A 115343-nucleotide genomic window follows, 5' to 3' on the forward strand; every position below is an offset into this window, starting at 1 on the left:
GGGAAATGATATATTCCTTCTTTTACGGCCTTATAAGCTTAATTAAGGTTTATAGCTCTATTGGAAAGCGTTAAATGCTTAAATAGAGGTAATTAGTTTTGATTTTTCATATAGAATATTATCTTTACTAGAAATTAAAGCTAAAAACCTATGGATTATTCATCACCTTACTCATCAGCAGGAGCCGGAATAGGGCTCGGAGCTGGACTCTTTTACTTAATAGTTCTTGTTCTCACCTATGCGGGACTTTGGAAAGTATTCGTTAAAGCTGGTAAACCTGGCTGGGCGGCTATTATACCTATTTACAATGCGATTATTCTGATCGAAATAGTTGGCAAGCCAACCATCTGGATTTTATGGTTACTCATTCCTTGTGTCAATTTCGTTTTTGGAATCTGGCTCATCAACTTGTTAAGCAAAAGTTTTGGCAAAACTGAAGGTTATACTGTAGGATTGATCATTCTGCCTTTTGTATTTTATCCGATGCTGGGCTTTGGCGATGCAAGATATCTTGGTCCATCTGCAGCAGAAGCGCAAGGGGGTTTTAACGGAACAAATAATCCTTTTGGTGGGGTGAATAATCCATTCGGAGAAAACAATCCTTTCCAGAATAAAAAAGACGATTCTTCTGATCAGTCAACTAACCTGTAATTTATAGGTGCAATTGCTCAGTCTATATATTTTATCCGCCTGGACCTCATTTTTGGGAAAGGCGGATAGTTTTTTTATACCCTGCCCATTTAAACACCTAACTGGTTATGATTGTCCAGGTTGTGGTTTCCAGCGTTCCTTATTAGCGCTTTTAAAGGGCGATTTTAAAGATAGTTTTTCTCTGTATCCTCCAACTGTTCCCCTTCTGTTCACCATCGTTATTGCACTATGTGCCAATTACTGGTTAAAAAATCGAAGCAAAGGCCTTATTCGGGTATTGTATATGATTACCGGGTCAATTATCCTGGTTAATTACCTATTTAAGATCTATTCGGGGAGGCTTGTTTAATGGGGTTAATCTACTTGGGAGGTCAGGTGCTTATAATCTTTAACAACTGTGGTTAAAAAATCGAGTTGGTTCATCTCCGGAGGTGGGGTAATAGAAAGATGTTTTCCAACACGGGAGGCCATGCTATAGATGAGATCAGGATTAAGGGTTTTGTAATACGTACTGATCACTTCGTGGATCAATTCAACGTCTCTGTCTGTAAGTTGTTCTATATTGCTGAACACGGGCGTATATGCCTCTTCAACAGGCTGGAAGGCTATATGATCAAAACTGGTATGGGGAACAGTCTTAATGACTGTTGTACCTGCAACGATATCACCAATCCGTTGTTTCTTATCGGTTATAGCAATGAGGATTAAACCCAGGACCTGACCTGTGAGTACAAAATCTACCAATCTGAATACCCAGCGTATGAAATACTGCCCGATGGTAGGCTGGGAACCATCTAAGCTGATCACTCTAATTTTCATCACTCTTTTTCCAAGTGTCTGGCCATTCATAAAGATTTCACAGACCAGCGTATAAAAAATATAACCCGCTGAATAAAGAATCATAAGCGTGTATAAAATGGCGGAAGTACTGGTGATGCCACTGATGGACCCGAAGAAAAAGAACAGTATTGCTAATCCGAAAAAAATGGCCAGATCTACCAGTCTGGCGGCTATACGCTCCCCCAGGCCTGCAAGAGGGTAGTCAATGTCAACGTGTTGGCTTGTGTTTACCTGTATTGTCTCCATAAAGACCAAATATAATGTTGATGTTCAATTTATTGTTGAAAAATTGTTTTTTTAGCTATTTTAACAAAAAATTACATCTTGCATAGTCTATGAGAGAGGCATTGTTCGTTAAACAGAATTCGGAAAAATGGAAGTCCTATGAGCAAATGCAGTCTTTAAATCCTGACGAACTTGCTGATCGCTTTGTTGACATCACCAATGATCTCGCTTATGCGAAGACATTTTATCCTAAATCGAAGACGACCGCTTATCTGAATGGGGTTGCCTCTTTGCTGCATCAGTCGATTTATAAAAATAAGAAGGAGGGTGCTGCAAAGTTTACCGATTTTTGGAAATCGGAACTTCCTGTTCTTTTTTATACCTACCGGAGACAGTTGTTATATGCTTTCTTGTTTTTCGTATTGTCTGCCCTTATAGGAATACTTTCTGCGAAATATGATGATAGTTTTGTAAGACTGATCCTTGGGGACAACTATGTAAATATGACGAATGAAAATATAGCGAAAGGTGATCCTTTTGGTGTATATAAAGGGCAATCAGAATTACCCATGTTTTTGATGATTGCTTTCAATAATCTGTATGTAAGTTTACTCATGTTTGTGAGCGGTGTCTTTGTTTCGATAGGACCAGTCTTTTTTATTCTAAAGAATGGAATTATGCTGGGTTCATTTGAGTATTATTTCTTCAGTAAAGGACTTGGGCTGGAATCTATTCTTGTGATATGGATTCATGGAACTCTGGAAATCTCCGCAATAATTATAGCTGGAGGAGCAGGATTGGTACTGGGACATGGTTTACTTTTTCCAAGAACCTATACCCGCGCGCAAGCCTTTGCAAAGAGTGCAAAAGATGGAAGTAAGATTGCTTTGGGTATTTTACCTGTTATTGTTGTTGCAGCTATTTTCGAGAGTTTTGTGACGCGGCATACTGAAATGCCTTTGTGGCTGAGTATATCTATTTTAAGCTGCTCTCTTGCCTTTATGTTGTGGTATGTGGTCCTTTATCCACAACAAATTATTAAACGCACTCAAACCCCCTAAAAATGTTAGATAGATTAGAATTTAAAAAAGTCAGAGAATTTGGTGAGGTCATTAATGATACCTTTTTGTTTATAAAACAAAATTTTAGGCCCTTACTGAAAGTAATTATTTATTTATGCGGATTTTTTATCCTTGCCGGGATGATTGCCGCCATTACCTACCAGCTGTCTTTACCAAAGAATTTAGCGGCCCCAAACTCAGCGGATCCCTATGGTTTTAGCCGGTTATCACAGGTCTTTTCCATCAGCTATTTTATGGTGATCCTGCTGGTTATGGCCAGTTATACGTCGATGTATGTCGCTACACTAAGTTTTATTGCTTTATATATTGAAAAAGGGAATGTAGCACCCACAGTAGAAGAGGTTTGGGCTTATTTTAAGTATTACTTTTTTAGGGTAATGGGAAGTGGTATTGTGGTTAGTATCTTTATGTTACTGGCCTTTATGTGCTGTTTTTTCCCGGGCGTGTATGTTTTTCCTGCAATGTCGATATTTTATCCGATCATGGTTTTGGAAAACGGTACACTTGGATATTCATTTAACCGGTCCTTTAAATTGTTAAAGGATCAATGGTGGACGACTGCTGCTACTATATTTGTAATTTGGATCATCGCTTATGCGACGATGTCTTTTGCTACCTTACCCGCTATAATATTAGGCCTGGTTGGGGCACTCACTTCGGGTGGAAGTGGATTGAGCAGTGTCATTATTGTTATTTCTACGGTTATCCAGTATGTGTGTCAACTGTTCATGGTCTTGCCGGTTATTGGTGTCACGCTTTGTTATTTCAATTTGACTGAACGGCAGGAGAGTACAGGATTGATGAATAGGATTGACCACTTTGGTACGGGAGAAAAAGATCTGAATTCGAAGCCTGAAGAATATTAACATGAGGTTTTTGCTCTTGATTTTTCTTTTTTTGTGTTGTAGCGAGCTGCATGCGAAGATCACTCCCCCGGGCGAAGTTGTTGAAACTGTTGGGCTGAAATCAGATACGACACAAATTGTATGGCGAAGATTTGATGGAGAGCAACTTCGCGCTTATAGTAAAGAAAAAGCATTTATTTACGATGACGCTGTGCCCTCACAGAGTTTATGGAATCGTTTTTGGCGGTGGTTCTGGGCACTCCTTGAACATATTCTGGGTAATAAGGCAACAGTGCCTTTTGTGAAGTTTTTTTTTATTATGGCTTCGACGGGATTGGTGGTCTTTGTCGTATTGAAACTGATTGGGGCAGATTTGAAGATATTTTCCCGTCGGTCAAAATCAATAGAGGTTCCCTACAGCGAATCTGACGATAACATCCACGAGATCAATTTTACTGAAGAGATAGATAAGGCTATCAGTTTAGGAAATTACAGGATTGCTGTAAGGCTGTTGTATTTGAAGTCATTGAAGAAATTAAGTGATAGCGGGCAGATTGACTGGAAGCCAGGAAAAACAAATCAAATTTATATTGGAGAGATCCAGGATCTGGAGAAAAGAAAGCAGTTCACGCTGCTTACACATCAGTTTGAGTATATCTGGTATGGGGAGTTCTTTATCAATAAAGATAATTTTGGCCTGATTAAACAAGGGTTTGATCAATTTATTGGAAAGGCATTATGAAAGGATTAAGAAGATATTTGATCACTAGTGCCATTTTTGTAATCGGTTATTTACTGGCCCAATATTACAAGCCAAAACCTACAGACTGGAGTACGAGTTATTTAAAAGAGGATAAAATTCCTTTCGGTTTGTATATCCTTTACCATCAAATGGAACATTTCTTTCCAGGGGCTAAAATTACAGTCTCAGGATTGCCTTTGTACAATACTTTAAAGGATAACCATTCCAATAATTGCAGTTATTTGCTGATCAGTGGCGGACTGGAACTGGATAAAACAGGTTGTGAAGAACTGCTTAAATTTGCCGGGCGTGGGAATCGTGTTTTTATTGCAGCATTTGATTTTGGTAAGTTTATAAGTGATACACTGAAATTGCAGACGGGTTCTTCTTTCAATTTTGCAAAACAAAAGAAAACGAGGGTCAATTTTGTAAATCCTCAATTGAAATCTACCACGGGGTATACTTTTAATAAGGGGATTGGTGACCAGTACTTTAGTAAATTTGATACTTCTAAAGTAACTGTACTCGGTAAAGATGCAGAGGGACATGTCGATTTTATCAAATATACCATAGGCAAAGGGGCATTGTATATCCTGCCTAATCCCCAATTATTGACCAATTATAACCTCCTGGATCCTTTGGGCGCAGAATACGCCGGAAAAGTGCTATCCTATCTTCCGGCATCGGGTACTATAATCTGGGATGAGTACAATACGAGGGGTAATACAGAAGACCAATCTGTGCTCCGGGTAATTTTTGGGCATGAACAACTCCGGTGGGCTTATGAGCTGGCGCTGATCGGTTTAGTAATTTTTGTTTTGTTTGAAATGAAAAGACGTCAGCGGATCATACCCATTATAGAACCTTTAAAGAATTCTTCGGTCGAGTTTGTGGAGCTGGTGGGTAAGGTATACTACCAGCAACGGGATAACCGGGATATTGCCCAGAAGAAAATTAACTATCTTCTGGAATACATCAGGACGAATTATCATTTAAAGACGACAATTATAGATCAGGAATTTAAAACTGCACTGGCCCTGAAATCCGGGGCCGGAGACGCAGCTGTAAATGCTTTATTCAAAACGATCAATCAGGTAACGGAAGGTGTTGGTGTTAACGATGCGTTGCTGATTGATCTTAACCAAAAAATTGAACAATTTTATAAACAAGCCAAATAAATTATGGAACCGGAAATTTTTAGTGAAAGAACCGATCTGGCGGAACTGAACCGGGCGGTAGAACAAATTAGAGAAAACCTGGGCCGCATCATTGTAGGGCAGAAAAACACTGTAGATTTTCTGATTGCCGGATTGCTGGCAGACGGTCATGTACTACTGGAAGGCGTTCCGGGTGTGGCAAAAACATTAAGCGCAAAACTGGTGGCTAAAAGTATAGATGCTTCTTTCTCCCGGATACAATTTACACCCGACCTGATGCCCTCGGATGTATTAGGGACTTCTGTATTTGATCCAAGATCTTCTTCCTTCGAATATAGAAAAGGTCCTGTTTTTGGAAATATTATCCTGGTGGATGAGATCAACAGGGCACCGGCGAAGACACAATCTGCCTTATTTGAAGTGATGGAGGAAAGACAGGTAACCGTTGATGGTCATACCTATTTGATGGAGGAACCATTTATGGTTCTGGCCACTCAAAACCCGATTGAACAGGAGGGAACCTATAGATTGCCGGAGGCGCAGTTGGACCGCTTTTTATTTAAGATAGAGGTTAAATACCCCACGTTTGAAGAAGAGATCCTGATGTTGCAAAATCAGCATCAGCAAAACCTTAGTGCAGAAATCAGTGAGGTTAAAGCAGTGTTGAGCACAGAACAGATTAAGGCTTGCAGGAAATTGGTAAAAGCGCTGCATGTGGAGCCAAAGCTGGTAGAGTATGCTGTCAAAATTACCCAGGAAACCCGGAACAACAAAGCGCTTTACCTGGGTGCCTCTCCCCGTGCATCTCTTGCTCTGATCAATAGTGCCAAGGCGATAGCTGGAATACAAGGACGCGATTTTGTGACCCCGGAAGATATCATTAAGGTGAGTGTGCCTGTTCTGGCCCACAGGATTATGCTGACGCCTGACAAAGAAATGGAGGGACTAACAGCTGCTGATATTGTGCTGCAGATTATTCAAAAAATAGAAGTGCCAAGATAAATACAGAATCTTTTGAAAAACTTTTTCAGTAACTCTTATAAGAACCTCTTTTTAGGCAGAATGTTTTTTGCAGGCATCGGGATTTCTTCCTTCCTTTTTCTGTTTTCTTTCTTCCTGACCTGGATGGGGGATATCCCCTTTATCTTTTTTGGCCTGCTCTTGATACTGGTCTTTATTGACTTTGTACTGATCTATGGGCAAAAGAAGGGAATTTTTGCGAGCAGAAGTTTACCCGAAAGATTAAGTAACGGAGACGACAATGAAGTCAAACTGTATCTGGAGAGTTTCTATTCTTTCCCCACCCGTGTAGGTCTGATCGATGAAATACCTTCTCAATTCCAGAAAAGAGATCTTTGGTTTAAAAGTGGACTCAAACCCCGGGAACAAAAGACGATACACTATAGCCTGAGACCGACAAAAAGGGGAGAGTATGCTTTTGGTCAGATTCGTTTGTATGTGAGATCACCACTGGGACTGATCATCAGAAGATTCAATCTGGGAACACCAGTCACGGTACCCGTGTACCCTTCTTTTCTGCAATTGCGCAGGTATGAGCTGATGGCCATTTCCAACCGCTTAACTGAAATTGGAATCAAGAAAGTCAGGCGGCTGGGCCATAGTATGGAGTTTGATCAGGTAAAAAACTATGTGCAGGGGGATGATTACAGGACAGTAAACTGGAAAGCAACTGCGCGGAAAGGGGAGTTGATGATCAATTCATTTACGGATGAGAAGGCCCAGAATGTCTATTGTATCATCGATAAATCAAGAGCAATGAAACTTCCTTTTGACGGGCTAACTTTACTTGATTATGCCATCAATGCCAGTTTGATCCTGTCTAGTGTTGCCTTGGTTAAAGAAGATAAGGCCGGGCTGATGACCATTGCAGAAAAGGTGGGCAGTGTTGTTCAGGCAGACAGACGACCTACACAGCTGGGAAAGATCATGGAAGTACTCTACAAGGAGAAAACCCGGTACCTGGAAACCAATATGGAAGCGTTGTATTTAAGTGTTCGCTCTGTTTTGAAACAACGAAGCCTGATTGTGTTTTTTACCAATTTTGAAAGTATGTCTGCTTTAAACAGGCAACTTCCGTTTTTAAAAAGGATGGCTAAGTTTCACTTGCTGTTGATTGTTTTCTTCGAAAATACCGGACTGAAGTCTCTTACCGATCAACCGGTGACCGATGTGGAAGGGATTTATATCAAAACCATTGCAGAGAAATTCGTGTACGAAAAAAAGCTGATGGTGAAGGAACTGGCAAAACACGGAATACTGAGCATTCTGACGCCTCCGGAGAAGCTCAGTATAAATGTAGTGAACAAATACCTGGCGATTAAAGCACAGCAGAAAATTTAACTAACATTCAGGTAAACTGATTGGAATATTGGTTGCTAATCCACCGTCTGAAGTTTCTTTATATTTTGAGTTCATATCCAGGGCTGTTTCCCACATGGTGTTAACTACGGCATCCAAGCTTACCTTAGCCTTGTCTGGGTTGCTTTGAAGCGCCAGTTGACTTGCGGTAATGGCTTTGATCGCTCCCATCGTATTTCTTTCAATACAGGGTACCTGAACAAGTCCTCCAATAGGATCGCAGGTTAAACCGAGGTGATGTTCCATAGCGATTTCAGCTGCCATGAGAACCTGTCTCTGGGATCCTCCAAGGCATTCAGTCAGTGCCGCTGCTGCCATGGCTGAAGATACACCAATTTCAGCCTGACAGCCACCCATTGCTGCAGATATAGTAGCTCCTTTTTTAAATATACTGCCGATTTCAGATGCACAGGCAATAAACTGGATGATTTTCTCCTCTTCATATCCATTACAAAAAGCAATGTAGTATTGAAGTACAGCAGGGATAACTCCGGCAGCACCATTGGTCGGAGCGGTGACCACCCGGCCGAAAGAAGCATTTTCCTCGTTAACTGCCAAAGCAAAACAACTTACCCAGTCTAGTATATAATTAAAACTGTTTCCACCATTCCTGATGGCCAGGATCCAGCTTTTGTAATCGCTGTAGGGCTGATCCCCCATCAATCTTTTATTCAAAGCTGCAGCACGTCTGGCTACATTTAATCCGCCAGGTAAAAAACCAGTGGTATGACAGCCTCTGTAGGTACAATCTTTCATCACATGGAAATGCTGAAGGATACCCTCCCTGGTTTCATTCTCTTTCCTCCAGGCCAGTTCGTTTTCAAGGACGACCTCAGATACCTTAAGCCCAGTGGTCAAACACCAGTGCAGGAGGTCTGAAGCTTTTTCTACAGGAAAAGGCAGTTCCACTTGTTCTTTCTCGCTGCCGTTTTCACCTTCTTTAACTACAAAACCACCTCCAATAGAGTAATAAGTTTCTGAAACAGCCTTGCCATTGTTCATAAAGGCTTGAAAGGTCACTGCATTTGGGTGGAAAGGAAGACTTTCATGAAAAAGAAAGATCAGGTCATCTGTATAGTTAAAATGTATATTGTTGGTGCCGTTTAGCTGCAGCTGCTGATTACTTTTAATGGTTTCAACGGTAGAATCAATAGCATTTACATCAAAGGTTACCGGGTCAGCTCCGCTCATCCCTAATAAAATGGCCACATCTGTTCCATGGCCTTTACCCGTTTTAGCCAGGGAGCCATAAAGGAGGATTTTAACTTGTTCCACCTGCTCCAGCTGGTTGTTTTTAACCAGTAAGCTGATAAATTGTTGTGCGGCCCTCCATGGACCTAGTGTATGTGAGCTTGATGGCCCAACACCGATTTTAAAAATATCAAAAACCGAGATTTGTTCTCTTTGCATAATAATACAAACTTAGATAAAATTGGATTAAGGCTGGTTGCTGCTGGTCTATTTATAATAATATTTTAAGATGTACAGCAGAATTTTGTTTCCCTGCCCTAGTAGAAATCATAACAGCGAAGGCCATTGAATTTTTCATAATTGTCACTGTTCCTGAAGTACTGCTGATAACCGACACTGGCTTCAGTGGTTCCGCTGGTGTTGGTGTAATTAATCTTTGATGTTGTGGCATCATGGCTTAGGCCCAGACGCACTCTTTCTCCGTTGGATGAATTTTTAAAGAGGTCAAATATCAGGGAAAATACAATCGCGTCGGGTCCTCCTTGTCCGGTTGTCCTGTACCATATCCCGGTATTGATGCTTTTGTATTTGAACTGGGCACCCATACTTAAAGACTGCATTTTGTCCTGGTTGTAGTAAACGATAGAGGGGATTACATAGGAGCTTTCGTAATCACGAAAGGTTGGGCTACTTGTCAGCGGAATTCTGTAACTGGTGTTGACGGTGATCCTTCTGGGCAGTTTTGCTTGCGCGCCAGTGAAGGATTCATCAGGCTGATTGATATGGTTTACTGCAGCACCAAGCATAAAGGAACCGTATACAAGATTGATTCCTGCCGCCGGGTCAAAATAGTAGCGGCTGCTGATGTTAGGTAGGTCGGCTGAAGATACACTACCTGGAATATAACCTAATCTGGGGTCAATTTGATCTGAAAAGACGAGTTTATTCCAGTTGATGGTACGGTTGGTTATGCCTGCGGCTATACCGAATGAAAGTACAAATTCATCTGTACCCACGCTGTAAGCATAAGTGGCTGTAATGTTATTCTTGAGGAGTCCGGCCGATCCTTCATTGCTCCGGTTAAACATCAAACCAACACCACCACCGAAGCTGGGTATATTGATATCGGCTGAAGCATTGATGTATTGCAGATTTCCTGTTAAACTCGACCATTGGTTCCTGTAAATCAGGTTGGCCCGGATGTCTCCTTCAAATTGCCCGGTAAGGGCTGGGTTAAGGTATAAAGGTGCATTAAAAAACTGTGAAAAGAGATGATCCTGGGCATTGGCCACAAAGGAACAGGCTAATCCGGCAATTATCAGTAATAGATATGTAGATGTTTTCTTCATTTGTTTTTATCTGATCAGGTGGACGGGTCCGGTTCTTTTTGGCGTGGAGTTGTCATAACTCATTCCTTTCCATTCGGTACCATTAATAAACTCAACATCGACTTTCCAGAAGTAAACCCCCTGTGGTGCAGGGGAGCCACTGAAGGTTCCGTCCCAACCTTCAACGGGACGACCTTCCTCGAGTTTGCTGGTTTCCCATAAGACTTGCCCCCATTTGTTGAAAACAGCCAACTTCCAGGTTTTAATACCAGAGCCTTTTGCCTGGAAGGTTCTGAGTTCTGGTCTTGAGCCTCCTGGCATAAAGGCATTAGGAAGGTATAAATAGCCTGGAACACCTTGAATGGTAACTTGCTTAAAGGTGGTACTCACACAACCTTGCTGATTAATAACTTTTAAGGTCACCGTGTATTTTCCGGTATCTGCATAGGTATGAGAGGGGTTCTGCAGGGTAGAACTTTGTTGATCTCCAAAAGTCCAGAGCCAGCTGCTGGGCTGATTGGTGCTCTCGTCTTCGAACCTGAAGGTATAATCAGGAATGTTGATCACTGTAGAAGGGGAGACATTAAATTTTGCGACAGGAGGTGGAACAATATGGATGTATTGGTTCCTGGAAATCGTCTGTGTACATCCGAGTGAGTTGGTGGCACTCAGGGTTACGGTATAATATTCCTGGTCGCCATTGTACGTATGTATTGGTGCAACTTCATTAGACAGAGGGCTTCCGTCACCAAAATCCCAGCTGTAGCTAAAACCATCTTGCGTATGGTTTCTGAACTGTACGGCAAGTCCTGCACAACCCAGGGTGATGTCAGCGTCAAATGCTGCCAGTGGCTGGGGAAGTACGGTAATGGTTTCTGTGGTGGAAATCTCAGAACAGCTGTTAAATGCTGTCATTTTAACGGTATAAGTGCCTGCTTTGGTAAAAGTATAGCTTTCTGTTCCGATCGTTACGGTATTTCTTGTACCGCCGTCGCCGAAATCAAATGTAAAGCGGCTTGCGCCAATAGAGTTGTTGTCGAAATGGACTGTCCAGGGTGCACAGCCTTGTTTCTCTTTGGCATCGACAACCAGCTCTGGCGTAATATTTTGTGGGGCTACACGGATATCATAACTCTTAACATTGGTACCGCAGTCATTTACAGCAGTTAATGTTGCTTTAAAAAGTTGCGTTTTTGTGGTGTTGTAAACATGGTTTACCGGCGATTTATCGGTCTTTTCGACAATCGGGCTTCCATCTCCAAAATCGTAATAATATTTGTTGGTGCCTCCCGGAGATGTATTGGTGAAATCTACACTCATTGGCGAACAGCCATCCGTTTTGCTTGGTGAAAATACAGCAATTGGTTTTGCTTTTACAAATACTGTAGCAGTTACTGAGTTGCTTCCACAAGTGGTTGTGGCAGTTAAAGTTACGGTGTAAAGACTGTCCTTGCCGGACGGGTTGGCATAAAAAGTAACTGGCGCAGGGTTGGCCAGATTTGACTGTTCCCCGTTTCCAAAATCCCATTTAAATGTAGCGCCTGCTGTAAGTACAGAGGTGTTTACAAAAGTTACCTTTAGTGGATCGCAGCCTTCTGAAGTAAGCGGGGTAAAGCTTGCCGGAACAGCCTGATTGGTACTGAATACGTGTGAGAATTCTGCTTCTGAGCAGCCCAGTAAACTACTCACCACGAGTTTAATGGTTACACTGGTATTGCTGGTTTTTAGGATATATTCTGGGAAATTGATTCCTGTGGCGATTTGGACGTCATCTGCATACCAGGTATAGGTGTTGTTCCGGTCTGCATATGGAACGGCATGAATGTCTAATTTAAATGGAATACAACCCTTATCAGATGTCCAGTTAAACTCTGCTATAGCATTAGGATTAACAGTCACTTTAATGACATTGCTAATGCTTTGAAGGGTACCACTGCATTGAACTGTGCCCACAAGGCGCCTGTAGAAGGTGGTGGCCGTTAAACTTTGTGGCTGATGATCTTTAGCAATCCCACTGCTGATGTTTGTCCAGTTGTTTCCATCCGGACTAGATTGCCACTGATATAGAAATTGCCCATCGGCGCCTTCCGGTGTACTTCCTGTTAAAATTTCAGGAGTCTTTCCACTGCAAATGGTCTGATCTGCAGTGATGGTGTTTTTTGTTATTGGTGGTTGAACCGTGATCTGAAATTCATTGCTGATAGAGGTACAACTGCCACTTTTTACCGTTCTTCTAAACATGACTGTGCCCGTTGTACTTAATTGGATGCTCAGGTTCTGATTAGTTTCACCGGCAATTACGGTCCATGCTCCAGAGCCTTCTTTCTGCTCCCAGAGATACTGGTAATTTCCTTGATCTCCTCCGGTTGGGGTGCTGCCGTTAATGGTTGCTGTCTGGCCATTGCAGACTACGGTATTGCTGCTGGAGATGCTTTGGTTAATGCCTTCGTTATTGCGGATATTTACCTGAGATTCTGAGGGGCCGCAGGGAGAGTTGCCGGTAATGGTCCATTTAAAAACATAAGTTTGTGGGCTTAATAAACCTGTTACTTCTGTTTTAGGTGAAGTGGGGTCAACAATGGTGATATTTCCTGTACCTGAAACTTTTGTCCACAGTCCGGTTTCGCCTGTGGCAGGTTGGTTGGCTTCTAACAGCACCGTCCCGCTGGCACACAAGGTTTGGTCGTTACCTGCTTTTGCAATAGTCGTTGCCGGGCTGACAGTGATGGTTGTTGGTGTTGAATATTCTATTGTACAGCCGCCGTTTTGAACCACCGCCCTGAACTGGGTGCTTAAGGTTAAATCTTTAAAGGTATAGGTGATTCCGGTATTGGTACCCGGAAGGTCTGTCCATACGGTCGCGCCGCTGGCCATGCTTTGCCATCCTTTGACCGTACCCCTGTTTCCACTCAGTGTAATTACACCAGTATTGCTGTTCTGGCAAACCAAGGCTGTTGTTGTTCCAGTTGTGCCGGGTAGTGTTGGCTCATTAACGGTAATGGTTACTTCGCTGCTCGATGTCGCACATTGACCCGTTCCGGTAATTGTCCAGCTGAAGGTATAAGTTTCTCCCGGGACTAAATTGCTGACTTTAGTTCCCGCATCAGTTGCATCAGCAAATTGGGGTACCTGGGCATGTACGGAAACCACTTTCCACAGACCGGTACCTACATCTGGTTTATTCCCTTTCAGGACGTAAGAATTGGCGGAACAAATATTTTCGTTGGGGCCGGCATTTGATTGGGTAACTGCTGGGTCAACATGTACAATGATCTGAATATCTTTTCCTTTACAGCCGGTGGAAGAATAAGGCGTAATGGTATAAGTTACCGTTCCCTGGTTAAAAGTAGAATTCAATAAGACATCATTGATATTTAGTGAGTTTGCCGCAGTACCCTGAACCAGGTTAGAGGTATTGCCGGTAATTCCAGTTGTTGCTGTACTTGTCCATGTAAAAGTTGCCGGAATATTTGAATTGATCACAATGGCTGCCGGATTGTTGTGACAAATTGTTTTTTCCGGAACAGCTGCTGTGATCACTGGTCTGGGCGCAATATTGACCGTAAACTTAAAAGGAACACCATCACATCCGTTTGATTCCGGAGTAATCGTATATTCAACTGTAGCTGGTTGTACAGCATCCGTATTTACAATGGCCTCATTAATATTGCCCTTTCCGCTTGCGCTGAAACCAGTAGCAGTACCTGTAGTATTTACTGCAGTCCATCTAAATGTACTGCCAGGTACATTGGTTTGGGGGGTAAATACAGCGAAATCTCCCGTACATATGTTTTGTGTAAGGGAAGGTGCAGTATTCGTTACCGTATTTTTGGGGTAGATCACCACTGCAGCCTCCGATGTAACTACCGCACAAGTACCCGTAATGCCAGTGTTAACCACCAGCTTTATATTTGCCACACCGGCATTGCGCTCGGCAAGGGTAGGGGTATAAATTGTTTTAAGATGATCTGCCGGAAGAAAAGTCCCGGCACCTACCCATTGAAAGGTGGTTTTAGGTATGGCGTTTTCAATTTTTCCCTCCAGGTTAATGTTGTCATTATAACAAACGGCTGTTGGTGTTGCTGTAATGCTGGCTGTTGGCGATACGGTAAAATTGAGTTTCTGAGACACGGTAACCGTCCCGCAGTTGTTTTTATGAGTTAAAGTAACGGTATATGGTCCAAAATCCTGGAAATTAATGGTTGGGTATTGAGAATTTGGCGTACTCGGACTTACAAAGGTATAAGCACCAGCGCCTGTAACTGTCCAGGTATAAGTATCCGCGATCGGTTTTACCGTACCACTGGAGACTGTTTTGGTCACGTCGCTATTGGGCCCAAACGTATAATCCCCCCTTGAACAAAGATCATTGTCCTTAGATAAACTAGCCTGAGGGGTAGTGTTGACCACGACCTCCTGTGCACTGGCAGACACTTCGCAGGTTCCTGTTTTTATGGAAAGAACGATGCTGTACACACCAGTCTGGGCAAACGTAAAACTTGGGTTTGCCGCATTTTTATCAAAGGTGACTCCTGCTGCTGGTGTTACCGTCCAGGTGTAAACCGGGGTATTAGGGCAGGTGTTGTCCAATATCGAAGTAGAGCTGTTCCCGGTAATTGTACCTGCTGAAAGGCAGATGAGTTTGCTGGAAAGTGTGAAAGCTGGCTTTGGCGGATCTTGCACGCAGACCGTATTTTCTGATGGATCGGCCTGGCAATCGCCATCACTGTTAGACAGCAAAAGCACTTTATGCGGACCTTTAGTCGTAAAAGTATATTTAAATACAAAATCTATTGGTTTTCCTGTTGCTTTTGGGTCTCCATCTACATACCAGCTGTAGGTTACATTGTTGTCTAAACATCCATTACTGGTTTCATTTGGTTTCTGTCCTTTTGTAGACTGATTTACAAAACTGGCCTCGTCACCCAGACAGATGATCGGCGGAAACGCGAATTTATTTACTGGCCGGGTTATTACTCGGGCAGTAGTGGAGATTGAAGTTCCAATTGGCCCGCAAAAAGGACTTGTCAGTTGTACGTTGACACCAAAGGCATTATAAGCTGTGTTCGCTCCGGATCCAAAAGAGACTCCGCAGGATGACCTGCTAAAACTATGTTTTACCTTGTTCTGTTGCTGAATAATGTCGCAGTAAGTGTAAGTATCCACCTGTCCATCACCCCAGGTGATCTGATAGGTACTTCCAGGAAAATTTGCTTTGATACCCGTTTCCGAAACATCTACAGAGTATTCAAAGGTGCCTGTAGGAAAGCATACCGTATTTCCACTGGTGGTTGCAAATGCAGTGACTGCCCGGTTGTTTATAAGGAAATAGGCATGGGTACCTATCGAGCCGTCTCCTCCTGTTGCTGTCGTAAAAACAAGGTAATGCGCTTGCTTTGCCTTAAACGTTTTCAACTCGCCTGCAGTCGTAAAACTCAGGCTTGCGGGTGTTTCTGGAGTTAATAAATTGGTGATCGTTGCCGTTGCACTATTGGTGTTTGAAGTATTGGAAAAAATGTAGTCAAGCGTACTTTGTGTACTGTTGCACTTACCAAAAGTAGTTGGATTGTTGCTGATGATGTTGCCTTCCGAAGTCACCCCCGCATTAACCGGGGTTCCTGCCCTGATTTCAAAGGGCGTTGATGCAGCGGAAACTGAGGCTGGCGACGTGGTTTTAATTCTTAACCTGTAGCCTGTTCCTGCTGGTGTTCCAATGGGAATGGTGCCATTTACAAAGGCCGAATAGAATCCGTTATAAGTTCCTATTGGAGTTGTCGAAACAAAATTCCCATTTGCGTCTGAAAGATAAAGTTCAAATATATTATTCTGTGCTATGCAAGTATTTGCGTCAGACGTAAAAGAAATAGCGATACTCGATCCAGGCGAATAAGGCCCTGTATTTACTGGGTCAAGCGTAATTTGTGCCTGAGAAGTAAAAGTGATTAAAAAGAAAGTAACAAATACGAGAGCGCGTTTAAATTTCCCCATGCGTTTGTTTCCATAAATGTAAATAACTATTTAATAATTTACAATACAGAAACAAAAATTAACATAGATATAATTAAAACAGAAAAGCCTCACAAATTTTTGTGAGGCTTTTCTGTTTAATATGCTTTGAGACGGGGAATTACATCATTCCACCCATGCCGCCGCCGCCCATTGGAGGCATACCGCCAGCAGGAGCATCTTCAGGATCATCAGCCAATACACATTCTGTTGTTAACAACATTGCTGCGATAGAAGCTGCATTTTCCAATGCCACACGGCCCACTTTAGTTGGGTCAATTACACCAGCTGCAATTAAATTCTCATATACATTAGTACGGGCATTGTAACCGAAATCAGCTTTGCCTTCTTTTACTTTCTGCACAACGATAGAACCTTCAATACCTGCATTTTCGCAGATTTGACGTAAAGGCTCTTCAACAGCACGTTTAACGATAGCGATACCTGTAGTTTCGTCATCATTAATGCCTTTCATGCCTTCTAAAGCTTCAATAGCGCGGATAAAAGCTACACCACCACCAGCAACGATACCTTCTTCAACAGCCGCACGGGTTGCATGTAAAGCATCATCAACACGGTCTTTTTTCTCTTTCATTTCTACTTCAGAAGCAGCACCTACATAAAGAACAGCAACACCACCAGCTAATTTAGCCAAGCGCTCCTGTAATTTTTCTTTATCGTAATCAGATGTTGTCGTCTCAATTTGAGCTTTAATCTGGTTAACACGAGCTTTGATGTCTTCAGACTGACCAGCACCATTGATTACAGTTGTATTGTCTTTATCAACCACCACTTTTTCAGCAGTACCTAAATAAGTCAGGTCAGCATTTTCCAGTTTATAACCTCTTTCTTCAGAGATCACTGTACCACCAGTTAAGATAGCAATATCTTCCAGCATCGCTTTTCTGCGATCACCAAAACCAGGCGCCTTAACAGCTACTACTTTCAGAGATCCACGGATTTTGTTTACCACCAAAGTTGCCAATGCTTCACCATCTAAATCTTCAGCAATGATCAATAAAGGTTTTCCGGTTTGAACTTGTTTTTCAAGGATCGGCAGCAATTCTTTCATGTTGCTGATCTTTTTATCATAGATCAAAATGTAAGGGTTTTCTAATTCCGCTTCCATTTTATCTGCATTGGTTACAAAGTAAGGTGATAAATAACCACGGTCAAATTGCATACCTTCAACTGTTTTTACTTCAGTTTCAGTACCTTTTGCTTCTTCTACAGTAATTACACCATCTTTACCCACTTTGCTCATGGCTTCAGCGATTAAAGATCCGATTACTTCATCATTATTTGCAGAAATTGAAGCAACTTGTTTGATTTTGTTGTTGTCTTCACCAACAGTTTGAGATTGAGATTTTAAGTTTTCTACAATTGCAGTAACCGCTTTGTCGATACCACGTTTCAAATCCATTGGATTTGCACCAGCAGCAACGTTTTTAATACCAGCAGTAACAATAGCCTGAGCCAGTACAGTCGCAGTTGTAGTTCCATCACCAGCGATATCCGCAGTTTTAGAAGCTACTTCTTTAACCATTTGAGCACCCATATTTTCAATTGGGTCTTTTAATTCGATTTCTTTAGCTACAGTAACACCATCTTTAGTGATCGCTGGTGAGCCAAATTTTTTATCGATAATTACATTACGGCCTTTAGGACCTAAAGTTACTTTTACAGCATTAGCCAAAGTATCTACACCTCTTTTCAGGGCATCACGGGCTTCTACGTTATATTTTACTTGTTTTGACATTTTCTTTTGTTGATTTAATGTTTTAAAGTTAAAATGCGCATGTTTAATTTAGCATTTCATCAATTTCATTGATTAAAGAGTTCCTAAAATATCAGAATCTCTCATGATTAAATACTCTTTACCTTCGATGGTTACTTCTGTGCCACCGTATTTGCTGTATAAAACCTGATCTCCAACTTTAACGCTTAAAGGAATTAAATTTCCAGTCTGATCTGCATATTTACCCGGACCAACTGCTACTACTACTCCTTGTTGAGGTTTTTCTTTAGCGGTATCAGGGATATAGATACCTGAAGCTGTTTTTTCTTCTGCAGCGGCAGCTTCAACAACTACTCTATCTGCATTAGGTTTAAAGTTTAAAGCCATAACTTATTCTTAAATTTAAATTTTATATTAAATATGAAAAGCGCATAATACGCCGTACTCATAGTATCAGTTTTTATGCCAAGCCTCGATAGCTTGCCAAATTTACACAGCCTTGTCAGCTAATGGTTTGAGGTGTTTCGGTTTTGTGTCAGAGTGGCAGAAAGCACAAAGCCCGCTAAGAGTAAATCTTAACGGGCTTTCTATATGGTTAATGGAACCGTCTTATTTAGCTGGCTTACTTTGGTCAGCAGGAGCCGGTGCCGGAGCAGGTTTCTGTGTGTTGTTTGCTGGCAACTGGCCAAGCGGAGAAGGCGCAACAGTTTTATCCAGCTGTTCCTGAATTTTGGAAGGTCCAGATCCTGTATTTCCTGTTTTTGCAATTGTGGTTACGGTTAAAGAAATCACAACGATCAAAGTCAGGCAAATCCAGGTACCTTTTTCAAGAACATCACCTGTACGCTGAACACCAAACATGTTACTTCCCGAACCACCTGTAGCTAAACCACCACCTTTAGGATTTTGTATCAAAACAAACAGGCCTAATGCGATGCAAATGATGATCAATAAAATAATTAAAAAAATCATAGTCGTTTATATAGTTAAATTTTCTTTTCTAAAGATTGGATAAGGTCGGCAAAGTAACGGCTTTTTTCTGGAAACTTCAAACTTAATTTTTGATAAGTATCTATTGCCTTGTGATAAAGCATCTGTTCAATATAGATTTTGGCCAGGGTTTCCGATACCAGATCATTGTGGTCTTCGGCACTTTTCTTCGCTTTATTCTCATTATCGATCTGCTCTGCATTCGGAGGGCTGATCTGCGGATCTTTTTTTAAGAAATTGTCAATGATCTCCGTTCCCTTATGGTCAACAGGTTTTCCCATCGGGTTATCGCCTGTCACTTCATCCGCATCAAATGGACTTTGAAGGTGAAATATATGTTCTACATACTGCTGTTGCAGTTCACCGGGGGTGTTGCTTTTTTTGGGAGAGGCATAAGGTTGAAAAATGGACTGATGCTCTTTTCGTGTCTTGGCCAGCCACCATAAAAAGGTATAAGGCAGGGTGTCGTCATGATAATTGCTCACGCTTGCCGTCTCTTCGGGCTGAACATCCGCAGGAGGAGTAGGCTCTTCCCTGGAATCTTCAGGCGCAAATTTTTCTTCGAAAGCAAAGAAGTCAACAGACATGCCTTCCAGTACAAAGTCATCCTCAATAGTCTCTATTCTTGCAGAAGGATCATCCTGGGCAGGAGTGGCCTGATGAGCAGCAGGCTGAAAATCATCCACATTCAATTCTGAGATTTCTTCAAATATTTCTTCTTCTTCAACATCTGCCTGAGGGCTTGCACCAATCAATTCAAAGTCTCTCTGAAGTGGCCATTCCTGCTGTTCCAGTACCTTGTGAAGTAAAGTGCCGTTGGTATAAAATGCAGCCTTATTCCTTGCACGGTCATCAGCAGCATTTGCTTTTGCCGACAGCAGGTGCGCCGGTTGGAAATAAGGATACAGTCTTGTCAGATCTTCTAATAAAGAAATATCCTGCTGATCTGCCAGGTTTGGCTCAGCAAGCAATATTGAAAGTCTATCTTGTCTATTTTTTTCCAGCTCCACGTTGCTAAGTTAGGGATTGAAATTCATTTAGTTTACCACTGTGCAAAAGCCCTGTTAAAAATATCGTCTATCAACATCACATTCACATCTTTAATCAGTTGGGGTTCAAGTTGCTGTATCGTCGATCCGTTTAAGGGGAAATTTTTGAATTTGGTAAAAGTCTCTTCAAAACTCTGTTTTGGGTTGATGTTGTTGGTGTATTTTGCCGTAATGGTAATCGTGATCCTGTTGGTTCCAGGAGTAAGTTGCTGGTTATCCGTGATGGTTACGGGTACAATCTCATAATTGGTAATGCGGCCTTCAATCGTTGCATCGGCTTCATTTTGACTAAGGCTTAAACGGGTCTGCTCCCGGATGCGTTTCTTCAGGGCTTCAGTGAAATCCTGGCTTAATGTTGGGATAACAAGAGGCGCATTGTTCTCAAAGAATTGTACATTGATGGTCTTCATGCTGTCTGGAATGGAAATTCCTTTCAAACTGATCGAACAGGAATTGAAAGTAACCACAATAAGTGCCAGCAGTATCGATAATTTCTTCATATTAATTCAAGTTCAATTCCTTAATCTTTCTATATAATGTGCGTTCAGAGATACCCAGTTCCTGCGCCGCAAATTTACGTTTGCCTTTGTGCTTCTTCAATGCTTTTTTGATCAGATCAGATTCTTTATCAATTAAAGACAGGGATTCTTCCACTTCTTCTGCATCATGTGCATAATTATACTCTACAGGAGTATTCGATACCGGTTTCTTGATGGTAAGCGTGGGTTCCAGACCAGAGCCCAGTTCCGTATCCTGGTAAAGCTGATTGATGAAGTGAGGATTGTCTGCAATAATATGAGAGGTGTTTCCTCCGCTCTGGATAATCTCGGCAACCAGTTTCTTCAGCTCCATCATATCCTTTTTCATGTCAAAAAGTACTTTGTACAGGATATCACGTTCTGTAAAATCTTCTTTATTGTGCTGTCCGCTTAAGGCCGGCAGATTACCGGAACTTTCATTAGGAATGTAATTCAGCAGCGCCTGTGCAGTTACATTTCTGTCTTTTTCCAGCACACAGATTTGCTCCGCGATATTTTTTAACTGTCGCACATTACCCGGCCAGCTGTAATTGCTGAGCATCTGTATGGCATCTGGCTCCAGTTGAATGCCCGGACTGCGGTATTTATCACTAAAATCTGCCGAGAATTTTCTGAACAATAAATAAATATCCTCTTTACGCTCATGTAGGGCAGGTATTCTTAAAGGAACAGTGTTTAAGCGATAATAAAGATCCTCGCGAAACTTTCCCGACTTTACACGATTGTACACATCTACATTGGTGGCTGCAATAATCCTTACATCCGTTTTTTGTACTTTGGAAGAACCTACACGAAGATATTCCCCGCTTTCCAGTACCCTCAGCAAACGGGCCTGAGTACCCAGCGGAAGTTCTGCAACCTCGTCAAGAAATATAGTGCCACCGTTGGCCACTTCAAAATAACCTTTCCGGGCTTCATGGGCACCAGTGAAAGATCCTTTCTCATGTCCAAATAATTCTGAATCAATTGTTCCTTCCGGAATAGCACCGCAGTTCACGGCGATAAATGCCCCGTGTTTTCTGGCGCTCAACTGATGTATGATATGTGAAAAAACTTCCTTACCACTACCACTTTCACCTGTAATTAAAACAGACATATCCGTAGGGGCAACTTGTCTCGCAGTATCTATAGCCCGGTTTAAAAGAGGAGAGCCCCCAATGATACCGAAGCGGTTTTTAATGTCTTGTATATCCATATGTTAATCTGCTATTCTGCCCAATAAGGTAGCTGAAGTACAACGTTCAATGAATACGTTCAGATATTGCCCTGCCTTAATTTCTTCAGAGGCCGGGAAAACAACCATTGCATTCTGGTCTGTCCTGCCGCAATAGTCTTTATCTGATTTTTTAGAAGGGCCTTCTACCAGGATGCGGAGTGTTTTGCCTACATTCTGTTGAAGTCTGTATAAGGACCATTCCTGTTGTTTAAGCAGAATCTCACTTAACCTGCGTCTTTTTACCTCGTCAGGAATATCATCTTCCAGTTTTCTTGCGGCCAGCGTACCAGGTCTTTCAGAATAGCTGAAGGTAAAAGCGAAATCATAACCCACATAATCCATCATGGTCAGCGTTTCCTGATGCTCTTCTTCGGTTTCGGTACAGAAACCTGCAATGATATCAGAAGAGATGGCGCAGTCAGGAATGATATTTCTGATGGCATCTATCCGGTTAATGTACCATTCACGTGTATACGTACGGTTCATCAGGTCCAGGACCCTGCTGCTTCCGGATTGAACAGGAAGGTGGATATAGTTGCAAATATTATCGTGTTTGGCAATCGTGTATAAAACTTCGTCGGTAATATCTTTAGGATGTGAGGTAGAGAACCGGATCCTGATTTCCGGGCTGATTAAGGCTACTTTCTCCAGGAGTTGTGCAAAGTTAACTTCAATTTCAGCATTTTCCTCTGCATCTGCACCTTTCCATTTATAGGAGTCAACATTTTGTCCAAGTAAGGTCACTTCTTTATAGCCTTTGTCAAATAAATCCTGTGCTTCAGCTAAAATAGAATGTGGATCCCTGCTGCGCTCCCTTCCGCGGGTAAAAGGAACCACGCAAAAAGAGCACATATTGTCGCAGCCCCGCATAATCGAAATAAAAGCAGTAATGCCATTTCCATTTAAACGCACCGGGCTGATGTCTGCATAAGTTTCTTCCCTTGACAGCAGTACATTGATGGCTTTTTGCCCGTCTTCTACCTGACCAATCAGCTGTGGAAGATCACGGTAAGCATCAGGCCCAACCACAACATCCACCAGTTTCTCTTCTTCTAAGAATTTCGATTTCAGGCGTTCGGCCATACAGCCCAGCACACCAACGATGAGTTTCGGATTGCGGCGTTTTTCGACACCGAACTGAGAAAGACGGTTTCTAACCCGTTGCTCGGCATTCTCTCTGATGGAGCAGGTATTGATGAATACCACATCCGCTTCTTTATAATCTCCGGTGGTTTCAAAACCTTGGTCCAACAAGATAGACGCTACAATTTCGCTGTCTGCAAAATTCATCTGGCAACCATAACTTTCGATATAGAGCTTTCTGCCGTTGCGCTTTACGGGTGCATCTATTACTAAAGCCTCACCCTGGCGTCCTTCATCGTGTGTCTTATCTGTTAGCTGTAAATCAATCATATATAGTTACTCTTTATTGGGACTCCAAAAATACATAAATAATTTCGTAAATGACAAAGTGGCAGAGATATTGTGTGGATTCTGTTTCTTGATCTGATGCTTATGACCAAACAACGAAAAATGTCTGCAATATGGAAATGGGTCATAGTTTCCTTTCTGTCCCTGTTTCTGCTTATCGGAGCAGCTGTTCTGTATTTTAGTATTAAATGGAAACCACGTATCACCAAAAGGATCAAAACTGAAGTATACAAGGGGTCACATCATTTATATAAAATAGATTTCAAAGACATTCATTTAAACATACTTCTCGGAAATGTAACGCTGGATACCCTTACGCTGATACCGGATACCGCTGAATTTCGTGTGCTAAGAGACCGTGGTCTGGCGCCTTCGAACATCTTCCAGGTGAAATTGGCTCACCTCAGGCTTTCAGGAATATCCGTGCTGAAAGCTTATTTTAAAAAGAAGATAGATATTTCAAGAATCCTTCTGGACCAGCCGTCTGTGCATATGATCCACAATGACAGAGCCAGGAAGAAAAAAGAGGAAGGACCTTCTTTGTTTGAGATGCTTTCAGGAACATTTAAATCTGTACATGTAGGACAAATTAAGATGAACAATGCGGATATAGACTATATCAGCGGAACCAGTTGGGAGAAACTACATCAGATCAGACATTTCAATCTTAGGGTAGAAGACTTGTTACTGGATTCTGCTTCCAGGCATGATCCAACCCGGTTTTATTATGCAAAAGATGTCGCATTTGAGTTGTTTGGTTACAGTGCACTCAGTAAAGACAAGATGTATACCATGAAGGTAGATACTCTTCGAGGCTCCGCTACAGGTGGGACGTTGAAAATCAGAGGACTTAAAATGATTCCGATGTATGCAGAACTCGAGTTTACACGGAAATATAAAGTCCAAAAGGACCGTTATCATCTGGACTTTTCTGCCATGGATTTTAAAGGGCTCAATTTTACCAGGCTGGACGACGAAGGCCGGCTACATGCCAGTTCTCTCCAGGTAGGGCCGGGAAAAGCCGCGATCTTTATGAACCGGGAACTTCCACCGCCCTCTTTTGATAAAGGAAGAAATTATCCACATATTGCCCTTCAGCGCTTGCCTTTGCAATTGTTGATGGATACCATACAGCTGCACGATATAGATATCGCCTATACTGAGTACAATCCCATTGCAAAACAAAAAGGAACTGTTGAACTGAATCATTTGCACGGACAATTGCTCAACATCGCTAATGACACCTTGCAATTGCCTAAGAAAAGTCATGCCTATGCTGATCTGCGGACAAGAGTGATGAAAGCAGCCGATTTGCATGTGAAAATTGATTTTAACCTTCAGGATAAAAATGGCGCTTTTCACTATTCCGGTAATATTGGCCCAATGGATATGGTCGCACTCAATCCTTTGGCGAAATCGCTTGGGTTGGTTAAAATTGAACAAGGGAAAGTGCAGAAGGCTGATTTTGATATTCAGGCCAATCTTCAGGGCGCAAAGGGAACGATGCACTTTTATTACAAAGACCTTAAAGTTGCTATACTCAAAGAAGGAGAAGATGGTGCACCGGCGAAAAAAAAGGGATTTTTATCCTTTCTGGCAAATAAACTGGTGATCATTGACGCCAACCCCTCTGAAGGTAAAGCCCCCCGGACTGCACATATTGTTTTTCAGCGCAGTCCGGCAGCTTCTTTTTTTAATTTGCTCTGGAAAGGTGTTTTTGTAGGCATGCGGGAGACCATAGGTATTGGGATGGTGGAGGTCAAAAGTCCGGAGAAAGCCTATGAAAAGGTAAAAGATAAAAAGAAACAACGTCTGGAAAAGAAAACAAAAGGCTAAAGACCAGATGTACTCTGTATGGATAAAATTGTATCTTAGAAAAGATATTTGCCTTAACAAATGCCAGATCAGATCACGAAAAAGTTCAATAGCGTTAAATGGATGGCCCTGGCGGCACTGGTTGTCTTTCTGGTTTTTGGAACGGGATTTATATATTTCAGACTTCGCATTAAACCCCTTATTGAACAGGAACTCCGTGAACTTGTGCCCCGTTCAACGCAAGGGCTGTACCATCTTGATTTTACAGGTTTAAGCATTAACCTTCTGACGGCAAATGCGAGTCTTTCCAATGTGAAGCTAACGCCGGATCCAGCGGTATTGGAAAAATTAAGACTATTAAAAAAAGCACCCAATAATGTCTATCATATAGAACTCCGGAAATTGTCTGTACTGAATTTTCATTTGTTCCGGATGTTCAAAGACAAAAGGCTGAATATAGATGAGATAGAAATTAACCGGCCAAAGATCACTATGGTGAACCGCCAGATGGATTATAACGAAAACAGGGCGCCCCGGCCTTTAAAGTCTCCCTATGATTATATCTCGAAAGTACTGAAAGAACTGAGTGTAGATACGGTGAATTTCCGGGAGGCTGCTTTCAAATATGTGGATAACAATAAGGAAAAGCCCATCGTAGACTCCATTGCCAACCTGAATGTTACCCTTGCCGACTGGCTGATTGACAAGGACTCTGCAAAAGATACCACCCGGATGTACCTGCTTAAAGACATCATGCTCAACCTGGATGATTATTCCTATGCCACCCCCGACAGTCTTTACAATATTCATCTTTCGGAAATGAACTTTAAGGCTTCGACAGGATTACTCCATGTAGATAAATTTGAGCTGCTGCCCAGGTATAGTGAAATGGAATTTGGTCAGAAAGCTGGTTATGCGAAAGACAGATACAGTATCCGGATGAACGATCTTCAGCTGACCGGAATTAATTTGCCGCTGTATATCAAGAAGCAGGAGCTGTTTGCCAGGCAAATGAGTATTGGTGATGGTACAGTTTCTGTATTTAACAACAATGAACTGGAAAAGCCAAAAGAACCCAAAATGGGAAAATACCCGCACCAGCTTTTGCAGAAAGTAGGCAGTAAGATCACGATCCGGAAACTGGACCTCTACCACCTTAATATCGCTTACGCGGAGTTTGACCGGAACAGCAAACAAAAAGGAAAGATCACTTTCGAAAATACTTCAGGAACCATCACCAACATTACCAATGCTCCGGCCGAAAAGCAAAAGAACAAGCTTATGGTTGCAGACCTGACTACTTATATGATGGGACAGGGAAAATTAGATACAAAATTCAGCTTTGATTTGCTGGCAGAGGATGGCGCTTTTACTTATTCCGGCCTTCTTCACGGACTGAATGGTCCGGCAATGAATGCTGTAACCAAACCCCTGGGCATGGTACATATCAAAAGTGGTGTAGTGGATGAGTTGAGTTTTGATCTGAAAGCAAATGAATATGGCGCATCTGGCAATATGGTTTTTAAGTATCATGACCTGGCCATTGCCGTCCTGAAGCGGGAGGCTGGAACAGCCTGGCTGATCCGCCAGGGTTTTCTGTCTTTCCTGGCCAACAACCTGATCATTAATCCGCAGAATCCCAGTAAAGAAGGAATACTCAGTAAAGCGGTTATTAACTATAACAGAGCGTCTGACCGCTCTTTCTTTAACCTGATCTGGAAATCGCTGTTCCAGGGCATTAAGTATAGTGTTGGTGTAACTCCTCAAAAAGAGGGGCAAATCAAAGCTCAGGTTGCCCGGTTCGAAAAAATGAAAACCGAAAGAGATAAGCGCAGGGCAAACCGCCAGAAAAGAAGGGCGCAACGTAAACAAGAGCATCAATGAAAAGGGCTGCAATTATGCAGCCCTTTTCTGTAGAATGGGATTATAACAATTCAGCCGGAACTGGTTTGTTGAGCAAATTCGTGTAATAAAAACGAATCCGTTCAGAAAGATCGTGGGCTGATTTTACCCCGCCCCAACCGTGTCTTCCGCCCGGATAGATCATCAGTTCAAAATGTTTGTTTAAATTTTCCAGTTTATCGATCAGCTGTATGGTGTTTTGCATATGTACATTATCGTCCATATCGCCATGCATAATCCGCAGCAATCCCTTGTAACGGTCGGCATAAGTCAGTACCGAGGCATTCTTATATCCTTCCGGATTTTCCTGTGGCGTATCCATAAAGCGTTCTGTATAATGGCTGTCGTACAGTTCCCAACTGGTTACCGGAGCACCAGCATATCCATAGTCAAAAACATCTGCTCCATAAGTTAAAGCCATGCAGGTCATATACCCTCCATAGCTGTGCCCGGTAATGAGGAGCTTCTTCTGGTCTACCCAAGGCTGGGCTTTTAACCACCTGCCTGCGGTCATATAGTCTTTCATTTCCCATTTGCCAAGGTTGCGGTGCATCAGAGCAACACCTTCTTTTCCAAACTGACCCGAAGCCCGGTGGTCAACCGAGATTTGTACGATACCCTCATTTGCCCACCATTGATTGGCCGTTCCTTTCCAGGTATTGGTTACGGTCCCTGCATTCGGACCACCATACATGCTGAAAATAACCGGATAACGTTTGGTCTTATCGAAATCTGTTGGGTAAGTGATCACTGCAGGCAAAAGATAGCCATCATCTGTAGGAATGGTGATCATCTCTGTTTTACCAAAAGCATATTGGCCAAATTCCGCTGATTTGCTGTCCCCTAATTCTTTCAGGATTTTTCCATTATTGTCCAGCAATGCCCTTTTTGGTGGGGTAGAAACATTGGAATAAGTGGTTATAAATTTATCGCCCGAAGGGGAAAGTTCTACCTGATGGGTATAATCGCCAAAGGTTAGCCGCTTCAGATTTTTACCACTGTAGTCAACACGGTACAAATCTGTACGCGTAGAAGCCTCCTTGCGTGCCATAAAATAGATCACCTTATGCTGTTCATCTGCTTTGAGCAAACGGGTCACCTGCCATTTTCCAGTGGTGATCGGATTGACCAGTTTGCCGGCCAGGGTATAGAGGTAAAAGTGTGCCCAGCCTGTTTTGTCACTTTTCAGGATATAATGTTTATTGTCTTTCAGGTATTCAATACGGCCATCATAATCCAGGTCAATCCAGGAACTTTGCTTTTCATCATAAATCTCTTTCTTTGAGCCGATCAAGGGGTCAACACTATAGAATTTCAGGTTATCCTGACCGCGGTTTAGCCACTGAACCATCATGTTCCTGCTGTCAAAGCTCCAATACGGTGTGCCAAAATACTGATCGTCTTTTTCATTGAAATCTGCCCAGATCACTTTTCCGCCCGCTGAAGGTACAAAGCCAATCTTCACTTCAGGATTGGGGTCGCCCGCTTTTGGGTACCTGGTTTTCTCGGTATAGCCATGCTGGCCGGTAGATCCATTGATCGGAAACATAGGAACTTTGGTGTCGTCGAAACGCATAAAGGCCAGATGTTTGCTGTCGGGTGACCACCAGAAAGCTTTGTATTTTGTAGGGCGGCCTAAAATTTCTTCAAAATAAACCCAGGAAGAATAACCATTGTAAATGACATCGGTAGCATCAGTGGTATACCGGATCTCTTTTCCGGTCGCAACTTCTACGGCATAGAGGTCATTGTTACGGGTAAACGCCATGTACTTTCCATCGGGAGATAAGGTAGGATTCTTGTCGCCTTCTTTAACCGGCGTTTCCTCCTTCGGTTTGACCGGGGGGGTATACACCGCATGTGCTCCGGTTTTCACATCAACGGTTTCAAATTTTCCGGCCTTTGTATTATATTCAATAAAATGCTGGTCATCGTTCCAGCCAGAAAGATAAGGTAAAGAAGTGCTTAGAGATGGCTGACCGCCAAAAGTTTGCTGTTTGCTGAGTCTTTTCAGTTGTGCATGTACTGAAAAGCTGAATGCGCAAACTACAGCTAAACTGCAGAGTAGAATTCTTTTCATTTTTGTAAGGTGTGTTTGAAATGTTGAAATTAGTAAAGAAGAACGAAGGGAAGAAATTGTCTGACAGATGTTACCAATTTAAGCGCATAAAGAAGGCGCCTGTGGTTCTCAGGCGCCTCAAAGAAAATCATCATGCAGAAAAAACATGACGTAAATTTTAACCGGGTTTACAATACCCAGTTCCAGCCAAATTCATCCGGGGCAAGACCGTAACGGATATCATTCAGCGTTTTTGCAATACCGGAAGAAACCGTACGGGTAGAAGGATCAGTTAAGGTATACAGTTTACCTTCGTAGCTGATTTCGCCGATTGGTGTTACCGTTGCCGCAGTGCCTGCAGCAAAAGCATCCGTTAAACGGCCGCTCTCAATACCTGCAATCACTTCTTTAACGCTTACCCTTCTTTCTTCTACTTCAACACCTGCTTTATGGGCAAGCTGAATGATCGTATCTCTGGTTACCCCATCCAATACGGTGTTTCTTACAGAAGGTGTAACCAGTTTTCCGTCAATCACAAAAAGCAGATTGGCTGTACCAGCTTCTTCAATAAACTCATGCGAAACTGCATCTGTCCAGATCAACTGATCAAAGCCTTCTTTTAAAGCTTCCGCAAAAGGATATAAAGAACGGGCATAATTACCGGCAGTTTTGGCAAAACCAACACCACCCTCATCGGCACGCGTATATTCAGTTTCAATTTTAACTTTCAGGGCTTTGCTGTAATATGGGCCTGTTGGTGTGGTCAGCACAGCAAAAATATATTTGTCTGAAGCACGGACACCTAAATAAGGGTCTGTAGCAAACATCACCGGACGAAGGTACAGGGAATAACCATCCTGATTAGGAACCCAGGCCTCATCTGTTTTAATCAGGGCTGCAATACCCTGCATAAAGACTTCTTCAGGAATGGTCGGCATAGACATCCGGACCGCTGATTTGTTGAAGCGCTCAAAATTCTTGTCTGCTCTGAAAACACTGATCTTACCATCCGCCTGGCGGTAAGCTTTCATGCCTTCAAAGATAGCCTGTCCATAGTGTAGGGCAGAAATCGCCGGGCTCATTGGGATCGGACCATAAGGTAGGACCTGCAGGTTCGTCCATTCGCCATTATCGTATTCTGCGATAAACATGTGATCAGTAAAAACCTTGCCAAAAGGCAGGTTTGTTAAGTCAGTCCCAGCTAATCTGGACTGCGTAGCTTTAGTGGTTTTAATGTTTAAAGTCTCTGTCACTGCCGTATATTCTAAAAATTCAATCAAAAGTAGTTAAAAAAACCTATTCCGCGCTGGTTTAATTTCAGATTAAATGGTGTGTTTATTACACTAAGAGCCCTGAAAACCCATACTTTAGTCTTTAATACAATACCCTGAATTTAATGGTTTGCTCAATTTTTTTAAGCGCTTTAAAAAGGGCTTTATCATATTGGGCATTAATGTCTGTGATCACGTAACCAATCGTCGGGTTGGTCATCAGGAACTGTCCCACGATATTGATGTCATGTTTGGCGAAAATGGTGTTGATCTTCGCCATAATTCCAGGAATATTGTGGTGAATGTGGATCAGCCTGTGTGATTTCTCTATCCTTGGCAATTGCAGGTTCGGGAAATTATGGCTCATATAGGTGGTGCCGGTATTCATAAAGTCGATCATCCGCTTAGGAATGAAATTCTGGTTGCGCGGATTGTGTTTCGGGTCATCAAAAACCACTATACCCATCTCCGTACAGGTTTGAAGTTCCAGCCTTTTGGCGTTGCCCAGGTAACCAATGGTTTTAAGTTTAATGGCTCTTTTTAAAGTCTCCGGTTCAACATGCTCGCCATCCGCCAGGAGCAGCATATGCACATCAGCTACATATTTTTCCTCAAAAGTCTCTTTGTGGCGTATCGAAAAGCCGTCCTTTTTTAGCAGATCAATGCTCTCCGGTGTTGCATTACCGATCACCAGGCATAAGATCCTGTTTTTAGGATAAGAAATGGCCCTTGGCAAGTTGTTTACGTATAGAAATTCATCGAAACTAGGTGTAATGTGGTCGGCTTTTTTAACAATGCTCTCCCGGGCAATATTCTCTGTAAACGCATAGAATTTCTTGATCAGCCCGCTCTCCCGGAGCTGGAAATCAGAATAGCCATCCCCAATACCATACAGATCGCCTTCCAGGTTCAGGTGCTGCATCAGCTTCACTTTGCCACCTTCCTCACTTAAAGGATTGGCATGATCATAATCGATAATCTTGCCATCACCAGTGGTTACGAAAGTATTGGCATAAATATTTTCCTTCTTGATGTGGTACTGGCTCACCACGGGCGTAATAAATTCTTTAAATCCTCCTGAAACAATAAGTACCTCGTCCGCATGTTTCTTGAAAAATTCTGCATTACGGGAAAAAGAACTGGAAACCTTTTTCTTCAGGTGTTTGATCAGCTGTTTCAGGTGGTTCTCGTCTGCTTCCAGTAATTTTACGCGCTGTGCCAGGCTCTCCCCGAAAGAAAGCTTTCCTTCCATGGCCAGATTGGTGTAGTCTTCAATCTTTTTATAGATCAATTCTCTGTCCGGATGCTTTTTAAGGGAAATACGCGCCAGTTCATCCAAGGCCTCCACCTGGGTAAAAGTACTGTCGAAATCAATAATGTAGTAGTTCTTTTGATTCATGTCAATTTTAATTTTTAACCCTGTTTAGCAGGGCGGTGCAGGTTTCTGCAATACTAAGTTCTAGTGGTCTGAACTCTATACCTATGGTTTTTTTAATTTTATCGTTGCTGTACAAACTCTCGTTCAGGCTGCTTCTGGCGGCATCACTGGTTAATGCAGCGGGTTTGCCGGTAAAGATAGAAATGATTTTTGCGGCCCTCCAGGCAATGCCGAGCATCCAGGCCCTGGCCTCTTTGGCAGGCGCTTTAACGCCAAAACCTCTGGCAATGGAACTGAACAAAGTCTGGTAGTTGTAATTCTCGGACGAGAGGATAAACCGGTCTTCGCTTTCTCCGCTATTCATTAAGGCAATCATCGCATGGGCAACATCGCGTACGTCTACCAGGCCGGTAGCCCCTTTGGTATAATAGGACAGCCCTTCTTTGACCAATTTAAATATAGCCCCGCTACCCTCAAAACCCGCATTTGCGCCAATTATGACAGATGGATTCACAATTACGGCATTCAGGCCTTCAGCAATTCCCCTCCAAACCTCCATTTCTCCTTCATATTTGGAAATGGCATAAGCATGTACATGGGCATCATAGACCCAATAGTCATCTTCTGTAATCAGTGCCATGCCTTTTTTAGGATTGCCCAAAGCGGCCACTGAACTTACATGAAGCAACCGGATGCCTTTTTCCTGGCAAATATTAACCACATTACTGGTGCCTTCAATATTTATTCTGAGCAGTTGTTCCTTGTCTTTTGGGTTGAAAGAAACCATTGCCGCACAATGATAAACTTGCGTAATATCTTCAAAGGCTTCCTCCAATGCGGCCAGATCATTAATGTCGGCCACTACCCACTCAATTAAGGGCTCAGTAACGAGTAATTCAGGAATTAAAGAGGTTGTTCTTTTCAGTGCACGTACCCTGATGCCCTCACGGGTGAGTTGTTGGATCAGTTCTGCTCCTAAAAATCCAGTAGCGCCGGTAACCAGTATCATTTCATTTCTTTTAGGATGTTCGGGGTATGTTTAAAATTTATTTAAACGTACTCTTATTAATATATGCTCTCAAAAATAGATATTTGATGCCATAGATTATATTACTTTATGTCCTTATCAGATTTTTTTTCTCCTTTAAGCCTTGATAAAATCACGCCTAAACCGGGATTTTATACCAGTCAACTGGGATTAAAGGCCAGTTTTTACACTGATGAATTTCCTGAACTGGAAGAAAATAGCTATGATATTGCCATTATAGGTGTACTCGATGACCGGGCTGCGGTAAACAACAATGGCTGTGCGCTTGGCCCGGATTATTTCAGGTCACAATTCTATCTGCTCCATGAAGGCGATTTTACCAGTAAAATCGTTGACTTAGGAAACATTAAAGCTGGTGCAAGTATTTCTGATACCTATATCGCTGTCAAAATGGTGGTGGCTGAACTGATCAGACTTCACATCCTGCCCGTTATTATTGGCGGAGGGCAAGACCTGACTTATGCGCAATATATGGCTTATGAGGCCCTGGAGCAAAAAGTAGATCTTGTGGTGGTCGATAACCGCTTTGACCTGGATGAAGATGATCATGAGGGAATAGAAGCCCGTTCTGATACCTATCTCAACAAGATCTTTTTACATCAGCCTAACTACTTGTTCAATTTCAGCAATATTGGTTATCAGACTTATTTTGTGAATCAGGATAGCCTTAGGGTAATGAATAAGCTTTATTTTGATGTACACCGGTTAGGCGAATTCTCGGAAGACATCAGCCCGGCAGAGCCCATTATCAGAAACGCCAATATGCTCAGCTTTGATCTTTCTGCCATCCGGTCTTCTGATGCAGGAGCCAACGCCAATGCGGGGCCAAATGGTTTCTATGGGGAGCAGGCCTGCAGGATCACCAGGTATGCCGGTATGAACGATAAACTTACTTCGATCGGTTTCTATGAATTTAATCCGGCCTTTGACAATAACGGACAAAGTGCAATGTTGCTGGCACAAATGGTTTGGTATTTCGTAGATGGGTATTACAACCGGAAAAAAGATTTTCCTTTAACACCCAAATCCCAGTACCTGATCTACAGAACCAGTCTGAATGAGGGGCCCGGTGAAATGCTTTTTGTAAAAAGCAAGAAATCAGATCGCTGGTGGATGCAGGTGCCTTATCCTAGCGGGGTTTCCAAAAATGAGCGTTACCACCTGATCCCATGCCGTTATGAAGATTACAATACCGCGGTAAATGGCGAAGTTCCTGACCTCTGGTGGCGTACCTATCAAAAGTTATTGTAATTTTTGTGTAGTGATTAACAGAAATTTGCAGACAATAATTAGCTTTGATTAACGTTTTAATAAATCGCAAACTATTATCATAAAAATAAACCCACAAATGAAAAAAACCATTTTATCTGCTGCCTTCTTATTGCCATTGGCAGCGATGGCACAAGACGGATACACCATTAAAGGAAAAGTAGGTGCACTCAATGCACCGGCCAAAGCCTATTTACAATACCGCACTGCTAAAGCGGTAGTCGTAGATTCGGCTGAATTAAAAAACGGTGTTTTTGAGTTCAAAGGAAAAGTAACTGCGCCAGCTGAAGCCCGTTTGATCCTGAAACACGATGCAAGCCCTGTAGACCAAAGAAAAGCAGGTGACGTACTTTCTTTCTATGTAGAAAACAAAGTGATCACTGTTAATGCGGCTGATTCTGTAAAAAAAGCTTCTGTTAAAGGTTCTTTGGTGAACGACGACAATGCAAAATTAAAAGCCTTGTTAAAATCTCCAAATGACAAGATGAACGCTTTGTCTGCCGAATATTATGCCAAAACAGCTGAGCAACGTCAGGACCCGGCTTTCAGAAAATCTCTGGAAGAACGTTCTGATGCAATTGAGAAAGAAATGGCTCCAATCAATAAGAAATTCATTGCTGAAAACAGAAATTCTTATATTGCTTTGGTGGCTTTCAGAGGAAGTATGGACCTGGACGCCGATCCTCAGGGTACAGAAGCTGATTTCAATAAATTTTCTGCAGCAGTAAAAGCAACGGATTTAGGTAAGAGCATTTCTGAAACCATCGAGTCTGGCAAGAAAACGGCCGTAGGACAAATGGCTATGGATTTTACGCAAAACGACGTGAATGATAAGCCGGTTAAATTGTCTGATTTCCGTGGAAAATATGTATTGGTTGATTTCTGGGCTTCATGGTGTGGACCATGCCGCGGAGAAAATCCAAATGTAGTAGCCGCATACAATAAATTTAAAGATAAAAACTTCACTGTTCTAGGTGTATCCCTGGATCAGCCAGGTAAAAAAGATGCCTGGGTACAAGCCATTGAAAAAGACGGCCTGAACTGGACACAGCTTTCTGATCTTCAAGGCTGGAACAATGCTGCAGCCAAAATGTATGGTGTTCGTGCAATTCCTGCCAATTTCCTGATTGATCCTTCAGGTAAGATTGTTGCTAAAAACGTTAGGGGAGAAGAATTGCACAAGAAACTGGGTGACTTGTTGGGTGCTTCCAAATAAGAAAAATAATAAATAAATAAAAAAAGCTATCTGATCTCAGATAGCTTTTTTTATTTATACAGGTTTTACCGGGCTACCTGTCCAGGAGGTTCCGGGCGCCAGGACTTCTCCTTTCATCACCAGAGAGAGTGCCTCCAGCTTAACGTCATTGCCAATCTCGCTGTCATATAGAATAATACTGCGCGCGCCTATGCTTGTTCTTGCCCCTATTTTTACCGGACCGACTTTCATCACCCGGTCTTCAAATAAATGCGTCTGCGGTCCGCAATCTTCATTCAGCGCAGAGTCGTCCCCAATGCTGACCATGTCGTATTCGGTTACATCGGTGGTGTTCATCCAGACCCGTTTCCCGGTTTTTACCCCAAGCAAACGAAGGGCAAGAGGCAGCCAGGGGGTTCCCTTCAGATATTCCAGCAGGAATGGAACGGATAAAGCCTCGTAAGTTGAAGTAATGGCTTCACTGCGCCAAACCTCCCATGTCCACATCGGGCTTTGTTTGGCTTTGTATTTTCCTACAAAAAGCCATTTAAAGAGGACGGTGATCAGAAAAGCCGGAAGCCCCATAAGGCCAAGGTAATAGAAAGGAAAGAGCAATAGAACTTTCCATAAGGGCTTTTGGGTGATCAGATCATGCCCAAGGGCAATAAATAAAATACTAAAGCAAATGATGGCTGTTTCTGGTGTAATGATGCGGATAAACTCTGTAATTGTTCTGGCCACTTTTCTTGGAAATGATGGAGTGGTGGTCAGTTCATCCGGAAAAGGATTGCTTTCCTGGCGTCGCGGTAGTGCAATGGCAGGAGAGCCGAACCAGTCTTTTGCATCAGAGCCGGCAAGTTGCTGCTGATCTGGCGGTGTAGACAATACTCCGATCAGCATATTTCCGGGCAGGTGATAACCCTGTGGGATGAGCGCACTGTTTCCAACAAAGCTTTTACTTTCTATAATGGTTTTGTCCAGGATGAGCTGCTGTCCGCGGACATCCGACTCACCCAGCGTCACCGCATCAGCAACAAAAGCACCATCACCGATTTCAAGCAAAGGATGGGTCACATTGCTGGCGGTTGAAATTTCTGTATTCTTACCCACTTTTGCACCCAGCAACCTGAAAAATGGGGCTACGAAAACGGTGGCATAGATTGGATGCATCACAATCAGACTTAAGGACATCAATTGGTCTGCCAGCCATTTGCGCACATAGAAACCGCTGTAAATAGAATGTTTTCCTGGTTTAATGCCATACTGCAGCAACCTGGTCACCGCTATGGTTTCAAAAGCATATAAAAGGATATAAGAAATGGCCAGTAGGGGCACAGTGATCATATAATTGAAATTATAGTCTGGTGCCGCATCATCCATTGCATTTAAAACCAGTATGGTAGGTAGCAGGGGCAATAAAATGATGACAGGAAAAAGAATCAGCAATACCGTAAAAATAAAGCTGTACAAACTGCGTTTAGCCGCAGTGACCGGCAAGGGCTGAGGAAGCTCTTCCATAGTTTTGGTTTCTTTGAGCTGGGCCGGACTACCTTTCCAGACTTCACGGGCACCTATTTTTTGCCCGGACTGCAAGTGGCTTAAATCCTGAAGTTCGCCCCATTCTTCTACCGTGGCATCGGCAGAAATAATGGCACTGCTGCCAATATAGGCATGATCTCCAATATGAATGCTGCGGATTTTCAGCCAGCCATCTTCCACAACTGCATTGTTAAAAACCACCTGGGAACTGATGCTGACATCTTCTCCTATGGTGAGCAGATCTTCTGCACCAATGGTCAATGAACTAAGCTGTGCAGTAGGGGCCACTTTAACACCAAGCATACGCAGGTACACCGGGTAAATTGGCGTTCCATTCATAAACTGGGTCGGAATTAAAGCTTGTATGGTCTTCACAAACCACCACCGGAAATAATAACTTCCCCACAGCGGATAATCCCCGGCACGGATCTTCCCGATGACCAGCCGTTTCACTAAAATACTCAGGGAAGTGAAAAAGGGTGGAATCAGGCAATAAAGTCCCAGTGCAGTAACAATTCCATAGGACAATTTTTCTGTACTTTCCCGTACATAATAATAGCCCAGATAAGGAACAAATATTTGTATAGCAAACAATCCATAGATGAGCAACAGGGAAATGCTCTGTGCCAGCCAGCAGGCCAGGTATCTCCATTGTGGTATTTTATTAAAGATACTTTGCTTTGGCGGCGCTTGTTGTGGAACCGATTCCCATACCTTGACCAGGCTGCTGAGCGGCCGATGCGTGTAAACGTCTTTTAATGAGGCATAGGGGATATTACAGTCGTTGCGGAGTTTGGAAATAAAGGCCGCCGCCAAAAGGGAGTGTCCACCTAAGTCGGTAAAAAAATCAAGATCAAGGCTAATCTCTCTGCCCGGAAAAGTCTTCCTGAGCATGGCAAGCACCCGGTCTGGCAACGGGGCATTTACATCCAGTGTTTCCCCGGAAAGGTCTGCGGGTGTACTCAACATGGCTTCTGGTACTGGAAGCGCTTTCCTGTTCACTTTTCCGCTGGGCATCCGTGGCATTTCTGAAAGAATGGCTATAGTGCCCGGAACCATATAGGGGGGCAGGAATTTGGCCAGTTCCAGCCGGATCAGTGCATCGTCTAAATTGATGGTGCCATCGGGAACAAGATAACCCACCAGCTGATCCTGGTCATTGCTGTCTTTTTTTACCGCTACAGCAGCAGCAGATACCCCTTGAAGGGCATTTAACCGGCTTTCAATTTCTCCCAGTTCAATCCGGTAGCCCCTGAGTTTGATCTGGTCATCCAGACGGCCAAGAAAGTCTATACTTCCGTCGGCATTGATCGTGGCGGCATCGCCGGTACGGTAAATCCGGTCTCCCGGCATCAGGGCAAGAGGCTCTGGTTTATTCAAAAATTTCTCTGCGGTAAGTTCGGGAAGGTCCACATAACCATTAGAGACGCCCGGACCGGAGATTACCAATTCCCCCCGTTCTCCAAGTGGTACGGGGTTATATTGCTCATCTACAACCGCAAGGCCATAATTTGGAATAGGCAATCCTATGGTGATGTTGTCACCCGGACGCAATTCAGCCATGGTGGCCGATACGGTTGTTTCTGTAGGTCCGTAACTGTTAAAGAATCTTCGGGAAGGCGTTGCCCACCGGGCCAATACCTGTGGCGTACAAGCCTCTCCACCGGCATTGATAAGTCTGATAGAGGGAATGGTATCTTCCACAACGGCCAGCAGGCTGGGTACCGCATGCAAGATGGTGATGCCCTGTGTACGCAGCGTATCACTGAGTTCGTCAATGGCCTTGGATGTCGTATTGTCTGCTATCCAGAGTGTAGCCCCGGCTAGATAGCTTACCCAGGTTTCCTCACACCACATGTCAAAGGATACAGAGAAACCCTGGTATACTTTGTCCGTTGGCAGGATATTAAAAATATATTGTTCGGCACGGACCAGATGACAGATCTGGCGGTGCGTAATAGGAATTCCTTTAGGTTTTCCGGTGCTGCCGGAGGTATACAGGACGTAAGCATCCTCATCAGGCCCCGCATCAGAACTGGTTATTGTAGCTCCTGCATTTTTCTCTGCTCCACGCGGTGGAACTTCTAACTGTAAACAGCTGGCGTTGATCTGATGCTCACAGAAACAAGCTGATGCACCTACTTCATTCATCACCAGTTCCACCCGTTCGGCAGGCATTTCCCGATCTAAGGGTACATAAGCTGCTCCTGCCTTAATGATGCCCAGGATAGCCACATGCAATTCCAGGCCACGAGGCCACCAGATGCCTACTTTAGCACCTTTTCCAATCCCTTGCTGGTTTAAAAACCGGGCAACAGCGTCACTCCACTGATCCAGTTCAGCGTAGGAAAGGGAAGTCTGGTTAAAAATCAGCGCTGTGTGCTGCGCATGTTTTTTAGCCGTTTCCCGAAACAGATCTGCCAGGGTTTCCTCGCGGAGAATTTCCGGTTTTAAAGGTCCGGTAACCATACTCACAGGCATCATATCAATATGCGTTCATTTAGATAGAAAAATAGAGAGAGTGGCAGCTGCCTCTATGAAGTACCAAAATACATTATTTTTGTGAAGTGTTTGATGTCTTTTCTAAAGACAGGAGCTAAGTGGCATGTATAGAGCGTTAAATAATAAAAATGTGACAGGAAAGGATCAGAATAAAAGAATTTATATTGATTTCAGCGAATGCCGGGCGGAGGAATCCGAGGCTCATTTTGAGGCGAAGATGGAGCAACTGCCTGTCCGTATGCAGGAAGAAATCAGGGCTTATCATTCCCCGCAAGACCGGGCATTAAAGCTGGGCGGCAGGTTGCTGCTGAAAAAAATGCTGGAGGATCTTAACCAGCCTCATTCACTTTCTGCCATGCAATATGGTCGCTATGGCAGGCCTTTTTTTGATGGCGATTTTCAGTTCAATATCTCTCATTCCGGAGAGCGGGTAGTCTGCGCTGCACAAATAGGTGGAGAACTTGGGGTTGATCTGGAAAAGGTCATTCCCATTGATCTAAAGGATTATATTAACTATTTTACAAAAGAAGAATGGGTAAAAATCTATCAGGGTCCGGATCAGAATGCCTGTTTTTTCAGCGCCTGGTCTAAAAAGGAAGCTTTTTTAAAAGCGACCGGAATGGGGGTTCAGTTGCCATTGGATAAAGTCAATGCTATTGGAAGCCATTTGTCGTATGAGGGCAGATCATTCTACTTTCATCAAGTGGATACCGGCCCGGAGTATCCTTGCTGGGTAGCAAGCAGCATTGCGTTTCCAGAAATCGTGCTTAAGAAAAGGTAGGTTTGGATAAAAACTTGTTGAAAAAACAATATTACTCTTCGTAGACTACGCTTTCTGCGCCTCGCTACGCGAGCTGCTTCGAAAGCTGAGGTCTCCCCTGAGTAATATTGTTTTTTTACGCGCTTAGCTGGAGGGGGAGTCCAGGCATGGCGCGTAGGAAGACAGTATAGTCCTGGTTTATATTGACTCCAGAATTAGTGCCTGATTAGAGCAGAGTAAGTCCGGGTTTTTCCACAAAAACCCGGACTTACTCCGGACTCAGACCGGACTCACTCTGCTAGGAATATAAACCAAGACATAACTATTTGCACCCTGTGTCTTACCCTATTTGCACCCTGTCTGATCACCACCCTCCCTCTGCAATTTGCTACGGAAAATTTTCGTACGCTGCGGAAAGACCTCAGAGATCTGCGGGCCTTTTCGGCCCGCCTGATATCGTTAGTCTTGAAGCAGCTGTACAGAATTTTCCGAACAATTCACCTCCAACACACCTCCTGTACACCTGCTCTATTCCCGATACAATCTGGATGAGCTTTAAAAAACAAAACCCGCTGTTTTGGCAGCAGGCTTCGTTTAGCATTTTTTGTATAATTACATCAGATCAAAACCGATATCTTCCCGGAAGTATTTGCCGTCAAAATAGATGCGTGCTGCATCTGCGGTTGCAGATTGCAAGGCTTCAAACTGACTATCCTGTAAGCTGGTTACGGCCAGTACGCGGCCGCCATTGCTTTTAATGATACCTCCTTCAGAAAGGGTTCCTGCATGAAAAACAGTCGATTGTCTGACATTATCCAGTCCGCTAATGCTTTTGCCTTTCTCGTAGGTTCCGGGATATCCGCCAGCAACGATCATTACGGTTGCTGCATTTTTAGGACTGATGCGGATTTTTACATCCTTTAATTTTCTTTGAGCTGTGGCTTGGAACAGTTCTACCAGGTCGTTTTCTATACGAGGCATAACACTTTCCGTTTCCGGATCACCCATTCTGCAGTTGTACTCGATGATCATTGGCTTATCGCCTACTTTGAACAAACCAAAGAAAATAAAACCCGTATAGTCTATTTTGTCTTTCTTCAAACCATTAATGGTTGGAATGATGATGGTCTTTTCTACCTCAGCCAGGAATTTCTCATCCGCAAAGGGAACAGGAGAAACTGAACCCATGCCGCCGGTATTCAAACCTGTATCGCCCTGACCAATGCGCTTATAGTCTTTCGCTTCCGGTAAGATCACATAATTTTCCCCATCTGTTAATACAAATACAGAAAGTTCGATTCCCGTTAAAAACTCTTCTATAACAACAGTTGTTCCGGCATCGCCGAATTTACCGCTAAGCATCAGTTTAAGTTCTTCCTGAGCTTCGGCCAGATTGTCTATAATCAAAACCCCTTTTCCAGCGGCCAACCCGTCAGCTTTTAAAACCACAGGAAAGCTGTGTTTTTCCAGATAAGCTATTCCGCTTTCCAGTGTTTCCTTGGTGAAAGACTTTGATCCAGGCGTAGGGATGCCGTGGCGTGCCATAAATTGTTTGGAAAAGTCTTTGCTGCCTTCCAGGATTGCGCCTTCCTTTTTTGGACCAATTACAGGAATGGCTGCCAGACTTTCATCCGCAAGGAAGAAATCATGGATGCCATTGACCAGCGGGTCTTCGGGCCCCACTACAACCAGGTCTATTTTTTCCTTCAGGACCAGATCTTTTACTGCAGGAAAATTGTTCGGACTGATGTTAACGTTTTTTCCGTAAGCAGAAGTTCCGCCATTTCCAGGGGCAATGAAGAGTTGTTCACATTGAACAGACTGGCTCATTTTCCAGGCCAAAGCGCTTTCTCTGCCGCCAGAACCTAATAGTAAGATATTCATCTATGTTGTATAATTTGTGGTTTTCAGCAAATATACCGCTTTAACTAAATTATTATAGTTAAAGTTTTAGATTAAAAGTACCAGGTACGGATACCTGTAATTTCCGGATCTTAGAAATAATAGATTAAGAGATGTAATTTTAGGAGCTGTGCTGACGACTTACTATAAAAATTAAAATGATGGATAAAGTATTTATCGAAATGATAAACGAACATCGTGGGATTATTTATAAGGTGTGTCAGCTCTACTGTCAGGACAAGGAATACCAGAAAGATCTTTTTCAGGAAATTGTTTTACAGCTTTGGAAATCCTTTCCCTCCTTTAGAAACGAAGCTAAACGGAGTACCTGGATGTATCGGATTGCATTGAATACAGCCATTACCAGTTTTAGAAAGGAAAAGAAGATCCCGCCGCAAAGAACCATTTCCAGTGCTGAATTTGAGATCCCCGACCTCGGTTCCAATCCGGACGATCATGAACATATGGGTTTGTTAAAGCAAGCTATTGAACGACTCAGTCAGATTGAAAAAGCGGTTATCCTACTTTATTTAGAAGAAAAAAGTTACCAGGAGATCGGGGAAATTATGGGAATCACTAAAACGAATGCCGGCGTGAAAATTAACCGGATAAAAATAAAGTTAGAAGGTATTATTAAAACTGCAGAAAATGAACTTAGATGAGCTGAAAGGAGCATGGAATGCTTATGGTAACCGGGTAAAGACATCGGCCGATATTGAAGGGGAGGCGATTGCCAGTATGGTGAGGGAAAAATCTGGCTCTGTGGTTTCCAGGATACAGAGAAGTTATATTTACGGGATTTGTATGGCCGGATTTTATGCGCTCTGTTTTGTTGCGCTTATATTGGGCAATGCTTTCGATTATACCTATCCTCTGGAGTTCATACCACTTTTACTCATGCTGGCTTGTTTTATTGTGGTGCTCGTTTTATTACTATATGCCCGTGCCGGACTGAAGCGTGCCGATCTTTATTTGCAAAGTCCACAGATATATCTTGATGAGGTCATTAAAGCTTACTGTAAACCTCAACGGCTTTTGTTCTCTCTGGTGGTGCTTGTTTTTGTTTCCAGCAGTATCCTGATCCCTTTGACCTTTTTGCCGAGAAAACTGGAACATGAGGGTGTCTGGAACAGTTTGGCCCAAGTATTCCTGCCCTTGGTTATTATCGCTGCAGTTTATTTGGCTGCCAAAAGAATAGGCTATCTAAACAAGAAGCAGTGGTATGGTTTTAAGACCAATCTGGAAGAGCTGAACAAGTTAAAACGATTGGCTTCTGAACTAAAAGATTAATGGGTGTGCCGGTTTTTCTTTTACCTCTAAAGAAAGAATGTTAAATAAAGTCATTAGACTAAAGCAAAGTACAGGATATTTTGTAATTTTAGCGCCCGACAACTGCCAATCTGACTTATAGTTTGCTGTGGCTTGGTTGTTGTAATTTGATGATTTTAAAATAAATAAACACAAGCATAAAGAGATGTTAGGATTTTTAACCAAGGTATTTGGAAGCAAATCAGAAAGAGATATTAAAGCCATACAGCCAATCGTCATCAAGATCAATGAGGAATACGCTAAGCTTTCAGCATTATCTAATGATGAATTAAGGAATAAAACAGTCTATTTTAAAGATGTTATTGCCAAAGCATTAGCAGATATAGACGGTAGAATTGGCGGACTTAAAACAGATGCAGAGCAATCTGAATTGTCGTTGGCTGAAAAAACAGCTTTGTATGATCAGATCGATGCGCTGATCAAAGACCGGGATAAAGAACTCGAAGTGGTATTGTCTGATATCCTTCCGCAAGCTTTTGCTGTAGTGAAGGAAACCTCCAGACGTTTCTCTGAGAACCAGTTTCTGGAAGTAACTGCAACCCAGTTTGACCGGGATTATGCAGCAAGAAAGAGCAATGTAAAGATCGAAGGAGATAAAGCCATATGGGCCAACCATTGGGATGCTGCCGGTAATGAGGTGGTATGGAATATGGTACATTACGATGTGCAGCTGATTGGTGGTATTGTATTACATAGCGGTAAAATTGCGGAGATGGCTACTGGTGAGGGTAAAACCTTAGTAAGTACACTTCCTGCCTATCTGAATGCTTTGGCCGGACAAGGTGTCCATATCGTTACGGTGAATGATTACCTTGCCCGTCGTGACTCGGAGTGGAATGGTCCTTTATTTGAATTTCATGGTTTAGCGGTAGATTGTATTGACAGACACGAACCAAACTCTCCCGAGCGTAGAAAAGCTTACCTGGCAGATATTACTTATGGTACCAATAATGAATTTGGTTTTGACTACCTGCGTGACAATATGTCGCAGGAACCAGGCCAGCTGGTACAGCGCAAGCTGCATTTTGCCATGGTGGATGAGGTCGATTCCGTTTTGATTGATGATGCGCGTACACCATTGATCATTTCAGGACCAGTTCCTTTTGGAGATCAGCACGAGTTTCATGAATTGAAACCAAGGATTGAGCGTCTGGTTAATGCACAAAAAGAATATGTAACCAAAGCTTTAAATGAAGCTAAAAAATTAATCAATGATGGTAAAGCCGGAACCGAAGAGGGTGAAGGTGGATTGGCGCTGTTAAGAGCACACCGTGGTTTGCCAAAAAATAAAGCACTGATCAAGTTTTTAAGTGAAGGTAGTGTGAAACAAACCTTGCTGAAAACGGAGAACCATTATATGGCAGATCAGTCTAAGAACATGCCTAAGGTAGACTCTGAACTGTATTTCTATATTGATGAGAAAAACAACCAGGTAGAGCTTACCGAAAAAGGTATCGAACTGATCACCAAATCCGGTGAAGATCCTCATTTCTTTGTTTTGCCTGATGTGGGTACAGAGATTGCCGATATTGAGAAATCAACTTTGAGCAGTGAAGAAAAGATTGCCAGAAAAGATGAGCTGATGCGTGATTATTCAATCAAGGCAGAGCGTATCCACTCGGTAAATCAGTTGCTGAAAGCCTATACCTTATTTGAGATTGATGTTGAATACATTATTGATGAAGGTAAAATTAAAATCGTAGATGAGCAGACAGGCCGTATTATGGATGGCCGTCGGTATTCTGATGGTTTGCACCAGGCTATTGAGGCTAAAGAAAACGTAAAGGTAGAAGATGCTTCGCAAACTTATGCGACAGTGACTTTACAGAACTTTTTCCGGATGTACCACAAGCTTTGCGGTATGACGGGTACAGCAACAACAGAAGCTGGTGAGTTCTGGTCTATCTACAAACTGGATGTGGTAGAAATTCCTACAAACCGGGTGATCTCCAGAAAAGATCATCAGGATTATGTATACCGCACCATTCGTGAAAAATATAATGCAGTGGCAGAAGAGATCGTTCAACTTACACAAGCTGGGCGTCCTGTACTGGTCGGTACCACTTCAGTAGAGATCTCAGAATTGCTGAGCCGTATGCTGAAACTGCGTGGTATCAAACACAATGTACTGAATGCGAAAATGCACCAGAAGGAAGCGGATATTGTTGCTGAAGCTGGTCAGGCCGGACAAGTAACCATTGCCACCAACATGGCGGGTCGTGGTACGGATATCAAGCTTGGGCCTGGTGTTAAAGAAGCCGGAGGTCTGGCGATTGTAGGTACCGAGCGTCACGAGTCCCGTCGTGTAGACAGACAGCTGCGCGGTCGTGCCGGACGTCAGGGTGATCCAGGTTCTTCTCAGTTCTTCGTATCCCTTGAAGACAACCTGATGCGTTTGTTTGGTTCTGAAAGAATCTCTAACATCATGGTAAAAATGGGTATTGAAGATGGAGAAGTGATCCAGCATTCTATGATCACCAAATCTATTGAACGTGCACAGAAAAAAGTGGAGGAAAACAACTTCGGTATTCGTAAGCGTTTGCTGGAATACGATGATGTGATGAACTCTCAGCGTTCTGTGATCTATGCAAAACGCAGAAATGCTTTGTTTGGAGAGCGTTTGGATGTGGACATGAACAATATGGTGTTCGACGTTGCAGAAGATATCGTTACAGAATATAAAGAAGAAGGAAATTACGAAGGGTTTAAACTGGAAGTGATCAAAAACTTCTCTTTGGATACTTCAATTACAGAAGCAGATTTCAGTGCAAGAAATATCCATACTTTAACGGATAAATTGTTTGAAGAGGCTGCAGCCTTCTATGCCAGAAAATCAGAAGGCATGATCAACCAGGCTATGCCGGTATTGCATCAGGTGTTTGAAGAACGTGGAGAACATATTGAGCAGATTGTGATTCCGTTTACTGATGGTTTACGCAGTATCCAGGTTCCGGTGAACTTAAAAATGGCTATTGATAATAATGGACGTGAAGTAACCAAAGCTTTCGAAAAAACAATTGTTCTTGGCTTAATTGATGAGTCGTGGAAAGAGCATTTGCGTGAAATGGATGAGTTGAAACAATCTGTACAGAATGCGGTATACGAACAAAAAGATCCATTGGTTATCTATAAAATGGAGGCTTTTAACCTGTTTAAAAACATGCTGAATGCGGTTAATAAAGAGGTAGTAAGTTTCTTATATAAAGGTGGTATTCCTGTACATCAGGAAGCAGAAGATCTTCGTGCCCCTCAGGCGCCAAGACCTGCACCCAGCCGTTTAAAAATGTCTAAGCCTGAGTTTCAGCAAGGCGGTGGCGAAGCGGTAATGGAAGATACCCGTGAACAAGTGCCTCAGCAACCGGTACGTAAAGAGGTTACCATTGGCAGAAATGAGCCTTGTCCTTGCGGAAGCGGCAAAAAATACAAGAATTGCCATGGTGCAGGATTGTAATTTGTAATAAACATATAGAATGCCGAGTTTTGTAAGAAATTCGGCATTCTTTTTTTATAGCCTTTTCATGAAACCTGTATAAGCCTGCATTAAAAAGTATTGCTTATGTAAGCTTCAGCACTGTGAAAACCTAATTTAAATGAAAGTAGTTTATACCTGTTTGTTTTGTTTGTTATGTGTTCCTGTATTTGCCCAGAAAAAAGGTGAGGTCATTATTATTAAAGATCCGCTGATTGACAGCATGATCGAGAAAAGACTGGAACTCAGCAAAAAGACAGCTCCTGCGACGATCAAAAGAACTGGACCTGTAGTGGCACAAATGGGATATAGAGTGCAGGTTTTTTACGGTTCTGACCGAAGAGAGACCTTCCGGGAGCAAGCCAGGTTTAAGACCCTTTATCCTAAATTAAATACCTATATTACCTACAGGGAACCCAATTATTATCTGAGGGTGGGAGATTTCAGGACACGCCTGGAAGCGCAGCGTCTCATGAATGCGCTCCGGCCTAATTTTCCAACGCTTTTCATTTTCAGAGAAAAAATTAATGCCCCTACCTTAGATTACAGCAATGATGATTAAAGATCAGATACAAGAACAGGCCGCCCATATCTTTGATGAAGTGGTGGCTTCACGCAGACATTTACACGCCAATCCGGAACTCTCTTTTAAGGAATTTGAAACTTCTTTATTTGTACAGCATAAATTGAAATCCTGGGGCATTCCTTTTACGACTATGGCCAATACGGGGGTAGTTGGGATGATCAAAGGAGATTTACCTTCTGATCAGGTAATTGCGCTGCGTGCAGATATGGATGCTTTGCCTATTCATGAAGCGAATGACAAACCTTATGTTTCTAAGAATAAGGGGGTAATGCATGCCTGTGGTCATGATGTACATACTTCTTCTTTATTGGGAACGGCTTATATTCTAAACCGGCTTAAAGCAGAGTTTGCAGGAACCATTAAACTGATCTTCCAGCCAGGAGAAGAGTTGCTGCCCGGTGGAGCAAGCATTATGATTAAAGAAGGGGTACTGGAAAACCCTAAGCCTGATCATATCATTGGTCAGCACGTGATGCCTTTTATTGATGCTGGAAAAGTGGGTTTCCGTTCGGGAATCTATATGGCTTCTACAGATGAATTGTACGTTACCGTTACTGGAAAAGGTGGCCATGGAGCACAACCTCACCAGAATATAGATCCGGTGTTGATTGCATCTCATATCATTGTAGCCCTGCAGCAGATTGTGAGCAGGAATGCAGATCCGCGTTTGCCTTCGGTACTTTCTTTTGGAAAGGTGATCGCTAACGGGGCAACGAATATTATTCCTAATGAGGTGAAACTGGAGGGGACCTTCAGGACTCTGAACGAGGAATGGCGTGCAGAAGCGAAGCGTTTAATGAAAAAAATGGCCGAAGGGATTGCTGAAAGTATGGGTGGAAGTTGTGAATTTAAGATTATGAATGGCTATCCTTTCCTGGTGAATGAACCGGTACTTACTGATCACGCGCGTGCTTATGCAGAAGATTACCTGGGTAAGGAAAATGTGCTGGACCTGGACATCTGGATGGCTGCGGAAGATTTTGCCTATTATTCACAGGTCACCGATGCTTGTTTTTACAGATTGGGTACAGGTAATGCAGAAAAAGGAACCACCTATTCGGTACACCACCCTAATTTTGATGTGGATGAAGACGCACTAAAGGTTTCAACAGGCTTGATGGCTTATATTGCATTAAAAGAATTGGGCAATTAATACTGTACGGAGGCGTTGAATAGGGCAGGGATGAAGAGGTTACTTTTATTGAGCATAGGACTGATGGCAATGGTTAAAGCCAATAGCCAGGAGATTAAAAGGTTTAACCCGGATACGATACAAACCATCCAGCTGGATTCTACAGTCAATATTACGGCCAGAAGACTCAGTGTGCAAACCTTTATTGATGCGGTGACCACCGACACCAGTTTCTACAGGGCCTTCCGGGAGATGAAAAAATATGGGTTTATTGCCGAGAACCGCATCTATACGTACGATAAGAAGAACAAGGTGAACGGCAGGATCTTCAGGAAGATCAGGCACAATACCACGGCTCCCCGGCTGGAATACCTGGTCAAACAGGATACTGGAAGGGTGTACAAGAAAAACGGAAAGTATCAGTTGTATACCGTAGAGATGTTTGACTATATCTTCATGAATGCCTATCAGTCTGAATTTTCAGATGAATCTTTTGGAGGGAAGGCTGAAGGATCCAATGCAAGCTATAAGGATAAGCTGAAGACCCTGATCTTTTCGCCGGGAAGACCGGTCAAAGGGCTTCCTTTTATCGGTAGCAAAACCGAAATCTTTACGCCAAATATGAGGCAGTATTATGATTATACTTTCTATAGTGGAACCTACCTCGATTCTATTCCGGTGTACCGGTTCAAGGTTTCCATTAAACCTGATCTGAGCGGCTGGACAAAAGACGGCTTGATGATCAAAGAACTGACCACCATTTTCGATAAGCGGAATTTTGAGATTCTTGGCCGGTATGTGGATATGAAATACAGCAATATGTTGTTTGATTTTAATGTACAGATGAATATTGAAATGAGTTATTTTGGTGAAGTCAAGCTGCCTTCAAAGATCTCATACCAGGGCAACTGGAATGTTCCGTTGAAGAAGGAAGAACGGGCAAGTGTACTGGTTTTGCAAAAAGATTACCATAAATTTATACCATTAAAAGAACAATAAAATGATTAACCAGGCTACGATAGACAAGATCATGGACACCGCTCGCATTGAGGAGGTGGTTGGTGATTTTGTGGCCTTGAAGAAGCGCGGCACAAGTTTAATTGGCAATTGCCCTTTTCACAATGAGAAAACGCCTTCTTTTAATGTATCCGTAACCAAAGGGATTTATAAATGCTTTGGCTGCGGTAAGGGGGGGGATTCGGTCCATTTTATTATGGACCATGAAAAGTATTCTTACCCGGAGGCTTTAAAATACCTGGCTCAGAAATATAATATAGAGGTTGAAGAAACCGTACAGTCTCCACAAAACCTGGAAGCACAGAATGCAAGGGAAACTTTATATGTGGTTTCGCAGTTTGCGGCAGGCTTCTTTGCCGAGGAACTTTGGACAGGGGCAGATGGAAGGGCCATTGGTTTAAGTTATTTTAAGGAGCGGGGCTTCAGGGAAGACATCATCAAGAAGTTTGAACTGGGTTATTCTCCTGATGTTTGGGATGCGCTGACGCTTAAAGCGGTAAACAGCGGGCACAAAGAAGAGTACCTGGAACGAGTGGGTTTATCGATCCGTAACGATAAAGGGAAACTCTATGACAGGTTCAGAGGACGTGTAATGTTCCCCATTCACAACTTTACCGGTCGGATTATTGGCTTTGGCGGACGGACTTTAAAGACCGATAAAAAGGTACCTAAATATGTCAATTCACCGGAGAGCGATATTTACCACAAATCCAATGTGCTGTATGGTCTTTTTCATGCTAAAAAGGCCATCCGGGATACGGATAACTGCTACCTGGTAGAAGGGTATGCGGATGTATTGTCTGTGCATCAGGCTGGTGTGGAAAACGTAGTCGCTTCTTCAGGAACCTCTTTAACTACCGAACAGATCAGGCTGATCAGCCGTTTTACGCAGAATGTGACCATTTTGTACGATGGAGATGCTGCGGGTATAAAGGCTTCCCTGAGGGGATTGGACATGATCCTGGAGGAGGGGCTGAATGTAAAGGTGGTCAACTTCCCGGATGGACATGATCCGGATTCTTATATGCACCATGTAGGCTCGGGTGCCTTTAAGGAATATATTGAGAACAACCGCAAGGATTTTATCCTGTATAAGGCCAATACCTTACTTAAGGAAGCTGGAAATGATCCGATTAAAAGAGCGGGCATTATCCGGGATATTGTAGAGAGTATTGCGAAGATCCCGGATGACATCAAGGCTTCTGTTTTTATCCGAGAATGTAGTCATCTGCTCCAGGTAGAGGAAAGAATTTTGCTTTCGGAGCTGAACAAAATGCGGGCGGCAAAATTCAAGAAATCCGCATCTTCAACGCCTTCACCTTCTGCTTCGCCTTATGAGGACGGCCCTCCGGATAATCTTTTTGAAGATGGTGCACCAGGTGTTCCTGCAGAAGCGGTAGAAAGTAGAAATGAAACCGACATTCTTCAGGAGCAGGAAATTGTGCGGCTGCTGCTGACTTTTGGTCATGAGCTGGTGAGCTGGGACAATATCGACAACATGTATATTGGTTCTTTTATCATGCAGAATCTGTCTGATGTTACTTTTGAAGATGGTGTATGTGCGAAGATCATAGCGCACTATAAGGAGGAAATAGAGAACGGACATTTGCCTGTAGCCAGTCAGTTTATTAAAAACCCGGACAGGGAGATTGTTAACCTGGCGATTAATTTGTCTACTTCACCCTATAGCCTGAGTGAGAACTGGTACAATAAGCACCAGATCTATGTGAGGGATGAGACGGTGAATTTAAAGGCAACAATTCTGAGTGGGATCTTTCACCTGAAGAAAAGAAAGGTAGACCGTATTTTGTTAAACCTGCTGCAGGAAATCAAAAATGAGCAGGATGCAGTGAACCAGGAAATCCTGATGCAGCGTTATTCTTTTATTAAAGGGGTAGAAAGGGAAATCTCCAAGTTCCTGGGTTCTGTAATTTTGAAATAATGGCGAAACACATCGACCTTGGGAAATATGGCGAGGACCTGGCTAAAGATTATCTGGAAAAGAAGGGCTACAGAATTTTAGAGCGGAACTGGGTGTACGGCAGGGCAGAAATAGATTTGATTGCCTTCTGGGAAGGACAGATCATTTTTGTGGAGGTGAAGACCAGGCGTTCTGCTGAGCATGGAGAACCAGAGGATTTTGTGGATTGGAAAAAGGAAAAGCAACTGGAATTCGCTTCACTGGAATATATAGAGCGGAAAAACCACCAGGGGGAGATTCGTTTCGACATCATTGCAATTGTGTTTGAAAATAAAGAACTTTATACGATAAATCATATAGAAGATGCATTTTGGCCAACTTAGGATAAAAAAGAATCTCCTCGCTTTTTGCGTGGCAATGGGCGTTACTTTTACTTTCGCTTGCAAACAGGATAAAGGGGCGGCCAGCATAGGCTTTAAGTCGCCTGAACAGGGTAAGGCAGTAGGGCAGGGAGAAGACGTTAAAATTGAGCTGGATGTTCCTGCAGGTACGCAGGTTACAGCGGCAACCTATCTGGTAGACGGTAAGGTTGTGGGCTCGAAAAGTAATGCCGAGGCATTTACTTTACATACGAAAGAGTTGCCTTTAGGTTACAGGCTGGTTTCTGCAGTGGTAGAGCATTCTGGAAGTAAAGACACCCTGACGGTGAATATGGAGCTGAAATCAGCCCTAAAGCCTACTGAGTTTGGCTATAAGGTGGTGAATACGTTTCCGCATGATACCACTTCTTATACACAGGGACTGGAATTCCACGAGGGTAAATTCCTGGAAAGTACCGGAGAATATGGTTTTTCTACGTTAAGGTGGGTAGACCTGCAATCGGGCAAAGCTTTACAAAAGATCAGCCTGGATAAAAAATATTTTGGAGAAGGCTCTTCCCTGGTGGGAGACAAAGTGATCTTGCTGACCTGGCAGGAAAACACGGGTTTTGTATACGATGCAAAGACCTTTAAACAAACGGGAACCTTTTTGTATCAGAACAGCCGTGAAGGCTGGGGCCTGACTTTCGACGGGCAAAGGCTTTTGAAATCCGATGGGACCAATAAGATCTGGTTTTTAAACAAGGAGACTTATCAGGAAGAAGGGTTTATTGAGGTTTATGACAATAAAGGACAGGTAGACCAGCTAAACGAACTGGAGTATATTGATGGTAAGTTGTATGCCAATATCTATCAGACAGATAAAATTGCTATAATTAACCCATTAACGGGCGTTGTAGAGAGTTATATTGATTTGACGGGTATTCTTCCGGCAAAAGATAGATTTTCGAATACAGACGTTCTAAATGGTATTGCCTGGGATGCAAAAGGGAAGAGACTGTTTGTGACCGGGAAGAAATTCGATAAGCTGTTCCAGATTTCACTGGTGCCGAAGAAATAATTTGCCGTCCCGGCTGTTACCGGGAGGACAAATTTATTTTTTGAGTAGGCCTTATTTTTTTGGTTTTTTAGGCTCGCTGATGTACCCGTAGAAAGAAATGGGTTGTCTGTTGTTGTTGGTCACACTTAGTGTGGCATAGCCGCTTTCCGATACGTCAAGAATCATTTTTTGACTGTCTTTGACGTCTTTAGGAATGATGGTGATGGTCCAGCCGCCTTTTTTCTTTTTGGTATTGGTATAGGTAAAGTCTTTGGACTTAAATTTTATTCCGGAATCGTCGGGATTCATGGTTGCGGTATATGCCCGGCCATAATAAGGCAGATAAGCTACTATGCTATCTTTTTTAATGGTCAGGTCATATTGAGATCCACTTAAATTGATGTTCCCGGCTCCTCCCGGATTGTTCATTCTGTTGAGCACCCGGCTAACATCCATGTTGGCCATAGGCATGGCACTGGTGGCCTGAAAAACGAAATCCTGGTCTTGTACTACCCGTTGGGTGGTCGCTTTATCTGTCTGCGCTATAGACGGTAAGGTCAATGCGATGAGCAAAATGCTTAATATATTTTGAATTCTTTTCATGTTGATATAGATTATACTATGAATATAGACATTTTTTTGCGTGAATGGTTTAAAATACAAGGGGATAGGTAAACAAAAAAGGCGCCTTTTGGGCGCCCTTTTTAAAGTATTGTGCTGTTAATTGAAATCAGCAGCTTTCAGATCTGTATTGAGTTTGATCTCTTTTATTGTGATCACAAATTCCTGACTGCCCTGAGGGGTTTGTACAGATTGGACCATTTTAAATGGAAGCAGTACATTGTCTACTTTGCGATAGTCGCTGTATTCAATCGTCTGATTAATGTCTGTTCCATTTGCTTTTTTTGTTTTTTCTTCTTTTACAAGGTAGCCTGTAGCGATGTCATAGTACTCTGTAGTGGCTTGACCAGAAGGGGAGGTCACGATCAGCTTATAAGCGTCGGCTTGTCCAACTTTGGCAGTGCCGGCAACTTCAAGTTTGTTTCCTGCGTAGTTAAGCTGATCAAAAAGGCCTTTTCTGGCTTTCTTCTCTGCAAGCTCTTCAGTACCCAGGTCTTTTTTCTGTCCCATCTGGCTTTGATAACCTGATGTTCCGTTGAAGGCTTCTTTCATGACGATGTTTCCACCCATAGAAACTTCATTGCTTTCCAGGTTTGGTGCCAGTTGTTTGATGTTTAAGGCCAGCTTTTGTCCTTGTATCTCAAAGTCTGCAGTTTGAACAATAGAGTTTACTTTTTTTAATGCAGCTTCTCCACCGATTGCGCTGATGTATTTAGAGAGAATTTCAGCAGCAGACTTGTTGACTGCAGCAGGTGTGGCAGATGCTGTAACAGGTACGGCATATTTGTCAAACGATTTTACGGTAAATCCGCGTTTCTGAAGCGCAGGGACAAACTGATCTGCTTTACCAACGATGATTACACGGGCATCATCATGTCCAAAGTATTTCTTGCTCACCCTAAGGATGTCGTCAGCAGTAACAGCGTTGATCTTTTGCAGGTAGGTGCGATAAAAATCCTTTGGAAGGTTATTGATCAGGATGTTGCTTGCAAAACTGGCGGTACGTGCCGGATTTTCCAGTCCAAGGGCAAAGGTTCCGTTATACAAGTTTTTTGCGCTTTGAAGTACTTCCGGGCTCACTTTTTCTGTGCGCATGACATTGATTTCCCTTAAGAATTCTACCACAGCGCTGTCTGCTTTCTCATTTCTTACCGCTGCATTTGCATTGAAGGCAGATTGGAAACGACCTGAACCCGTAGAGGAATAGGCACCATAGGTGAAGCCGTGTTTTTCTCTCAGGTTAAGAAACAGTTTGGAGTCGGCTCCGCCACCCAGGATTTCATTGGCCAGTAAAACCGCATGGTAATCCGGGCTGCTCACCGGTAAGTCGATCAGATTGGTAACTGTAATTTCAGCCTGGGCTGCATTAGGTACATCTACCACATCTATTTCCGTTTTTGCCGGATTGCTCACTTTGGTCAGTACAGGAAGACTGAGTGCTGAGCCTTTCCAGTCTCCAAAAGCTTTAATGGCTAGTGCTTTTGCTGCTTCTGGTTTGATGTCACCTACAAAGGTTAGATAGCCCCTGGAAGGGGTAACCAGCTTTTTATAAGAGGCTTTTACATCGTCTAAAGTGATAGAATTGATGCTTTGCTCGGTCTCAAACTCTCCAAACGGGTGCTTGCTTCCATAAGAAAGTGCGTTGACTACTCTTCCGGATATGGCTTTGGCACTGCGTTCGTTCGATTTTAAGCCGGTAAGAGTTTGCGATTTCAGCTTGTCAAAGGAAGCTTGAGGAAAAGAGGGGTTTCTGATGGCGTCGGCCATTAACAAAAACGCACTGTCGAAATAACGGCTCAGCGCAGAAACACTTCCTCCGCTGGCAGAGGCGGATACTTGTGCGCCGAGCTGATCTACGGCTTCATCAAACTGTGCTTTGGTTTTGGTGCTTGTACCTTCTCCAAGCATGCCGCTCAGCAATCCGGTTACACCTGCTTTTGATCCTTCTGTGATCGGGCCGGCATCGATGCTGTAGCTTGCAGATACTTTTGGTAATTTATGGTTCTCTACAACCAGTACAGTAATGCCATTTGGCAATTTGTAGGTTACTGGATCAGTAATGGTAATGATGGGTGCAGGGCCTGGTTTTGGTTTTTGGCTCCTGTCTAATTTTTGCGCTGAGGCTGTATGTATGGATATTGCGGCCAGTGCAAATAGGAATATCTTCTTCATGGTCATCTTAAAATGGTTAGAAATTCTATTTTTTAGGTAGGTAATAAAGGACTACACGCTGGTCTTTGTTCAGGTATTTGCGGGCAACATCTCTGATCTCTTCCCGGGTGATAGACCTCACAGTCTCTAACTCTTGATTGATGTCATTGGTGTTTTTGTTGTGAAAAGTATAGCCGTTGGCCAGATTTTCAGCAACGCCGATCATTCTGGTGTTTGCACTTACATAGGCATTTTCAAACTGGTTCTGCAGTTTCTTGTAATCAGATTCACTGATCAGATTGGTTTGCAGGTTAAGAATTTCTGTATCTATGTCTTTAAGCAGGTCGTTTAGCGGTGTATTGTTGTTTGGAATGGCGAAGGTAATATAAGCGCCATAGTCTTCCAGGGTATAGTTGAAAGCCCCAACTTCAAGGGCGGTTTTTTTCTCATCCACCATTTTCATTCTCAGTCTGGAACTGCCACCACCGGATAAAATGGAGCTGACCATTTCAAGCACCTTATTGTCGCGGCTTTTCATGCCAGGTACACGGTAAGCAGACATGATGGCCGGCAATTGTATGTTTGCATCGTATGCGGTATCAATGATCTGTTTGGTGATGGGTTTCAGCTCGAAAGTTTGTTTAACCACCTCAGCGCCTTTTGGAACTTCATCAAAATATTTGGCGATCAAAGCCTTGGTTTTTTCAGGATCGATGTCTCCCGCAATGGTTAGAACAGCATTGTTCGGAACATAGTACTTTTTGAAGAAAGCAATGAATTCTCCGAGTTTGGCTGCATCCAGGTGGGCCATTGAGCCGATGGGCTGCCAGCTGTACGGATGGCCTTCAAATAAATGGGTGAAGATGTTTTCTGCGAACTTTCCATAAGGTTTGTTGTCAATCCGCATGCGTTTTTCTTCTTTTACCACTTCGTTTTGAGTTTTAACACCCGCCTCATCAATTTTTGGGTGGAGCATGCGCTCACTTTCCAGCCAAAGACCGAGTTCCAGTTGATTGGAAGGGAATACTTCATAATAGAAGGTTCTGTCCTGGGTGGTATTGGCATTGTTCTGCCCGCCGTTACTGCTTACAATTTTCATGAAATCACCACGTTTCATGTTGTCGCTTCCTTCAAACAAGAGGTGCTCGAAAAAATGGGCAAAACCTGTCCTATCGGGGTTCTCATCTTTAGACCCCACATGGTACATTACAGAAACAGCGACCACGGGTGCTGTTTTGTCTTCATGCAGGATCACATGAAGACCGTTGTTCAGGTCATATTCCGTGTACTTTACCTTTTGTGCAGACGCACTAAAGCAAAGACCGGAAATGGCCAGCGTCAATAAGAGATTTTGTTTCATTGCAAATCAGTCAGTTGTTTTATGATAATTGAGTTTAGTTGATTATCGCCAGTTTTTGTATTGATTGATCAGTCCGTTGGTTGATGCATCGTGGCTGGATACTTCCTGGTCATCTTTTAACTCTGGCAGGATGCTTTTTGCCAATTGCTTGCCCAATTCCACACCCCACTGGTCAAAACTGAAAATGTTCCAGATGATGCCTTGTACAAATATTTTGTGCTCATACATGGCGATTAGACTGCCCAGCGTGTAAGGTGTTACACGTTTAAGTAAAATAGAATTGGTTGGCCTGTTGCCTTCAAAAACTTTGAAGGGGGCGATTTTTTTTATCTCTTCTGCTGATTTACCTTCTTTTTTTAATTCTTCTTCTACCTGTTCTTTCGTTTTTCCGTTCATCAGGGCTTCTGTCTGCGCAAAAAAGTTAGACAATAAGATCGGATGGTGCTGGCCAATTGGATTGAGACTTTGTGCTGGTGCAATAAAATCGCAAGGGATCAGACGGGTGCCCTGGTGAATCAACTGGTAGAAAGCGTGCTGACCATTGGTACCTGGTTCACCCCAGATGATCGGTCCGGTTTCGTAAGTTACATCATGGCCGTTACGGTCTACATGTTTTCCGTTGCTTTCCATGTCTCCCTGCTGGAAATAGGCTGCAAAGCGGTGCATATACTGATCATAAGGGAGTATGGCTTGTGTTTCGGCATCAAAGAAGTTGATGTACCATACGCCAATAAGACCAAGTATAACAGGGATATTGTTTTCAAAAGGGGTATGTTCAAAATGCTGATCGGTAGCATGTGCTCCCGCCAGTAATTGCTTGAAATTGTCAAAACCGATGCTCAGTACAATTGGAAGTCCGATGGCGCTCCAAAGTGAATAACGTCCGCCTACCCAGTCCCAGAATTCGAACATGTTTTCAGTATCGATTCCGAAGCCTTCTACGTCTTTTGCATTGGTAGACAGGGCGGCAAAATGTTTTTTAATATCTTCTTGTTTAGCCCCTTTTTCCAGCAACCAGTCTTTTGCCGTATGGGCATTGGTCATGGTTTCTTGTGTGGTAAAGGTTTTTGAAGCGATCAGGAACAAAGTTGTTTCCGGATTTACAGCTTTGAGGGTTTCTGCAATATGGGTACCGTCAATGTTGGAAACAAAATGAAGGTTCAGATGATTTTTATAGGCTTTTAAAGCTTCGGTGACCATAACGGGTCCAAGGTCTGAACCGCCAATACCGATGTTAACGACGTCTGTGATGGCTTTGCCTGTATAGCCTTTCCATGCGCCTGAAATAATGGCTTCACTGAATTTTTCCATCTTGGCCAATACTTTATTCACGTCCTCCATAACATTTTTGCCATCTACGAGGATGCTTTTACCGCCTTGATTTCTTAAGGCAATATGAAGTACTGGTCTGTCTTCGGTCTGGTTGATCCTTTCTCCGCTGAACATGGCCTTGATGGCTTCATCCAGTTTACATTCTTTGGCCAACTGCAGCAGCAAGGCTAAAGTGGTGTCGTTGATGCGGTTCTTCGAAAAGTCAAGAAGGATGTCTTCGAATAGTAGAGAAAATTTCTCAAATCGTGCATTATCTTCTGTGAAAAGGTCTTTTAAACTTTTCTCATTGATATCAATAAAGTGATCTGCCAGATATTTGTAGGCTTCTGTTTCTGTGAAATTTATTGTTGGTAGCATAATATTGGTGTTTCTGTAAATGTAAGGCTTTATTTTATTTGATAGAATGGAGAAAGCTGGATTTAATTTTGATTATATTTATATGATAAAACATAACGTATTCACCTAAAAAAAACTGCTATGTTAGAAAATTTAAAACAACTGGTTACTGAAAGCGCTCAGGATGCTATTGTAAACAATAGTGAGGTTCCTAATGAACATAATGAGGCAGCCATTCAGGCAGCCTCCGGATCTATTTTTGATACGCTCAAGGATCAGTTGTCTTCTGGAAATATAGGAAGCCTTATTGATGCTTTTAAAGGTGGCAATGTAGCCAATAGTGATGTTGCCCAGCAGGCGACTTCGAGTTTCACGGATAAACTGGCTGGATTGGGCATTAATGCGGAATCGGCTAAAAATATTGCTTCTTCCCTAATACCTGGTATCCTGGATAAATTTGTGAGCAAAACCAATGATCCGAACGATAGTTCATTTGATATTAAGGATGTATTGAGCAAAATTTCTGGTCCGGATGGCAAGTTTCAGTTGTCTGATCTGACCGACCTGTTTACCAGTAAGGAAGGGGAAACAGGGGGCATCATGGATAAATTAAAAGGACTGTTTTAACTCCTAAAAACAACTGTTTTGGAAAAGGCTGTCTAAAGATTGTTTAGATAGCCTTTTCTATTTTATATCTTTGGGCTATGACTAAAGAACAAATTCAGGATTTAAGGGACAGAGTAGCGTCGCTGAGGAGGTATCTTTGACGTTGATGACCGACTAGAAGATATTCGTATTGAGCAGGAACTTACCCTGCAGCCAAATTTTTGGGACGATCCTAAAAAGGCGGAAAAACACATTGCAGAAATTAATTCAAAGAAAGTGTGGACTGATGGCTGGCAGAAAGCAAATGCGCTGTTGGAGGATACGCAGATCATTTTCGATTTTCTGCAGAGTGGTGATGCCACCGAAGAAGAAATGCAGGAGCAATATGATCTTTGTTTAAAAGCGATAGAAGAGCTTGAGCTTAAAAATATGCTTAAGAACAAGGAAGATCAGCTTCCGGCTGTAATGCAGATTACAGCGGGTGCCGGTGGTACAGAAAGTTGTGACTGGGCTTATATGCTGATGCGTATGTATATGATGTGGGGCGAAAAAAATGGGTACAAAATCACGGAACAGGATTACCAGGAGGGGGAAATTGCTGGTGTGAAAACAGTGACACTTCAATTCTCCGGAGAATTTGCATACGGCTATCTGAAAGGAGAGAATGGTGTGCATCGCCTGGTCAGGATTTCTCCGTTTGACTCGAATGCCCGCAGGCATACTTCTTTTGCTTCGGTGTATGTTTATCCCCTGGTAGATGATACCATAGAGATAGAGGTTAAGGATTCTGAGATAGAGTTCGAAACTTTCCGTTCCGGTGGTGCTGGTGGGCAAAATGTAAATAAAGTGGAAACGGCTGTGCGTTTATACCATAAACCCTCTGGTATCGTGATTAAAAACCAGGAGTCAAGGTCACAATTACAGAATAAAGAAAACGCCATTCGTTTGCTGAAGTCGCAACTGTATGAAGTAGAAATGCGTAAACGTATGGAAGCGACGGCATTGATAGAAGGGAATAAAAAGAAAATAGAATGGGGCTCACAAATCAGGAGTTACGTGCTGGACGACAGGAGGGTAAAAGATCACCGGACAAATTTCCAGTCCTCTAACCCTCAGGCTGTATTGGATGGTGATCTGAACGACTTTTTAAAAGCATACCTAATGGAATTTTAATCATGAAATATTTAAGCACTTTATTTATGGTTGTTCTGATGTCGGCAAACAGCTTAATGGCACAAAAAGTTGAACCTCTTTATCCTGGCATAATACCAGGAGCGAAACCCGTACCTTCTGATTTTAAGGAGGTATCCACGCCAAGAAAACAAGGGGGTGTCATCATAACCAAAGTATCTGAGCCAACGCTAACCGTTTATCAGGCACCAAAAAATAAGGCAAATGGTACTGCGGTCATTATTTGTCCTGGTGGCGGGTATTCTGGTCTGGCCATTACACATGAAGGTTATGATGTGGCAAAGAAATTTAACGAGATCGGGATTACGGCTTTTGTTTTAAAATACAGGTTACCAGATACGGCCATTATGCTGGATAAGTCATTCGGTCCTTTGCAGGATGTGCAGCAGGCCATTTATAAAGTGCGTAATGAGGCAGGAAAATGGAATATAGATCCGGCTAAGGTTGGGATTATGGGGTTTTCTGCCGGGGGGCATCTGGCCTCTAGTCTTTCTGTACATTATATGGATGTGAAGATCCCGGCTGCGAGTCAGGTGAACCTCAGACCTGATTTTTCGATACTGATCTATCCTGTTGTTTCTTTTTTGGAATCGCCTCATACAGGCTCGCTCAGGAATTTGATTGGAAAGGATGCTTCTATGGAACAGAAAGAATATTTTTCGAATGAGCGGAGTGTCAACGCAGAAAGCCCTAAAGCTTTTCTGGTACAGGCTGCAGATGATGCTACGGTTCCGGTAGAGAACAGTATCGTTTATAGCCAGGCTCTGGTAAAAGCGAAGGTTCCGGTAGAAATTCATATTTATCAGGCTGGTGGTCACGGCTTTGGTTTGAATAACCCGACCACTGCCGATCAATGGTTTGACCGTTTGATAAACTGGTTAAGCATGAATCATTTATTGAAATAGGCTAAACCGGGCTGCTGTTTAAAATTTCCTGCAATTCTTTTAATTCCTGAACTTTTTCTGCGGAGCCCAGGTTCTCGTAGGCTGAAATCAGGTTTCGGATGACTCTTCTAATGATTTCTACATTGCTGCAGGGGGCATAAAACCCCGGCTGCGGTTCCAGGTTGAGTTGTCTTAGAAACTGGTCGACATCGTGTTTTCCAAAGATAGCCCCCTTATTGAAGGCATTGATGTAGAACAGGACTCCAAACTCATGCTCTTCTTTCTTACTTTCATCTATATAACCCAGAATGAAGTGTTGAGGCAGGTTCACGCCGTATACCGGAATATCCAGTTTTTGGGCTATAGTAGAATAGATAATGGCTAAGGAAATTTGGTTCCCCTTTTTACTTTCCAGTACCTGATTGATATAGGAATTCTGAGGATCATGATGGTTTTTTGTGTTTCCGGAAAAACCATAAATGCTGTAGAAAATGTGATTCATGAATTTGATCCTCTCGATGGAACTCATTTCATATTGTAATCCCATCCAGATTTCCCGTTTAATTTCTTCTATCTGTAAAATGATTTTTTGTTCGTCGAGATCCGGGTACTGATACCTGTTGATCACAAGTGCTCCCTGAAGAAGGTCGAAGGCACCACTCTGGAACCATAGGTTAAGATCTTCTTTGACATTGGTGAACTGGATTCTATGAACAAGATTCTCTATGCGTTCCTGTACGAGCGTGTCAAGCGATTTTTCCCAGGTGCTTTCCAGATAATTGATCACAGCATTCCCATACTCGAGCAGGCGACGCTCCACGTGTTCATAAACCTCATTGTCCGGGTCGTCCAGAAGTTTGATCAATGCACTTATTTCTGTACTATTTTCCATTATATGCAATTCCAATTGTACGTTTGTCTATTTTTGCAGCTATGGTTTTTAATTTTTTTATCGATTACTTAAAGCATCGTTTTACCGCTAAAAGCAGACATGGTACGCACTCTCCGTTTGTTTATAAATTAACAGATGAGGTAATTTACGATTTTAAGTCAAAAAATGATTACAAAAGTATAGAGGAACAGAGAAAAAAACTTTTGAATGACGATGCCGTAATCGAGGTTACAGACTTGGGGGCGGGGTCTCACCTGAATAAAAACAGGAAAAAAAGTGTTAAGGAAATTGCAAAGAATGCGCTCAAGAGTCCTCGGCTTGCTCAGTTGATCTATCGCCTGTCTGGGGAACGAAATCCTGAACTGATCATTGAATTGGGTACTTGTCTGGGTATTACGACAGCTTATCTCTCCAGGTCATCGCCTGAGGCAAAAGTGATCACCATAGAAGGGTGTCCGCAAACAGCTAAAGTGGCTGCTCAGAATTTTAAGGATTTGGGACTGAACCAAGTGGAGCTGGAAGTCGGCAATTTTGATGAAATCCTCCCAGGTCTGATAGATAGGCAGAAAAAACTGGATTTTGTATATGTAGATGGCAACCATCGCAAAGAGGCTACACTGAATTATTTTAAATGGTGCCTCCCGAAAGTGCAGGAACATTCCTTGCTTATCTTTGATGATATTTACTGGAGTAAGGGTATGAAGGAAGCCTGGGAAGAGATCAAACAACACCCTGACGTTACTGTAACGGTCGATTTATTCTGGATCGGTTTAGTCTATTTCAGAAAAGGACAGGTAAAGGAGCATTTTAAAATCAAGTATTGATTAAAAGGCTTCTGCCAGACTGATGTAGAAACCACTCTGGCGCTTTTCGTGAGGTGGTTTTTCTCCGATACCATAGTCAAGTCGTACGCTCAGGCCTTTTGCCGGATCAAAGAAATAACGTCCGCCACCTCCATAAGTAGGTTTGAAGTATTTGAGTGAAAAATCACCGTTGGCAAAAACGCGCCCGGCCCCAGCAAAGGCAACAAGACCAAATCTATTGGTAAAACGGTATCTGAGTTCGGTTTGAGCAGTAATGAGATTTTCGTCCCTGTACCTTCCGCGATAGTAACCGCGCATCATTTCATCATTTCCCAGCTGCGGCAGAAGATAGAATGGTGTGTTCTTACTTTGAACAGTATGATAGAATCCGTTTACGCCTAAGACCAGGCGGTTGGCCAGTGGCCAGAAGTTACTTACGGTAACTTTGATCTGACTGGTGTTGAATTCATTGCTGGAAAAAAAATTCGGGGCATACTGGTAGGTAACCCGGCCGAAGAAACCTTTGGTTGGATAGTTGTTGGAATTTCGGGTGTCATAACTTTGAGAGGCCCCAATATAGACCAGATCTCCTCCGTTTTTGCCATGGATATTAGGATTGGTGGCAAAAATGCCGCCATTTCCTCTGTCGGTATAGCTGTAATTTTCGTAACCAATGGAAACACCGGTGTAGGTGTAAGGGATCAGACTTTTTTCGGCTTCAAGCAGGATTTTGAATTGTTTTTCCAGCAGTTTGTTCTCATCGGCATGATGCGTTTTATTGCCTATACCATAAAAATTGAATGGATTCCTTCTGAAGATGAGTTCACCTATGAGGTGAAATTTATTCTGGCTGGTGTATATATCATTTCTGAGGGTAAAATTGTACTGTTTCTTGGTAGATACGGAGGTCATCAATGAAAAATTTGAGCTTCGGTTTAGCGTGTCTTTACGGTCCATATACGTAGAGAAAAGGCCACCCAGACCGAATTCAAAGCCAGTTTCCTGGCTGTATCCTAATACCGGGATGGGCATAAAGCTTGGTCTCCTGGTGGTATCAATTTCATTGGAGAGCATCTTTTTGATGAGTTTCTTTTGTGCGAAGGTAGGGAGGGTTATGGAAAATAAAATGGTGAGCAGTGTAATCTTCTTCATTGCCGCAAAAGTACTAGAACTGATGGAATATTTTAATTTATATTTAGATGGAAAAGAATTGCTCTTCGGGATTTGTTCAGATTAATGTAGTAGTTTTGGAGTTTATTTAAGCTTAAATATGCAGTTGAGTATCTTAAAAAACAGGTATAGTGTCTTGTTTTCTTTTATTATTGTTTTCCTGATCAGTTCTTTTTTAATCAGGACAGGCTTACTGGTGGCCTCTTTAGTGAAAACAGATTTGAGTTTTCTGGCGATTTTAAAAATCTACTTTACCGGAACCTTTTTTGATTTAGGGGTTTCTTTTTTTATCGTTGTATCCTACGCTTTATACTTGCTTCTGCTGCCGCAGAAATGGAACAATTCAAAATTTAACCGGATTGCTACCTATATATGGCTGTTCCTGGTGGTTTTGATTTTTATGTTTTCCTTTTTTGCAGAAATTACGTTCTGGCAGGAATTTGAAAGCCGGTTTAATTTTATTGCGGTAGACTACCTGATTTATACGTATGAGGTAATTAACAATATTAATGAGTCTTATCCTTTGCCTGTTTTAATTGGAGGAATTCTCTTGCTGACTTCAGCTGTTATGTACCTTTTTTATAAGAAGAAGGTTTTTACAAACAGCTTTTATTCCAATACGCCTTTCTCCAGGCGTTTGGTGATTTCAGGACTGCTTATTGGTCTGGCTGTGGTGTATGGTTTTTTTGTCAGCAATAGTCTGGCCGATGGCTCGCAGAACCGGTATCAGAATGAACTTTCAAAGGCAGGCGTATATTCTTTCTTTGCCGCATTTAAGAACAACGAATTAAATTATAATGATTTTTATCCTTTGATAGAAAAGAAGCTGGCTTATCAGATGATTCGAAAAGAATTGTCTGAACAGGGGAGTGCTTATGTGAAGGACGGGAATTCGGTAAGAAGAAAAATTGATAATGGCAATTCTGCTTACAGACCAAATGTAATCATGATTACGGTGGAGAGTTTAAGTGCTGAATTTCTTGGGGCATTTGGAAGTAAGTCCAACTTGACTCCTGTATTGGATTCACTGGCAAAAGAAAATGTCTTGTTTACAAATATGTATGCTACGGGTACCAGAACTGTGCGTGGTATGGAGGCTTTGTCTTTGTGTGTGCCGCCAACACCCGGAAGTAGTATTGTGCGACGGCCGGGAAATGAAAAGCTGACTACAGTAGGTCATATCTTTCAACAGGCCGGCTATAACCGTACTTTTTTTTATGGGGGTGATGGTTATTTCGATAATATGAACCAATATTTCGGAAGTAATGGTTTTGATATTGTAGATCGGGGTAAAAAAATCATGGTTGGTGAATCTTATACCACTAAGAGAACCATCATAACGGACGATCGGGTAAAATTTGAAAATGCCTGGGGGATTAGTGACGAAGATCTTTATGATGCTGTGATCAGAGGATCTGATCAGTACGATAAGGAAGGGAAACCCTTCTACAATTTTGTGATGACGACTTCAAATCATCGTCCTTTTACTTATCCAGCGGGTAAGATTAATATCCCTTCTGGTAGCGGACGTGACGGCGCAATAAGATATACAGATTATACGATCGGTGAATTTTTAAAGAAAGCGAAAACAAAGCCCTGGTTTAAGAATACCGTAATCATTATTGTTGCAGATCATTGTGCAAGCAGTGCCGGAAAGAATGAGATAGATATCAGTAAATATCACATTCCCTGCATTATTGTCAATCTGCAGTCTACACCGTCTAAGGTGATTGATCAGACTTGTTCCCAGATTGATCTTTATCCGACTTTATTTAAGCTGATGGGCTGGAATTATGAAAGTAATCTATATGGGAAAAATGTACTGGACCCGGGTTATGATTCCAGAATCGTTCTTGGTACTTATCAGAAACTGGCTTATATGAAAAAGGATAGTTTGGTTATTTTAAGTCCTCAGCAAAAGATAGAGACCTATATATATAATAGGGAAACGAATGAACAGCTCCCGGCTAAATTTCCTGAGCCAATTATACAGCAGGCCATTTCCAATTATCAAACCGCTTACGACCTTTTTAAGAACAGTGGATTGCATTGGTGATCTGTGCAGAACAGATAAGCTTGTGCGGGTTTAAGATTATTTGTCTATTTTTGCGCTTTATTTAAAAAACAAGATGAGCACAAGAGGACCAATATCGAAATTTATGGAGACGAATTATCTCCACTTTAATTCGGCAGCTATGATGGATGCCGCCAAAGGCTACGAAACCCATTTAGATGAAGGGGGTAAAATGATGATCACCCTGGCTGGTGCAATGAGTACAGCTGAACTGGGTATTTCGTTGGCGGAGATGATCCGTCAGGATAAAGTATCTATTATTTCCTGTACAGGTGCGAACCTTGAAGAGGACATCATGAACCTTGTGGCCCACTCACATTATAAAAGGGTTCCTAATTATCGTGACCTGAGCCCTCAGGACGAATGGGACCTTTTGGAGAATCATTACAACAGGGTTACAGATACTTGTATTCCTGAAGAAGAAGCTTTCCGCAGACTGCAAAAACACATTCATAAATTATGGAAAGATGCAGACACAGCAGGTGAGCGTTATTTTCCGCATGAATTCATGTATAAAATGCTGTTGAGCGGTGATCTTGAACAATATTATGAAATCGATCCGAAAAATTCATGGATGCTGGCTGCAGCAGAGAAAAACCTGCCAATCGTTGTACCGGGATGGGAAGATTCTACTATGGGTAATATCTTCGCCTCTTACGTGATGAAAGGTGAACTGAAAGCAACAACCATGAAAAGCGGTATTGAATATATGGGCTGGCTGGCTGATTGGTATATTGCCAACAGTTCGGGTAAAGGAATCGGGTTTTTCCAGATTGGTGGAGGTATTGCCGGCGATTTCCCGATTTGCGTTGTACCAATGCTTTATCAGGATATGGAAATGGAGAACATTCCATTCTGGAGTTATTTCTGTCAGATCTCTGATTCTACGACTTCTTACGGCTCTTATTCTGGTGCCGTACCTAATGAAAAGATTACCTGGGGTAAGCTGGATATTCATACCCCAAAATTTATTGTAGAGTCTGATGCAACGATCGTTGCACCATTAATATTTGCATGGATATTAAAAATGTAATTTTAAAATCCAAAATTATCTCTCACTTTTAGGGGGAGTGAAAATCAGTGGTTTTTAAAAAAGCTGCTGATTTTCTTCGTTTAGAGCATTTCAGGGCATAGTTTAGAATGATTATAAATTGTATTTCCTGTCATTTATTTGTCATTGATAACTTAATAAACTTTACTTTTGTTCACGTTTTTGATGATAGATCTAAGTTTAAACATCAATTACAACTGTAAGTTTTTTAAAAAATTGTATAAAATACTCATTATGAGGAATATCTCATTGATCATTAGAAGAGTTTGGAAGTCGGCATTCATGTTAACGGCTCTATCTGTTTTAATCGTTTCTGGTACACAGGCACAGGATGCAGCAGAAGGAAGGAAAATTTTTAAGGAAAAATGTACTTCTTGTCACGCTTTAGACCGTGATATGACCGGACCTGCTTTACAAGTAATAGTGCCAACGAAAAGTGAGGCATTCTTGTTGAAGTGGATTAACAATGCACCTGCATTTATCGCTTCGGGAGACAAAGAAGCTGTTGAAGCTTCTAAATGGAATCCAAATGCAGAGATGACTGCATTTCCTTCGCTGACTCCGGAGCAAATTAAAAGTATCCTTGCTTATGTAAAAGCAGGTGAGCCTAAAAAAGAAGGTGATAAACCCGGAACTGCTGTTCAGGAAGAAGTATCTAACTTCTCTCTTGCTGGTGTGGTTGCGGTTATCCTGATCTCTATCGTTGTTCTTGTGGTATTGGGTCGCGCAATTAAAATGTTGGAGCGTCTGATTCTGAAGAAACAAGGTATTGAGGTGGTTGAGGAAGAAAAAGTTTCCCTGGCTGCTGGTTTAGGTGTCTTATTTAAAAACAAGAAATTCGTTTTCTTCTTTATCCTGTGTCTGGTGATTACACTAGGTTCATTTGGATGGATGGGAATGTGGAATACAGGTGTTCATACAGGCTATCAGCCGGTTCAGCCAATCAAGTTCTCTCACGAACTGCATGCTGGAACGAATCAGATTGACTGCCAGTATTGTCACTCAGGTGCGTTCAAATCTAAAAATGCATCTATACCTTCATTGAATGTTTGTATGAACTGTCACAAACAGGTTCAGGCAAGAGATAACCATGATGGTAACATTTCTCCTGAGATCCAGAAAATCTATAACGCTCTTGGATACGATGCGGACAAAATGACTTACGATAAAACCAAGGAAAAACCTATCGAGTGGGTTCGTGTTCACAACCTTCCTGATTTTGCTTATTTCAACCACTCACAACACGTTGTTGTTGCAGAGAAAGCGATCCGTAAAGCAAAAGGTTTAAAACCAAATGAGCCGGTTTGTTTCGCTTGTCACGGTCCTGTGAATACGATGGAAGAAATTTACCAGTATTCTCCTTTGACAATGAAATGGTGTATCAACTGTCATAAAGACACCAAATTGGATGTGAAGGATAATGCATTCTATACGAAGATCATCGAAGCACATGAGAAGATCAAAAAAGGCGAAAAAATTACGCCTGCTGCCCTGGGTGGTTTAGAGTGTGGTAAATGTCACTATTAATAGAGAGTTTAGTTAAAAAAGAACGTTCGATAAACAGTAATAAAGCTTAAATGGAAAGCAATAAAAAATACTGGAAAGGCCTAGAAGAGTATAAAAACACTCCGGATTTTGTTGAAAACAACAAAAACGAATTTGCTGAGCCACTTCCAATAGAAGATGTTTTAAATGAAGCAGGATTAAGTACAGTAACTCCTCGCCGCGACTTTTTAAAGGCGTTAGGTTTTGGTTTAGGTGCGGTAACCCTTGCGGCTTGTCAGCCAACACCAGTTGTAAAATCAATTCCTTATTTAGTAAAACCGGAAGAGGTTGTTCCGGGTATACCTAACTATTATGTGTCCACTTATAACGGACAAAGTATATTGGTAAAAACAAGAGAAGGAAGACCAATTAAGATTGAAGCAAATCCGAATGCCGGTGAATTCAATTGTGGTACTGATGCACAGGCTCAAGCTTCTGTTCTGGATCTTTATGATGTTTCAAAACTTAAAGCACCTGTTTTAAAGAACGATGAAACTACATGGGCCAAGGTAGATGAGTTTGTTAAAGCTGAGCTGAATAAGGTTCAGGCTTCAGGCAAAAAGATCCGTATCGTTTCTTCGTCTGTAAACAGTCCTTCAACAAAAAGTGTTGTAGCTGATTTTACTGCCGCTTATCCAAATACAAAACATGTTCAGTATGATGCTGTTTCTTATACCGGTATCATTAAAGCGAACGAAAATAGCTTCGGTAAGGCTGTAATCCCTAAATATAATTTCGATAAAGCAGATCTGATCGTAAGTTTCGGTGCAGATTTCTTAGGTACCTGGATCAGCGGTGAAGAATTTACTGCCCAGTATATCTCTAACAGAAATTATAAAACCTTAGCAAAAGGAAAAATGTCTCGTCACTTCCAGTTTGAGGCTGGGATGAGTTTAACTGGTACAAATGCAGATACGCGTTTGCCAATTAAATTATCTGAAGAAGGACCTGCATTAATTACCTTATATAATACCATCACTGGAAATAACCTTCCTGGTGGATCTTTGCCAAACAATACAAGTGCAGATAAAGCATTGAAATTGGTAGGTAAAGAATTGTTAATGAATAAAGGAAAATCTCTTGTAGTTTCCGGATCGAATGATGTATCTACACAGATCCTTGTCAATGCGATCAATGCTGCTATTGGTAGTTACGGAACCACAATTGATCTGGATAATCCTTGTAAGCGTTATTCAGGAAATGATGCGGAATTTGCAGAACTGATCAATGAAATGAACAGGGGCGAAGTTGCTGCAGTTTTCTTCCTGAACAGCAACCCGGCTTATGATGCAATTAATGCGAAAGCATTTACGGATGCTTTATCTAAAGTAGGACTAAAGGTTTCTTTCTCTGATAGAAAAGATGAGACCTCTACTTTATGTGATGTGATTGCAACAAATCAGAACTATCTGGAATCATGGGGTGATGCAAATGCTTATGAAGGATATTATTCTGTAATACAGCCAACAATTAATCCGGTATTTAATTCTCGTCAGGCAGAGCAAAGTTTATTGGTTTGGTCTAATGGCCCTGTTCAGGAATATTACCAATATGTTCGTAACAACTGGGAGAAAAATATTTTGCCTTCTTTGGGTAAAACATGGAATGAGTTGTTGCAGACAGGAGCTTTCTCTGCTAATGCAAAATCTGCAGGTGCTTATAGTTTTAGCTTGTCACTGGCTGCTGTTGCACAATCTATCTCCAACAGCTCTAAAGCTTTAGCTAAAGATATTGAATTGCAGGTTTATGAAAGTGTGCCGATGCGTGATGGTAAACATGCAAATAATGCATTCCTTCTGGAATTACCTGATCCGGTTTCTAAAGTAACCTGGGACAACTATGTAGCTATCGCTCCTAAATTTGCTGAAAAATTAGGTTTCAAAGAATTTGACGTTGTATCTGTTAAAGGTGCAAACGGATATACAATTGAATTGCCTGTATTGATCCAGCCAGGACAAGCTGTTGGAACAGTTTCCATCGCTTTAGGTTATGGCCGTACGAAAGTAGGTAAGGCAGGAGATAATGTGGGTAAGAACGCTTTCCCTTTTGTAAGTTTCACTAACGGAACCTTGCAATATGCAACTACGGTAAGTCTTTCTAAAACAGGTTCAACTTATGAACTTGCTCAAACGCAAACACACTATTCTTTTGAAGGAAGAAATATCATCCGCGAAGCGACTTTTAAAGAATATGTAAAAGATCCTGCTGCTGGTTCAGGTAACCATGGCGAAAAACATAAATCTTATGATTTATGGGATAAATATGAGAAACCAGGTAACAACTGGGTAATGGCAATCGATCTGAATGCTTGTACTGGTTGCGGTTCTTGTATTGTAGCTTGTAACGTAGAGAACAACATTCCTGTTGTTGGCCGTGACGAGGTTCGCAGAAGAAGAGAGATGCACTGGATCCGTATTGATCGTTATTATAGCTTTGAAGAAGAAGGTAAGAACGTGACTGAGGAGAAAGAGATCGCTCACATGGAAAATATGGATAAAGTAACGGTTGTTCACCAGCCAATGCTTTGTCAGCACTGCGACCATGCACCTTGCGAAACAGTTTGCCCGGTACTGGCAACGGTACACTCTTCAGATGGTTTGAACCACATGGCTTATAACCGTTGTGTTGGAACACGTTACTGCGCAAACAACTGTCCTTACAAAGTACGTCGTTTCAATTGGTTCAACTACTGGAACGATTCGCGTTTCGACAATTACCTGAACAATGAGTTCACTCAACTGGTACTTAACCCAGATGTAACTACTCGTTTCAGAGGGGTAATGGAGAAATGCTCTATGTGTATTCAACGTATACAGGCAGGTAAACTGAAAGCTAAGATTGAAAAACGTCCGTTGAAAGATGGCGATATTAAAATGGCTTGTCAGCAAGCGTGTTCAGCAAATGCAATCATCTTTGGTGATGGTAACGATCCGGAATCGGAAGTTTCTAAAGCATTACGTAGTGAGCGTACTTACTATGTTCTGGAAGAACTTAACGTTCAGCCAGGTGTTGGATATATGACAAAAATTAGAAATACAGATACAGTACAAGCGTAAGCTGATATTAAAGAAAATATAATATGTCAGGACATAACGAATCAATATTAAGAGAGCCATTAATCACCGGAAATAACATCACGTATGCAAAAATTACGGATGATATTCTAACACCGGTAGAGAATAAGCCAAATAAGGCATGGTGGATAGGCTTTATCGTTGCCTCACTGGGGGCTTTACTTTGGGTGGTAGCAGTAAGTTACACCTTCTGGAATGGTATCGGTGCATGGGGTTTAAATAAAACAGTAGGTTGGGCCTGGGACATCACCGGCTTCGTATGGTGGGTGGGTATTGGTCACGCCGGTACTTTGATCTCGGCTGTATTGCTGCTTTTCCGCCAGAACTGGAGGAATTCAATTAACCGTTCCGCAGAGGCGATGACCATTTTCGCCGTTATTTGTGCAGCGACTTATGTAGTGTCTCACATGGGTAGACCATGGTTGGCTTACTGGGTACTTCCGTTGCCAAATCAGTTCGGATCTTTGTGGGTAAACTTTAACTCGCCGCTGGTATGGGATATGTTTGCAATCTCCACTTATTTCTCTGTATCCTTATTATTCTGGTATACAGGTTTATTACCGGATATCGCGACAATCCGCGACCGAGCAGTTGGTGTAAAACGTAAAGTATATACTGTTCTTTCTTTTGGTTGGACGGGTAATGTAAAAACATGGCAACGTTTTGAGGCAGTGTCCTTAATCTTAGCTGGTATTTCTACACCACTTGTACTTTCTGTACACACCATTGTATCCATGGACTTTGCAACTTCAGTAATTCCGGGATGGCATACAACGATTTTCCCTCCTTACTTTGTTGCAGGGGCGATCTTCTCAGGTTTTGCGATGGTGTTAACACTTCTATTGGTAGCACGTAAGGTATTGGGCCTGGAGAATTACATCACCATGTTCCATATTGAATCGATGAATAAAATCATCATTCTTACAGGTTCCATCGTTGGTGTTGCTTATTTAACAGAGTTCTTTATCGCTTGGTATTCCGGTTCTGAGTATGAGCAATATGCATTTATCAACCGTTCTACTGGTCCTTACTGGTGGGCATACTGGATGATGATGACTTGTAACGTAATTTCTCCACAGTTGTTGTGGTTCAAAAAGATCCGTACCAGCATTCCCGCAACCTGGATTTTATCCATTGTGGTTAACATCGGTATGTGGTTTGAGCGTTTCGTAATTATCGTTACTTCATTACACCGCGACTATCTTCCTTCAAGCTGGGCAATGTTTTATCCAACCTGGGTTGACGTGAGTGTGTTTGTTGGATCTATTGGTTTGTTCTTTACCTTGTTCCTGTTGTTCTTAAGGGTATTACCTTCTATTGCAATTGCCGAGGTTAAGTTATTGCTGAAGAGCGCGAGTGAGCAGGCTAAAATGGAGTTGATCAAAGACGGTCACTTAGAAAGAGAACAAGTTAAGGAATATGTTGAGTCCTTAGAGAAGTTCGATAGTGTTAAACAAGAAGAATACGCAAAAATATAACGATGAGTAATATCAAATATATCTTAGGCAGTTTTGGCGATCCTGACGAAATGATGCATGGCATCGATAAGTTGCAGGAGAATAATATTAAGATACATGATGTATATACCCCAATGCCGATCCACGGTATTGAGGCTAAATTAGGAGTTAAACGTTCCCGGTTGGATATCGCTGCATTTTGTTTTGGAATTACCGGAACAATGACCATGCTTAGCTTTGTTTACTATGCTGCTGCATGGGACTGGCCGGTTAATATAGGTGGAAAGCCTCACTTTGCTTTACCGGATTTTATTCCGATTACCTTTGAGTTGACCATTTTGTTCTGTGCTTTTGGTTTAGTGGGTTCTTATTATGCTTCTACGCATTTGTTCCCGGGAAGAGCACCAAGGGTAATGGATCTGAGAGCAACTGATGATCGGTTTATTATCGCTATAGATGCTAAAGAAAATGCTGAACACAGCAAAATTGATGGTTTATTAAAGGACGCAGGTGCTTTAGAAGTAAAATATAATGAAAGGAAGTATATTAGCTATGAATAAGACTAAAATAGTATGTGTGGCGTTTTTTGCATTCACTGTAGCTGTGTCTCTTTCATCATGCAGAAATAAACGCAGTACTGGCTTGGAATACGCAAGGAACATGTATGATCCTATTGCTTATAATCCGGATCAGCCGAATAAGAACTTTGCAAATGGTCAGACGGCGCAGACACCTCCGCCAAATACAGATCCTATTGGATTTGTTAAATATGAATATGCAAATACCAAAGAAGGTTATGAGGCCGCTGGTAAAAACCTGGTGAACCCATTGCCTTTAACAGAAGCGAATCTGGTATCAGGTAAACATTACTTTACTGTTTTCTGTTCGCCTTGTCATGGTGATAAAGGAGATGGAAAAGGGCACCTTGTACAGATTGAGAAGTTTACTGGTGTACCTGCTTATCATGGTGATGCTGCTTCTTCAAGAGGTGGTCTTATGAAAGATTTGTCTGCCGGTAAAATCTATCATACAATTATGTATGGTTTAAACAATATGGGCTCGCATGCTTCACAGCTGTCTCCTGAAGAGAGATGGAAAGTAGTGATGTATGTTCAACAATTACAAAAAATACAATAGAAAAGCAAGAATAAATGGGAACTCATAATTATAATTTAACTGAGCAGTTTGAGTTTACAGGAAAAGCAAAAACTTTGAGTGTAATCGCTATTGTTATTGGTATAGCGGCTATAGCTTTCGGTTTTTCCAATCATGAACTTCATGAAAGGACTTTTGCAAACCTGTTATTAATGGGATATTACTTTGCATGCGTATGTATGTCAGGTGCATTCTTTCTAGCAGTTCAATTTGTTGCACAGGCGGGATGGTCTGCTGCTATTTTACGTGTGCCGCAGGCGATGGCAAAAACATTACCTATTGCGGTTGTGATCTTAATCGCTATTGTTGGATTAGGTTTATACACACACAATTTATATCACCACTGGAATGCTCCGGGATTAACGGATAAAGGTGCTGCCAATTATGATAAAATCATTGATGGTAAATCTCCTTTCTTAAATGTACCTTTCTTTATGGCGCGTCAGGTGATCTTCCTTGGGGTATACAGCTTTTTTGCTGTATTGCTTTCTAAGTTATCTGCTAACGAAGATTTAGAGGGTGGTTTAAATTCTTACAGAAAGAGCTTTAAGTATTCTTGTATCTTCCTGGTAATTTACGGATTTACTACACCTATTTTTGCATTCGATACGATTATGTCTCTTGAGGCACACTGGTTCTCTACTATGTTTGGCTGGTATAATTTTGCCGCAATGTGGGTGAGCAGTTTAGCAACTATGGCCATCATTATTATCCTGTTAAAGAAAGCGGGTTATATGTCGTTTGTGAACAATAGTCATTTACACAATTTAGGTCAGTTTATTTTCGGTTTCTCTATCTTCTGGACTTATGTATGGTTCGCTCAGTTCTTGCTGATCTACTATGCAAACATGCCTGAGGAAACAGTTTACTTCTATAAACGATTTGAGTTTTATAAAATCTGGTTCTATTTGAACCTTGCGCTGAACTTTTTATCTCCGGTATTATTGTTAATGGACCGCGATAACAAGAGAAATGAAAATACGTTACTGGCCGTTTCTATCCTGGTATTGGTAGGACACTGGGTGGATTATTATCAGATGATCATGCCAGGAGCTGTTGAAGAAGGCCAGAATGGATTTGGATTTATTGAAATCGGAACTGCGATTGGTTTTGTAGGATTGTTTACCTTTACGGTATTAACAGCCCTGAGCAAAAAACCTTTGGTAGCGAAGAACCATCCATTTTTACAGGAAAGTTTAAATCACCATTTGTAAGTGGTGGTTATATAGAGTATATAGATTAATAGTATAATGGAAGTACAGCGTACTACTTTTAAGAAAATGAGTTTAAGAAAATTTATAAGTAATAAGACAATGGCGGTTTTAGCAGTTCTTTTAACTGCATTTGCAAACACCAGCGCATTTGCACAGGAAGCTGCTGCCGGTGCTGCCGCTACGGCTGCAGCCAAACCCGTTGATATGGAACCGATCTATAAGTCGGCAATATTTTATGCGCTGCTCTTTTTGCTGCTGTGTTTATTTATAGCCATAGTAGGAAAAGCTTTAAGGGTTTATGAACTGACCCGCGAAGCCCAGGATAAGCCGATGGGGATTAACTGGAATGCGATTAACGGTAGCTTGTTTGCCTTATTCTTAATTGTAGGTTTATACGGTGTATATTGGGAATATACAGTTCATGGTAACATGATACTGCCTGAAGCAGCTTCTGAACACGGTAAGAAGATAGATAATATGTTTAATATTACATTAATCATTACAACTATCGTATTTGTTCTGACCCACATTTTCCTTTTTGCTTTCTCTTATTTCTACAAACACTCAGGAAAAAGAAAAGCTTACTATTATCCGCACAACAATACCCTGGAGAAAATCTGGACATTTATTCCTGCCTTGGTTTTAACCGTATTGGTATTAATGGGTTTCCTAACCTGGAGGTCCATCTTCTATAAGGTTGAAGATCCTAATAACAAGCCAATCAATATTGAGATCACCTCTCAGCAGTTTGCATGGACTATTCGTTATGCAGGTAAAGATGGTGTTGTGGGCCGTAAGAACTTTAAATTGATTACAGGTGTAAACGGCCTAGGAGTTGATTTTAAAGATAAAAATGCAATGGATGATTTACTGGCTGATGAGATGGTTATTCCTGTAAATAAACCAGTAAAATTAATTCTTACAAGTAAAGATGTTCTACACAGTTTCTACATGCCTAATTTTAGGGTACAGTTGAATACTGTTCCTGGTATGGCTTCTTTCTTCGAATTTACGCCAACGATTACAACCGCAGAGATGCAGGTTAAAACAGGTGACCCAAGTTTTAAATATTTGTTTTACTGCTCGAAAATTTGCGGATCTGGGCACTATAATATGCAAAAGACAGTTAGAGTTGTTTCTCAGGAAGAGTATAATGCCTGGATTGCGAAACAACCAACTTACTTAACTAACGATTTGAGGAAGCAGTTTGGTTTACCTTTGGTAGCTGACCCGGCTGCACCAGCAGCTACAGCTGCTGAGCCTGCTGCAAAGGATACTGCTGCAGTGAAAACAAATCAATTGGCTTTAAAAAAATAAAAATACTGGAATAGAGCATTATGTCAACGATAACATTACACGATACACATAACCACGATGATCATGCACATGGTCATCACAAGGAAACATTCTTAACGAAGTATGTTTTTAGCCAGGATCACAAAATGATAGCTAAACAGTTCCTGATAACTGGTATCATCATGGCTGTGATTGCAATGGGCTTGTCTATATTATTCCGTCTTCAACTGGCCTGGCCAGATAAGAGTTTCCCTATTCTGGAAACGTTTTTAGGAAGATGGGCTGAAGGAGGTCGTATCAGGCCAGATTTCTATCTTGCCCTGGTAACGATACATGGTACCATCATGGTATTCTTTGTATTGACTGCCGGGTTGAGCGGTACCTTTAGTAACTTATTGATTCCATTACAGATCGGAGCAAGGGATATGGCTTCACCATTCCTTAACATGCTTTCTTACTGGTTCTTCTTTACTGCCTGTGTGATCATGATGAGTTCATTCTTCATCCAGACTGGTCCTGCCAGTGCGGGGTGGACGGTGTATCCTCCACTATCTGCCTTACCGAAAGCTATTGATGGTTCAGGATTAGGTATGACACTTTGGTTGGTGAGTATGATCTGCTTTGTGGCTTCTTCACTAATGGGTGGTATCAATTACGTATCTACTGTATTGAACATGCGTACTAAAGGTATGGATCTTTGGAAAATGCCTTTGACCATCTGGGCGTTCTTCCTGACTGCTATTTTAGGTATCTTATCTTTCCCGGTACTGGTTGCTGGTGTAGTTCTTTTAATTTTTGACAGAAGTTTTGGTACAAGTTTCTACCTTTCTGATATTGTTATAGGTACACAGGTTCTTCCGAATGAAGGTGGTTCGCCAATCTTATGGCAACACTTATTCTGGTTCCTTGGTCACCCAGAGGTATATATTGTAATTATGCCTGCTTTGGGTATTTCGTCTGAGGTGATTTCTATCAATGCAAGAAAACCAATTTTCGGTTACCATGCGATGATTTACTCTTTGATCGGGATTACTGTATTGTCCTTTATCGTTTGGGGTCACCACATGTTTGTAACGGGTATGAATCCTTTATTGGGTGGTGTGTTTATGATCACAACGCTGATCATTGCGGTACCATCTGCTGTAAAGACGTTTAACTACCTGGCTACTTTATGGAGAGGTAATATCCGTTTTACACCAGCTATGCTTTTTGCTATTGGTTTGGTGTCTTTCTTTATCTCAGGTGGTTTAACCGGTATCTTCTTAGGAAATGCTTCCCTGGATATTAATTTACATGATACTTATTTTGTTGTAGCTCACTTCCACCTTGTAATGGGATCGGCTGCTATATTTGGTATGCTTGCTGGTGTTTACCACTGGTATCCAAAAATGTTTGGAAGAATGATGAATGCTAAATTGGGCTATCTTCACTTCTGGGTAACATTTATTTGTGCCTACCTGGTGTTCTTTCCATTACACTTCTTAGGTTTGGATGGTGTGCCACGTCGTTACTATGCATTTACTGAGTTTGAGTTTATGCAGAAATGGGTAACTGTGAACATTTTTGTAACCTGGTCTGCTATTATCGCTGCCCTGGCACAAGTTGCGTTCCTGTTTAACTTCTTCTATTCTATCTTTAAAGGTAAAAAAGCACCTCAAAATCCTTGGGAAGCCAATACTTTAGAGTGGACTACTCCAGTAGAGCATTTACATGGCAATTGGCCAGGTGAAATTCCAACTGTATACCGTTGGCCATATGATTACAGTAAACCAGGTGCTGATGCGGATTTTATTCCTCAGACGGTTCCTTTCTCTCAAACCATGAGCTCAAATATGCCGCATGATTTTGAAGGAAATACTGAAGCTGAACGTATCCAGAATGACTGGAACTTGAAACAACAATCATTAGAGAAATCTAAACAAGACTAATACTAGTTTTGAATATACTATTGGGTATCTGCAGTGAGTAAATACTTACAACAGATACCCTTTTTTTTAACTACAAAATTCCATGGTTCCTACATCTGAACGGAGATTCATAAAGCTTAATTTTGCGACCATCATAGTAACCCTATTGGTGGTTTTGGCTGGCGGAATCGTGAGGAGTACCGGATCTGGAATGGGTTGCCCAGACTGGCCCAAATGCTTTGATCAATACATTCCTCCAACATCTGCAAAGCAATTACCTGCGGATTATAAAGAAAAATACGTTGCGCAGAGGGTTAAGAAAAATGAACGCTTTGCTAAAACACTTGACAAACTGGGAAAGAAGGAGTTGGCCGATGCCATCAGACACGATCAGTCTATACTACAGCCGGAGGATTTTAACGTAGCGAATACCTGGACGGAATATCTGAACCGTTTGACGGGTGCAGTTACAGGTTTCTTTCTGATTGGCGTTGCCATTTGTTCTTTTACTTATAAAAAAACAGCTAAGCGGCTCATCTGGTTAAGTATCCTGAATTTGTTTGTTGTGGTTTTTCAAGCATGGCTGGGTTCTATTGTTGTTTCTACGAATCTGCTTCAATGGGTGGTGACTGTTCACATGTTATTGGCTCTGGTCATCCTGGCGATTCTGGTATATACTTATAATTACGCGAAACAACTTCGTAAAGAAGAGGTGGTGATTATCTCAAAGGTGGTCTGGTTAAAACTGATCATTCTTGCGGCTATACTTGTGAGTGTTATACAAATTGTTTTGGGTACTGAAGTACGGGAAGCGGTAGATATGATTTCCAAAAATCTATTGAATAATGAACGTGGAAGCTGGGTGAGCAAAACGGGGTCAATATTTGTGTATCATAGAGACATGGCGATTCTGGTTGCTATTTTAAACGTGTTTATTTATAAGATTGTGATGGAGAAATTTGGAGGTAAAGCGACAGAACTCCAGGTTGGTAACTCAATTGTAATTGTTTTAATTATACAGGTGTTAAGTGGTATATTATTATCTAACTTTGCGCTGCCTCCGTATGCTCAGGCAATACATATTTTGTTTTCTACAGTCTTATTTACGTTGCAGTTTTATTTGTATTTGCTGGTATACCGGACAAGTACGTATAATCAATAAATTAAAATATATAATTTGAAACAGTTTTTATCAGATTTTTCAAAACTCATTAAATTCAGACTTACCTTTCTGGTGGTTTTTTCTGCGTCGATTACTTTTTTGATTGGATCAAAGATGCAGGTTCATCGGGGTGTAATACCTGGTATAGATTGGATGAATTGGTTGATCCTGATTGCAGGAGGTTTTTTTGTTACTGGTGCAGCCAATTGTTTTAATGAAATTATAGAAAAGGATCTGGACAAGTTAATGACCCGGACAAAAGACCGTCCAATGCCTGCCGGAAGGATGACGACCGGGCAGGGTTTAGTTTCGGGTCTAGTGATGGGCATGTTTGGTACATGGCTTTTGGGAAAATTAAATCTGGAAACGGGTATGCTTTCCGTCTTTTCAATTTTATTGTATGCTTTTGCTTATACCCCGTTAAAGCGTAAATCTCCAATCGCAGTTTTTGTTGGTGCAATTCCAGGTGCGTTGCCGCCATTGATCGGTTATCTCGCCGCACTAGGAAATACGACTACTTTTTATGCAGCAGATTATGAGATAGCAGTTATTCTGTTCCTGGTTCAGTTTGTTTGGCAGTTCCCTCATTTTTGGTCGATTGCCTGGGTTCTGGATGACGATTATAAGAAAGCTGGTTTCAGGCTGCTTCCAACAACAAAGAGAGATAAAGCCAGTGCGGGAATCACTTTTTTAAGTACTTTGATTTTAATACCTGTAAGTTTGCTTCCAACATTCTATGGATTTGGTGGTTACTATATAGCAGGAGTTTCTTTAATCGCGGGATTGGCTTTTGCCTGGCTTGCTTTAAAATTATTCCTGAACCTTGATCTTGCGAGCGCGCGTAAAGTGATGTTCTGCTCGTTTTTTTATCTGCCGGTTGTACAACTGGTCTTATTATTTGATTTTTTAACTAAATAATTTTTTAAATGGTTCATACATTGAAAGAAGAGGATGTAAAGCTGGACTCAAGGCCCAAAAAATTTATTGTTTGGTTATTTGTGGTTTCCTCAACAATTATGTTTGGAGGATGGACAAGCTATTACATAGTTTTTGCGGCCTCTAAAGGCAAAGGTCATGGACTTGTGCTGCCAGATGTTTTTATGTACAGTACAGGCGTACTGGTAGCGAGCAGCATTTGCTTGTTCCTGGCTTCAAGGGCGCTTAGAAATCAGGAACTGAGCAAACAGAAGGTATTTCTGTGGCTCACTATGCTGCTGGGGCTTACCTTTGGTTATTTACAGTTGGATGCTTGGTCCAGCTTATACCATAGCGGAGCCGTTTTGGTGAACAATAATGCGGCTATCTCTATTATTTACATTGTTTCGGGTTTTCACTTACTGCATATTTTTTGTGGCTTGTGTTTGATTGCTGCAACCTTGTTTGGGGCTTACCGGAATATTTCGCTTGGAAGATTGCAGTTCCGGATGGAGATCTCTTCAATATTTTGGCATTTTATAGATATATTATGGATATATCTGTATGTTTTTTTACTTTTGAACAGTTAGACTTTTTAACAAACTATTACAATTTTTAAAATGGATTCATTATCACAATTAGATCAGGTAAAAACTACTGCGTGGAGCGGCGGCCGTTCACCATGGTCCGTAGAGTATGGAAAAATAATGATGTGGTTTTTCTTGCTTTCTGATGCATTTACATTCTCTTCATTATTGGTGTACTATGGTGCGCAGCGTTTTACTAAATTCACCTGGCCTGATCCTGATTTGGTATTTCAATCGATACCTGGTATTAAGGACAGTGGTGCCCCGCTGGTATTCGTAGGTTTAATGACCTTTATTTTGATCATGAGCTCGGTTACTATGGTATTGGCTGTTGAAGCCGGTCACAGAAGGTCTAAAAAAGAAGTTGTTGGCTGGATGATCGCTACGATCATTGGTGGATTTATGTTCCTGGGCTGTCAGGCTTTGGAATGGACACACCTGCACCATGAAGGTTTCTGGTGGGGACACATTCCTGCAATTGAAGAACTAAAACATTTCTTTGATCCATCTGTAGCATCAGTTGCTGCAAATGAAGCAGCAATGAAAGTGTCCGGTCAGCAGTTTGCTAACTTGTTCTTTACCATTACCGGTTTCCACGGATTTCACGTATTCTCTGGTGTATTGATCAATTGTATCATTTTGGGTATGACCATTAACGGTACTTTTGAGAGACGCGGACATTACTTAATGATTGAGAAGGTTGGTTTATACTGGCACTTTGTAGATTTAGTTTGGGTATTCGTATTTACCTTCTTTTATTTAGTTTAATCTTTTTATACCATATTTTATGTCAGAACATAATATACATACAACAGAAGAGCATGGACATGAAGAGCATGCGGCTCTTGATAAGAAAAAAATATGGCAGGTATTTGGGATCCTGCTGGTCATTACGGTTATTGAATTTATCATTGCACTCGTAATTATCCCGGGCCACTATATGTCACAGCATGTAGGTAACTTTGTGTACATTGCTTTAACCTTATTAAAGGCATTTTATATTGTTGCTTATTTCATGCACCTGAAGTATGAAAAACTTGGATTGCAGCTGTCTTTAACAGTTACCTTTATATTTATCCTATACTTCATCACTTTAATGCTGATTGAAGGCGGTTATCTGCACTTGCATATGTCTGCTGCTGCTTAACATGAAGGGTACTTCCATAAAAAAAATATTAATCCTGGTCACCATTTTAGCGGTACCAGGATTTTTATATTATTTACTTACTGAAAAGGGTAAGAACCGGTATAAACCGCTCCCCATTTTTGGACCTAAAACCGTTGCATCTACTTTTCATTCTGTGAGAGGAAAGAAAATTCCAGACACGGTATATCATCAGGTAAGCGATTTCAAGTTAATTAATCAGGCAGGAGATACCCTGAGCTGGAAAAGCTATGAGAATAAGATCATCATTCTCAATTTGTTCTATTCATCAGATAATCCGGGTACAAAGCTGACGAATAAACTGATCAAAGATTTTGAAAAGACCTATGGTAAAAACACCGTACTCCGTTTCGTGAGTGTTAGTATAGATCCAAAGGGAGATACAAAACCTGTTTTGTCTAAATACGCTGAAGAAAATCATGCAAAGGCGGGAAAATGGGACTTGCTGAGCGGAGACAGCACCCAGGTTTATAACCTGATTAATAAACAATTGTTCATTGACGCTTTCCAAAAGAAAGAAAACGGGAAGAATATTTTTGTATATAATAACTTGTTTGTCCTTCTGGATCCTCAACATCGCATTCGCGGGTATTATGAGGCGACCAATCAGGAGGCACTGTCTAAACTGGACGATGAAATCAAGGTTCTTATTGTTGAGGAACTCAGGAACAATACAGACGGAAGATAATTAAGAAATACTATGTCAAGTAATAGCTCAATTGAAAAGAAATATAGCAGGTGGATTGTCCTCTTGTCTGTAATTATACCAGTCGCTGTGGCTGTTTTATTTTTTGTGAAAATTCCGAATGCAACGCCTCTTCCAGTTTTACCTCCAATTTATGCGACCATTAATGGTATTACTGCTGTTTTGTTGGTTGTAGCTGTTTGGGCTGTAAAGAATGGAAAAATTCAGCTTCATCAAAATCTGATGAAGACAGCAATTGGCTGCTCCTTATTATTTTTGGTCATGTATATTGCTTATCATATGACTACTCCATCCACTAAATTTGGCGGAGAGGGAAGTATCAAGTATGTGTATTATTTTATTTTGCTTACGCATATTTTGCTTTCTATTGCGATAATACCGTTGGTTTTGATCACTTATGTGAGAGCATTAGCAGAGCGCTTCGATAAACACAAGAAGATTGCGAAAATTACCTTTCCCCTTTGGTTATATGTAGCGGTGACAGGCGTTGTTGTTTATTTGATGATCTCTCCTTATTATAATTTTTAGTAAGGCGATCTTCATTTTTTTGCCCGGGAACAATAGAGAAATCTCCTCTATTGTAATATATTCCTATAATAATCTTCAAAATTGATTCTTAAATGCTATTTTAGGGCTTACAAGTACTTTCTTGTGCTTTGTGAATTTTAAGCGCTTAATCAATTTTAATGGAATTTTCTGAATCAATAGATCTTATCACAACAGGAAAGGATTTGCTGAATCTGATAGAGCAGGACGGCAAAGAAGCCTTTACTGCTTTCTATTCCAGTAATTTTCAGAAATTAATCATCATCTCAGACCGATATGTAAAGAATGTGCATGCTGCTGAAGAGATTGTTCAGGATATGTTTGTGAAGATATGGGAAGAAAAGGAACTTCTCCTGAATGTGAATGCTGTAAAGCCTTACTTGTACCGTAGTGTTGTTAATGCTTCTATCAATTTTGTAAACAGGCAAAAGAACATTGAGAAGCATCATTTAAAAATTGCGGAAAACTTAAGCACCGAAGATATTGATTTACTTGATGAACAGAATGAACTTCTTGTTTTGTTGTATAAGGAGATCGAATTACTACCCGTAAAATGTCAGGAAGTATTTAAATTGAGCCGCCTTGAAGGGTTAAAATATCGGGAGATCGCCGTTCAGTTAAATATTTCTGAAAGAACTGTCGAAAATCATATGGGACATGCGCTTCGCACATTACGTGCCCGGGTACTATTGAAAGCACAGCGAAAGGATGGCATTGCCAGGTTTAAATATTTTTCTCTTTTGATGCTGTTTCTGTACTGAATTCAATTGTTTTAAGAAAATTGAGATTTTTTTAAAAAAGAACTAGGGGTTTTTGAGGGGACTATTTGTCTTCCTTAAAAACACGAGAACTTGCAAGACAATTTGAACCATCAGAATATCATTCTGACCTATCTTAACGATCCGGAAAATGAAACGCTAATTCAACAGGTTAGTGAGTTCAGAGCGCAATCTGAAGATAACGAGCTTTATTTTAAGCAAATAGAAAAGATATGGAATGCATCTGCCAATTTAAAACCTCTTTATGAGCTTAATTCCTCCGCGTCTGTTCAGAAATTAAGTTCCCGTTTAATCCCCCATACTTTACCGAAGACTAAACACAATTATTTGTGGCTAAGAATTGCCGCTGCAATTGTACTGGTGTCGGCTTTGTCGGTTTGGATTTATTCTGAAAAATTTTCTGTGCAGGAATTGGTAAAAGAAACCACTAACCAGGTAGACTCTGTTGTATTAAGTGATGGATCAAAGATCATGCTGGCCAAAAACAGTGCAATAAAATTTCCAGACCGTTTCAAGGGGAAAACAAGAGAGATTTCTTTGCTGAGCGGTGAGGCTTTTTTTAAAGTACACAGAGATCCTAAACATCCATTTCAGGTAGCCATTGGCCATTCTAAAGTAAGTGTTTTGGGAACTTCCTTTAACATTCATTATTCTAAAACCAAGATTAATGTATCTGTTAAAACAGGAAAAGTAAGTTTTCTGCCCAACAGCGTAAGCCGCCCATCCATTCTGATTGCCGGACAGGCCATTTCTTATAACCTTAAGGAAAACACAGTAGAGAAATTGGACGGAGCCAATGCGAACGCATGGTTAACTAAGGAACTTCATTTTGTGGATATGCCGCTAAATAAAGTCTGTGAAGAATTGAGTTCTTATTACGGAGTGAAAATAGTATTGCAGGAAACCATCCGCACGGCAAAGAAATTCAATGCCAATTTTAAAGGCAGCAGCCTAGAAGAAGTATTAACTGTACTTAATGAAACCTATAAAATACAAATCAATAAGCGTGATAGCCTGATCACGATTAAAAGTAAATAATAAATCAACTAAACCAATTCAATTACCAATTATGGAGAAAAACTACAAAAGAACCATGCGAAGATTGAAATATGGCTTAACAGTAATGTTTTGCTGTGCAATCTTCTGTGTTTCGCTGGCCAGGGCAGAAAATATAAAGCGCGCTGGCTTTAAAACGGAAAGACTGGATAATTATTTAAAGAAGATAGAATTAGCCTACAAAGTGAGTTTTGTCTATGATGCCACACAGATCAACAAAGAAATGAGTATTGAGGCACCACAAAAACTGGTGTCTATCAATTCAGATCTCGAGCCGCTAAAAGCTAAAGGAATCAATTATAATATTGTAGGAAAACAGGTGATTTTGAAGAAAGCTCCTGTACCTGCACTGGCGATGCAGGATATCATAGTGAAGGGAATAGTCCGTTCAAAAAGTGCAGCCGGTAAAATTGACCTTCTGCCTGGAGCGAGTATCCGGGAAAAACATGTAGCCAATGGAACTTCGACCAACGGAGAGGGTGAATTTCAAATCAAAGTAAAAGATGGCGCTACGCTTGTCATCACGGCAATTGGCTACAAAACTGAAGAAATTGTTGTCGGAGGAAGAACCTTGATCAATGTAACTCTGGATGAAGATATTGGTCAGCTCAAAGAAGTAACGATCTCAACCGGTTATCAAAACCTGAACAAAAAGTTATTTACCGGTGCTGCAACACAGGTAAAAGCAATAGATGCGCAGCGGAGTGGTATTCCAGATGTTAGCCGTATGCTGGAAGGCCAGGTGGCTGGTGTCTCTGTACAAAATGTATCGGGTACATTCGGTGCGGCACCTAAACTGCGCATCAGAGGGGCAACCTCATTAAATGGAGATAATAAACCACTTTGGGTGGTAGACGGTATCGTCTTGGAAGATATTGTAAATGTTTCTAATGAACAGTTATCAACCGGGGATGCAAATACACTGATCGGATCTTCTGTCGCAGGATTGAATTCGGATGATATTGAAAGTTTTGAAATTCTGAGAGATGCTTCTGCCACAGCGATGTATGGAGCAAGAGCAATGAATGGGGTAGTTGTGGTAACGACAAAAAAAGGAAGGAATACCAGTGGTAAACCTACGGTGTCTTATACCGGCAATTTTACCACCTTTTTAAAGCCGAATTACAACCAGTTTGACATCATGAACTCAGGTGATCAGATGCAGGTCTACCTGGACATGCAGAACAAAGGATGGTTGAACCATCCGAAAGTTTCACAATTAGAGAATGGTGGAGTATATCGTAAGATGTACGACCTGATGTATGATTATGATCCGGTAACCGGACAGTTTGCCTTAAGAAATGATGCGCCTTCACGTCTTACATTTTTAAACCGCTATGCCAATGCGAATACGGATTGGTTTGATGTATTGTTCCGGAACTCCCTGATGCAGGATCATTCCTTAAGCATCGCATCGGGTACAGAGAAAGCCAAAATCTATGCTTCAACAAGTTTTCTGAATGACAGCGGCTGGACCGTAGGAGATGGCGTGAAACGTTTTACAGGGAATATCCGCGGTACTTTCGATCTTTCAGACAGATTGCAGGTGGAACTGATCACCACAGGATCTATCCGTGACCAGCGCAGCCCGGGTACAGTGAACAAAAACGACAACGTAGTGACCGGAAAGGTTCAACGGGATTTTGATATCAATCCCTTTAATTATGCTCTGAATACCAGTCGCACATTGACCCCTTATGATGCAAATGGCAACCGTGAATACTTTATCCAGAATTATACGCCCTTTAATATTTTACAGGAACTGGAAAACAACTACATAAAAACCACTGTAATTGATATGAAAGTGCAGGCCGGGTTGAATTATAAAATCCTGGATGGACTTAAATATTCATTTGACGGGGCTTACAGATATCTAAAATCGGACCGGGAACATTCTATCACCGAGTATTCCAATGCGGCCAATGCTTACCGCGCTTATGGCAGTGCAAATATTATTGAGAACAACAGGTTCTTATATAAAAACCCCTCCAAACCGGGATCTCTGCCTTCTATTGTTCTTCCAAATGGCGGATTTTATAACACGACCTACGATGGCTTGGTGAACTATTACATGAGGCACTCCCTGGAGTATAATAAAATTTTCAAACAGGATCATTACTTTAATGCCTTTGGTTCGGTAGAGCTAAGATCTATTGACAGACAAAACAGATTCAACAACGGTGTTGGTTATCAGTTTGACAGTGGAGGTATCCCTTTCATTGATCCGGATTATTATAAACAGGCCATAGAAGCGAATACTTATCCATACGGAATGACCTATAAGTATGAGCGTTATTTGTCTTATATGCTTCGCGCCGCTTATTCTTACAAAGGTAAATACAGCATTAACGCAACCGGACGCTATGACGGTTCAAACCTTTTGGGCCAGTCTTCTACGGCAAGATGGCTGCCAACCTGGAATATCTCTGGTGCATGGAATATGCATGAAGAGGATTTTTTCAAACAGCAGGATATTCTGAGCAGGACAACCATTAGGGCTACTTATGGTTTAACCGGAAGTACAGCCAATGCGACCAATTCTACCATGATCTTAAGGAACCAAACCACCAGAAGAGCAGATGCGGTAGATAAAGAATCAGCAATTTATATTGAAAGTCTGGAAAACAGTCAGTTAACCTGGGAGAAACAATATGAAACCAATTTGGGATTTGACCTTGGATTTCTTAAAGACAGGATTACTTTATCCGTTGATTTATACAAACGTAACGGTTATGATCTGATTGGTCTTTTCCCTACTTCAGGTATTGGCGGGCAGATTTTAAAGAACGCGAATTATGCCGATATGAAATCCAAAGGGATCGAGCTGACCTTAAATGCTAAGATCATTAATGGAGATCAATTTAAATGGAGTTCGAATCTGAATTTTGGGTATAACAAAAGTGAGATCACCAATCTGGAATATGATCCGATCATCTTTGATTTGGTTACCCCGAATGGAGGGCCAAGACTTGGTTATCCGCAAAGGGCATTGTTCTCCATCGTATTTGATGGCTTAGAGCACACTACAGGATTACCAACTTTTATCAATGAGAAGGGAGTAGGAAAGAGCCAGGGTATAGATTTTCAAAGTACCAATCTGGCACATTTAAAATATGAAGGCCAGGTAGATCCAAAGTTAACAGGTGGTTTTAACAACAGGTTCAACTACAAGGGCTTTACTTTATCTGCATTGGTAACCTTTAGTATGGGCAACAAAGTGCGTTTAAATCCTAATTTTAGCGATACTTATTCAGATCTTACTGCAACTTCAAATGATTTCCTGAGACGTTGGACGATGCCTGGGGATGAGCTTAAAACCAATATTCCTGCCATAGCAGATGCTTTAATTGCCAGTCAGCTGAGCTCATCAAATAATCCGTACAATGCTTATAACTATTCCACTGAGCGTATAGCTGACGGAGGCTTTGCACGTTTAAAACAGGTTATGCTGACGTATCAGTTGCCACTATCATGGGCAAAAAGGATTGGTGCAACCAATGCGTCTGTAGGTTTGGTTGGAAATAACGTTTGGCTGATCTATTCAGACAGTCGTTTGAACGGACAAGATCCTGAGTTCTTTGGTGCTGGTGGTGTAGCTATGCCAATCCCGCGTCAATATTCACTATCGTTAAAACTTGGATTCTAGAATACAACATCATGAAAAATAAGATATATATATACATCACTTTAACTGCTCTGGGGATCTCTGCATCAGGTTGCAAGAAATTTCTGGAACATACGCCTGATTTGCGTACGCAGCTGAACTCTACAGAAAAGGTGGCACAATTGCTCACCTCGGCCTATCCGAAAGGAACTTATTTAGATTTCACAGAACTTTCTTCAGACAATGTGGAGGATAAAGGCCCGCGTTCTGATTACCGAACCCTGAGTACAGCAATTTCCTGGGAGCGGAATTATTTCTGGCAGGACTTTATTTCCGGTTCTGAAGAAATTTCAGGAACGACAGATTTTTACTGGAGTTCTGCTTATCTGGCTATTGCTTCTGCCAATACGGCTCTGCAATACATAGAGAATAACCCTATTGATGCAAAACTAAGGGCTTATAAAGGTGAAGCTTTGGTGGCCCGGGCTTATGCACATTTTATGCTGGTGAATCTGTATGCGAAGACTTATGTGCCAAACGGAACAAACAATTCACCAGGTATCCCATTCCTTACTGCACCGGAGACTGTCGTTTCAGGTAAATATAGCAGGGAGACTGTCGCAGAGACCTATGCTAAGATTGAGAAGGATCTGACTGATGGAATGCCATTAATAGATAATTCGGTGTATAAATCTGCACCAAAGTATCATTTTACATTGAATGCAGTAAATGCTTTCGCTGCAAGGTTCTATTTGTTTAAAGGAGATTTTGCTAAATCCATTATGTATGCTGGCAAAGTTCTGACCAGTCCTGACCAGATCAAGCCGATGTTAAGACCCTGGAACACGACCTATCAAAATGCGGCTTTTGATGCATTTAACATCATGTTTACGCAATCCTCACAAAATTCAAATTTATTAATGGGAGAAGCCAATTCCGGATGGGCAAGAAGTCACTATATCAGATATGGTTTTGGAAGAGCAACTGCTGCCGCTACCGTAAGTGCAGCTAATGTAACCGGGGGGGAATTTGCTTATCGCGGAACAGGACCATTCATTGAGCCATTCTTTACGGCTTATAAATTTAAAGAGCTGTTTTTTGAAAGTAAAATCGGTTCAGGTTTTGGAGATCCCTATATCATGGTACCCCTGTTTACTGTTGATGAATTATTGATGAACAGGGCAGAAGCTTATACTTCCAGTAACCAGTTTGATCTAGCCCTGCAGGATATCAATACTTTCCTGAACACCAGGATAAAAAGCTATAATCCAGCAGCGCATACGGTCACTTTGGCTAGAATCGCTAGTTTTTACAACATCGCAGATCCAAAAGAAGGTTTGATTAAAACCATTCTTGAGCTGAAAAGAGCAGAGTTTATTTCTGAAGGGATCAGATGGTTTGATTTAAACAGACACGGTTTAACGATCAGACATTCTATGCTGGATGCAAATGGAAAAACAACTTTTATTGAACTTGGAAAAGACGATCCAAGGAGATTATTTCAATTGCCTGAAGCGGCAGTGAAAGCTGGTTTAACGCTTAATCCTAGATAAGAAAGAAGATGAAAAAGATATTTTTATATGCACTGATATTAAGCACTGGCCTGATGTCCTGCAAAAAAGAAAAGGCATTGGATGTAGATCTTAACAAATCTAATTTGGATAGTTATAAAGATAACGATACTGACAAATGGTTGAAAGCAAATTTCCTGGATGTGTATAACATGGAGGTGATGTACCGCTTTGACCGTTTTCAGATTGACCTTGATAAAGATGCAGTTCCAGTAATCGAAGCAAAGGTAAGACCCATGATGGAAGCATTCCGTTCGGTTTACATCACACCGTATCTGAATATTGCTGGAAAAAACTTCTTTATGCCAATTGTGCCTAAGGAAGTGGCTTTGTTTGGAAGTGCTCAGTATAGGACCGAAGACCATACCAGGTTATTGGGGACAGCTGACGCCGGAAGACAGATCAATCTATTTGAGGTAAACAAATTTGATCCGGATGATTTTGATGATTTCCTGGAAAAATTCCACACCATCCACCATGAGTTTACCCACATTCTAAACCAGAATATTCCTGTGCCTCCTGGTTATGAGGAAGTTTCGAATAATTATGTTGGTGCACAGTGGATACAGCGGACAGAAGAAGAAGCACAAAGTCTTGGTTTTATTACCCCTTATTCCAGGATGAATAAAAATGAAGACTTTGCTGAGATGACCTCTACCTTACTGGTTGAAGGACAGGATTATTTTGATGTATACACGAATTCTGCAAGTGCAGATGGAGCGGCGAAATTGAGAGCAAAAGAACGGATTATTGTGGATTACTTTAAAGCTAGTTTTGGCATGGACTTCCGGGCCCTGCAGGCAGAGGTAAAGAAGGCAATTGCTGGATTAACCACCGGATCGCTTTTGTCTGCTGCAGATCTTTTTGCCGGAGGAATATATAAGAGTGTAAGTATAAATCAGTCTGCGGCTAACCAATCAACTGCCTTTGTTACTGCTTTTAACACTGCAGTTACCGCCGCTTCTGCGCCACAATATGATTCTCCGCTTTTGCCACAGTTTGAGCTTGTTTTTGCTGATGCAACAAGAGTAAACAGAACGGATCTGATTCTTAAATTCACTGATGGGGCTTACGTTTATTGGTTTAACCTGAAAGCGACCTATTCAGGAAGTACGATTAAACTGGCCAGATCTGCTCCGGGTACGAGTGCTGCGTACGGAAATGGAACATTTATAGAAGTTCCAATTAAGCCATTACTCGATTATTTTACGACCAAGACATTTAAAATTGACTGGATTGAAAATATAATACCTGGCTCTAAAGATAAACAACTTGGTTTTATAGATACATCAAACAATAAACTTGGTTTTTATGGGGCAGTTAGCCGGTATTAAAAAATATAAATGATGAAAAAGATATTTGTAATCAGTCTTTTTGCAATACTGTTCATGCAGGCCTGTAAAAAGGATCAACAACTTGTTGATGGAAAAAAGCCCGAAGAAAATGTTTCTGAGGCACTTGAAAAATATAGGAATGAACTGATCAATACGCCAAACGGATGGATCGCTTATCTGTATACCAACGAAATAGGCGGTGGTTATAGTTTTTACCTGGATTTTAAGAAGGATAACGTTCTTAGTATGAAGGCGGATTATATCTCAGGGTCGAGCCAAAGTACCTATAGGGTAAAACAGGTGATGGCACCCTCTATTATTTTTGACACCTATAATTCTCTGCACTTATTAGCAGATCCGGACCCCTCTAAATTTGGAGGTGAAACGGGTGTAGGTTATGGATCTGATTTTGAATTTGAGATCAGATCGCAGGTAGGAGATACAATTAAGCTGGTCGGTAAGAAGCGTCAAACGGAATTTATCTTGGTGAAAGCTACCGCTGCAGATAAAGCCTTTTATACAGATGGGGATCTCGAAGAGTTACAAACTTATTTAAAAGCGAATCCAAACTTATACATTCTTGATGAAAAGGATAATACCAAAAAGATGCAGGTAACTGTAAATACAGATGTTTCCAGTAGGCAGGTTAGTTTAGCTGTTGAAAATAATGGCGCGATTAGCTCCGCGAATGCATCCTTCTCTTTTTCACCCTCGGGACTCTTAAACAAAACTTTAACTTTTGGAGGAAATGTATTTACCCATTTTACCTGGGATAAAGCAAACAAGAAGTTATTTTGGCTAACTTCTACCGGGAAAAAATTTGAAGTATTTGTATCCGATAAACCAATTATTCCGCTGCACTATTTGATGGGTACAGTCTCCTCATCGATTAGTATACCTGGAACAACGACCCTTCCGGGCTCCGGACAAACATTTGTTACAGCCTATAACCTGATGAGGTCTAGAATAACTGCCGGCTTTACTGTGCCGACAATAGGAAGAGACCTAAGTTTCTCTTTTAATGATGCGAACAAAACGTTTACGGTGTCATTAATTGTTGTGCAAAATGGAACAAATGCCTTTGCTGCAAATTATACGTATAGCTATACCAAATCTGCTTCCGGCGAGTATAAATTTACCGGACCTCCGATAGTAGGAGGTGGCGCAGGTGCGGCCATACAAAGTATCATGAATGCCTTTATTTTAACCCGTTTAACAGCGCAGACTTTCACATTGGAATATTATGTGGATGCTGCTAATAGTAGAACCTTGGGTAACATGATCAGTAAAGATCAACCGTCCTTTAATATGACCGGACTCATTCAGTAAAAAACAAAACCGCTCTCTCTTTAAGCCGGACGTTTTCGTCCGGCTTTTTTATTTAATGACCTGTTATCCACAATTATTCCTTCTTCATTAACGTTCTTTACTTATATTTGCCATTATGAAAAGGATCGCATTTGTCTTCGTTTTTATACTGCTATCCACTATTGCAGTGCAACATACAGCCAGCGCGCAATGTGCCATGTGTACCATCAGCGCAGAACAGGGCGTTAAAAATGGCAATACCCAAAGTAAGGGCCTGAACACAGGTGTACTTTATCTGATGGCTATTCCTTATTTGTTAATTGGTGGGTTAGGTGTGTTGTGGTACGTGAAATACCGTAAAAAAGCGATGACACTGAAACATGATTAAGCCTTCCACCTTCCAGTTTTTAAAAGACGTATCCCTGAACAACAACAGGGAGTGGTTTGCCGAACATAAAGCAGAATATGAGGAAGCCCGGGAAGATGTATTACAATTTGTACAACTGCTGATTCCTGAAATTGCTAAAGCAGATCCGCTTTTTTCTGCGGAGACAGACCCAAAAAAATGTGTGCTCCGGATTTATCGTGATGTCAGGTTCAGTAAAAATAAGGACCCTTACAAAACCAATTTCGGGATCTGGTTCTCTGCCCGCACCAAAGGAGGGAATGAACCCGGATATTATCTTCATCTGCAACCCGGAAACTGTTTCATCGCAGGAGGTTACTGGATGCCGGAAGCTCCGCACCTGAAGCTGATCCGCCAGGAAATAGATTATAATATTTCCGACTTTCTGGATATTATACAGGAAAAGAACTTTGCAAAAAACTTCAGATTCAGTATGGAAAATGCCCTGAAAAATGCACCAAAGGGATATGATCCGGCAGATCCTAATATCGCTTACCTGAAGTTAAAGAGTTTTGAAGTGATCAAAGAACTTAAAGAGGAGGAATTTTTTAAATCCAATATCGTTGATAAGTTGAAAAATTATTTCGAAACCATTTATCCATTAGTTGCATTTTTACGCAATGCACTGGAACAATAAAGACCAGTCTTTAAAACAATAACCTTTTAATTGATAAACCATTAATGAAACACACTTTCTTAGGCTTTGCCCTGATCCTGCTACTCTCTTCTGTGACCTCCTGTGTCGTTTTATCACCAAAAAAATATAAAGCCCTTCTGGCCAGGGCCGACTCTTTAGATAAAGGATGGCTGGAATCGCAGTACAACGGTCAGACACTGGAAGCAACACTGGCCAAGTTAAGAAAAGACACGGCATCACTCCATGGACAGATTGCTGATCTGCAGGGGAAATATGATGATGTAGACGGTAAATACGCGAAATTACGCAGCAACAGTACCAATGAGATCACGAAGCTTTCCGGAGATCTGAAAGCCCGGGAAAAACGCTTAAAAGAGGTGGAAGAGATTTTGCGTAAACGTGATGAAGCAACCAACCAGTTGAAAGAAAAGCTGCAGGGCGCCCTGCTTGGCTTTACAAAAAGTGGCTTAAGTGTAGACATCAAAAACGGTAAAGTGTATGTTTCTTTAACCGATAAGCTCCTGTTCCCTTCGGGCAGTATCATTATAGATGAGAAAGGTAAACAGGCACTGGCTCAATTGGCCGGAGTACTTAAACAACAACCGGAAATTAATATTGCGGTAGAAGGACATACCGATTCACAGAAAATTAATAACCTGGGGCAGATCAAAGACAACTGGGATTTAAGTGTACTGAGGTCAACTTCTGTGGTGCGCTTCCTGACGGAAGTAGAAAAAGTAGAGCCGGTAAGAATGACGGCTACAGGTAAAGGGGAATATCAGCCGCTGGCTCCAAATACTTCTGCAGAGAGCAGGAGCAAGAACAGAAGAATTGAAATCGTGCTTTCTCCTAAACTGGATGAATTGTATGATCTGATCAAACAATAGATACAAACAAAAAACCCGGATGCGATAACATCCGGGTTTTTTGTTTTGGCCTCAAATCAAAAAGGGCTCTTTAGGTCTTTAAAAGCAGAGAGCACTAAATCCTTATCAGATAATAAAAGCTCTGCTTCCGGTATTTCCCGGCTCCATTCAATATCCAGATCCGGATCATTCCAGATGACACCTATTTCCGATTCTTTGTCGTAATAATTGCTGACTTTATAAGTAAAGATCGTGTTGTCTTCCAGGGTCAGAAAACCATGTAAAAAGCCAGGCGGTACCCAGAGTTGTTTATGGTTATCGCCACTCAGTTCTATGCTGTAATGCTGACCGTAGGTAGGGGAGTTTTTGCGGATATCAACGGCTACATCCAGCACTTTTCCTTGCAGCACACGCACCAGCTTGCCCTGTGCAAAGGGTGCTTTCTGTGCATGAAGCCCTCTCAACGTTCCTTTTTGCGAGAAGGATTGGTTGTCCTGAACGAAACTGACATCAACGCCTGCTTCTGCTAAAATTCTGGCATTGTAACTCTCATAAAAGTAGCCGCGGTTGTCTTTCCATACTTTTGGTTCAATCACCAAAAGATCAGCAATAGGTGTCTGTAAAATATTCATAGTTATGCGATGTATTCCATTAAAGTACGGAAAGATACAAATCTATCTTTAAATCTGATGTTCAATTCTTCATCCAAAGCGGGCTCCTGAAGCTCTTTAAAGGTCAGATAATCGGCCATATGTTCGGCTGTATACTGACTGCAAAAAGTAATACCCTCATTTGGTGAATCCACTACGCGGAGTAGCTTATTGGAGATAAAAGCGCCTGTAGCCAGAGCTTTTGGAATGTGCACTTGCTGCATCCAGTCCAGCCATTCGGACGCAGATGCCTCTTCTACAATAAAAGTAACGTTGTATAATAACATATTGCAAAGATAAGACTATAAGGGCATATTGTCTCCTCTAAGTTTTCTGTAAAATTTCCTGGCCTCAATGGTATACATACTTCCCGGAAAATCAGAGATCAGTTTCTGATACAATTTCTTGGCCTCCTCAGGTTTTGCCAGCTGGTCCTGATACAGGCTCGCAAGGATAAAAATAGCATCATCAGCCCACAAGCTTTCGGGATGTTGGGAGATCAGGTTTTGCAGAACAGGCGCAGCCAGGGCGTAATTGTGTTTTTTAATATAAATATTGGCTTTGGACATCTGCACGTCATCCGAAAGGCTGTTTCCAGGGAATGCAATATTAATGCTGTCCAGCTTAGCGAGGGCCTTTTCTGGTAAATTTCTGAACTGAAGCATTTCTGCATCTGCATACATCTTCAGTGCGCTGCTGTCGGCTGGAGATTGCAGGTTATCGGAGAGGAGTAAACTTAAGTTTAGGGCATCATTGGCAATCAGCTGTGAAGTAGAGGCTTTAAGCACATCAGCCTGAGCTTTTGCATAGGCAAAATTACCCTGATAAAAGGAGAGTTTTGCAGAACGGAACCGGGCTTCATTTCCGATGTCCTGGTTCTCGAATTTCTTAGCCACTTGTTCATAGATCAGAAAAGCCTCCCAGGGTTCGTTGTTCAGGATATAAATATCACCCAGGCTCAGCTTGATCCGTCCGGCCTCCATTGCATTTAAATTCGGAACTTTTAGGGCATTCTCTAGGGCTTCCTCCGCTTTTGATGGTGCATTTAAATAATAGGCCTGCAAATTGGCCCATCTTGTCATGGCAAAAAGTGTTTGTGTAGAAGAACCAAATTCTTTGATCAGTGCCTGATACTGATCTGCAAGTTCTGCAATCGCTGCTTTTTCGTAAGCTCCCTGAAGCAGCAACTGGTATTTTGTGTCTATCAGCTGGATCCTTGACGGGAGATAATATTCATTCTGCGGCCCCTTGGCCAAAAGATATTCATAGGCCTTTATTGCTGAGGGGTAGGCATCGTTAGGAAGAAAAGTATTGGCCAGATTAAAAATAGCCGCATCATTTTGTTTTAAACGCTTATTTTGGGCAACTAATTGCCTCAAAGCCATGTCAAATTCCCTCCGCTGGATGTATTGCCAGGTGAGCAATTGGGTAAAAGTATCGTTGTCCGGTTCTTTCTGAAGCTTTTTGAGCAGGATGGTCTGAAGGATCAGATAATCGCCGTTGCCGTCAAATACACCGGCCAGGTCCGCTTCGGCCTGCGGTAACATGGCCGGAGAAACAGACAGCGCATTAATATATTCATTAACCAGACCATCTTTGTCTTTTTTGAAACGGTATAGGTTCAATAGTTCGGGAGCAAATAATTGTTCGTTACCAAGAATCTTCCTGCCCTGCAAGAAGGCAGAAATTGCGAGGTCGTAAGCTTGAAAGCGATAAAAATAACTGACATAGAAGCGGATCTTGTTTTCTTCTTTGGGAAGGAGGGAAATCACTTCAGCAAATGTTTTTAATGCTTTGTCCTGTTGTCCGCTTTCCTGGTAAACTTTGCCCAGTGAAATCTGGTATCCTAAATGGTCCGGCTGCTGTTTGATCATTCTTCTGACCAGCTTTTCTGCTTCCGGATACTTTCTGGTTTTTAGTAAAGTATTGAGGTAAAGATCAAAATAATTATCTGAGGAATTCTTTTCAAATAATTTTCCCAGCAATAGAGCCGCCTTTTCATATTCCCCCTGTTCATAAGCCTGATAAGCTGCAGCATCGTCGTTAATGACTTGTGCAAAAAGGCAATTGTACGACACACATAAGAAGATCAGGAGGCCAATACGTTTCATCTGGATGTTCTGTTTTCTGGGCTGGAATTAAACAATCAGGCTAATATACTTTAAATGTTACTTTGAATATAATTTGATGTGTTTCAAAAATGATTAATTTGACATACACAAGAACAATCTAAAGTAACAATATTGGTGTATAGCCTTTTTAGGAATAAGCTGATGTGTACCTTTGTAGGCTGATAACGATATGATAGCAATAAAAAGAAACCTTTGGTTATTTCTTATTCCCCTTTTCTTTGCCTGTAAACAGAAGGGAAAAGAAATTCCTGTGGCGGATTTCTTTAAATCACAAGACAAATCGGGCTTTGGGCTTTCTCCCGACGGTAAAAGTCTGTCTTATTTTAAGCTGGAAGACAACAAGCAAAATATAATTATTGAAGATATAGCCAGCGGGGAAACCAGGCAGATCACCAACCTGACAGACAAAAACGTAAATTATTACACCTGGGTAAGTAACAATGATCTGGTTTATTATAAAAAAGACGATTCAGGGCGGCAGATCGATGTATTTATCGTTGATAAAGAAGGCCGCAATGAACGTCAGCTGAATGACAATGAGCGCAGTAAAATGAAAGTGCTCAAAGATCAGTTGATTGACGACAAGTATTTGTTGGTTTCTTCCAACAAAAGAGATTCTACAGTGTTCGATGTTTACCGTTTAAATGTGCGGAACGGGGAAATGGAAATGGCCGTTAAAAATCCCGGAAACATCACCAACTGGTACACAGATCCAAAAGCCAAACTGAGACTGGCGACTTCCAGTGATGGTGTTAATGAAACCCTGTTGTACCGGGAAAATGAGAGCCAGGAATTTAAGCCGGTGATCACCAATAACTTTAAAACAACGTTGATTCCGGTTGCTTTTTCGGAAAGCAAACCCAATAGTATTTACGCCATATCCAATGTCAACAGAGACAAAAATGCTCTTGTAGAACTGGATTGTAAAACAGGAAAAGAAAATAAAGTGCTGTTTAGCAATGATACACTCAACGTGGTAGAAGCCCAGTACTCGGCCAATAAAAAAAGAATGGCCTATGTGGTTTGCGAAACCTGGAAGAGAGAAAAGTTCTACCTGGATGACACTGTAAAACAGTTTTATCAGAAACTGGATCAGCTGTTGCCAAAAACAGAGTCTTATATTGTTGGTCAGGATAAACCGGAAGACCTATTTGTGATTCGAACCTATACAGACCGGAATCCAGGTTCTTATTATTTATATTTTGCCAATAATGGCAAATTAAGAAAGCTGAGCGATGTGAATCCTTCTATCTGTATAGAAGAAATGAACGAGATGAAGCCCATTTCTTACCGGTCGAGAGACGGGGTTATGATCAATGGTTATCTGACCTTGCCCGGAGATAAAGCCGCAAAAGACCTCCCTTTGATTGTACTGCCGCATAATGGCATTGGACCGGATACCCGGGACAGCTGGGGTTATAATGCCGAAGTTCAGTTTTTAGCCAGCAGAGGATATGCTGTTTTTCAGTCGAATTACAGAGGCTCTGCAGGCTATGGTAAAGAATTCAGAGCGGCAGGGTTTAAGCAGTGGGGCTTAAAGATCAAGGAAGATATAGAAGACGGTGTAAAATGGCTGGTAAAAGAAAAGATCGTTAATCCAAAAAAGATAGGCATTTACGGCAGTGGTTTTGGCGGATATATTGCTTTGAACAGTCTGTACTCCAGCCCGCATATGTATACCTGTGGTGCGTCCAATTCAGGCATTATTAATTTGTTTGGCTATTTGAAATCCATTCCACCTTTCTACAAAGCAAGGCTTCAGATGATCTATGATGTGATTGGCAATCCGGTAACCGATGTAGACTATCTGCGCCAGGCTTCGCCGGTTTTTCATGCAGATAAAATTAAGGTGCCTGTGTTTATTGCGCAAAGCCTTAAAGACAAACGGATCAATTCGGGAGAAGTGATGCAATTTGCAAAAGAGCTGAAAAAGAGAAATGTAAATGTAACGTACTTCGAAAAGCCGAATGGGGATTTTCAGCAAAATACGGGAGCAGACCGGCAAAAATATTATACAGCTCTGGAAAAGTTTTTAGAAGTAAATTTGAAAAGAAAGTAAGACAAGAGGAATGACCTCAGACAAGAAAAGCGGCTACCGTAAAAATTTCTTATTGATCGTTACCTTTATCATTTTGATTTCGGTCCTGTTCGTGCTGTCCCTGTTTCTGGCCTATAATTTCAGTAAAAAGTTTATCGAAAATGAATTTGTTTCTGAAAAGGTAAAGGTACTGGAAGAAAGTATTAAACCTTATAATGATTTCTTCCAGAACAAACTTCCGGAAGTCTCTTACTATAACGGTTATCTGGACTCGGCCACCACCTCTAAATTTGTGGATACCTTGTTACTGGAATATCCTTTTGTTTCCAAGGTGATCTTTTATGATGCGGAAATTGCGAATCATCCGGTAAAGGACGGGCTCAATACCGGGCATTTTTCTTTTGGTCCTAAGTACATTTACCAATTTGGAAGCCTGATCCCTCAGGATTCTGTTAAATTGTTCTCAAGAGATCATCCTCATACTTTTAGAAGAGGAGATGATTTCAATGCACTTGGGATTAAAGTGATCTCCTATATAGAGAATTTAGATACGGCCAGGGTACCCACGCAGGATGAACTCTTTAGCAATTTCAGCATTGTACGCTCCAATAAGATCACTTATATGAATTTCCCCCGGCCGGAAGATTTGAAAGTCTATAAACAGATGCTCCGGAAGAAACTGGATCCTGCGCCGGTATACCAGCAGGACATGCTGTCTTTTTACCTTGATCCTTATAAGATCAGGATTATTAACTCCAGACCGAAGCTCTATCAGAATGTCCGGATTGAACCACTTACCTACGATCCGCTGGAAACCTCTTCTGACTTTCTGGATACAGAGATTACCCTGCCCGGCCCCTTTTCTGATTTCAAATTGTATTTCAGTTCGGCTAAATCTTTTGTAGACCGGGAGATCCTCAGTTATTTCCTGCCTATTGCTTTTATTATCCTGGTTTTTTACGGTATTCTGGTTCTGGTGGCTTTTCTGATCTACAGGAACCTGAATGTTAACCACCGGATGTTTAAACTGCAATATGATTTTGTGAACAACCTGACACACGAATTCAAAACACCTGTAAGCGTAATAAAGATTGCGGGAAACAACATTAAGAGTGCTGCTTCGTTAACAGATAGGGAACTGAAAATGTATGGAAGGATCCTGGATGAAGAAGCCGATAAGCTGAACGGATTGATGAACAAGCTGCTGGCCTTTACTCAGATTGAAAATAAGGCCATTCAACTGAACCAGGAAAAGGTAAACATGAAGGATTTTATAGAAAGTACCATAGAGTCCCATCAGTTGAAACACCCGGACTTTGAATTTACTTTTGAAGTTTCTGGTTTTACCAGTTTTACAACAGATCCGGTTTTGCTGGGCAGTTTGTTTGATAACCTGGCAGAGAATGCCTATAAATATTCTCCTCCGGACCGAAAAAAATTGCATATTACTGCAAGACTGATCAAGAACCGGGTGGTTTTCCGGTTTGCAGACCATGGAATAGGTATTCCCGCCGCTCAGATCGGGGATATTTTTAAGAAGTTCTACAGGATACAGAACCAGTATAACCAAAATGGAAGCGTAGGGCTTGGCTTGGCTTTCTGTAAGGAACTTGTTAACTTTATGAAAGGGGAGATCAGTGTGAGGAGTAAGGTCAACAAAGGAACAGAGTTTAAAATTGTATTACCATTTAATGATTAAAATACATGTCTAAAGGAATTAAAATACTAATAGTAGAGGATGATGAGAATTTAAGGTTCTTAGTTGTACACCGTTTAAAATCTGAAGGATATGAAGTTCTTGAGGTTGGCGATGGTGAGACTGCAGAAAAAATGATCCTGTCAGAAAAACCTGATATCGTATTGCTGGACTGGATGTTGCCAGGTAAACAAGGCGCAGAGGTTTGTGAAGAAGTGAGAAAACAGGGCTTTGATAACCTGATCATCATGATGACTGCAAAGGCCCAGGATGTAGATAAAATAGATGCCTATAATTTTGGTGCATCAGATTATGTAACCAAGCCTTTTAATATGGATGTACTGGTGGCCATGCTGGACAGTAAAGTGAAATTCCTGCTCAATAATGACCGGTCTGAAATTCATCGCTTTGGCGACATGGAGCATCATCCAAATATCCATACTTTGTACCGTCAGGGACGTAAAATTGAGCTGACCATTCTGGAGAACAGGATATTACTTTATTTCTTGCGTAATCCAAATAAGGTGATCAACCGCGATGAGCTGATGCTGGTGGTGTGGGGTTATAACTCTGACGTGAATACCCGTACCCTGGACATGCATATTGTAAGGTTACGTAAGAAAATAGAAATTAACCCGGATAACCCGCAACTGTTGATTACAGTCCGTGGTGTAGGATATCGTTTTAATGCGGGTTAGTTAAGCCCGCTTTAATTCAAATATGGTGATCTCCGGTAAGATGCCAACCCTGCCGGGGTATCCCAGAAAGCCATAGCCTACATTGACATACAATTGCTGGTTCTTTTCCTGGTAAAGCCCGGCCCACTCTTTATATATATATTGGATAGGGCTCCATTGAAATTCTTTTGTTCTTACACCAAATTGCATACCATGGGTATGTCCGCTGAACATCGCGTCAATTTGAGGGTATTTTTCGAGTACTTCCGCACGCCAGTGTGAGGGATCATGGGAAAGTAACAATTTAACAGGCAGGTCATCTGTATCTTTAACGGCCAGATCCATGCGGCCGTATTTAGGAAAGCGCCCCATACCCCAGTTTTCAATTCCTAAAATTCCGATTTCTTCTCCGTCAACTTTCAGTCTCCTATGTTCGTTCATCAATAAATCCCAGCCCATCACTTTATGGGTTTCAATTACATCTTTAAGGTTTTTTGCTTTTGCCGCAGAAGGACCGCGGCCAAAATGATAATCGCCATAATCATGGTTTCCCAGGGAAGAATATACACCTAATGGTGCATGAACCTTGCTGAAAATATCCTGATAATCGCGCATTTCAGTGGCCATGTCGTTCACCAGATCGCCGGTAAAAAAAATGAAATCAGGCTTTTCGCCCAACAGCATCTCCACGCCGCCTTTTACGGCTTTGTGATTGTAAAAGCTGCCGGAATGGATATCCGAGATTTGCCCCATTTTAATGCCATCAAAGGCCTTGGGCAAATTGGGCAATACGAGTTTTACTCTTTTTACCTTATAGTCATAGGCACCAGAAACAATGCCCCAGCTTAAAGAGGTCAAAGGAACTGCTGCTACAACCAAGCCCGCTTTTACCAAAAAGGAAGAACGACTGATGGGTTCACCCACCGCGGGAGCAGCTGCAGGTATCTGCTCTTTTGGCTTTTTGAACTTTCGGATCAGCAGGACGACCAGTCTGCGCAAATCATCAACCACCAGAAAAGGGATCAATACGATTTTGCAGGCAATAGTCAGAAAATAAGCCACCAGGATAATTGCCCGGATGGAAAGGAACAGATTCATGAAAATACCGCAGAAAACCCCGAGGGTTAGCAAAAGGGTATACGACCACCAGATTAAGGCAAACCTGGTCCGGGTTGCCGGTTTCCATTTTTTGAATACAGAAAGGATGGCTTTGTAGCAATAATAGTCCAGTGCCAGCATCAGCACGGTAATCAGTAGCAATGAAGGTAAACGTCCCATAATTATCTGAAGTCTATATCGTCATCATCAAGATCTCCGCTGAATAAACTGTCAAACATATCGGAAAAGCCAAATCCTCCTTCCAGATAATTTTTATTCAGTTGAGAATATTCCGCCAGGCCATGAAGTACAAATTCCATTAACAAGAGGGCTTGGTTTGCACTAAGTTTGGGATGAAACTGCTTCACCAGGTCGTTCAGGCCATTTACTTTCATCAACTCCTTCTTGTACTGTGCATCGCTCAGGGCGTCGGAGATGTCTAGGGTATTGCCCTCAGTGAACCACTCCGTGATGGGTTCGTACACATTTGCTTTTTTACTCTTTTTGGCTTTTTCGGGATCAGGAAAGTAACGGGAAAATAAAGTCTTGATGGATTTACCGATCAGGATATTGGCCACCTTAGCTGGTCCCTCCAGTTCTCCTTCATAGACCAGTTCGATCTTTCCGGTTACCGCCGGGATAATACCCGTAAGGTCTGAAAGTCTGACAAAGGTCTTTTTTTCTCCGTTAATCAGCATTCTCCGCTCCGCTGTACTGATCAGATTTTCATAAGCAGAAATGGTCAAACGGGCAGATACTCCCGATTTTTGATCAATAAATTCACTTTTACGTGCCTCAAATGCCACTTGTTCTACCAGGTCTTTTACCAGTCCGTCCGCTTCAATCAGTTTGCGCTGTTCTTCTGTGAGTTTAGCTTCCTGGAAAGTGATCTTCCTGGAGATGCCAATACTCTTAGGATAATGGGTCAGGATCTGACTTTCTATCCGGTCTTTTAAAGGTGTAACAATAGAGCCCCTGTTGGTGTAATCTTCAGGATTGGCGGTAAAAACAAATTGTACGTCCAGAGGTAGTCTCAGTTTGAAACCCCGGATCTGGATGTCCTTTTCCTGGAGCATATTGAACAGGGCCACCTGGATTCTCGCCTGTAGGTCTGGGAGTTCATTGATGACAAAGATGCTGCGGTGCGCCCTTGGTATCAGTCCAAAATGGATCACACGCTCGTCATTATAGGTCAGTTTCATTGTAGCAGCTTTAATTGGATCCACATCCCCAACCAGATCGGCTACGGTTACGTCAGGGGTTGCCAGTTTTTCAGTATAGCGTTCTGAACGGTGTTGCCAGCTGATGGGCGTATTGTCGCCATGAATGGAAATTTCATGTTTTGCATACCAGGAAATCGGGTTCAGCGGATCATCAAAAATTTCACTTCCACTTACATAGGGAATGTATTCATCCAGCAGGTTAACCATTAAACGGGCAATCCGTGTTTTTGCCTGCCCGCGAAGACCGAGCAATAAAATATTATGACGGGATAAGATAGCGGTTTGAAGTTCCGGGATAACTGTTTCATCATAGCCCAGTATGCCCTCAAATCCAGCATCTTTTTTCTGCAGTTGTTCAATCAGGTTTTTTCTTAATTCGTCCTTAACAGGTAAGGAAATATATTTGGAGGCTTTCAGGTCTCCAAGTGTTTTTATTTGCTTATAGTCCATATATGTCTAAGTTCTTAACGAACTGTTTTTCTTCTGTTTTTAATGTAATCTTCAAATATATATTCCCCAAGGCCATTCAGAGAGCTGTAAAAAGCTCTTCCTCCATTTATTTGGGTAAATTCTCTCACAAATTGTTGTAAATAAGGGTCTTGTGCAATCATAAATGTGGTAATAGGAATTTTTAACCTCTTGCACTGAGCGGCCATATTTAGTGTTTTTCCAATTACTTTTCGGTCCAGCCCCATACTGTTCTTATAATAACGTCCGTTCTCTTTCAAACAGGTGGGCTTGCCATCGGTGATCATGAAGATCTGTTTGTTGTGCGTTTTTCTTCTTCGAAGAAGATCCGCGGCAAGTTCCAGGCCGGCAAATGTATTGGTGTGATAGGGGCCAACCTGTAAATAAGGGAGGTCTTTTACGGTGATCGGCCAGGCATCGTTGCCAAATACCACAATGTCTAAAGTATCCTTTGGGTACCTGGTTTTGATGAGCTCGGCGAGTGCCATGGCTACTTTTTTTGCCGGCGTGATGCGGTCTTCTCCATATAGGATCATGGAATGGGAGATGTCGATCATCAGTACCGTAGAAGTTAAAGTCTTGTAGTCCTTTTCTTCCACCTCAAGATCCCTTTCTGTAAGGGTGAAATTGCTGATGCCATGATTGATCTGTGCGTTCTGGATGGAAGTGGTCATGTCAATCTGATCCAGGCTATCGCCAAATGCAAATTCCCTGCGGTCTGCATTTTTTTCCTCTCCTATACCTGATATATTGCTGTTGTGGTTTCCCTTTCCTGCTTTTTTTAATTTTCCAAAGATTTCCTCCAAGGCAGATTTACGAATGGTTTGTTCCGTCTTGGCGGTGATCTTGGTTTCGCCGTTTTCTTCATTGATGTATCCTTTTTGTTTCAGGTCTTCAATGAAGTCGCCCATGGCATAGTCATTATTAGTGAATTTGTACTGCTTATCCAGTTCATTCATCCACGACAAAGCCTCACCGGCATCACCAGCAGTATAATTGAGCAATTGAGTAAATAGTTTCAGTAATTCCTCGAAACCACCTTTAGGTAAGTCATCGGGTATAAAGTTCGAAAATTGGTAACCCCTCATATCTTCTTATTAACGAATTACCGAAGATAAAAGTTTGAAACTGAACTATTTTAAGGTATTTGTCATTTTTAGGAGCGGAACAATCCGGAAGTGGCTTCGTTATAGTCTGGATTTGCCCCGGTTTGTGAAGCTACATAGGCACCAACCCTGCAGGCTCTGTCCAGAATGGTTTCTACAGGATAGCCTTGGAGCATACTACTTACATAGGTGGCCAGAAAAGCATCGCCTGCGCCAACCGTATCTGCAACTTGTACCGGGTAGCCCTTATGTCTGTAGAGTTTGCCTTCCTGCCAAACTATAGCTCCTTTATCGCCCAGTGTTACACAGATGGTGCTGATATTGAAGATGCGGGAGAGTTGTTTACAGAGTTGTTCCTGGTCTGTACTTTGAAACTGCAGTTCCTTTTTCAGATAGTCCAGTTCATCTTCGTTTATTTTGAGAAGATCGGCGGCCTGTAGTAAATGTTTTAAGGTTTCTATCTGAAAATGCGGCGGCCGCAGATTAATGTCCATCACATTGAACTTGCCGTGTTGCAACAGCTGATAGATCACCGAACGGCTCTTCTCGTGGCGGCAGGTCAGGCTGCAGTAAACAAAAGCATCGGCTTGCTTAACGCTTTCTATGTTTTCTTCTGATAAAGCAATATCGTCCCAGGCAACAGGTTCAACAATGGTATAGGTGGCTTGTTGCTGTGCATCAAGGCTCACCTGGACGGTACTTGTTGGAAGTACCGGGTGTGTTTGAATAAGCGATACCGGGTGATGGTGGTCTTCCAGGAAGCGGATCAGTTCCTTTCCGTTTTCATCATTTCCCACCGCACTGATAAATGCCGCATCTATTCCCTGCTTATGAAGGTTCAGGGATACGTTCATGGAAGAGCCGCCAGCTTTCTTCTGCTCTTTGAACACATCCCATAAAATTTCGCCTATAGAAGTAACCCGGTGTTTCAATTTAATTTATTTTGGCTGATGGTTTTTAAGTGCTCTTTCTGCTCTTTTAACGGCAAGTCTTTCGCGATAGTGTGCGTAAGGGGCTTTAAAGGCCATTTTTAATACGCTGTCCAGTCCACCTTTGATGGCCAGGTTGAATACACTTTGCACTTTCCGGCTTAGAGATGCATCCCAGGCCCGCAGGCTTAAAGAGAAGGAACCATCCAGGTATTTCATCCAGTGCCACATACCGGTAGGCATAAATAGAGTATCACCGTGTTCCAGAAATACTTCGTAACCTTCTACACCTTTAAGTGCCGGGAATTTTTCAAAATCAGGGTTGGCTACGTCATAATCTTCCAGTGCATAAGTGGCATTTGGAATACAGTACAGTCTTTCTTTCCATTTATTGTCGAAAAGAATGATGTGTTTCCTTCCACCAAAATGGGTATGGAAAAGGTGAGGCAAATCAATATCGTAATGCAGGAAGGTTACCGAGTTGGATCCGCCGAAAAACATAGCTGGCATACTTTCTATGAAACCACCCATCAGGTCTTTGGGGATCACGATATCGTCTACCAGACCCGGCACATGTTTAAACAGATTGAAGAAGAAGATTCGTAATTCTGTTGGTTGTGATTTAATGAGGTCCAGGTAGTCTCCAAACTTCATATTGGCCACAGAGGCATTGATCGGTTTGGACGGATCTGCTTTGGAATTGTCCATGAGGCTTACGTTCACATCTCCGGCAATTTGCTTTAGGTAGTCGGTAGTCCACTTTTCCCTTGCCGGCCAGTTTTTAGTTAAACCTTTAATGATCAGTGGACGCCTGGCATCCAGGTAATTCTTTTTAAAATCTTCCGGACTGATGCTTTCAACTGTATCTACCGGCTTTAAAATAAAGCTCATATGATTAAGAAAATAACTTGTGCAAGGGCAAATGTCTAAATTAAATCTTAATAATAATGAATTTTATTTGGGAAGCTTGTTAGAAATTCAATATGCTCTTCGGAGACTTACGCTTCTGCGCGTCGCTGCGCGCCTGCTCCGAAGCTGAGGTCTCCTCCTGAGCAATATTGAATTTTTCGAAGTGTTTATGTTTTTATTTGTTCTCAAGAGCTCGCGAGCTCGGTTTCCTGGGTGCTTAGGGGTTGGGGAGTCCGGCCGGGTGATTAGGGGTTTATGGCTGGATTATTCTGGATAGTGATTGGCCAGGGCTCTATTGGCTCTTTTTACGGCCAGTTCTTCTTTCCAGGTCATGTATTTCTCCCTGAAGTTGCCTTTCATGAAATTGTCAAATTTGCGTTGAAGGGTAAGGTTGTACAAGCTTTTTGCCTTTACACCCCAGGATTTATCCCAGGCCCTTAAACTGATGGCGAAGGATCCGTCAAGATACTTCATCCAGTGCCAGTAACCGGTTGGCATGAAAAGGGTATCTCCGTGCTCCAAAAAAGCTTCGATCCCTTTTACCCCCTTCAGACCGGGAAATTTCTCGAAGTCTGGCTTTTCGACGTCATAATCTTCCAGGGCATAAGTAGCGAAGGGGATTTGGTAGAGGCGTTCTTTCCATTTGTTTTCGAAAAGGATAACGTGTTTTCTTCCGTTAAAATGGGTGTGGAAGATGTGCGCCAGGTCTATATCATAGTGCAGGAAGGTTACTGAGCCCTTTCCGCCAAAGAACATATTTGGGTAACTGTCCAGGAAACCACCCATCAGATTTTTAGGGGCAATATAGTCATCCAGTAATTTAGGGGCATGTTTAATGGGGTCAAAAAGAAAAATTCTAAGGTCTGTTGGAGTTTCTTTGATCAGGTCTATATAGTCGCCAAATTTCATTTCGGCTGCGGAGGCATTGATGGGTTTGGAGGGGTCGGCTTTGGAGCTGTCATACAGAGGGACAGTCTGGTCGCCAACTACTGATTTCATGTAATCCAGCGTCCATTTTTGATGCGCTGGCCAGTCTTTAGACATGTTTTTGATCACCAGTGGCTTTCTGGTGTTTAAGTAGTTCTTTTCAAAATCTTCTTTAGAAATATGATCTACTGTATCGATTGGTGAAAGATCAAACTGCATGTTAATATAATGTTAAGAGACACAAAATTAGAAAAGTCAATTTTTTACCTGAACAGGATTGAAAAACTGATCGTATACTGATACAAACAAAAAGCGGTTTAGCTGGTGTTCATTGGATACAGGTTATGGGCAAGTGGATGTCAAATGCATACAAAAGTCATACCTCGTTCGCAAAATGGGGTATGTTTTGCGAACGAGGTATGACTATGCTATGAACAAGGTATGTATCTGGTCTGTGCCAGGGAGTTTTTTGCAGTTCTTAAGTGACTTTTGCCTTACGAAGATATTTTGAAAAACGGAGGGGGAATAGTCTTTTAAACAAGACACCCTTTACTTCCTTGCCGCCAATATAGACCTCTTCTTTTTTTTCATTGAAGGCTTTGACCATCTCTTTTGCACATTGTTCTGCAGGCATTCCGTGTTCCTGCGCATCGTCCATTGTACCCTGTGGTTGTCCGTTGGCCGTTAAGGCATTGATGCTCACCTTTGTTTTAATGAAGCCGGGGCAGGCAATCGTGATAAAGATGTTTTTTGTATCGAGTTCTGCTCTTAGAGAATCGAAATAGCCATGAAGGGCATGTTTGGAGGCGGCGTAAGCAGAGCGTAATGGCGTTCCGAATTTACCAACGAGACTACTGATGCATACGATATGCCCTCCACCTTGCTCGATCATAGAGGGCAAAATGGCTTTGCTCAGTGCTACTGTTCCCCAAAAATTAACTTTCATCAATTTTTCTTCTGTTTCCAGGGACGTTTCCATGGCAAGGCTACGCTGACTAATACCTCCGCTGTTGATCAGCAAGTCAATTTTTCCGAAAATCCGGAGTGCTTCTGTGGCTTTAACATCCAAAGAAGCTGTGTTCTCCAGATCCAGGGAAAGGACGTGGATGTTGATGTGGTTCTTGCAGTTGCTTTTTACTCTGAACAACTCGTCGCGGTTGCGCGAAGAAATGATGAGCTTAGCACCCGCCTTATGGTATTCATAGACCAGAGCTTCTCCGATTCCTGAAGAAGCGCCAGTGATCCAAACAACTTTATTTTTCATGTTCGTCTAATAAAAATAATTCTGATGCAATATGGTCTGCAAATAATTTCCCTTCTGGTGTGAGCAGAATTTTCTGCTCTTGTTGCGTGATCCAGTTCCGTTCCAGAAAGGGTTTGGCGTTGTATACCGTTTCTTCGTAAAAAGTTTTGCCATAACTGGCCTTTATTTTTTCCAGATCTACGCCCCACATGGTACGAAGAGCGGTCATGATATACTCATTTAAACGGTCCAGCTGGGTCAGCTCTTCTACAGTTTCGGCAAGCTGGCCTTTATTTAATTGCTCCAGGTATTTGGGATTGTTGGCCATGTTCAAATAACGATTGGTCCCATCAAAGCCATGTGCAGAAGGTCCAATGCCTAGATAAGGAACTCCTCTCCAATAATTGGTATTGTGTACTGCGTATTTTCCCGGCAGGCTATAATTGGAGATTTCATAATGCTCAAACCCGGCCAGGTCTAGTTTTTGGATCAGGGTTTGAAATTGTTCTGCACTTTGGTCGTCATTTATAGGGACCTGCCTGCCTTTTCTGATGTTAGAGGCGAGAACGGTTTTAGGTTCTACAGTTAAAGAATAAGCAGAAATATGTGGGGTTTGCAGTTCGATGGCCTTACGGATGTTATGCTCCCATTTCAGATCTGTGAGAATCGGGTAGCCATAAATCAAATCTATACTCAGGTTTTCGAATCCGGCATCCTGGCTTCGTTTAATAGAGGTTTCAGCCTCGGTTGCACTGTGTGCCCGGTTCATCCACAAAAGATCTTCGTCAAAGAAGGACTGGGTGCCAATACTGAAACGGTTGACGGGTAGCTGCCTCAGTTCGCTGATCTTTTTTGCAGTGAGGTCGTCCGGATTGGTTTCTATGGTGATTTCTGCATCTGAAGCGATGGAATAATGCTGGGTAAGGGTGTGGAATATCCTGGCCAGATAAGGTGTATCCAGTACCGAAGGTGTACCCCCGCCAAAATAAATACTACCTATCTGTTCTGTGATACGTCCCTTTTTTAAAATCAGCTCCTTGCAAATGGCATCAGTCATCTCTTCCACATATTTTAAAGAGGTAGAGAAATGAAAATCGCAATAAGTACATGCCTTTTTACAAAATGGAATGTGAATATAGATGCCCGCCATTCTGCAAAGATAGATATCCGTATCTTTGATTGATGCCTGATAGAGAAATTATAATTGAAGACTTTAATATCGACGAGCTGAACAATGTTTTTATAGCTCAGCATGCCGCTCACCCTGCTGATGCGGACATGTGGGGGTATTATGAGGTTAAGCCTTTGGAGCCGGATTTGGGTTATTGTCTGTTTATTTGCAGACCAGGATCTGCAATGACGGCGTATGTTTCGCTCAATATAGAGGGAACGACGCTAAGGATGGGCTGTGATTGTAAAGAACGAGGAATTGGTTTTTGTAGTCATCAGATTCAGGTGCTGTATAGTGTGATTCGCAGAGATGATATCCGTTTGTTTTTTGATAAGGGCTTGAGAAGGGAGAAAATGCTGCAGGTGGCAAAGGATTATGGTTTGGAACAGGAGCCGGATCTGGACCTTTTCTTCCTGGCAGCGTATAACGGCGGATCGGTCGAGATTAAACCCATCTCCAAAGCACTTTTTAAAGTGAATTCAGAAACGACTACTGCACTTGCTGCTAGTTTATTACCGGCACTTCCGGCAGGAAGCCGGGGGAAAGAGAGCGGTAGGAGCAGAAGGGTTATTGTGCTTAGAAAACACAAATATTACAGGCATTTGTATATTGAATTGTACGAAGGCGAGGAGACTCAGCAGGGGAAGGTGAAGAATCCGTTGGTTCTGATCAATCCCATGGATCTGATCTGGAAGGCTGAAGATAAGGATGAACTGAAATTCTATACGGCTGTAGCCAAGTTTCAGAATGCTTATGAATCGGAACGATCTGATTCAGATATTGAGGCGTTAAAGGCATTGGTCAGAAATCCTTTTGGCTTGGAAGTGTTTGAGCATAAGGATGGCGCGAAAAGTGTGAGTACCAGTTCGCTGAGCCCGGTGATGCTTAAGGCACTAAACATTGATATTAAAATTTCTGTAGATCAGAATGATGCTTTTTACCAGGTGGCCGGACAGCTTTATCTGGAAGACAGGTCTTATGACCTGGAAAAATTACAGGTAAAATTTAACTATTTTCTGGATTACAACAAGACCCTTTATCTGATCGATAACCCGGACTTTTTGAAGATGATCGACTTCTTTAAACAGCACAACAATAAAATTCTGATCCATCAGTCTAAATTTGCCGAATTTCAACAAAACATACTGAGCCGTCTGGAAGATAAAATTCATGTTTCCTATTCCTATCTGAAACCGGCTACAGCAAAGCAATTGAAGGAACAACATTTTGATTTGCCTAATGAGCAGCTGATTTATCTGTCTGACGAAGGGGATTATATTTTGCTGACCCCTGTATTGAAATATGGTGGTGTAGAGGTTCCTGTATTGAGTAAGAAAACAATTTATTCTATTGATGCCAAGGGTAATCCTTTTACCGTGAAACGGGATGAACCTTTGGAGCTTAGGTTGACTTCGGTCTTAATCCGGCAGCATCCTCATTTTGAGGAACAGTTGGACCACACTCATTTTTACCTGCACAAGTCCAGGTTTTTGGATAATGGCTGGTTTTTGGATGCATTTGAGGAGTGGAAGCAAGAAGGCATCACCGTACTTGGCTTCAATGAATTGAAAAATAATAAGTTAAGTCCTTATAAAGCAAAGATTGATATTAAGGTGCTGAGCGGACTGGATTGGTTTGAGACTTCTGCAGATGTTCGATTTGGAAGTGAAAAGGTTTCTTTAAAATACTTGCATAAATCGATCCGGAACAAGAGCAAGTTTGTACAACTTGGGGATGGTGCCTTAGGTATTTTACCAGATGAATGGATAGAGAAATTCTCTAAATATTTTAGTTCTGGGGAAGTAGCAGAAGAGGTGATTCGGACGCCGAAGGTAAATTTTGCATCTATTGCGGAGATGTATGAGGATGAGGTACTGTCAAAAGAAGTGAAACTTGAACTGGCGATGTACAATTCCAGGATCTCAGATTTTCATTCTATTACAGAAGTGAATGTCCCTTCAGGTTTTACAGGAGAATTGAGGGCTTATCAGTTACAGGGTTTAAACTGGTTGAACTTTTTGGATGAATTTGGTTTTGGCGGTTGTCTGGCCGATGATATGGGATTGGGGAAAACCATTCAGATCATTGCTTTTATATTGCTGCAAAAGGAGCGTGGGCGGCAGGCCAGCCTGATTGTAGTGCCAACAAGCCTTATTTTTAACTGGCAGACGGAGCTGGCCAGGTTTGCTCCATTGTTAAAAGTTCATACGCTGTATGGGGCAGAGAGAAAAAAGGATGCCAATGCTTTTAATCAAGCAGATGTAGTGATCACTTCTTATGGAACGATGTTGTACGATATTAATTTTATAAAGAAGTTTGAGTTCAATTATGTGTTTCTTGATGAATCTCAATCGGTTAAAAACCCTTCTTCTCAACGTTATCACGCAGCTGCTTTGTTGCGTTCGAGAAATAAGATTATGATTACCGGAACACCTGTGGAGAACAGCACTTTTGATCTGTATGGTCAGCTTTCGCTGGCCAGTCCTGGCCTTCTGGGTTCCAGACAGTATTTTAAAGATCATTATTCCACGCCTATTGATAAATTTAAAGATATCAAAAGGTCGCTGGAACTGCAGAAAAAGGTCAGACCTTTTATTTTGCGCCGGACGAAGAAACAAGTGGCGGAGGAACTTCCGGATAAAACGGAGATGGTTTTGTATTGTGAGATGGGGGAGGAACAGAGAAAAGTATATGACTCTTATAAGGAAGAATACCGTAATTTCCTTTTAACACATAAGGAAGAAGATCTTTCAAAGCACAGTATACATGTTTTAAAAGGCTTGACGATATTGAGGCAGATCTGTAATTCGCCAGCTCTGTTGAAAGAAGATGTTTTTTATGGAGAGGCTTCTTCTAAGATTACGGTACTGATGGAGGAGATAGAGAGTAAATCATCCCAGCATAAGATTCTTGTTTTTTCCCAGTTTGTAACCATGCTGGATTTGATCAAAAAGGAACTGGTACAACGGGATATATCATTTGAATACCTGACAGGACAATCGAGAAACAGGGCGGCAAGGGTGAATGAATTTCAACAAAATGATGGGGTCAGGGTCTTTTTGATCAGCTTAAAAGCCGGGGGTGTTGGTCTGAATTTAACAGAGGCGGATTATGTGTATCTGGTAGACCCCTGGTGGAACCCGGCTGTGGAAAATCAGGCGATTGACAGGAGTTACCGTATTGGACAAAAGAAAAATGTAATTGCGGTAAGATTGATTTGTCCGGGAACCATAGAAGAGAAGATAATGAGGTTGCAGGAGCAGAAGAAAGATCTCGTCAATGACCTGATCAAAACAGATGCGGCCACCTTGAAGCAACTTTCGAAGAAGGACCTGCTGGAATTGTTTAATTAATAACTTAGTTTTGCAGAATTGAAGACCCTGTTGGTGAAAA

90 protein-coding genes are annotated in these 115343 nt (G+C 41.9%); 56 read left to right on the top strand and 34 right to left on the bottom strand.

Annotation, left to right across the window (positions count from 1 at the left end; genetic code table 11):
- The first annotated feature begins 150 nt into the window (after positions 1–150).
- Positions 151–651: a DUF5684 domain-containing protein gene (locus tag R2S08_RS13415; RefSeq protein WP_316835670.1), complete on the top strand. Its 501-nt coding sequence runs from the start codon at positions 151–153 to the stop codon at positions 649–651.
- Between the two features lie 7 nt (positions 652–658).
- Entirely contained in the window at positions 659–1000 is a 342-nt protein-coding gene (locus R2S08_RS13420) for a DUF2752 domain-containing protein (protein WP_316835671.1), read from the top strand.
- 5 nt (positions 1001–1005) lie between these two features.
- Here R2S08_RS13420 and R2S08_RS13425 read toward each other — a convergent pair whose 3' ends face one another.
- Complete coding sequence (locus R2S08_RS13425; RefSeq protein WP_316835672.1) at positions 1006–1737, bottom strand: RDD family protein; 732 nt, start codon at positions 1735–1737, stop codon at positions 1006–1008.
- A gap of 89 nt (positions 1738–1826) precedes the next feature.
- On the opposite strand from R2S08_RS13425, the gene R2S08_RS13430 reads away from it, so the two are divergent.
- From R2S08_RS13430 to R2S08_RS13455, 6 genes are read left to right on the top strand one after another with little or no spacing between them, the layout of a single operon-like run.
- Entirely contained in the window at positions 1827–2777 is a 951-nt protein-coding gene (locus tag R2S08_RS13430) for a stage II sporulation protein M (protein ID WP_316835673.1), read from the top strand.
- Between the two features lie 2 nt (positions 2778–2779).
- Complete coding sequence (locus R2S08_RS13435) at positions 2780–3664, top strand: hypothetical protein (RefSeq protein WP_316835674.1); 885 nt, start codon at positions 2780–2782, stop codon at positions 3662–3664.
- 1 nt (position 3665) lies between these two features.
- On the top strand, positions 3666–4385 hold the full coding sequence (locus tag R2S08_RS13440) for a hypothetical protein (protein WP_316835675.1): 720 nt from the start codon (positions 3666–3668) through the stop codon (positions 4383–4385).
- Positions 4382–5563, top strand: coding sequence for a DUF4350 domain-containing protein (locus R2S08_RS13445; RefSeq protein ID WP_316835676.1), 1182 nt, complete (start codon positions 4382–4384; stop codon positions 5561–5563). Before R2S08_RS13440 ends, R2S08_RS13445 begins: the two co-directional genes overlap by 4 nt.
- Before the next feature lie 3 nt (positions 5564–5566).
- Positions 5567–6544 carry a MoxR family ATPase gene (locus R2S08_RS13450; RefSeq protein WP_316835677.1) on the top strand — a complete coding sequence of 326 codons (978 nt, stop codon included), beginning with the start codon at positions 5567–5569 and terminating at the stop codon, positions 6542–6544.
- A 12-nt stretch (positions 6545–6556) separates the two neighbouring features.
- Complete coding sequence (locus tag R2S08_RS13455; protein ID WP_316835678.1) at positions 6557–7903, top strand: DUF58 domain-containing protein; 1347 nt, start codon at positions 6557–6559, stop codon at positions 7901–7903.
- Here R2S08_RS13455 and R2S08_RS13460 read toward each other — a convergent pair whose 3' ends face one another.
- The 10 genes from R2S08_RS13460 to miaB form a co-directional block, all read right to left on the bottom strand.
- A complete protein-coding gene (locus tag R2S08_RS13460) occupies positions 7904–9331 on the bottom strand; it encodes an L-serine ammonia-lyase (RefSeq protein ID WP_316835679.1) in 1428 nt (475 codons plus the stop codon). It lies immediately after the preceding gene.
- 98 nt (positions 9332–9429) lie between these two features.
- Positions 9430–10461, bottom strand: coding sequence for a PorP/SprF family type IX secretion system membrane protein (locus R2S08_RS13465; protein ID WP_316835680.1), 1032 nt, complete (start codon positions 10459–10461; stop codon positions 9430–9432).
- Positions 10462–10467: 6 nt separating this feature from the next.
- Positions 10468–16428 carry a PKD domain-containing protein gene (locus R2S08_RS13470; protein ID WP_316835681.1) on the bottom strand — a complete coding sequence of 1987 codons (5961 nt, stop codon included), beginning with the start codon at positions 16426–16428 and terminating at the stop codon, positions 10468–10470.
- 139 nt (positions 16429–16567) lie between these two features.
- Complete coding sequence (gene groL / locus R2S08_RS13475; RefSeq protein ID WP_316835682.1) at positions 16568–18205, bottom strand: chaperonin GroEL; 1638 nt, start codon at positions 18203–18205, stop codon at positions 16568–16570.
- 72 nt (positions 18206–18277) lie between these two features.
- Positions 18278–18571 (bottom strand): co-chaperone GroES, encoded by a 294-nt coding sequence (groES, locus tag R2S08_RS13480; protein ID WP_133783569.1) that lies wholly within the window; start codon positions 18569–18571, stop codon positions 18278–18280.
- 222 nt (positions 18572–18793) lie between these two features.
- Positions 18794–19156 (bottom strand): preprotein translocase subunit SecG, encoded by a 363-nt coding sequence (secG, locus tag R2S08_RS13485; RefSeq protein ID WP_133783567.1) that lies wholly within the window; start codon positions 19154–19156, stop codon positions 18794–18796.
- Between the two features lie 14 nt (positions 19157–19170).
- A complete protein-coding gene (locus tag R2S08_RS13490) occupies positions 19171–20184 on the bottom strand; it encodes a hypothetical protein (protein WP_316835683.1) in 1014 nt (337 codons plus the stop codon).
- 32 nt (positions 20185–20216) lie between these two features.
- The gene (locus R2S08_RS13495) at positions 20217–20723 is read right to left on the bottom strand and encodes an LptE family protein (RefSeq protein WP_133783563.1); all 507 of its coding nucleotides are present in this window, start codon (positions 20721–20723) and stop codon (positions 20217–20219) included.
- A gap of 1 nt (position 20724) precedes the next feature.
- Positions 20725–21957, bottom strand: a complete 1233-nt coding sequence (locus tag R2S08_RS13500; RefSeq protein WP_133783561.1) for a sigma-54 interaction domain-containing protein — start codon at positions 21955–21957, stop codon at positions 20725–20727.
- Positions 21958–21960: 3 nt separating this feature from the next.
- Positions 21961–23391 carry a tRNA (N6-isopentenyl adenosine(37)-C2)-methylthiotransferase MiaB gene (gene miaB / locus R2S08_RS13505; RefSeq protein ID WP_316835684.1) on the bottom strand — a complete coding sequence of 477 codons (1431 nt, stop codon included), beginning with the start codon at positions 23389–23391 and terminating at the stop codon, positions 21961–21963.
- 102 nt (positions 23392–23493) lie between these two features.
- Between miaB and R2S08_RS13510 the strand changes: the two genes are divergently transcribed.
- Positions 23494–25245: a hypothetical protein gene (locus R2S08_RS13510; RefSeq protein WP_316835685.1), complete on the top strand. Its 1752-nt coding sequence runs from the start codon at positions 23494–23496 to the stop codon at positions 25243–25245.
- Positions 25246–25305: 60 nt separating this feature from the next.
- On the top strand, positions 25306–27108 hold the full coding sequence (locus R2S08_RS13515; RefSeq protein WP_316835686.1) for a hypothetical protein: 1803 nt from the start codon (positions 25306–25308) through the stop codon (positions 27106–27108).
- 40 nt (positions 27109–27148) lie between these two features.
- Here R2S08_RS13515 and R2S08_RS13520 read toward each other — a convergent pair whose 3' ends face one another.
- The 4 genes from R2S08_RS13520 to R2S08_RS13535 form a co-directional block, all read right to left on the bottom strand.
- Positions 27149–29206, bottom strand: a complete 2058-nt coding sequence (locus R2S08_RS13520; protein WP_316835687.1) for a DPP IV N-terminal domain-containing protein — start codon at positions 29204–29206, stop codon at positions 27149–27151.
- Positions 29207–29373: 167 nt separating this feature from the next.
- Positions 29374–30438: a branched-chain amino acid aminotransferase gene (locus tag R2S08_RS13525; RefSeq protein WP_316835688.1), complete on the bottom strand. Its 1065-nt coding sequence runs from the start codon at positions 30436–30438 to the stop codon at positions 29374–29376.
- Positions 30439–30559: 121 nt separating this feature from the next.
- Complete coding sequence (locus R2S08_RS13530) at positions 30560–31855, bottom strand: HAD-IB family phosphatase (RefSeq protein WP_316835689.1); 1296 nt, start codon at positions 31853–31855, stop codon at positions 30560–30562.
- Positions 31856–31862: 7 nt separating this feature from the next.
- Positions 31863–32843, bottom strand: a complete 981-nt coding sequence (locus R2S08_RS13535) for an NAD-dependent epimerase/dehydratase family protein (RefSeq protein ID WP_316835690.1) — start codon at positions 32841–32843, stop codon at positions 31863–31865.
- 108 nt (positions 32844–32951) lie between these two features.
- On the opposite strand from R2S08_RS13535, the gene R2S08_RS13540 reads away from it, so the two are divergent.
- Together R2S08_RS13540 and R2S08_RS13545 are read left to right on the top strand one after the other, a co-directional pair.
- The gene (locus R2S08_RS13540) at positions 32952–34133 is read left to right on the top strand and encodes a formimidoylglutamase (RefSeq protein WP_316835692.1); all 1182 of its coding nucleotides are present in this window, start codon (positions 32952–32954) and stop codon (positions 34131–34133) included.
- 97 nt (positions 34134–34230) lie between these two features.
- Positions 34231–35367, top strand: a complete 1137-nt coding sequence (locus R2S08_RS13545; RefSeq protein WP_316835693.1) for a TlpA disulfide reductase family protein — start codon at positions 34231–34233, stop codon at positions 35365–35367.
- A 54-nt stretch (positions 35368–35421) separates the two neighbouring features.
- On the opposite strand, the gene R2S08_RS13550 is transcribed toward R2S08_RS13545, so the two are convergent.
- The gene (locus R2S08_RS13550; RefSeq protein WP_316835695.1) at positions 35422–39369 is read right to left on the bottom strand and encodes a Pls/PosA family non-ribosomal peptide synthetase; all 3948 of its coding nucleotides are present in this window, start codon (positions 39367–39369) and stop codon (positions 35422–35424) included.
- 121 nt (positions 39370–39490) lie between these two features.
- Between R2S08_RS13550 and R2S08_RS13555 the strand changes: the two genes are divergently transcribed.
- Positions 39491–40168, top strand: a complete 678-nt coding sequence (locus R2S08_RS13555; protein ID WP_316835696.1) for a 4'-phosphopantetheinyl transferase family protein — start codon at positions 39491–39493, stop codon at positions 40166–40168.
- A 591-nt stretch (positions 40169–40759) separates the two neighbouring features.
- Here R2S08_RS13555 and purD read toward each other — a convergent pair.
- Entirely contained in the window at positions 40760–42031 is a 1272-nt protein-coding gene (gene purD / locus R2S08_RS13560; protein WP_316835697.1) for a phosphoribosylamine--glycine ligase, read from the bottom strand.
- Positions 42032–42207: 176 nt separating this feature from the next.
- On the opposite strand from purD, the gene R2S08_RS13565 reads away from it, so the two are divergent.
- From R2S08_RS13565 to R2S08_RS13605, 9 genes are all read left to right on the top strand, one after another.
- Positions 42208–42711 carry an RNA polymerase sigma factor gene (locus R2S08_RS13565; protein WP_316835698.1) on the top strand — a complete coding sequence of 168 codons (504 nt, stop codon included), beginning with the start codon at positions 42208–42210 and terminating at the stop codon, positions 42709–42711.
- Positions 42698–43339 (top strand): hypothetical protein, encoded by a 642-nt coding sequence (locus R2S08_RS13570; RefSeq protein ID WP_316835699.1) that lies wholly within the window; start codon positions 42698–42700, stop codon positions 43337–43339. Before R2S08_RS13565 ends, R2S08_RS13570 begins: the two co-directional genes overlap by 14 nt.
- 184 nt (positions 43340–43523) lie before the next feature.
- A complete protein-coding gene (gene secA, locus R2S08_RS13575; RefSeq protein WP_316835700.1) occupies positions 43524–46829 on the top strand; it encodes a preprotein translocase subunit SecA in 3306 nt (1101 codons plus the stop codon).
- Between the two features lie 139 nt (positions 46830–46968).
- Entirely contained in the window at positions 46969–47409 is a 441-nt protein-coding gene (locus R2S08_RS13580) for an SPOR domain-containing protein (RefSeq protein WP_316835701.1), read from the top strand.
- Complete coding sequence (locus tag R2S08_RS13585; protein WP_316835947.1) at positions 47402–48586, top strand: amidohydrolase; 1185 nt, start codon at positions 47402–47404, stop codon at positions 48584–48586. Before R2S08_RS13580 ends, R2S08_RS13585 begins: the two co-directional genes overlap by 8 nt.
- 30 nt (positions 48587–48616) lie before the next feature.
- Positions 48617–49564, top strand: a complete 948-nt coding sequence (locus tag R2S08_RS13590) for a hypothetical protein (RefSeq protein ID WP_316835702.1) — start codon at positions 48617–48619, stop codon at positions 49562–49564.
- A gap of 1 nt (position 49565) precedes the next feature.
- Positions 49566–51524, top strand: coding sequence for a DNA primase (gene dnaG, locus R2S08_RS13595; protein WP_316835703.1), 1959 nt, complete (start codon positions 49566–49568; stop codon positions 51522–51524).
- Complete coding sequence (locus R2S08_RS13600; protein ID WP_133783527.1) at positions 51524–51886, top strand: YraN family protein; 363 nt, start codon at positions 51524–51526, stop codon at positions 51884–51886. Before dnaG ends, R2S08_RS13600 begins: the two co-directional genes overlap by 1 nt.
- Positions 51867–52943: a glutaminyl-peptide cyclotransferase gene (locus tag R2S08_RS13605; protein ID WP_316835704.1), complete on the top strand. Its 1077-nt coding sequence runs from the start codon at positions 51867–51869 to the stop codon at positions 52941–52943. The genes R2S08_RS13600 and R2S08_RS13605 overlap by 20 nt, the downstream gene beginning before the upstream one ends.
- Before the next feature lie 51 nt (positions 52944–52994).
- Here R2S08_RS13605 and R2S08_RS13610 read toward each other — a convergent pair whose 3' ends face one another.
- From R2S08_RS13610 to pgi, 4 genes are all read right to left on the bottom strand, one after another.
- Positions 52995–53525 carry a DUF4251 domain-containing protein gene (locus tag R2S08_RS13610; RefSeq protein ID WP_316835705.1) on the bottom strand — a complete coding sequence of 177 codons (531 nt, stop codon included), beginning with the start codon at positions 53523–53525 and terminating at the stop codon, positions 52995–52997.
- 117 nt (positions 53526–53642) lie between these two features.
- Positions 53643–55715, bottom strand: coding sequence for an insulinase family protein (locus R2S08_RS13615; protein WP_316835706.1), 2073 nt, complete (start codon positions 55713–55715; stop codon positions 53643–53645).
- A 25-nt stretch (positions 55716–55740) separates the two neighbouring features.
- Positions 55741–57054: a pitrilysin family protein gene (locus tag R2S08_RS13620; RefSeq protein WP_316835707.1), complete on the bottom strand. Its 1314-nt coding sequence runs from the start codon at positions 57052–57054 to the stop codon at positions 55741–55743.
- A 42-nt stretch (positions 57055–57096) separates the two neighbouring features.
- Positions 57097–58743 (bottom strand): glucose-6-phosphate isomerase, encoded by a 1647-nt coding sequence (pgi, locus tag R2S08_RS13625; RefSeq protein WP_316835708.1) that lies wholly within the window; start codon positions 58741–58743, stop codon positions 57097–57099.
- Between the two features lie 120 nt (positions 58744–58863).
- Here pgi and R2S08_RS13630 point away from each other — a divergent pair, with 120 nt between their 5' ends.
- From R2S08_RS13630 to R2S08_RS13640, 3 genes are all read left to right on the top strand, one after another.
- Positions 58864–59349, top strand: coding sequence for a hypothetical protein (locus R2S08_RS13630; protein ID WP_316835709.1), 486 nt, complete (start codon positions 58864–58866; stop codon positions 59347–59349).
- A 77-nt stretch (positions 59350–59426) separates the two neighbouring features.
- A protein-coding gene (gene prfB, locus R2S08_RS13635) for a peptide chain release factor 2 (RefSeq protein ID WP_316835710.1) occupies positions 59427–60501 on the top strand; the annotation gives its coding sequence in 2 pieces (ribosomal slippage) (positions 59427–59486 and positions 59488–60501; 1074 coding nt in all).
- A gap of 2 nt (positions 60502–60503) precedes the next feature.
- The gene (locus tag R2S08_RS13640) at positions 60504–61424 is read left to right on the top strand and encodes an alpha/beta hydrolase (RefSeq protein ID WP_316835711.1); all 921 of its coding nucleotides are present in this window, start codon (positions 60504–60506) and stop codon (positions 61422–61424) included.
- 1 nt (position 61425) lies between these two features.
- Here the strand turns inward: R2S08_RS13640 and R2S08_RS13645 are convergent, their stop codons facing one another.
- The gene (locus tag R2S08_RS13645; protein ID WP_316835712.1) at positions 61426–62295 is read right to left on the bottom strand and encodes a transglutaminase-like domain-containing protein; all 870 of its coding nucleotides are present in this window, start codon (positions 62293–62295) and stop codon (positions 61426–61428) included.
- Positions 62296–62336: 41 nt separating this feature from the next.
- Between R2S08_RS13645 and R2S08_RS13650 the strand changes: the two genes are divergently transcribed.
- Positions 62337–63119 carry a class I SAM-dependent methyltransferase gene (locus R2S08_RS13650; RefSeq protein ID WP_316835948.1) on the top strand — a complete coding sequence of 261 codons (783 nt, stop codon included), beginning with the start codon at positions 62337–62339 and terminating at the stop codon, positions 63117–63119.
- Here the strand turns inward: R2S08_RS13650 and R2S08_RS13655 are convergent, their stop codons facing one another.
- Positions 63120–64250, bottom strand: coding sequence for a BamA/TamA family outer membrane protein (locus R2S08_RS13655; protein ID WP_316835713.1), 1131 nt, complete (start codon positions 64248–64250; stop codon positions 63120–63122).
- A 118-nt stretch (positions 64251–64368) separates the two neighbouring features.
- On the opposite strand from R2S08_RS13655, the gene R2S08_RS13660 reads away from it, so the two are divergent.
- From R2S08_RS13660 to R2S08_RS13785, 26 genes are all read left to right on the top strand, one after another.
- Positions 64369–66324 carry an LTA synthase family protein gene (locus R2S08_RS13660; RefSeq protein ID WP_316835714.1) on the top strand — a complete coding sequence of 652 codons (1956 nt, stop codon included), beginning with the start codon at positions 64369–64371 and terminating at the stop codon, positions 66322–66324.
- Between the two features lie 73 nt (positions 66325–66397).
- Positions 66398–67375, top strand: coding sequence for a deoxyhypusine synthase family protein (locus R2S08_RS13665; protein WP_108554189.1), 978 nt, complete (start codon positions 66398–66400; stop codon positions 67373–67375).
- Between the two features lie 252 nt (positions 67376–67627).
- A complete protein-coding gene (locus tag R2S08_RS13670) occupies positions 67628–68920 on the top strand; it encodes a c-type cytochrome (protein ID WP_316835715.1) in 1293 nt (430 codons plus the stop codon).
- Between the two features lie 50 nt (positions 68921–68970).
- Entirely contained in the window at positions 68971–71994 is a 3024-nt protein-coding gene (locus R2S08_RS13675; protein WP_316835716.1) for a TAT-variant-translocated molybdopterin oxidoreductase, read from the top strand.
- Positions 71995–72017: 23 nt separating this feature from the next.
- Positions 72018–73490 carry an NrfD/PsrC family molybdoenzyme membrane anchor subunit gene (nrfD, locus tag R2S08_RS13680; RefSeq protein ID WP_316835717.1) on the top strand — a complete coding sequence of 491 codons (1473 nt, stop codon included), beginning with the start codon at positions 72018–72020 and terminating at the stop codon, positions 73488–73490.
- A 2-nt stretch (positions 73491–73492) separates the two neighbouring features.
- Positions 73493–74029, top strand: coding sequence for a DUF3341 domain-containing protein (locus R2S08_RS13685; protein WP_316835718.1), 537 nt, complete (start codon positions 73493–73495; stop codon positions 74027–74029).
- Positions 74001–74606: a cytochrome c gene (locus R2S08_RS13690; protein ID WP_316835719.1), complete on the top strand. Its 606-nt coding sequence runs from the start codon at positions 74001–74003 to the stop codon at positions 74604–74606. The genes R2S08_RS13685 and R2S08_RS13690 overlap by 29 nt, the downstream gene beginning before the upstream one ends.
- A gap of 14 nt (positions 74607–74620) precedes the next feature.
- Positions 74621–75838: a quinol:cytochrome C oxidoreductase gene (locus R2S08_RS13695; RefSeq protein ID WP_133783493.1), complete on the top strand. Its 1218-nt coding sequence runs from the start codon at positions 74621–74623 to the stop codon at positions 75836–75838.
- A 36-nt stretch (positions 75839–75874) separates the two neighbouring features.
- On the top strand, positions 75875–77155 hold the full coding sequence (locus R2S08_RS13700) for a cytochrome c oxidase subunit II transmembrane domain-containing protein (protein WP_316835720.1): 1281 nt from the start codon (positions 75875–75877) through the stop codon (positions 77153–77155).
- Between the two features lie 20 nt (positions 77156–77175).
- A complete protein-coding gene (locus R2S08_RS13705; protein ID WP_199233838.1) occupies positions 77176–79062 on the top strand; it encodes a cbb3-type cytochrome c oxidase subunit I in 1887 nt (628 codons plus the stop codon).
- Between the two features lie 82 nt (positions 79063–79144).
- Positions 79145–80203: a COX15/CtaA family protein gene (locus R2S08_RS13710; protein ID WP_316835721.1), complete on the top strand. Its 1059-nt coding sequence runs from the start codon at positions 79145–79147 to the stop codon at positions 80201–80203.
- A 15-nt stretch (positions 80204–80218) separates the two neighbouring features.
- The gene (cyoE, locus tag R2S08_RS13715; protein WP_316835722.1) at positions 80219–81121 is read left to right on the top strand and encodes a heme o synthase; all 903 of its coding nucleotides are present in this window, start codon (positions 80219–80221) and stop codon (positions 81119–81121) included.
- Between the two features lie 8 nt (positions 81122–81129).
- Positions 81130–81708 (top strand): heme-copper oxidase subunit III, encoded by a 579-nt coding sequence (locus tag R2S08_RS13720; RefSeq protein WP_108553255.1) that lies wholly within the window; start codon positions 81130–81132, stop codon positions 81706–81708.
- A 30-nt stretch (positions 81709–81738) separates the two neighbouring features.
- A complete protein-coding gene (locus tag R2S08_RS13725; protein ID WP_108553254.1) occupies positions 81739–82473 on the top strand; it encodes a cytochrome c oxidase subunit 3 in 735 nt (244 codons plus the stop codon).
- Positions 82474–82492: 19 nt separating this feature from the next.
- Entirely contained in the window at positions 82493–82852 is a 360-nt protein-coding gene (locus R2S08_RS13730) for a cytochrome C oxidase subunit IV family protein (protein WP_316835723.1), read from the top strand.
- A gap of 1 nt (position 82853) precedes the next feature.
- Complete coding sequence (locus tag R2S08_RS13735; protein WP_316835724.1) at positions 82854–83558, top strand: SCO family protein; 705 nt, start codon at positions 82854–82856, stop codon at positions 83556–83558.
- A gap of 12 nt (positions 83559–83570) precedes the next feature.
- Positions 83571–84104, top strand: a complete 534-nt coding sequence (locus R2S08_RS13740) for a DUF420 domain-containing protein (protein ID WP_316835725.1) — start codon at positions 83571–83573, stop codon at positions 84102–84104.
- Positions 84105–84262: 158 nt separating this feature from the next.
- Positions 84263–84883, top strand: a complete 621-nt coding sequence (locus R2S08_RS13745; protein WP_316835726.1) for an RNA polymerase sigma-70 factor — start codon at positions 84263–84265, stop codon at positions 84881–84883.
- 90 nt (positions 84884–84973) lie between these two features.
- A complete protein-coding gene (locus tag R2S08_RS13750) occupies positions 84974–85939 on the top strand; it encodes a FecR family protein (RefSeq protein WP_316835727.1) in 966 nt (321 codons plus the stop codon).
- Between the two features lie 31 nt (positions 85940–85970).
- On the top strand, positions 85971–89603 hold the full coding sequence (locus R2S08_RS13755) for a SusC/RagA family TonB-linked outer membrane protein (protein WP_316835728.1): 3633 nt from the start codon (positions 85971–85973) through the stop codon (positions 89601–89603).
- An 11-nt stretch (positions 89604–89614) separates the two neighbouring features.
- Positions 89615–91114: a RagB/SusD family nutrient uptake outer membrane protein gene (locus R2S08_RS13760; RefSeq protein ID WP_316835729.1), complete on the top strand. Its 1500-nt coding sequence runs from the start codon at positions 89615–89617 to the stop codon at positions 91112–91114.
- A gap of 8 nt (positions 91115–91122) precedes the next feature.
- A complete protein-coding gene (locus R2S08_RS13765) occupies positions 91123–92466 on the top strand; it encodes a substrate import-associated zinc metallohydrolase lipoprotein (protein WP_316835730.1) in 1344 nt (447 codons plus the stop codon).
- Positions 92467–92475: 9 nt separating this feature from the next.
- Entirely contained in the window at positions 92476–93795 is a 1320-nt protein-coding gene (locus R2S08_RS13770) for a DUF4302 domain-containing protein (RefSeq protein WP_316835731.1), read from the top strand.
- Between the two features lie 115 nt (positions 93796–93910).
- The gene (locus R2S08_RS13775; RefSeq protein ID WP_316835732.1) at positions 93911–94162 is read left to right on the top strand and encodes a hypothetical protein; all 252 of its coding nucleotides are present in this window, start codon (positions 93911–93913) and stop codon (positions 94160–94162) included.
- On the top strand, positions 94155–94817 hold the full coding sequence (locus R2S08_RS13780) for a DUF2461 domain-containing protein (protein WP_316835733.1): 663 nt from the start codon (positions 94155–94157) through the stop codon (positions 94815–94817). Before R2S08_RS13775 ends, R2S08_RS13780 begins: the two co-directional genes overlap by 8 nt.
- Before the next feature lie 44 nt (positions 94818–94861).
- Positions 94862–95704, top strand: coding sequence for a flagellar motor protein MotB (locus R2S08_RS13785; protein WP_316835734.1), 843 nt, complete (start codon positions 94862–94864; stop codon positions 95702–95704).
- A 56-nt stretch (positions 95705–95760) separates the two neighbouring features.
- Here the strand turns inward: R2S08_RS13785 and rfbC are convergent, their stop codons facing one another.
- Genes rfbC through R2S08_RS13800 form a run of 3 tightly spaced genes read right to left on the bottom strand, consistent with a single transcriptional unit; the run spans position 95761 to position 98444 of the window.
- Positions 95761–96315: a dTDP-4-dehydrorhamnose 3,5-epimerase gene (gene rfbC / locus R2S08_RS13790; protein ID WP_316835735.1), complete on the bottom strand. Its 555-nt coding sequence runs from the start codon at positions 96313–96315 to the stop codon at positions 95761–95763.
- Positions 96316–96317: 2 nt separating this feature from the next.
- The gene (locus R2S08_RS13795; RefSeq protein WP_316835736.1) at positions 96318–96620 is read right to left on the bottom strand and encodes a DUF4286 family protein; all 303 of its coding nucleotides are present in this window, start codon (positions 96618–96620) and stop codon (positions 96318–96320) included.
- Between the two features lie 15 nt (positions 96621–96635).
- Positions 96636–98444, bottom strand: coding sequence for a tetratricopeptide repeat protein (locus R2S08_RS13800; RefSeq protein WP_316835737.1), 1809 nt, complete (start codon positions 98442–98444; stop codon positions 96636–96638).
- A gap of 190 nt (positions 98445–98634) precedes the next feature.
- Between R2S08_RS13800 and R2S08_RS13805 the strand changes: the two genes are divergently transcribed.
- Genes R2S08_RS13805 through R2S08_RS13815 form a run of 3 tightly spaced genes read left to right on the top strand, consistent with a single transcriptional unit; the run spans position 98635 to position 102897 of the window.
- Positions 98635–100524, top strand: a complete 1890-nt coding sequence (locus tag R2S08_RS13805; RefSeq protein WP_316835738.1) for a S9 family peptidase — start codon at positions 98635–98637, stop codon at positions 100522–100524.
- A 10-nt stretch (positions 100525–100534) separates the two neighbouring features.
- On the top strand, positions 100535–102202 hold the full coding sequence (locus tag R2S08_RS13810) for a sensor histidine kinase (RefSeq protein ID WP_133783453.1): 1668 nt from the start codon (positions 100535–100537) through the stop codon (positions 102200–102202).
- Positions 102203–102207: 5 nt separating this feature from the next.
- On the top strand, positions 102208–102897 hold the full coding sequence (locus tag R2S08_RS13815) for a response regulator transcription factor (RefSeq protein ID WP_133783452.1): 690 nt from the start codon (positions 102208–102210) through the stop codon (positions 102895–102897).
- Here R2S08_RS13815 and R2S08_RS13820 read toward each other — a convergent pair whose 3' ends face one another.
- From R2S08_RS13820 to hemW, 8 genes are all read right to left on the bottom strand, one after another.
- Positions 102898–104154 carry a metallophosphoesterase gene (locus R2S08_RS13820; protein WP_316835739.1) on the bottom strand — a complete coding sequence of 419 codons (1257 nt, stop codon included), beginning with the start codon at positions 104152–104154 and terminating at the stop codon, positions 102898–102900.
- Between the two features lie 2 nt (positions 104155–104156).
- The gene (locus R2S08_RS13825; RefSeq protein ID WP_316835740.1) at positions 104157–105647 is read right to left on the bottom strand and encodes a sigma 54-interacting transcriptional regulator; all 1491 of its coding nucleotides are present in this window, start codon (positions 105645–105647) and stop codon (positions 104157–104159) included.
- 14 nt (positions 105648–105661) lie between these two features.
- Positions 105662–106753, bottom strand: a complete 1092-nt coding sequence (locus tag R2S08_RS13830; protein ID WP_316835741.1) for a vWA domain-containing protein — start codon at positions 106751–106753, stop codon at positions 105662–105664.
- A 68-nt stretch (positions 106754–106821) separates the two neighbouring features.
- Complete coding sequence (locus R2S08_RS13835; RefSeq protein ID WP_316835742.1) at positions 106822–107703, bottom strand: carbohydrate kinase; 882 nt, start codon at positions 107701–107703, stop codon at positions 106822–106824.
- A 6-nt stretch (positions 107704–107709) separates the two neighbouring features.
- Positions 107710–108591 (bottom strand): cupin-like domain-containing protein, encoded by an 882-nt coding sequence (locus R2S08_RS13840; protein WP_199079691.1) that lies wholly within the window; start codon positions 108589–108591, stop codon positions 107710–107712.
- Positions 108592–108873: 282 nt separating this feature from the next.
- Positions 108874–109755, bottom strand: coding sequence for a cupin-like domain-containing protein (locus R2S08_RS13845; protein ID WP_316835743.1), 882 nt, complete (start codon positions 109753–109755; stop codon positions 108874–108876).
- Between the two features lie 259 nt (positions 109756–110014).
- Entirely contained in the window at positions 110015–110800 is a 786-nt protein-coding gene (locus R2S08_RS13850; protein WP_316835744.1) for an SDR family oxidoreductase, read from the bottom strand.
- Positions 110790–111929, bottom strand: coding sequence for a radical SAM family heme chaperone HemW (hemW, locus tag R2S08_RS13855; RefSeq protein WP_316835745.1), 1140 nt, complete (start codon positions 111927–111929; stop codon positions 110790–110792). The genes R2S08_RS13850 and hemW overlap by 11 nt, the downstream gene beginning before the upstream one ends.
- 32 nt (positions 111930–111961) lie before the next feature.
- Here hemW and R2S08_RS13860 point away from each other — a divergent pair, with 32 nt between their 5' ends.
- Positions 111962–115303, top strand: coding sequence for a DEAD/DEAH box helicase (locus R2S08_RS13860; RefSeq protein ID WP_316835746.1), 3342 nt, complete (start codon positions 111962–111964; stop codon positions 115301–115303).
- The last annotated feature ends 40 nt before the right edge of the window (positions 115304–115343 follow it).

This window comes from Pedobacter nutrimenti, assembly GCF_032678445.1.
Lineage (GTDB): Bacteria > Bacteroidota > Bacteroidia > Sphingobacteriales > Sphingobacteriaceae > Pedobacter > Pedobacter nutrimenti_A.

Excerpts from the sequence above, each read along its gene's own strand:
- R2S08_RS13415 (WP_316835670.1), top strand. The coding sequence starts at position 151 with ATGGATTATTCATCACCTTACTCATCAGCAGGAGCCGGAATAGGGCTC.
- R2S08_RS13425 (WP_316835672.1), bottom strand. The coding sequence starts at position 1,737 with ATGGAGACAATACAGGTAAACACAAGCCAACACGTTGACATTGACTAC.
- R2S08_RS13430 (WP_316835673.1), top strand. The coding sequence starts at position 1,827 with ATGAGAGAGGCATTGTTCGTTAAACAGAATTCGGAAAAATGGAAGTCC.
- R2S08_RS13435 (WP_316835674.1), top strand. The coding sequence starts at position 2,780 with ATGTTAGATAGATTAGAATTTAAAAAAGTCAGAGAATTTGGTGAGGTC.
- R2S08_RS13440 (WP_316835675.1), top strand. The coding sequence starts at position 3,666 with ATGAGGTTTTTGCTCTTGATTTTTCTTTTTTTGTGTTGTAGCGAGCTG.
- R2S08_RS13445 (WP_316835676.1), top strand. The coding sequence starts at position 4,382 with ATGAAAGGATTAAGAAGATATTTGATCACTAGTGCCATTTTTGTAATC.
- R2S08_RS13450 (WP_316835677.1), top strand. The coding sequence starts at position 5,567 with ATGGAACCGGAAATTTTTAGTGAAAGAACCGATCTGGCGGAACTGAAC.
- R2S08_RS13460 (WP_316835679.1), bottom strand. The coding sequence starts at position 9,331 with ATGCAAAGAGAACAAATCTCGGTTTTTGATATTTTTAAAATCGGTGTT.
- R2S08_RS13465 (WP_316835680.1), bottom strand. The coding sequence starts at position 10,461 with ATGAAGAAAACATCTACATATCTATTACTGATAATTGCCGGATTAGCC.
- R2S08_RS13470 (WP_316835681.1), bottom strand. The coding sequence starts at position 16,428 with ATGGGGAAATTTAAACGCGCTCTCGTATTTGTTACTTTCTTTTTAATC.
- groL (WP_316835682.1), bottom strand. The coding sequence starts at position 18,205 with ATGTCAAAACAAGTAAAATATAACGTAGAAGCCCGTGATGCCCTGAAA.
- groES (WP_133783569.1), bottom strand. The coding sequence starts at position 18,571 with ATGGCTTTAAACTTTAAACCTAATGCAGATAGAGTAGTTGTTGAAGCT.
- secG (WP_133783567.1), bottom strand. The coding sequence starts at position 19,156 with ATGATTTTTTTAATTATTTTATTGATCATCATTTGCATCGCATTAGGC.
- R2S08_RS13495 (WP_133783563.1), bottom strand. The coding sequence starts at position 20,723 with ATGAAGAAATTATCGATACTGCTGGCACTTATTGTGGTTACTTTCAAT.
- R2S08_RS13500 (WP_133783561.1), bottom strand. The coding sequence starts at position 21,957 with ATGGATATACAAGACATTAAAAACCGCTTCGGTATCATTGGGGGCTCT.
- miaB (WP_316835684.1), bottom strand. The coding sequence starts at position 23,391 with ATGATTGATTTACAGCTAACAGATAAGACACACGATGAAGGACGCCAG.
- R2S08_RS13510 (WP_316835685.1), top strand. The coding sequence starts at position 23,494 with ATGACCAAACAACGAAAAATGTCTGCAATATGGAAATGGGTCATAGTT.
- R2S08_RS13515 (WP_316835686.1), top strand. The coding sequence starts at position 25,306 with ATGCCAGATCAGATCACGAAAAAGTTCAATAGCGTTAAATGGATGGCC.
- R2S08_RS13520 (WP_316835687.1), bottom strand. The coding sequence starts at position 29,206 with ATGAAAAGAATTCTACTCTGCAGTTTAGCTGTAGTTTGCGCATTCAGC.
- R2S08_RS13530 (WP_316835689.1), bottom strand. The coding sequence starts at position 31,855 with ATGAATCAAAAGAACTACTACATTATTGATTTCGACAGTACTTTTACC.
- R2S08_RS13535 (WP_316835690.1), bottom strand. The coding sequence starts at position 32,843 with ATGATACTGGTTACCGGCGCTACTGGATTTTTAGGAGCAGAACTGATC.
- R2S08_RS13540 (WP_316835692.1), top strand. The coding sequence starts at position 32,952 with ATGTCCTTATCAGATTTTTTTTCTCCTTTAAGCCTTGATAAAATCACG.
- R2S08_RS13545 (WP_316835693.1), top strand. The coding sequence starts at position 34,231 with ATGAAAAAAACCATTTTATCTGCTGCCTTCTTATTGCCATTGGCAGCG.
- R2S08_RS13550 (WP_316835695.1), bottom strand. The coding sequence starts at position 39,369 with ATGATGCCTGTGAGTATGGTTACCGGACCTTTAAAACCGGAAATTCTC.
- R2S08_RS13555 (WP_316835696.1), top strand. The coding sequence starts at position 39,491 with ATGTATAGAGCGTTAAATAATAAAAATGTGACAGGAAAGGATCAGAAT.
- purD (WP_316835697.1), bottom strand. The coding sequence starts at position 42,031 with ATGAATATCTTACTATTAGGTTCTGGCGGCAGAGAAAGCGCTTTGGCC.
- R2S08_RS13565 (WP_316835698.1), top strand. The coding sequence starts at position 42,208 with ATGATGGATAAAGTATTTATCGAAATGATAAACGAACATCGTGGGATT.
- R2S08_RS13570 (WP_316835699.1), top strand. The coding sequence starts at position 42,698 with ATGAACTTAGATGAGCTGAAAGGAGCATGGAATGCTTATGGTAACCGG.
- secA (WP_316835700.1), top strand. The coding sequence starts at position 43,524 with ATGTTAGGATTTTTAACCAAGGTATTTGGAAGCAAATCAGAAAGAGAT.
- R2S08_RS13580 (WP_316835701.1), top strand. The coding sequence starts at position 46,969 with ATGAAAGTAGTTTATACCTGTTTGTTTTGTTTGTTATGTGTTCCTGTA.
- R2S08_RS13585 (WP_316835947.1), top strand. The coding sequence starts at position 47,402 with ATGATTAAAGATCAGATACAAGAACAGGCCGCCCATATCTTTGATGAA.
- R2S08_RS13590 (WP_316835702.1), top strand. The coding sequence starts at position 48,617 with ATGAAGAGGTTACTTTTATTGAGCATAGGACTGATGGCAATGGTTAAA.
- dnaG (WP_316835703.1), top strand. The coding sequence starts at position 49,566 with ATGATTAACCAGGCTACGATAGACAAGATCATGGACACCGCTCGCATT.
- R2S08_RS13600 (WP_133783527.1), top strand. The coding sequence starts at position 51,524 with ATGGCGAAACACATCGACCTTGGGAAATATGGCGAGGACCTGGCTAAA.
- R2S08_RS13605 (WP_316835704.1), top strand. The coding sequence starts at position 51,867 with ATGCATTTTGGCCAACTTAGGATAAAAAAGAATCTCCTCGCTTTTTGC.
- R2S08_RS13610 (WP_316835705.1), bottom strand. The coding sequence starts at position 53,525 with ATGAAAAGAATTCAAAATATATTAAGCATTTTGCTCATCGCATTGACC.
- R2S08_RS13615 (WP_316835706.1), bottom strand. The coding sequence starts at position 55,715 with ATGAAGAAGATATTCCTATTTGCACTGGCCGCAATATCCATACATACA.
- R2S08_RS13620 (WP_316835707.1), bottom strand. The coding sequence starts at position 57,054 with ATGAAACAAAATCTCTTATTGACGCTGGCCATTTCCGGTCTTTGCTTT.
- pgi (WP_316835708.1), bottom strand. The coding sequence starts at position 58,743 with ATGCTACCAACAATAAATTTCACAGAAACAGAAGCCTACAAATATCTG.
- R2S08_RS13630 (WP_316835709.1), top strand. The coding sequence starts at position 58,864 with ATGTTAGAAAATTTAAAACAACTGGTTACTGAAAGCGCTCAGGATGCT.
- R2S08_RS13640 (WP_316835711.1), top strand. The coding sequence starts at position 60,504 with ATGAAATATTTAAGCACTTTATTTATGGTTGTTCTGATGTCGGCAAAC.
- R2S08_RS13645 (WP_316835712.1), bottom strand. The coding sequence starts at position 62,295 with ATGGAAAATAGTACAGAAATAAGTGCATTGATCAAACTTCTGGACGAC.
- R2S08_RS13650 (WP_316835948.1), top strand. The coding sequence starts at position 62,337 with ATGGTTTTTAATTTTTTTATCGATTACTTAAAGCATCGTTTTACCGCT.
- R2S08_RS13655 (WP_316835713.1), bottom strand. The coding sequence starts at position 64,250 with ATGAAGAAGATTACACTGCTCACCATTTTATTTTCCATAACCCTCCCT.
- R2S08_RS13660 (WP_316835714.1), top strand. The coding sequence starts at position 64,369 with ATGCAGTTGAGTATCTTAAAAAACAGGTATAGTGTCTTGTTTTCTTTT.
- R2S08_RS13665 (WP_108554189.1), top strand. The coding sequence starts at position 66,398 with ATGAGCACAAGAGGACCAATATCGAAATTTATGGAGACGAATTATCTC.
- R2S08_RS13670 (WP_316835715.1), top strand. The coding sequence starts at position 67,628 with ATGAGGAATATCTCATTGATCATTAGAAGAGTTTGGAAGTCGGCATTC.
- R2S08_RS13675 (WP_316835716.1), top strand. The coding sequence starts at position 68,971 with ATGGAAAGCAATAAAAAATACTGGAAAGGCCTAGAAGAGTATAAAAAC.
- nrfD (WP_316835717.1), top strand. The coding sequence starts at position 72,018 with ATGTCAGGACATAACGAATCAATATTAAGAGAGCCATTAATCACCGGA.
- R2S08_RS13685 (WP_316835718.1), top strand. The coding sequence starts at position 73,493 with ATGAGTAATATCAAATATATCTTAGGCAGTTTTGGCGATCCTGACGAA.
- R2S08_RS13690 (WP_316835719.1), top strand. The coding sequence starts at position 74,001 with ATGAAAGGAAGTATATTAGCTATGAATAAGACTAAAATAGTATGTGTG.
- R2S08_RS13695 (WP_133783493.1), top strand. The coding sequence starts at position 74,621 with ATGGGAACTCATAATTATAATTTAACTGAGCAGTTTGAGTTTACAGGA.
- R2S08_RS13700 (WP_316835720.1), top strand. The coding sequence starts at position 75,875 with ATGGAAGTACAGCGTACTACTTTTAAGAAAATGAGTTTAAGAAAATTT.
- R2S08_RS13705 (WP_199233838.1), top strand. The coding sequence starts at position 77,176 with ATGTCAACGATAACATTACACGATACACATAACCACGATGATCATGCA.
- R2S08_RS13710 (WP_316835721.1), top strand. The coding sequence starts at position 79,145 with ATGGTTCCTACATCTGAACGGAGATTCATAAAGCTTAATTTTGCGACC.
- R2S08_RS13720 (WP_108553255.1), top strand. The coding sequence starts at position 81,130 with ATGGTTCATACATTGAAAGAAGAGGATGTAAAGCTGGACTCAAGGCCC.
- R2S08_RS13725 (WP_108553254.1), top strand. The coding sequence starts at position 81,739 with ATGGATTCATTATCACAATTAGATCAGGTAAAAACTACTGCGTGGAGC.
- R2S08_RS13730 (WP_316835723.1), top strand. The coding sequence starts at position 82,493 with ATGTCAGAACATAATATACATACAACAGAAGAGCATGGACATGAAGAG.
- R2S08_RS13735 (WP_316835724.1), top strand. The coding sequence starts at position 82,854 with ATGAAGGGTACTTCCATAAAAAAAATATTAATCCTGGTCACCATTTTA.
- R2S08_RS13740 (WP_316835725.1), top strand. The coding sequence starts at position 83,571 with ATGTCAAGTAATAGCTCAATTGAAAAGAAATATAGCAGGTGGATTGTC.
- R2S08_RS13745 (WP_316835726.1), top strand. The coding sequence starts at position 84,263 with ATGGAATTTTCTGAATCAATAGATCTTATCACAACAGGAAAGGATTTG.
- R2S08_RS13755 (WP_316835728.1), top strand. The coding sequence starts at position 85,971 with ATGGAGAAAAACTACAAAAGAACCATGCGAAGATTGAAATATGGCTTA.
- R2S08_RS13760 (WP_316835729.1), top strand. The coding sequence starts at position 89,615 with ATGAAAAATAAGATATATATATACATCACTTTAACTGCTCTGGGGATC.
- R2S08_RS13765 (WP_316835730.1), top strand. The coding sequence starts at position 91,123 with ATGAAAAAGATATTTTTATATGCACTGATATTAAGCACTGGCCTGATG.
- R2S08_RS13770 (WP_316835731.1), top strand. The coding sequence starts at position 92,476 with ATGATGAAAAAGATATTTGTAATCAGTCTTTTTGCAATACTGTTCATG.
- R2S08_RS13775 (WP_316835732.1), top strand. The coding sequence starts at position 93,911 with ATGAAAAGGATCGCATTTGTCTTCGTTTTTATACTGCTATCCACTATT.
- R2S08_RS13780 (WP_316835733.1), top strand. The coding sequence starts at position 94,155 with ATGATTAAGCCTTCCACCTTCCAGTTTTTAAAAGACGTATCCCTGAAC.
- R2S08_RS13785 (WP_316835734.1), top strand. The coding sequence starts at position 94,862 with ATGAAACACACTTTCTTAGGCTTTGCCCTGATCCTGCTACTCTCTTCT.
- rfbC (WP_316835735.1), bottom strand. The coding sequence starts at position 96,315 with ATGAATATTTTACAGACACCTATTGCTGATCTTTTGGTGATTGAACCA.
- R2S08_RS13795 (WP_316835736.1), bottom strand. The coding sequence starts at position 96,620 with ATGTTATTATACAACGTTACTTTTATTGTAGAAGAGGCATCTGCGTCC.
- R2S08_RS13800 (WP_316835737.1), bottom strand. The coding sequence starts at position 98,444 with ATGAAACGTATTGGCCTCCTGATCTTCTTATGTGTGTCGTACAATTGC.
- R2S08_RS13805 (WP_316835738.1), top strand. The coding sequence starts at position 98,635 with ATGATAGCAATAAAAAGAAACCTTTGGTTATTTCTTATTCCCCTTTTC.
- R2S08_RS13810 (WP_133783453.1), top strand. The coding sequence starts at position 100,535 with ATGACCTCAGACAAGAAAAGCGGCTACCGTAAAAATTTCTTATTGATC.
- R2S08_RS13815 (WP_133783452.1), top strand. The coding sequence starts at position 102,208 with ATGTCTAAAGGAATTAAAATACTAATAGTAGAGGATGATGAGAATTTA.
- R2S08_RS13820 (WP_316835739.1), bottom strand. The coding sequence starts at position 104,154 with ATGGGACGTTTACCTTCATTGCTACTGATTACCGTGCTGATGCTGGCA.
- R2S08_RS13825 (WP_316835740.1), bottom strand. The coding sequence starts at position 105,647 with ATGGACTATAAGCAAATAAAAACACTTGGAGACCTGAAAGCCTCCAAA.
- R2S08_RS13830 (WP_316835741.1), bottom strand. The coding sequence starts at position 106,753 with ATGAGGGGTTACCAATTTTCGAACTTTATACCCGATGACTTACCTAAA.
- R2S08_RS13840 (WP_199079691.1), bottom strand. The coding sequence starts at position 108,591 with ATGAGCTTTATTTTAAAGCCGGTAGATACAGTTGAAAGCATCAGTCCG.
- R2S08_RS13845 (WP_316835743.1), bottom strand. The coding sequence starts at position 109,755 with ATGCAGTTTGATCTTTCACCAATCGATACAGTAGATCATATTTCTAAA.
- R2S08_RS13850 (WP_316835744.1), bottom strand. The coding sequence starts at position 110,800 with ATGAAAAATAAAGTTGTTTGGATCACTGGCGCTTCTTCAGGAATCGGA.
- hemW (WP_316835745.1), bottom strand. The coding sequence starts at position 111,929 with ATGGCGGGCATCTATATTCACATTCCATTTTGTAAAAAGGCATGTACT.
- R2S08_RS13860 (WP_316835746.1), top strand. The coding sequence starts at position 111,962 with ATGCCTGATAGAGAAATTATAATTGAAGACTTTAATATCGACGAGCTG.